Origin of the sequence: Brevibacterium senegalense (assembly GCF_000285835.1) — a bacterium.
Classification (GTDB): Bacteria; Actinomycetota; Actinomycetes; order Actinomycetales; family Brevibacteriaceae; genus Brevibacterium; species Brevibacterium senegalense.
Genome location: NZ_HE978600.1, coordinates 91,401 through 203,664 on the forward strand (window position 1 = coordinate 91,401; position 112,264 = coordinate 203,664).

The 112,264-nt window shown below is 72.0% G+C and carries 102 protein-coding genes, 1 tRNA gene and 2 pseudogenes (2 of these 105 only partly in view); 37 read left to right on the forward strand and 68 right to left on the reverse strand.

The genetic code is table 11. From position 1 onward, the window contains the following. A protein-coding gene (locus HGBR_RS00445) for an alpha/beta hydrolase (RefSeq protein ID WP_147522101.1) crosses the window boundary here: on the reverse strand, positions 1–319 show its beginning. 452 nt of this gene lie to the left of the window's left edge; only the first 319 of its 771 coding nucleotides appear in the window; the start codon lies at positions 317–319; its stop codon lies off the left edge, out of view. Between the two features lie 101 nt (positions 320–420). On the opposite strand from HGBR_RS00445, the gene HGBR_RS00450 reads away from it, so the two are divergent. After that, positions 421–1,134 (forward strand): lysophospholipid acyltransferase family protein, encoded by a 714-nt coding sequence (locus tag HGBR_RS00450; protein WP_019157365.1) that lies wholly within the window; start codon positions 421–423, stop codon positions 1,132–1,134. Positions 1,135–1,340: 206 nt separating this feature from the next. Further along, a complete protein-coding gene (locus tag HGBR_RS00455) occupies positions 1,341–1,919 on the forward strand; it encodes a MerR family transcriptional regulator (protein ID WP_019157366.1) in 579 nt (192 codons plus the stop codon). A 498-nt stretch (positions 1,920–2,417) separates the two neighbouring features. On the opposite strand, the pseudogene HGBR_RS00460 reads toward HGBR_RS00455, so the two are convergent. The 3 genes and pseudogenes from HGBR_RS00460 to HGBR_RS15760 form a co-directional block, all read right to left on the reverse strand. Then, a pseudogene (locus HGBR_RS00460) lies at positions 2,418–3,209 on the reverse strand (ParA family protein); the annotation flags it as partial. A 61-nt stretch (positions 3,210–3,270) separates the two neighbouring features. Next, a complete protein-coding gene (locus HGBR_RS00465) occupies positions 3,271–6,309 on the reverse strand; it encodes an AAA family ATPase (protein WP_019157368.1) in 3,039 nt (1,012 codons plus the stop codon). Positions 6,310–6,312: 3 nt separating this feature from the next. Further along, complete coding sequence (locus HGBR_RS15760; protein ID WP_019157369.1) at positions 6,313–7,512, reverse strand: exonuclease SbcCD subunit D; 1,200 nt, start codon at positions 7,510–7,512, stop codon at positions 6,313–6,315. Between the two features lie 137 nt (positions 7,513–7,649). Between HGBR_RS15760 and HGBR_RS00475 the strand changes: the two genes are divergently transcribed. The 3 genes from HGBR_RS00475 (at position 7,650) to HGBR_RS00485 (ending at position 12,491) form a co-directional block, all read left to right on the forward strand. Continuing rightward, a complete protein-coding gene (locus tag HGBR_RS00475; RefSeq protein ID WP_019157370.1) occupies positions 7,650–11,060 on the forward strand; it encodes a pyruvate carboxylase in 3,411 nt (1,136 codons plus the stop codon). Continuing rightward, on the forward strand, positions 11,053–11,544 hold the full coding sequence (locus HGBR_RS00480; RefSeq protein ID WP_019157371.1) for a peptide deformylase: 492 nt from the start codon (positions 11,053–11,055) through the stop codon (positions 11,542–11,544). The genes HGBR_RS00475 and HGBR_RS00480 overlap by 8 nt, the downstream gene beginning before the upstream one ends. An 86-nt stretch (positions 11,545–11,630) precedes the next feature. Further along, positions 11,631–12,491, forward strand: a complete 861-nt coding sequence (locus tag HGBR_RS00485; RefSeq protein ID WP_026077215.1) for a 3-hydroxybutyryl-CoA dehydrogenase — start codon at positions 11,631–11,633, stop codon at positions 12,489–12,491. Between the two features lie 89 nt (positions 12,492–12,580). On the opposite strand, the gene HGBR_RS00490 is transcribed toward HGBR_RS00485, so the two are convergent. Next, positions 12,581–13,861, reverse strand: a complete 1,281-nt coding sequence (locus HGBR_RS00490) for an aspartate aminotransferase type Ic (RefSeq protein WP_040364534.1) — start codon at positions 13,859–13,861, stop codon at positions 12,581–12,583. A 125-nt stretch (positions 13,862–13,986) separates the two neighbouring features. Here HGBR_RS00490 and HGBR_RS00495 point away from each other — a divergent pair, with 125 nt between their 5' ends. Together HGBR_RS00495 and HGBR_RS15765 are read left to right on the forward strand one after the other, a co-directional pair. Beyond that, complete coding sequence (locus HGBR_RS00495) at positions 13,987–15,072, forward strand: Ldh family oxidoreductase (RefSeq protein ID WP_019157374.1); 1,086 nt, start codon at positions 13,987–13,989, stop codon at positions 15,070–15,072. 98 nt (positions 15,073–15,170) lie between these two features. Then, a complete protein-coding gene (locus HGBR_RS15765) occupies positions 15,171–15,962 on the forward strand; it encodes a class I SAM-dependent methyltransferase (RefSeq protein WP_019157375.1) in 792 nt (263 codons plus the stop codon). Here HGBR_RS15765 and HGBR_RS15770 read toward each other — a convergent pair. Beyond that, positions 15,883–16,383 carry an Hsp20/alpha crystallin family protein gene (locus HGBR_RS15770; RefSeq protein WP_019157376.1) on the reverse strand — a complete coding sequence of 167 codons (501 nt, stop codon included), beginning with the start codon at positions 16,381–16,383 and terminating at the stop codon, positions 15,883–15,885. The two genes, HGBR_RS15765 and HGBR_RS15770, sit on opposite strands and share 80 nt — an antisense overlap. Before the next feature lie 228 nt (positions 16,384–16,611). Between HGBR_RS15770 and HGBR_RS00510 the strand changes: the two genes are divergently transcribed. Continuing rightward, a complete protein-coding gene (locus HGBR_RS00510) occupies positions 16,612–17,544 on the forward strand; it encodes an AEC family transporter (protein ID WP_019157377.1) in 933 nt (310 codons plus the stop codon). Positions 17,545–17,637: 93 nt separating this feature from the next. Here HGBR_RS00510 and HGBR_RS00515 read toward each other — a convergent pair whose 3' ends face one another. From HGBR_RS00515 to HGBR_RS00545, 7 genes and pseudogenes are all read right to left on the reverse strand, one after another. After that, entirely contained in the window at positions 17,638–19,743 is a 2,106-nt protein-coding gene (locus tag HGBR_RS00515; protein WP_026077216.1) for a GmrSD restriction endonuclease domain-containing protein, read from the reverse strand. Between the two features lie 126 nt (positions 19,744–19,869). Next, complete coding sequence (locus HGBR_RS00520; protein WP_019157379.1) at positions 19,870–20,802, reverse strand: TIGR01777 family oxidoreductase; 933 nt, start codon at positions 20,800–20,802, stop codon at positions 19,870–19,872. Continuing rightward, positions 20,799–21,527: a TetR/AcrR family transcriptional regulator gene (locus HGBR_RS00525; protein ID WP_019157380.1), complete on the reverse strand. Its 729-nt coding sequence runs from the start codon at positions 21,525–21,527 to the stop codon at positions 20,799–20,801. The genes HGBR_RS00520 and HGBR_RS00525 overlap by 4 nt, the downstream gene beginning before the upstream one ends. A 132-nt stretch (positions 21,528–21,659) precedes the next feature. Next, on the reverse strand, positions 21,660–22,136 hold the full coding sequence (locus HGBR_RS15775; protein WP_019157381.1) for a transglycosylase family protein: 477 nt from the start codon (positions 22,134–22,136) through the stop codon (positions 21,660–21,662). Positions 22,137–22,405: 269 nt separating this feature from the next. Further along, positions 22,406–23,824 (reverse strand): annotated as a pseudogene (locus tag HGBR_RS00535) (excinuclease ABC subunit UvrA); the annotation flags it as partial. A 70-nt stretch (positions 23,825–23,894) separates the two neighbouring features. Beyond that, on the reverse strand, positions 23,895–25,049 hold the full coding sequence (locus tag HGBR_RS00540) for a winged helix DNA-binding domain-containing protein (protein WP_019157383.1): 1,155 nt from the start codon (positions 25,047–25,049) through the stop codon (positions 23,895–23,897). A gap of 7 nt (positions 25,050–25,056) precedes the next feature. Next, complete coding sequence (locus tag HGBR_RS00545; protein ID WP_019157384.1) at positions 25,057–25,431, reverse strand: hypothetical protein; 375 nt, start codon at positions 25,429–25,431, stop codon at positions 25,057–25,059. A 149-nt stretch (positions 25,432–25,580) separates the two neighbouring features. On the opposite strand from HGBR_RS00545, the gene HGBR_RS00550 reads away from it, so the two are divergent. Then, entirely contained in the window at positions 25,581–25,922 is a 342-nt protein-coding gene (locus tag HGBR_RS00550; RefSeq protein WP_019157385.1) for an RNA polymerase-binding protein RbpA, read from the forward strand. 89 nt (positions 25,923–26,011) lie between these two features. Here the strand turns inward: HGBR_RS00550 and HGBR_RS00555 are convergent, their stop codons facing one another. Then, positions 26,012–26,746 (reverse strand): polyprenol monophosphomannose synthase, encoded by a 735-nt coding sequence (locus tag HGBR_RS00555; protein WP_026077218.1) that lies wholly within the window; start codon positions 26,744–26,746, stop codon positions 26,012–26,014. Positions 26,747–26,946: 200 nt separating this feature from the next. After that, complete coding sequence (locus tag HGBR_RS15780) at positions 26,947–27,933, reverse strand: amidohydrolase family protein (RefSeq protein ID WP_019157387.1); 987 nt, start codon at positions 27,931–27,933, stop codon at positions 26,947–26,949. Between the two features lie 56 nt (positions 27,934–27,989). Between HGBR_RS15780 and HGBR_RS18540 the strand changes: the two genes are divergently transcribed. Continuing rightward, positions 27,990–29,705 carry an exonuclease domain-containing protein gene (locus tag HGBR_RS18540; RefSeq protein WP_019157388.1) on the forward strand — a complete coding sequence of 572 codons (1,716 nt, stop codon included), beginning with the start codon at positions 27,990–27,992 and terminating at the stop codon, positions 29,703–29,705. A 5-nt stretch (positions 29,706–29,710) separates the two neighbouring features. Further along, a complete protein-coding gene (gene secA2 / locus HGBR_RS00570; RefSeq protein WP_019157389.1) occupies positions 29,711–31,978 on the forward strand; it encodes an accessory Sec system translocase SecA2 in 2,268 nt (755 codons plus the stop codon). Positions 31,979–32,036: 58 nt separating this feature from the next. Here secA2 and HGBR_RS00575 read toward each other — a convergent pair whose 3' ends face one another. The 5 genes from HGBR_RS00575 to HGBR_RS15795 form a co-directional block, all read right to left on the reverse strand. Then, positions 32,037–34,700, reverse strand: a complete 2,664-nt coding sequence (locus HGBR_RS00575) for a DEAD/DEAH box helicase (protein ID WP_019157390.1) — start codon at positions 34,698–34,700, stop codon at positions 32,037–32,039. A 4-nt stretch (positions 34,701–34,704) separates the two neighbouring features. After that, positions 34,705–35,466, reverse strand: a complete 762-nt coding sequence (gene tatC / locus HGBR_RS00580; protein ID WP_040364540.1) for a twin-arginine translocase subunit TatC — start codon at positions 35,464–35,466, stop codon at positions 34,705–34,707. Positions 35,467–35,543: 77 nt separating this feature from the next. Then, positions 35,544–35,831 carry a twin-arginine translocase TatA/TatE family subunit gene (locus HGBR_RS15790; RefSeq protein WP_019157392.1) on the reverse strand — a complete coding sequence of 96 codons (288 nt, stop codon included), beginning with the start codon at positions 35,829–35,831 and terminating at the stop codon, positions 35,544–35,546. A 32-nt stretch (positions 35,832–35,863) separates the two neighbouring features. Then, positions 35,864–36,862: a helix-turn-helix transcriptional regulator gene (locus tag HGBR_RS00590; protein WP_019157393.1), complete on the reverse strand. Its 999-nt coding sequence runs from the start codon at positions 36,860–36,862 to the stop codon at positions 35,864–35,866. Continuing rightward, on the reverse strand, positions 36,855–37,913 hold the full coding sequence (locus HGBR_RS15795; protein WP_161601828.1) for a helix-turn-helix transcriptional regulator: 1,059 nt from the start codon (positions 37,911–37,913) through the stop codon (positions 36,855–36,857). The genes HGBR_RS00590 and HGBR_RS15795 overlap by 8 nt, the downstream gene beginning before the upstream one ends. A 19-nt stretch (positions 37,914–37,932) precedes the next feature. Between HGBR_RS15795 and HGBR_RS00600 the strand changes: the two genes are divergently transcribed. Continuing rightward, entirely contained in the window at positions 37,933–39,066 is a 1,134-nt protein-coding gene (locus HGBR_RS00600) for a DUF3866 family protein (protein WP_019157395.1), read from the forward strand. 66 nt (positions 39,067–39,132) lie between these two features. Here HGBR_RS00600 and HGBR_RS00605 read toward each other — a convergent pair whose 3' ends face one another. From HGBR_RS00605 to dop, 7 genes are read right to left on the reverse strand one after another with little or no spacing between them, the layout of a single operon-like run. After that, complete coding sequence (locus HGBR_RS00605; RefSeq protein WP_019157396.1) at positions 39,133–39,513, reverse strand: FKBP-type peptidyl-prolyl cis-trans isomerase; 381 nt, start codon at positions 39,511–39,513, stop codon at positions 39,133–39,135. Positions 39,514–39,555: 42 nt separating this feature from the next. Next, positions 39,556–40,509: an FKBP-type peptidyl-prolyl cis-trans isomerase gene (locus HGBR_RS00610; protein WP_019157397.1), complete on the reverse strand. Its 954-nt coding sequence runs from the start codon at positions 40,507–40,509 to the stop codon at positions 39,556–39,558. A 31-nt stretch (positions 40,510–40,540) separates the two neighbouring features. Continuing rightward, positions 40,541–42,010, reverse strand: a complete 1,470-nt coding sequence (pafA, locus tag HGBR_RS00615) for a Pup--protein ligase (RefSeq protein WP_019157398.1) — start codon at positions 42,008–42,010, stop codon at positions 40,541–40,543. Next, on the reverse strand, positions 42,007–42,663 hold the full coding sequence (gene prcA / locus HGBR_RS00620; protein WP_019157399.1) for a proteasome subunit alpha: 657 nt from the start codon (positions 42,661–42,663) through the stop codon (positions 42,007–42,009). The genes pafA and prcA overlap by 4 nt, the downstream gene beginning before the upstream one ends. Next, positions 42,660–43,469 carry a proteasome subunit beta gene (gene prcB / locus HGBR_RS00625; protein ID WP_019157400.1) on the reverse strand — a complete coding sequence of 270 codons (810 nt, stop codon included), beginning with the start codon at positions 43,467–43,469 and terminating at the stop codon, positions 42,660–42,662. Before prcB ends, prcA begins: the two co-directional genes overlap by 4 nt. Continuing rightward, a complete protein-coding gene (locus HGBR_RS00630) occupies positions 43,466–43,663 on the reverse strand; it encodes a ubiquitin-like protein Pup (protein ID WP_019157401.1) in 198 nt (65 codons plus the stop codon). The genes prcB and HGBR_RS00630 overlap by 4 nt, the downstream gene beginning before the upstream one ends. A 35-nt stretch (positions 43,664–43,698) precedes the next feature. Beyond that, positions 43,699–45,252 (reverse strand): depupylase/deamidase Dop, encoded by a 1,554-nt coding sequence (gene dop / locus HGBR_RS00635; RefSeq protein WP_019157402.1) that lies wholly within the window; start codon positions 45,250–45,252, stop codon positions 43,699–43,701. Between the two features lie 20 nt (positions 45,253–45,272). Between dop and HGBR_RS00640 the strand changes: the two genes are divergently transcribed. Continuing rightward, a complete protein-coding gene (locus HGBR_RS00640) occupies positions 45,273–45,650 on the forward strand; it encodes a DUF3054 domain-containing protein (protein ID WP_019157403.1) in 378 nt (125 codons plus the stop codon). A 34-nt stretch (positions 45,651–45,684) separates the two neighbouring features. On the opposite strand, the gene arc is transcribed toward HGBR_RS00640, so the two are convergent. The 3 genes from arc to HGBR_RS15800 are packed head-to-tail and all read right to left on the reverse strand — an operon-like array spanning position 45,685 to position 49,500. After that, positions 45,685–47,274: a proteasome ATPase gene (arc, locus tag HGBR_RS00645; RefSeq protein ID WP_019157404.1), complete on the reverse strand. Its 1,590-nt coding sequence runs from the start codon at positions 47,272–47,274 to the stop codon at positions 45,685–45,687. Then, positions 47,264–48,307, reverse strand: coding sequence for a tRNA (adenine-N1)-methyltransferase (locus tag HGBR_RS00650; protein WP_019157405.1), 1,044 nt, complete (start codon positions 48,305–48,307; stop codon positions 47,264–47,266). Before HGBR_RS00650 ends, arc begins: the two co-directional genes overlap by 11 nt. Positions 48,308–48,342: 35 nt before the next feature. Further along, a complete protein-coding gene (locus HGBR_RS15800) occupies positions 48,343–49,500 on the reverse strand; it encodes a site-2 protease family protein (protein ID WP_019157406.1) in 1,158 nt (385 codons plus the stop codon). A gap of 28 nt (positions 49,501–49,528) precedes the next feature. On the opposite strand from HGBR_RS15800, the gene HGBR_RS00660 reads away from it, so the two are divergent. Beyond that, positions 49,529–50,341 carry a RecB family exonuclease gene (locus HGBR_RS00660; RefSeq protein ID WP_019157407.1) on the forward strand — a complete coding sequence of 271 codons (813 nt, stop codon included), beginning with the start codon at positions 49,529–49,531 and terminating at the stop codon, positions 50,339–50,341. Here the strand turns inward: HGBR_RS00660 and HGBR_RS00665 are convergent. Beyond that, entirely contained in the window at positions 50,319–51,008 is a 690-nt protein-coding gene (locus HGBR_RS00665; protein WP_019157408.1) for an HAD family hydrolase, read from the reverse strand. The two genes, HGBR_RS00660 and HGBR_RS00665, sit on opposite strands and share 23 nt — an antisense overlap. Before the next feature lie 50 nt (positions 51,009–51,058). Between HGBR_RS00665 and HGBR_RS15805 the strand changes: the two genes are divergently transcribed. Next, positions 51,059–51,898 carry a proteasome assembly chaperone family protein gene (locus HGBR_RS15805; protein ID WP_019157409.1) on the forward strand — a complete coding sequence of 280 codons (840 nt, stop codon included), beginning with the start codon at positions 51,059–51,061 and terminating at the stop codon, positions 51,896–51,898. Between the two features lie 41 nt (positions 51,899–51,939). On the opposite strand, the gene mshC is transcribed toward HGBR_RS15805, so the two are convergent. From mshC to HGBR_RS00685, 3 genes are all read right to left on the reverse strand, one after another. Further along, positions 51,940–53,181, reverse strand: coding sequence for a cysteine--1-D-myo-inosityl 2-amino-2-deoxy-alpha-D-glucopyranoside ligase (gene mshC / locus HGBR_RS00675; protein WP_026077219.1), 1,242 nt, complete (start codon positions 53,179–53,181; stop codon positions 51,940–51,942). Between the two features lie 117 nt (positions 53,182–53,298). Beyond that, complete coding sequence (locus HGBR_RS00680) at positions 53,299–54,123, reverse strand: SCO1664 family protein (protein WP_019157411.1); 825 nt, start codon at positions 54,121–54,123, stop codon at positions 53,299–53,301. 8 nt (positions 54,124–54,131) lie between these two features. Further along, positions 54,132–54,698, reverse strand: a complete 567-nt coding sequence (locus HGBR_RS00685) for a DUF3090 domain-containing protein (protein WP_026077220.1) — start codon at positions 54,696–54,698, stop codon at positions 54,132–54,134. A 48-nt stretch (positions 54,699–54,746) separates the two neighbouring features. On the opposite strand from HGBR_RS00685, the gene HGBR_RS00690 reads away from it, so the two are divergent. Beyond that, on the forward strand, positions 54,747–55,067 hold the full coding sequence (locus HGBR_RS00690) for a hypothetical protein (RefSeq protein WP_019157413.1): 321 nt from the start codon (positions 54,747–54,749) through the stop codon (positions 55,065–55,067). A 48-nt stretch (positions 55,068–55,115) separates the two neighbouring features. On the opposite strand, the gene HGBR_RS00695 is transcribed toward HGBR_RS00690, so the two are convergent. Beyond that, positions 55,116–56,030 carry an aldo/keto reductase gene (locus HGBR_RS00695; protein ID WP_019157414.1) on the reverse strand — a complete coding sequence of 305 codons (915 nt, stop codon included), beginning with the start codon at positions 56,028–56,030 and terminating at the stop codon, positions 55,116–55,118. A gap of 71 nt (positions 56,031–56,101) precedes the next feature. Between HGBR_RS00695 and HGBR_RS00700 the strand changes: the two genes are divergently transcribed. Next, positions 56,102–56,944, forward strand: coding sequence for an undecaprenyl-diphosphate phosphatase (locus HGBR_RS00700; protein WP_026077221.1), 843 nt, complete (start codon positions 56,102–56,104; stop codon positions 56,942–56,944). 34 nt (positions 56,945–56,978) lie between these two features. Here HGBR_RS00700 and HGBR_RS15810 read toward each other — a convergent pair whose 3' ends face one another. Continuing rightward, positions 56,979–57,668, reverse strand: coding sequence for a histidine phosphatase family protein (locus tag HGBR_RS15810; protein ID WP_083882678.1), 690 nt, complete (start codon positions 57,666–57,668; stop codon positions 56,979–56,981). 45 nt (positions 57,669–57,713) lie between these two features. Here HGBR_RS15810 and HGBR_RS15815 point away from each other — a divergent pair, with 45 nt between their 5' ends. Then, entirely contained in the window at positions 57,714–58,688 is a 975-nt protein-coding gene (locus tag HGBR_RS15815; protein WP_019157417.1) for a DMT family transporter, read from the forward strand. Positions 58,689–58,691: 3 nt separating this feature from the next. Here HGBR_RS15815 and HGBR_RS00715 read toward each other — a convergent pair whose 3' ends face one another. Both HGBR_RS00715 and HGBR_RS00720 read right to left on the reverse strand, forming a co-directional pair. After that, on the reverse strand, positions 58,692–60,020 hold the full coding sequence (locus HGBR_RS00715; RefSeq protein ID WP_019157418.1) for a M20/M25/M40 family metallo-hydrolase: 1,329 nt from the start codon (positions 60,018–60,020) through the stop codon (positions 58,692–58,694). 55 nt (positions 60,021–60,075) lie between these two features. Next, positions 60,076–60,786, reverse strand: a complete 711-nt coding sequence (locus HGBR_RS00720; RefSeq protein ID WP_019157419.1) for a PIG-L deacetylase family protein — start codon at positions 60,784–60,786, stop codon at positions 60,076–60,078. 125 nt (positions 60,787–60,911) lie between these two features. Between HGBR_RS00720 and HGBR_RS00725 the strand changes: the two genes are divergently transcribed. Next, positions 60,912–62,135, forward strand: coding sequence for an NAD-dependent epimerase/dehydratase family protein (locus tag HGBR_RS00725; RefSeq protein ID WP_019157420.1), 1,224 nt, complete (start codon positions 60,912–60,914; stop codon positions 62,133–62,135). Between the two features lie 15 nt (positions 62,136–62,150). After that, positions 62,151–63,350, forward strand: a complete 1,200-nt coding sequence (locus tag HGBR_RS00730; protein WP_019157421.1) for a glycosyltransferase — start codon at positions 62,151–62,153, stop codon at positions 63,348–63,350. A gap of 137 nt (positions 63,351–63,487) precedes the next feature. On the opposite strand, the gene HGBR_RS00735 is transcribed toward HGBR_RS00730, so the two are convergent. The 4 genes from HGBR_RS00735 to HGBR_RS00750 all read right to left on the reverse strand — a co-directional run bounded on the left by HGBR_RS00735 (position 63,488) and on the right by HGBR_RS00750 (position 67,221). Next, positions 63,488–63,574 (reverse strand) — tRNA-Leu (locus tag HGBR_RS00735). A gap of 79 nt (positions 63,575–63,653) precedes the next feature. Further along, positions 63,654–64,508, reverse strand: a complete 855-nt coding sequence (locus HGBR_RS15820) for a MaoC/PaaZ C-terminal domain-containing protein (RefSeq protein ID WP_019157422.1) — start codon at positions 64,506–64,508, stop codon at positions 63,654–63,656. Further along, positions 64,508–65,857, reverse strand: coding sequence for a 3-oxoacyl-ACP reductase (locus HGBR_RS00745; RefSeq protein ID WP_019157423.1), 1,350 nt, complete (start codon positions 65,855–65,857; stop codon positions 64,508–64,510). Before HGBR_RS00745 ends, HGBR_RS15820 begins: the two co-directional genes overlap by 1 nt. 32 nt (positions 65,858–65,889) lie before the next feature. Then, positions 65,890–67,221, reverse strand: a complete 1,332-nt coding sequence (locus HGBR_RS00750; RefSeq protein ID WP_019157424.1) for an acetyl-CoA C-acetyltransferase — start codon at positions 67,219–67,221, stop codon at positions 65,890–65,892. A 68-nt stretch (positions 67,222–67,289) separates the two neighbouring features. Between HGBR_RS00750 and HGBR_RS18545 the strand changes: the two genes are divergently transcribed. Together HGBR_RS18545 and HGBR_RS00760 are read left to right on the forward strand one after the other, a co-directional pair. Then, positions 67,290–67,898 (forward strand): TetR/AcrR family transcriptional regulator, encoded by a 609-nt coding sequence (locus HGBR_RS18545; RefSeq protein ID WP_019157425.1) that lies wholly within the window; start codon positions 67,290–67,292, stop codon positions 67,896–67,898. Continuing rightward, complete coding sequence (locus HGBR_RS00760; RefSeq protein ID WP_019157426.1) at positions 67,895–69,943, forward strand: acyl-CoA dehydrogenase family protein; 2,049 nt, start codon at positions 67,895–67,897, stop codon at positions 69,941–69,943. Before HGBR_RS18545 ends, HGBR_RS00760 begins: the two co-directional genes overlap by 4 nt. Here HGBR_RS00760 and metX read toward each other — a convergent pair. The 6 genes from metX to HGBR_RS18550 form a co-directional block, all read right to left on the reverse strand. Further along, entirely contained in the window at positions 69,918–70,955 is a 1,038-nt protein-coding gene (metX, locus tag HGBR_RS00765) for a homoserine O-acetyltransferase MetX (protein WP_019157427.1), read from the reverse strand. The genes HGBR_RS00760 and metX overlap by 26 nt on opposite strands. Continuing rightward, on the reverse strand, positions 70,952–72,262 hold the full coding sequence (locus HGBR_RS00770) for a bifunctional o-acetylhomoserine/o-acetylserine sulfhydrylase (RefSeq protein WP_019157428.1): 1,311 nt from the start codon (positions 72,260–72,262) through the stop codon (positions 70,952–70,954). The genes metX and HGBR_RS00770 overlap by 4 nt, the downstream gene beginning before the upstream one ends. Before the next feature lie 132 nt (positions 72,263–72,394). Beyond that, positions 72,395–75,769, reverse strand: a complete 3,375-nt coding sequence (locus HGBR_RS00775; RefSeq protein ID WP_019157429.1) for an error-prone DNA polymerase — start codon at positions 75,767–75,769, stop codon at positions 72,395–72,397. A 13-nt stretch (positions 75,770–75,782) separates the two neighbouring features. Then, a complete protein-coding gene (locus HGBR_RS00780; protein WP_019157430.1) occupies positions 75,783–77,405 on the reverse strand; it encodes a Y-family DNA polymerase in 1,623 nt (540 codons plus the stop codon). Next, positions 77,398–78,207, reverse strand: coding sequence for a hypothetical protein (locus HGBR_RS15830; RefSeq protein WP_019157431.1), 810 nt, complete (start codon positions 78,205–78,207; stop codon positions 77,398–77,400). Before HGBR_RS15830 ends, HGBR_RS00780 begins: the two co-directional genes overlap by 8 nt. A 46-nt stretch (positions 78,208–78,253) precedes the next feature. After that, on the reverse strand, positions 78,254–80,266 hold the full coding sequence (locus tag HGBR_RS18550) for an HNH endonuclease signature motif containing protein (protein ID WP_026077223.1): 2,013 nt from the start codon (positions 80,264–80,266) through the stop codon (positions 78,254–78,256). A gap of 334 nt (positions 80,267–80,600) precedes the next feature. On the opposite strand from HGBR_RS18550, the gene HGBR_RS00795 reads away from it, so the two are divergent. Both HGBR_RS00795 and thiD read left to right on the forward strand, forming a co-directional pair. Further along, entirely contained in the window at positions 80,601–81,071 is a 471-nt protein-coding gene (locus tag HGBR_RS00795) for a tRNA (cytidine(34)-2'-O)-methyltransferase (RefSeq protein ID WP_019157432.1), read from the forward strand. Between the two features lie 117 nt (positions 81,072–81,188). After that, positions 81,189–82,064 carry a bifunctional hydroxymethylpyrimidine kinase/phosphomethylpyrimidine kinase gene (thiD, locus tag HGBR_RS00800; protein WP_019157433.1) on the forward strand — a complete coding sequence of 292 codons (876 nt, stop codon included), beginning with the start codon at positions 81,189–81,191 and terminating at the stop codon, positions 82,062–82,064. A gap of 158 nt (positions 82,065–82,222) precedes the next feature. Here thiD and HGBR_RS00805 read toward each other — a convergent pair whose 3' ends face one another. From HGBR_RS00805 to HGBR_RS00825, 5 genes are all read right to left on the reverse strand, one after another. Next, positions 82,223–82,480, reverse strand: a complete 258-nt coding sequence (locus HGBR_RS00805; protein ID WP_019157434.1) for a type B 50S ribosomal protein L31 — start codon at positions 82,478–82,480, stop codon at positions 82,223–82,225. Positions 82,481–82,627: 147 nt separating this feature from the next. Then, entirely contained in the window at positions 82,628–83,449 is an 822-nt protein-coding gene (locus HGBR_RS00810) for a phosphatase (RefSeq protein WP_019157435.1), read from the reverse strand. A gap of 69 nt (positions 83,450–83,518) precedes the next feature. Beyond that, the gene (locus tag HGBR_RS00815; RefSeq protein ID WP_019157436.1) at positions 83,519–84,478 is read right to left on the reverse strand and encodes a TrmH family RNA methyltransferase; all 960 of its coding nucleotides are present in this window, start codon (positions 84,476–84,478) and stop codon (positions 83,519–83,521) included. A 4-nt stretch (positions 84,479–84,482) separates the two neighbouring features. Continuing rightward, positions 84,483–85,343 (reverse strand): sulfite exporter TauE/SafE family protein, encoded by an 861-nt coding sequence (locus HGBR_RS00820; RefSeq protein WP_019157437.1) that lies wholly within the window; start codon positions 85,341–85,343, stop codon positions 84,483–84,485. A 16-nt stretch (positions 85,344–85,359) separates the two neighbouring features. Beyond that, positions 85,360–86,166, reverse strand: coding sequence for an ABC transporter ATP-binding protein (locus tag HGBR_RS00825; protein ID WP_040364554.1), 807 nt, complete (start codon positions 86,164–86,166; stop codon positions 85,360–85,362). A 24-nt stretch (positions 86,167–86,190) separates the two neighbouring features. On the opposite strand from HGBR_RS00825, the gene HGBR_RS00830 reads away from it, so the two are divergent. Together HGBR_RS00830 and serB are read left to right on the forward strand one after the other, a co-directional pair. After that, complete coding sequence (locus tag HGBR_RS00830; protein WP_019157439.1) at positions 86,191–86,973, forward strand: hypothetical protein; 783 nt, start codon at positions 86,191–86,193, stop codon at positions 86,971–86,973. Between the two features lie 55 nt (positions 86,974–87,028). Next, entirely contained in the window at positions 87,029–87,709 is a 681-nt protein-coding gene (gene serB, locus HGBR_RS00835) for a phosphoserine phosphatase SerB (RefSeq protein WP_019157440.1), read from the forward strand. A gap of 10 nt (positions 87,710–87,719) precedes the next feature. On the opposite strand, the gene HGBR_RS18555 is transcribed toward serB, so the two are convergent. From HGBR_RS18555 to fabG, 3 genes are read right to left on the reverse strand one after another with little or no spacing between them, the layout of a single operon-like run. Beyond that, positions 87,720–88,277 carry a SixA phosphatase family protein gene (locus HGBR_RS18555; protein ID WP_019157441.1) on the reverse strand — a complete coding sequence of 186 codons (558 nt, stop codon included), beginning with the start codon at positions 88,275–88,277 and terminating at the stop codon, positions 87,720–87,722. A 49-nt stretch (positions 88,278–88,326) separates the two neighbouring features. Beyond that, the gene (fabI, locus tag HGBR_RS00845) at positions 88,327–89,085 is read right to left on the reverse strand and encodes an enoyl-ACP reductase FabI (protein ID WP_019157442.1); all 759 of its coding nucleotides are present in this window, start codon (positions 89,083–89,085) and stop codon (positions 88,327–88,329) included. A 53-nt stretch (positions 89,086–89,138) separates the two neighbouring features. Beyond that, the gene (fabG, locus tag HGBR_RS00850; RefSeq protein ID WP_019157443.1) at positions 89,139–89,888 is read right to left on the reverse strand and encodes a 3-oxoacyl-ACP reductase FabG; all 750 of its coding nucleotides are present in this window, start codon (positions 89,886–89,888) and stop codon (positions 89,139–89,141) included. 118 nt (positions 89,889–90,006) lie between these two features. Between fabG and HGBR_RS18560 the strand changes: the two genes are divergently transcribed. The 3 genes from HGBR_RS18560 to HGBR_RS00865 are packed head-to-tail and all read left to right on the forward strand — an operon-like array spanning position 90,007 to position 91,578. Continuing rightward, a complete protein-coding gene (locus HGBR_RS18560) occupies positions 90,007–90,426 on the forward strand; it encodes a DUF3099 domain-containing protein (RefSeq protein WP_019157444.1) in 420 nt (139 codons plus the stop codon). Next, a complete protein-coding gene (locus HGBR_RS00860; RefSeq protein ID WP_019157445.1) occupies positions 90,413–90,631 on the forward strand; it encodes a hypothetical protein in 219 nt (72 codons plus the stop codon). The genes HGBR_RS18560 and HGBR_RS00860 overlap by 14 nt, the downstream gene beginning before the upstream one ends. Then, complete coding sequence (locus HGBR_RS00865) at positions 90,628–91,578, forward strand: SURF1 family cytochrome oxidase biogenesis protein (protein ID WP_019157446.1); 951 nt, start codon at positions 90,628–90,630, stop codon at positions 91,576–91,578. The genes HGBR_RS00860 and HGBR_RS00865 overlap by 4 nt, the downstream gene beginning before the upstream one ends. A 51-nt stretch (positions 91,579–91,629) precedes the next feature. Here HGBR_RS00865 and HGBR_RS00870 read toward each other — a convergent pair whose 3' ends face one another. Both HGBR_RS00870 and HGBR_RS00875 read right to left on the reverse strand, forming a co-directional pair. After that, positions 91,630–93,228, reverse strand: a complete 1,599-nt coding sequence (locus tag HGBR_RS00870; RefSeq protein ID WP_019157447.1) for an ABC-F family ATP-binding cassette domain-containing protein — start codon at positions 93,226–93,228, stop codon at positions 91,630–91,632. Next, complete coding sequence (locus tag HGBR_RS00875) at positions 93,225–93,899, reverse strand: ribonuclease H family protein (protein WP_019157448.1); 675 nt, start codon at positions 93,897–93,899, stop codon at positions 93,225–93,227. Before HGBR_RS00875 ends, HGBR_RS00870 begins: the two co-directional genes overlap by 4 nt. Before the next feature lie 80 nt (positions 93,900–93,979). On the opposite strand from HGBR_RS00875, the gene ypfJ reads away from it, so the two are divergent. Beyond that, entirely contained in the window at positions 93,980–94,882 is a 903-nt protein-coding gene (gene ypfJ, locus HGBR_RS00880; protein ID WP_019157449.1) for a KPN_02809 family neutral zinc metallopeptidase, read from the forward strand. 36 nt (positions 94,883–94,918) lie between these two features. Here ypfJ and HGBR_RS00885 read toward each other — a convergent pair whose 3' ends face one another. From HGBR_RS00885 to HGBR_RS00920, 8 genes are read right to left on the reverse strand one after another with little or no spacing between them, the layout of a single operon-like run. Continuing rightward, positions 94,919–95,254, reverse strand: a complete 336-nt coding sequence (locus tag HGBR_RS00885; RefSeq protein WP_026077225.1) for a metal-sulfur cluster assembly factor — start codon at positions 95,252–95,254, stop codon at positions 94,919–94,921. A gap of 5 nt (positions 95,255–95,259) precedes the next feature. After that, a complete protein-coding gene (sufU, locus tag HGBR_RS00890) occupies positions 95,260–95,724 on the reverse strand; it encodes a Fe-S cluster assembly sulfur transfer protein SufU (RefSeq protein ID WP_019157451.1) in 465 nt (154 codons plus the stop codon). Beyond that, positions 95,721–96,992, reverse strand: a complete 1,272-nt coding sequence (locus HGBR_RS00895; protein WP_019157452.1) for a SufS family cysteine desulfurase — start codon at positions 96,990–96,992, stop codon at positions 95,721–95,723. The genes sufU and HGBR_RS00895 overlap by 4 nt, the downstream gene beginning before the upstream one ends. A gap of 13 nt (positions 96,993–97,005) precedes the next feature. Further along, on the reverse strand, positions 97,006–97,761 hold the full coding sequence (gene sufC, locus HGBR_RS00900) for a Fe-S cluster assembly ATPase SufC (protein ID WP_019157453.1): 756 nt from the start codon (positions 97,759–97,761) through the stop codon (positions 97,006–97,008). A 36-nt stretch (positions 97,762–97,797) separates the two neighbouring features. After that, positions 97,798–98,106: a non-heme iron oxygenase ferredoxin subunit gene (locus HGBR_RS00905; protein ID WP_040364510.1), complete on the reverse strand. Its 309-nt coding sequence runs from the start codon at positions 98,104–98,106 to the stop codon at positions 97,798–97,800. A 2-nt stretch (positions 98,107–98,108) separates the two neighbouring features. Next, on the reverse strand, positions 98,109–99,260 hold the full coding sequence (sufD, locus tag HGBR_RS00910) for a Fe-S cluster assembly protein SufD (protein WP_019157455.1): 1,152 nt from the start codon (positions 99,258–99,260) through the stop codon (positions 98,109–98,111). A 54-nt stretch (positions 99,261–99,314) separates the two neighbouring features. Beyond that, positions 99,315–100,751, reverse strand: coding sequence for a Fe-S cluster assembly protein SufB (sufB, locus tag HGBR_RS00915; RefSeq protein WP_019157456.1), 1,437 nt, complete (start codon positions 100,749–100,751; stop codon positions 99,315–99,317). Then, positions 100,748–101,497 carry a helix-turn-helix transcriptional regulator gene (locus tag HGBR_RS00920; protein ID WP_019157457.1) on the reverse strand — a complete coding sequence of 250 codons (750 nt, stop codon included), beginning with the start codon at positions 101,495–101,497 and terminating at the stop codon, positions 100,748–100,750. Before HGBR_RS00920 ends, sufB begins: the two co-directional genes overlap by 4 nt. A gap of 121 nt (positions 101,498–101,618) precedes the next feature. Here HGBR_RS00920 and HGBR_RS00925 point away from each other — a divergent pair, with 121 nt between their 5' ends. The 4 genes from HGBR_RS00925 to sfnG all read left to right on the forward strand — a co-directional run bounded on the left by HGBR_RS00925 (position 101,619) and on the right by sfnG (position 105,564). Further along, the gene (locus tag HGBR_RS00925; protein ID WP_019157458.1) at positions 101,619–102,545 is read left to right on the forward strand and encodes an ABC transporter ATP-binding protein; all 927 of its coding nucleotides are present in this window, start codon (positions 101,619–101,621) and stop codon (positions 102,543–102,545) included. Then, on the forward strand, positions 102,542–103,282 hold the full coding sequence (locus tag HGBR_RS00930) for an ABC transporter permease (protein ID WP_019157459.1): 741 nt from the start codon (positions 102,542–102,544) through the stop codon (positions 103,280–103,282). Before HGBR_RS00925 ends, HGBR_RS00930 begins: the two co-directional genes overlap by 4 nt. 46 nt (positions 103,283–103,328) lie before the next feature. After that, positions 103,329–104,261 carry a COX15/CtaA family protein gene (locus tag HGBR_RS15855; protein WP_019157460.1) on the forward strand — a complete coding sequence of 311 codons (933 nt, stop codon included), beginning with the start codon at positions 103,329–103,331 and terminating at the stop codon, positions 104,259–104,261. A 106-nt stretch (positions 104,262–104,367) separates the two neighbouring features. Further along, the gene (gene sfnG / locus HGBR_RS15860) at positions 104,368–105,564 is read left to right on the forward strand and encodes a dimethylsulfone monooxygenase SfnG (protein ID WP_019157461.1); all 1,197 of its coding nucleotides are present in this window, start codon (positions 104,368–104,370) and stop codon (positions 105,562–105,564) included. Here sfnG and HGBR_RS00945 read toward each other — a convergent pair. Continuing rightward, on the reverse strand, positions 105,548–106,540 hold the full coding sequence (locus tag HGBR_RS00945; RefSeq protein ID WP_019157462.1) for a heme o synthase: 993 nt from the start codon (positions 106,538–106,540) through the stop codon (positions 105,548–105,550). The genes sfnG and HGBR_RS00945 overlap by 17 nt on opposite strands. A gap of 169 nt (positions 106,541–106,709) precedes the next feature. Here HGBR_RS00945 and tkt point away from each other — a divergent pair, with 169 nt between their 5' ends. The 3 genes from tkt to HGBR_RS15865 are packed head-to-tail and all read left to right on the forward strand — an operon-like array spanning position 106,710 to position 112,005. Beyond that, positions 106,710–108,803 (forward strand): transketolase, encoded by a 2,094-nt coding sequence (gene tkt, locus HGBR_RS00950; RefSeq protein WP_019157463.1) that lies wholly within the window; start codon positions 106,710–106,712, stop codon positions 108,801–108,803. Continuing rightward, a complete protein-coding gene (gene tal / locus HGBR_RS00955; protein ID WP_019157464.1) occupies positions 108,800–109,978 on the forward strand; it encodes a transaldolase in 1,179 nt (392 codons plus the stop codon). The genes tkt and tal overlap by 4 nt, the downstream gene beginning before the upstream one ends. Continuing rightward, positions 109,975–112,005, forward strand: a complete 2,031-nt coding sequence (locus HGBR_RS15865) for a hypothetical protein (RefSeq protein ID WP_019157465.1) — start codon at positions 109,975–109,977, stop codon at positions 112,003–112,005. The genes tal and HGBR_RS15865 overlap by 4 nt, the downstream gene beginning before the upstream one ends. 156 nt (positions 112,006–112,161) lie before the next feature. On the opposite strand, the gene secG is transcribed toward HGBR_RS15865, so the two are convergent. Next, positions 112,162–112,264 carry the final stretch of a preprotein translocase subunit SecG gene (secG, locus tag HGBR_RS00965; protein ID WP_019157466.1) on the reverse strand. 140 nt of this gene lie beyond the right edge of the window, so the window shows 103 of its 243 coding nt (coding positions 141–243); its start codon lies beyond the right edge, outside the window — the gene reads right to left on this strand; the stop codon is at positions 112,162–112,164.

The following is a 112,264-nucleotide window of genomic DNA, read 5'->3' on the forward strand; positions in this document are numbered from 1 at the left end:
ACAGCGCGCCGCCCATCGACAGGCCCGCGACCACGACGGAGGGATGCGCGGCGGCGAGCCGGTCGTACTCCGCCAGTGCGGCACCGCTCCAATCGGCCCAACCGGTGCGGCGGAGCCGGCGCCACGAGCCGCCGTGCCCGGGCAGCAGCGGGACGCTCACGGATCCGCCGGTGTCGACGAGGCCGCGGGCCAGCGGCAGCATCGACGAGGGGAAGCCGGTGAAGCCGTGGAGGAGGAGCAGTGCCGGGCGATCGGGAGCCCCGGCGTGCGCCCATGCCTCGGGCGGGGAGGAGGTGCTGGGAGTGACCGACGACGTCATGGTGCCAGCATCCCACACGGGTGCGGCGGACCCGGCGGCGGAGCGCATAGAGTGAGGGGGTCACGGAAGGCTGCTGATCACGAATCGGAAGCGGGTCACAGGTGTTCTACTGGTTCCTCAAGCGCGTCCTCGTCGGTCCGGCGCTGCGCGTGCTCTTCCGCCCGTGGACGCGCGGACTGGAGAACGTGCCGACGGAGGGCGGCGCGATCATCGCCGCGAACCACCTGTCCTTCATCGACTCGATCTTCGTCCCGCTGGCGGTCCCGCGGCCGGTCGTCTACCTCGCGAAGCACGAGTACTTCACGAAGCCGGGCCCGGTGGGCCGCGCGCAGCGCATGTTCTTCCAGATGACGAACCAGCTGCCCATGGACCGGTCCGGCGGATCCGCCTCCGAGGGTGCGCTGCGGGCCGGACTGGACGTGCTGCGCGGCGGGAACCTGCTGGGGATCTACCCGGAGGGGACCCGCAGTCTGGACGGGCGACTGCATCGGGGCCGGACCGGCGTGGCGCGCCTCGCCCTGGCCGCGGGCGTCCCCGTCATCCCCACGGCGCTCATCGGCACGGACGCAGTGCAGCCCAAGGGGCGCACGATCCCGCGGGTGCGGCGCGTGGGCGTGGTGTTCGGCGAGCCGATCGACGTGTCGCACCACACGGACGGCGAGGCCGACCGGCACGCGCTGCGGTCCGCGACGGACGAGATCATGTACGAGATCATGCGCCTGTCCGGCCAGGAGTACGTCGACACCTACACCGTGTCGCAGCGGCCCCGGCTGCTGACGGAGACGGAGCCGGCGGGGGAGCAGAGCGGCGCGTGAGCTGGGCGCACGTGCGTTCGATTCCTGCGATAACGGCGACACGCGGAATCGTTATCCGGCGCGTGCGTGATCCGCGCAGCCGGACCCCCTAGCGTCGTGGTGTGCCATGACCCCGGCGCACGGGAGTGGTGCGGTGTAGAATCGACTGCACCAGACCACCGCCATGTGCGCCCTGCTTCCCCCAGGGGTGAGAAGGAGGAGTCGGTGTGAACCGCTCTGAATCTGAACACGTCCAGACGCCGCCGCTCTCGCGCGACGCGCAGGGACTGCTCTTCGACGACGACATCCCGGAGCTCGACGACGAGGCCGGCTACCGCGGTCCCACCGTCTGCAAGGTCGTGGGCATCACGTACCGGCAGCTCGACTACTGGGCGCGCACGTCGCTGGTCGTCCCCTCGATCCGCGCGGCGACGGGCTCCGGTTCGCAGCGCCTCTACAGCTTCCGCGACGTCCTGGTCGTCAAGATCGTCAAGCGCCTCCTCGACGCGGGTGTCTCCCTCCAGCAGATCCGCGTGGCCGTGGGCCACCTGCAGGATCAGGGTGTGGAGGAGCTCTCGCAGATCACCCTCATGAGCGACGGCTCGTCCGTGTTCGCCTGCATGTCCGCCAACGAGGTCATCGACCTGGTGCAGGGCGGACAGGGCGTGTTCGGCATCGCCGTGGGCCACGTGTGGCGCGAGGTGCAGGGCACGCTGTCCGAGCTCCCCAGCGAGCGTCCCGCGGACGAGATCGAGCAGGTCGACGAGCTGGCGGCCCGTCGCGCGCAGCGCTCGGCCGCAGGATGATGAACCACCCCCGGCCCGCCTCAGTGACGCGGTAGGACGGGGACACGCAAGAGGGCGCCCAGCCGGGGAAGCGGTGGGCGGCCTCTCGTGTGCTCGTGAGACTGCGGGGCGGGTGAGCCTGCAAGGCAGTCGATCGGTCGGGCTGTTGGCCGCGGTGGATCTGCGGCGGCGCGTCGACCCGGGCCTGTCAGGTCAGCGGCGGTCGCGCCTGCGCAGCCCCAGGGATCCGGGAGTCGTCCCCGGGGACGGAGTCCCGGCGGTCTGCTCCGTGGCGGTCTGCTCCGGGGCTGTCGGCTGGTCGCCGGTTCCCGCTGCCTGGGTGTCCGCGGACGATGCGCCTTCTGCGGCGGTGGGATCGTGCTGAGGTCCGGTGGAGGTCGACCCCGTGGCGTCCTGGACAGCGGGCTCCTGCCTGGAATCCGTCTCCGGAGCCTGCCCCGCCTGCGGGGTGTCGGGCGAGGAGGCGTCGGCCGCGGCGCTGTCGGTCCGCTTCTGACCGCGGGTCCGGATCGTCGACGTGCGCAGTGCGCGGTCCAGGAGGGAGTCGAAGGCACCGGCGAGTTCGCTGGCGGACTGGCCCGGCCACGTGTGGATGGGGCGGGCGGAGCCCTGCGCCTGCTGGAGGACCGTGCGCTCCCCGATGGGCGGGGTGAGCACCAGGGGTCCGAACATCTCGCGCATCTCGTCGATGCGGAAGCCGTGCTCCCGGGACTTCGTCCGCACGCGGTTCGCGATGAGTCCCAGCGGCTGCAGGTCCGGCGCGCCGCGGCGGCGGAGCTCAGCGATCGCGCGCAGCGCGCGATCCGCGGCGGCGACGGAGAACAGTCCGGGTTCCGTCACGACCGCGACGCGCTGGCTGGCCAGCCAGGCGGCGCGGGTGAGCCCGTTCATGGACGGCGGGCAGTCGATGATGACGAGTCGGTAGTCGTCCTCGATGGTCGCCAGCGCGTCGCGCAGCCGGCGGAGGAAGCGCTCGGAGAGCGTGGGCCGGTCGAACTCCGCGGAGCGCGGACTGCCGGGGATCACGTCGAGCAGTCCCTTGGCGCTGCCCGACCAGCCGGACGGGACGATCGCCTGCTTGACGATCTTCTGCTTGGGCGCCGAGAGCACGTCCGCGATGTCGAGCGGTGTGGTCACCGGGACATCCAGCCCGGTCGACGCGTCCGCCTGCGGATCCATGTCGATGACGAGCGTGGGGATCCCGCGGTTGTGGGCGGCGGAGGCGAGGCCGAGCGCGACCGAAGTCTTCCCGACTCCGCCCTTGAGGCTGGAAACGCTGATGACGAGCACGTGAACTACCGTAACCGATCGGGGGCCGGTTTCCTGTGGGCAACCCGCCCGGAACCGTGTGTCACTGCGTGTCGTCGTCCGCTGTCCGCGCGCTGCGGATCGTGGCTCCCCGCGGTCCCGGCTCCACCGCGATGCGGGTGGGGATCGCCTGCTGCAGCTCCGAGACGTGGGAGATGATGCCGACCGTGCGTCCTCCGGTGCGCAGCCGGTCGAGGACGGCGAGGACGTCCCCCAGGGTGTCCGCGTCGAGTGTGCCGAATCCCTCGTCCAGGAATAGCGCGTCGAGGTCGATGCCCCCCGTCTCGCCGCGGACCGTGTCCGCGAGTCCCAGCGCCAGCGCCAGGGCGGCCATGAAGCTCTCGCCGCCGGACAGGGTGCGCGGATCGCGCGCCTCGTCGGTGAACGTGTCGAGGATCCGCAGCCCCAGACCGGCGCGTCGTTCGCCCCGGCGCCTCTCCAGGTCGTGGAGGAGCCGGTAGCGACCCGCGGTCATGTCGACGAGGCGGTCCGTCGCGTGCGCGGCGACCTCCTCGAAGAGGGCCGCGAGCGCGAACGAGGAGAGCGACATCCTGCTGGCGGCCTCGTTGCTGGTGCCCAGCACCAGCTCCGCCACGTCGATGTCGCGGGCGAGCTCGTCCTGCCGCTCCTCGTCCGCTCCCTGCTCCCTGCGGGCCCGGTCCAGGGCCGTGCCCGCCGTCGCGCTCCGGTCGCGGGCGAGCAGGGCCCGCTGCCGGGCACCGTCGGCCTGGGCGTGCAGGTCCGCCGCCCGCTCCTTGGCCCGTGCGGTCGCGTCCCGGAGCTCGTCGTGGGTGGCGGTGTCCGCGCGAGCCCGCCGGACCTGCTCCGCGTCCCGACGCAGCGCCAGCCGGGTCGCTTGCGCGCGATGGGCCTCCTGCTGCTCCTCCAACCGATCCAGTGGCAGGCGGGCCGCATCCTGGAGCGCGGGGACATCCGCGAATGCGGACTCCGCCAGCGCCGCGGTCAGCTCGTCCTCCCGTGCCCGCAGGTCCTGCTGCGCCGCCAGGGCGGCGTCCCGCGCCCGTGTCCAGGCGGTGTGCGCCGCGCGCAGCGCGGTGGCGGTCGCAGCCGCGGCCCGTGCCGCCCGGACGTCTGAGGGAGGTGCGAGGCCCACCCCCGCCAGAGCGGCCGGTGCGTCGTCCGCCTGGCTCTGGCGGGCCTCGGCGAGGGTGCTGCGGGCCGCGGTCGCGGCGGTGTCCGCCTGCGTGCGCGACTCGAGGAGCCGGGACTCCCCCGTTCGCGCCTGGGCGAGGCCGGACTCCAGCTCCTCCAGTCGCCGTTCGTCGCGAGTGAGGGTTTCGCGCAGTGCGCGCCGGCGCCGGACGGCGTCCTCCGCCGCCTGCAGCAGTCCGGGGAGGTCCGCACCGTCGTCGTCACCGGCGGCCTCCTGCGCCGCACGGAGCACCGCGGCGGCGGAATCGAGCCCCGCACGTGCCCCGGCCAGGGCCTCGCGCGCCCGGAGGTCCGCGGCCTCGGCCTCCTCGACCTCCTCCGGGGAGGGGCCGTCGGGAGTCGGACGTGCAGGGCGCGGATGCTCGCTCGATCCGCACACGGGACACGGCTGGTCCTGCTGGAGGTCCGCCGCCAGCCGGGCGGCCGCGTCCGCGCGGAGAGCCGTCCGCAGCGTCGTGAGGCTCTGTGCGGTGGTCTGCGCCGTCTGCGCATCGGACAGCACGCGGGCGTCTGCCGCCTCGTGCTGCGTACGGGCCGTCTCCCGTTCCGTCAGCAACCGGCGACGCTCGCGCAGGGATTCCCGCTGCGCGGCAGCGTCGTGGAGCTCCTCCATCTCCTCCCGCTGCCGCCGGATCCGCTCCTTCAGAGCCGTCGCGTCGTCCTCCCGCCGCTGCTGCGCGGTCCGGGCGTCTTCGAGCGCCTGGCGGGCCGCGGCTGCGGCGTCCTGGGCCGTCCGCACCTCCTGTTCGAGGTCCGCGAGCCGGGAGAGCCGCTCGACCGACCGCTCCAGGTGCGCCACGACGGCGGCCAGGTGCGCGTCCTCCAGCTCCTCCACCGCCAGCGCGGCTCCCGGGGGGAGCGCGGACTGCACGGCCGCGTACGCGGCCGCACGGTCCTCCTCACGCTGTGCGGCCGCCTCCTGCGCGTGAGTGCGGGCGCGCAGCAGGTGGCGCAGTCCGTGCGCGGCCCGGGCACGGCGCACCTGTGCGTCCAGCTGCGCCCGGACGGGTGCGTCGCGCTCCCACGCATCCTGGTCTGCGAGGAGCGCAGTCAGCACGGCCCGGTCCTCACTGCGGGCCTCCCAGTCGCGCGCCGCGGTCGCCGCCTCGTCCGCGCGCTCCTCCCACAGCGCCTGCGTCGTATCCGCGACGGCGGCCCGCTCCTGCGCGCTCACCGCCGCCAGCCCCAGATGCGCGATCGTGTCCGCGATCGAGGGCCGGGCCGGTGCGTCCGGGAGTCTCTCCCACGCCGCCTGCGCCGCGGCCTCGAGGGCGAAGCGGCGCTGGTGCTCGCCCTCCTCCGTCGCCCGTCGCGCGTGCGTGGCCCGCTCGCCCAGCACGCGTTCGACAGCGCGGAAGTGCTGGGTCGCGAACAGCTTCTCCAGGATCGACTCCCGCTCCGCCGGATCCGCGTGCAGGAAGGCGGAGAAGTCGCCCTGCGGCAGGACGACGAGCTTCGTGAACTGCGCCGCCGTGAGGCCGATGACCACATCGAGGAACGCCTGCGTCTCCTGGGCCGTCCGTGCGATGCCCGCCCACTGCCCGTCGACCAGCTCCAGCAGCGCGACGGTGTGGTTCTGCGTTGTCATGCCGGTGCCGCGCTTGCGGGGGCGCTGGTACTGGGGCGAGCGCTCGATGCGGAACCGGCGGTCGCCCACGGAGAACTCGAGCTCGACCCGGGTGGGGTCGCCCGGCGCGGTCAGGTGCGAGCGCAGATCCGCCGCCGAGCCCCGGGGCCCCGGCACCGTGTTGAAGAGGGCGAAGCACAGTCCGTCGAGGATCGTCGTCTTCCCGGCTCCTGTCGGACCGGTGATGAGGAAGATCCCGTCACGGGCGACGGCATCGAAGTCGACCGTCTGCCGGTCACGGAACGGTCCGAAGCCCTCGAGGACGAGGCGATGGGGACGCATGCCTCAGCCCACCCCGCCCGCGTCCTGTGTGCGGACGGCGGACAGCGCCGCCGCGAACCGGTGCGCGGCGTGGGCGGGCGGCGGCCCGCCCCGCTGGAGACGATGGAAATCCGCGAAGACGTCCGCATCCGACCGGGCCTCGTCGTCGCCCCGGGAGCCCTCCGCCGAGGCCGCGGCCGGCTGCGCGAGCGACGTCCAGGTCATGCGGATGAAGCCGGGGAAGGCGGTGCGCAGCCGGTCGACGGCACCGGGCACCCGCTGCGGGTCCGTGAGATCAGCAGCGATGAGGGCGTCCGCCGGCTGCTGCGGTGCCTGCTTCAGCACCTCCTCGAGTGTGCCGGTGAGTGTGCGGACCGGACGGAAATGCGGAACGGGGTGGACGGTGACGGCGGGCGGGGACGCAGTGCCGTCGACGGAGGGGGTGAACTCGACCTCGAGGACCGACTTGTCCGTGCGGGCCTCGCCGAAGGAGAAGGGGAGGGGCGACCCGCTGAAGCGCACGCGGTCGGTGATCGCCTGCGGCCGGTGGAGGTGGCCCAGCGCCGCGTAGTCCGCCGCGTCGAAGACGGAGGCCGGGACGACGCCCACGCCGCCCAGCGACACGTCCCGCTCCGATTCGCTGGAGGCGGCGCCCGCGACGAACGCGTGGGCGAGCACGACGAGCCGGTCGCGGGGGGCGTGCGCGTCCCGGTGCGCGGTGATGCGGTCCATCGCCGTCGTCAGCACGGCCGCGTGCGTGCGGCGGTCCGCACCCATCCGCTCCCACACGAGGGCCGGCTCCAGGTAGGGGATTCCGTGGATCGACACCGCCGGGGAGTCGTCGTCGGGGTCCACGAGCGCGCCGTCGACGTCGAGGCGGACCCCGGCCGTGAGGTCAGACAGGTGCGTGCGCAGGTGCACGCCCGCCCGGTCGAGGTGGTGGCGGTTGAGGCCCAGGCGGACGAACGAGTCGTGGTTGCCGCTCGAGGCGATGATCCGCACCCCGCGGTCCAGGATGCCCGTGACCGCGTGCCCCCACAGCCCCAGCGCATCCGGATGGGGGATCGCGCGGTCGTACACGTCGCCCGCGACCACGACCGCGTCGATCGCCCGCTCCTCCACGAGTGCGTGCAGCCAGTCGAGGAACGCGCGGTGCGCGGCGGTGAGGTCGACGCCGTGCAGACGGCGCCCCAGATGCCAGTCCGAGGTGTGGAGGATGCGCATGCCGCTCACAGTAGCGAAGGGTGCGGACACGCGCGGAGGGGTCCCGACCCCACCCTCGGGTGTGTCCAGGGCCACTTGTACAGTGGTCCTGTTCCGCACGACGCGTCGAGAACCGGCGCTGGAAGAATCGAGATCGAATGTTCCGCAAGGTGCTAGTCGCCAACCGTGGCGAGATCGCCGTCCGGGCGTTCCGCGCAGCCTACGAACTGGGCGCGGAGACCGTCGCCGTGTTCCCTTACGAGGACCGCAACTCAGAGCACCGGCTCAAGGCCGATGAGGCGTACCAGATCGGCGAGAAGGGCCACCCGGTCCGCGCCTACCTGGACGTCTCGGAGATCATGCGCGTGGCGAAGGAGTCGGGCGCGGACGCCGTCTACCCCGGTTACGGCTTCCTTGCGGAGAACCCGGACCTGGCTCGCGCATGCGAGGAGGCGGGCATCGTCTTCGTGGGCCCCCGCGCGGATGTGCTGGAGATGGCCGGCAACAAGGTGCACGCTCTCGAGGCCGCCCGCCGTGCGGATGTGCCGACGCTGCAGTCGACCGCGCCGTCCGCGGACATCGACGAGCTGCTGGAGCAGGCGAAGGGGATCGAGTACCCGCTGTTCGTCAAGGCGGTCGCCGGCGGCGGAGGCCGCGGCATGCGCCGCGTCGACTCCGACGACGCCCTCGTCGAGGCCCTCAAGTCCGCGATGCGCGAGGCGGAGGGCGCGTTCGGCGACCCCACCGTCTTCATCGAGCAGGCCGTCCAGCGGCCCCGCCACATCGAGGTCCAGGTGCTGGCCGACGAGCAGTCGAACGCCGTGCACCTCTTCGAGCGCGACTGCTCGATCCAGCGCCGTCACCAGAAGGTCATCGAGATCGCGCCGGCGCCCAACCTCGACCCGGAGATCGCGGCGGCGCTGCACGCGGACGCACTGCGCTTCGCACGCGAGATCGGCTACCAGAACGCCGGCACCGTCGAGTTCCTGCTGGAGACCGCGGGGCCCCGCGCGGGCAAGCACTCGTTCATCGAGATGAACCCCCGCATCCAGGTCGAGCACACCGTGACGGAGGAGATCACGGACATCGACCTCGTGCAGTCGCAGCTGCTGGTCGCCGCGGGCCAGTCCCTCGACGAGCTGGGCATCTCGCAGGACATGATCCGCGTCAAGGGCGCCGCCCTCCAGTGCCGCATCACGACGGAGGACCCGGCGAACGCCTTCCGCCCGGACACCGGCGTCATCACCGCCTACCGCTCCGCCGGCGGCGCCGGTGTGCGTCTGGACGGCGGCACGGCGTACGCGGGGGCGGAGGTCTCCGCCCACTTCGACTCGATGCTCGTCAAGTGCACGACCCGCGGCCGCACCTTCGAGCAGGCCGTCGACCGCGCACGCCGTGCGCTGGCGGAGTTCCGCATCCGCGGAGTCGCCTCGAACATCGGCTTCCTGCGCGCCGTGCTGGCGGAGCCGAAGTTCCGCTCCGGCGACGTCGCGACCACCTTCATCGACGACCACCCGCACCTGTTGGACGCGCGCGTGGGCGCCGACCGCGGCTCCAAGATCCTCGAGTTCCTGGCCGATGTCACGGTCAACCGCCCGCACGGCGCGGCACCCGTCTCGCTGGACCCCGGCGACAAGCTGCCCGCACTCGCCGCGGACGCGCTGTCGCAGGAGGCGCCGGCCGGGTCGCGGCAGCAGCTGCAGGAGCTGGGCCCGGAGGGCTGGGCGAAGGCCCTGCGCGCGCAGTCCGCACTGGCCGTCACGGATACGACCTTCCGCGATGCGCACCAGTCCCTGCTGGCGACCCGCGTCCGGACGAAGGACCTCGTGACCCCCGCGGAGTACGTGGCGCGGATGACGCCGCAGCTGCTGAGCATCGAGGCGTGGGGCGGTGCGACGTACGACGTCGCCCTCCGCTTCCTCGCGGAGGACCCGTGGGAGCGGCTCGCGAAGCTGCGCGAGGCCGTCCCCAACATCAACCTCCAGATGCTGCTGCGCGGGCGCAATACAGTGGGCTACACCCCGTACCCCACGCAGGTGACGGACGCGTTCGTGGCGGAGGCCGCCCAGCAGGGCGTCGACATCTTCCGCATCTTCGACGCACTCAACGACGTCTCCCAGATGCGCCCCGCGATCGACGCGGTCCGCCAGACGGGGACCTCCGTCGCCGAGGTCGCGCTCTGCTACACCTCCGACCTCCTGAACCCGGACGAGCAGCTCTACACCCTCGACTACTACCTGCGCCTCGCGGAGCAGATCGTCGAGGCCGGCGCCCACGTCCTGGCCGTCAAGGACATGGCCGGCCTGCTGCGCCCGGCCGCGGCGACGAAGCTCGTGACCGCGCTGCGGGAGAACTTCGATCTGCCGGTCCACGTCCACACCCACGACACGGCCGGCGGCCAGCTGGCGACCCTGCTGGCGGCCTCGGCCGCCGGTGCGGATGCGGTCGACGCGGCCACCGCCGCGATGGCCGGCACGACCAGCCAGCCGTCGCTGTCCGCTCTCGTGGCGGCACTCGAGCACACGGAGCGCGACACCGGGCTGAGCCTGGCCGCGGTGAGCGACCTCGAGCCGTACTGGGAGGCCGTCCGCAACGTCTACAAGCCGTTCGAGTCCGGTCTGCCGGGTCCCACGGGCCGCGTCTACCGCCACGAGATCCCGGGCGGACAGCTCTCGAACCTCCGCCAGCAGGCCGTCGCGCTGGGGCTGGGCGAGAAGTTCGAGGAGATCGAGGCGATGTACGAGGCCGCCGATCGCCTGCTGGGCCACCTCGTGAAGGTCACCCCGTCGTCCAAGGTCGTGGGCGACCTCGCCCTCCACCTCGTCGCGGTGGGTGCGGACCCGGTCGAGTTCGAGGAGCACCCGGAGCGCTTCGACGTGCCGGATTCCGTCATCGGCTTCCTGAACGGCGACCTGGGCGACCCGCCCGGGGGCTGGCCGGAGCCGTTCCGCACCCGCGCGCTGCAGGGACGCACCCACAAGGCGCCGGTGGCGGACCTCGCACCGGAGGACGCGCAGCTGCTGGAGGAGGCGGGCCGGACCCGCCAGGAGACCCTCAACCGTCTCCTCTTCCCGCAGCCCACGCAGGAGTTCGACCGCATGCGCGACCAGCACGGCGACCTGTCCGTCCTGGAGACCTCGCTGTACCTCTACGGCCTCGAGGAGGGGCACGAGTACAGCGTCGTCATCGACAAGGGCAAGGCCCTGCTGGTGGGCATCCAGGCGGTGGGGCCGGCGGACGAGCGCGGCATGCGCACGATCATGTGCACGCTCAACGGCCAGCTGCGCCCCATCTCCGTGCGCGACCGCTCCGTCTCCGTGGACGTCGCGACGGCGGAGAAGGCGGATCCGTCGAACTCCGGCCACGTCGCCAGCCCGTTCGCGGGCGTCGTGACGCTCAAGGTGGGCGAGGGCGACACGGTCAAGGCGGGCCAGACCGTCGCGACGATCGAGGCGATGAAGATGGAGGCCTCGATCACGACGCACATCGACGGCACCGTGTCGCGCCTGGCGATCGGCCCGGTCCAGCAGCTCGAGGGCGGCGATCTCGTCGTCGTGATCGATGGCTGATCGTCCCATCCGCCACTACGGGGACCCGGTGCTGCGCACCGTGTGCGACCCGGTCACCGCCTTCGACGAGGCACTGCGCGTGCTCGTCCGGGACCTCGCGGACACCGCGGCCCCGGACGGGCGCGCGGCGGTCGCCGCCCCGCAGATCGGGGTGTCCCGCCGGGTGTTCGCCTACCACCTGGACGGCCGGGTGGGCCACGTCGTGAACCCGACGGTCGTGGAGACCGGGGGAGAGCAACGCGACATCGACGAGGGCTGCCTGTCCGTGCCCGGCCTGTGGTTCCCCACACCCCGCTGGGAGTACGCGGCGGTCGAGGGCTTCGACGCGGACGGCGAACCCGTCCGCGTCGAGGGGGATGGCGTCTTCGCCCAGATGCTCCAGCACGAGACCGACCACCTGGACGGGATCGTCTACATCGAGACCCTGCCGGGGGAGCGGCGGCGCGAGGCGCGCAGCGCGATCCGCCGCGCGGACTGGTTCTGAGACCCCCGCACCACCATCACCCGCAACCGACAGCCAACGCACCCGTGTCCGCCACCACGGCGGGCCCCGTACAGAAGTGAGGGACTATGACAATCGAACGCGCAGGAGTCGTGGGCTCCGGTCTCATGGGATCGGGCATCGCAGAGGTGCTGGCCCGTGCCGGCATCGACGTCGTCGTCCGCGACATCAGTGACGACGCGATCGCCGCGGGCCGCGCCCGGATCGAGAAGAGCCTGGGCCGCGGAGTGGAGCGCGGCAAGCTGAGCGCCGAGGAGCGTGACGCGGCCGTGGCCCGCCTGCACTACACCGTCGACCTGGCGGACTTCGCGGACCGGCAGCTCGTCATCGAGGCGGCGAGCGAGAACGAGGAGATCAAGAAGTCGATCTTCGCGGAGCTGGACACCGTCGTGACGGATCCGCAGGCGATCCTCGCCTCGAACACGTCCTCGATGCCGATCATCCGCTTCGCCCGCTCGACGGGGCGGCCGGAGCGCGTCCTGGGGATCCATTTCTTCAATCCGGCACCGGTGCAGCCCCTCGTCGAGCTGGTGGTCTCCGAACTCACGGATCCGCAGGTCGTCGAGACGATCGACACGTTCGCGACGGACGTGCTGGGCAAGGTGACGATCCGTGCGCAGGACCGGCCGGGCTTCGTCGTCAACGCGCTTCTCATCCCGTTCCTCTTCTCCGCGATCCGCATGGTCGAGTCCGGTCAGGCGACGAAGGAGGACGTGGACACGGGCATGGTGAACGGCTGCGCCCACCCGATGGGACCGATCGCGCTGGCCGACCGCGTGGGCCTCGACACCTGCCTGTTCGTGGGGCAGAGCATCTACGAGGAGACGGGTGATCCGGCCGCCAAGCCGCCCGTCCTGCTCTCGCGCATGGTCGACGCCGGCCTGCTGGGCACGAAGTCCGGGCGCGGCTTCTACGACTACAGCAGCTGAGCCGGAGTCGTCCCCGACGACGGCGTTGAACGGAGGAGGGCCGGAACCCGCACGGGTTCCGGCCCTCCTCCGATGTCCGACGCGTGCGGTCAGGCGCGGGCGCCGTCGGCCGCCTCGTACGAGGCGACGCGCACGCAGGCGGCCACGACCTCGGCGGCCTGGACGACCTCCTCGAGCGGCGGCATCGACGGCGCGATCCGGATGATCGCGTCATCGGGGTCGATCCCGTGGGGGTGGGTGGCGCCGGCCGGCGTCAGCTTGACCCCGGCCTCGGCGGCCAGCTTCACGACGTGCGAGGCCGTGCCCGGCGGGACGGCCAGCGTCACGAAGTAGCCGCCGGACGGGCGGGTCCAGGCGGCCAGGTCGTCGGGGCCCAGCTCGCGGGTGAAGACCTCGTCGACTGCGTCGAACTTGGGTGCCAGGAGCTCTGCGTGCTTCCGCATGTGCTGCCGGACGCCGTCCGGCGAACCGAAGAAGCGGGCGTGGCGCAGGTGGTTGATCTTGTCCGGACCGATCGAACCTGCGCCGGCGTGGCCGGCGAACCAGTCGATCATCGCCGCGGAGCCGCCCACGAATGCGACGCCCGCACCCGCGAACGTGATCTTCGAGGTCGAGGCGAACACGAGCGGTCGGTCCGGATGGCCGGCCTGCGCGGCGAGGTCCAGAACGTCGATCGGCTCCGGGTGGGGCTCGCGCAGGTGGTGGAGGGCGTACGCGTTGTCCCAGAGGACGGTGAAGTCCGGCGCGGCCGTCTGCAGCTCCAGGAGCGCGCGGGCGCGCTCGACGCTCAGGCTCAAGCCTGTGGGGTTCGAGTGGACGGGGACGACCCAGATGCCCTTGATCGAGGCGTCCGTTCGTGTGAGCTCCGCGATCTGGGCGAGATCCGGACCCTCGCCGTCCATGCCCACCGGGATGAGCTCGAAGCCCAGGGACGCGGCCAGCTGGAAGTGGCGGTCGTAGCCGGGGACCGGGCACAGCATGCGGACGGGCTCGCGCACCCACGGTCCGTCGGAGCCCGGACGGCCGTGCAGCAGCATGAAGCTGAGGGCGTCGCGCATGAGGGTGAGTGACGACGTGCCCTGTGCCAGCAGCTGCGCCGCGGGCACGCCCAGGAGGGGTGCGAAGATCTCGCGGATCTCCGGCAGCCCGGCGAGACCGCCGTAGTTCCGGGTGTCGGTCCCGTCCGCGGCGCGCACGTCCCCGGGGGTCACGGCGGTCAGCAGCGGATCGGCCAGGTCCAGCTGGGCGGCAGACGGCTTCCCGCGCGTGATGTCCAGGTCGAGGCCGCCGGCGGCGAACGACTCGTAGTCGGACCGCGCCGCGGCGAGGCGGTCGGCGATCTCCTGCGGAGCGAGCGAACTGAGCGACATGATGCGTCTTCCGTCCTGGGGGAGTGCGGTGAGCCGGAACACGACAATCCTAGTCTGCGAGGCTCCGGTCCTGCAGTGCGGGCACCGCCGCAGTGCCCGCACGGCCTGTGTGTAGGGTCACGACCATGAGACGCTTCCAGCCTGATTCCGTCCGCGCCCAGATCGACGAGACGCTCCGCGGCCTGGGCGCCGACGAGCGCACCCGCACCGTCTGCGCGGACGTCATGTACGACACCGACCTCATGGGGGTCGATTCGCACGGGATCTCGATGCTCCCGTACTACGCCTCGGAGATCGCGAAGGGGCACCTGGACCCCACCGCAGTGCCGGAGGTCGCGCACTCCTTCGGTGCGGTCGTGCGGGTGGACGGGAAGCGGGGTTTCGGGCACACGGGCGCCCACCTGGCCATGACGGAGGCGATCGCCGCCGCCGGCAACTTCGGCGTGGGTGTGGGCGTCGTGAACCGGACGAACCACTACGGGGCGGCCGGGTACTACGCGCGGATGGCCGCGGATGCGGGACTCATGGGCATCTCGCTGTGCTCGACCGCGAACGCCCTGCAGGTCCCGCACCGTTCGAAGCACGCGCTCATGGGCACGAACCCCATCGCGTTCGCCGCTCCGGTGCCGGGGGAGGATCCCGTGCTCGTCGACATGGCGACGACGACCGTGCCGCTCAACAAGGTGAAGGTGTACGGGCTCAAGGGCGAGGACCTGCCCGCGGAGTGGGCGGTCGACGACGCCGGTGCGCCGCTGCACGACGCGCAGGAGATCTATCGACGCCTGGAGTACGGCAAGGACGGGGGAGTGGGCCTGCTGCCGCTGGGCGGTCAGGACTTCTTCACCGGCGGCCACAAGGGCTCCGCACTCGCGACGATGGTGCAGATCCTGTCCGCCGCGCTGCCGGGTGCGGGCCAGCCGGGCAACGTCGACGGCTACCAGGACATCGGCTACTTCTTCCTCGCGATCGATCCTGCGGCATTCGGCGCTCCCGGGGACGCGGGGGAGTACGTCCGCGAGTTGCGTGAGACGATCCGCGGTCTGGAGCCCCTGGATCCGGACGAGCCCGTCCAGGCGACCGGCGACCGGGATTTCCTCACACGTGCGGAGAGGCTGGAGCAGGGCGTGCCGCTGGCGGACGCCCTCGTCGAGCAGCTGCGCGGCCTCAGCGAGGAATGGGGCAGCGGCTTCGTGCTCGTCGAGCAGCGGTGAGCGGGCAGCCGCCTGCAGCCGGGGCGGGGGACGCGGACTGGGCGGGGACGGGCCAGCGGGCAGTGCGCCCCCGCACGGGCCGGCGCCGGGAGCAGGACATGGGCACGCGCTTCGGCGCGGAGGCGGAGTCCTACGATCGCGTGCGGCCCCGGTACCCCGCCGGGATCTACGAGTGGATCAAAGCCCGCGTGGGCGGGCCGGGGACGGCTGCGGACGTGGGCGCGGGCACCGGAATCTTCGGGACGGGTCTGACGGCGCGCGGCTGGACGGTGACCGGGATCGACCCGGATCCCGACCTGCTGTGGCTGCATCCCGACCCCGCCCTCACGGGCACGGCTGAGGACCTGCCCCTGGCGGACGGGTCCTGCGACCTCGTGACCGTCGCCCAGGCGTGGCACTGGATCGAGCCGGCCGCGGCCTCGGCGGAGTTCCTGCGGGTGCTGGGAGGCGACGGCGCGGTCGCGATCGTCCTCAACCAGTTGGACGTGCGCGTCGAGTGGGTACTGCGGCTGTCGCGGATCATGCACGCCGGTGATGTCTACCGGCCCGCGTGGCGGCCGGAGCTGACCGGGTTCGGTCCGGTCGAGACGACGACGGTGCCGTTCGAGACGGAGGTGACGGTCGAGACGGTCGTCGACCTGGCGCGGACCCGCTCGTACTGGCTGCGCAGCGACGCGCACATCCGGGCGCGCGTCGAGCGGAACATCCGTGAGTTCCTGGGGGAGGAGGGCCGCCTGCTCGCGGCGGCCGCGGGGGACCACTGCGAGCAGACGGGCACCTTCCGGCTGCCGTACCTGTGCCTGGGCTACCTCAGTCGGCCGTCGGCGTCGGGTTCGCCGGGGTCCCGCTCGTCGCGGCCGGGGTGGCCGGATCAGCGGCCTCGCCGCTGATGACACCGCGCGAGGCGCCCGCGGAATGGGCGACGGAGATCTTGCGCGGCTTCGCCTCGTCCGCCACCGGGATCGTGAGCGTGAGGACGCCGTCCGCGTAGTCGGCGGAGATGCGGGCGACGGCGACGCGGTGGCCCAGTGTCAGCTGGCGGGCGAACGTGCCGGTGGGACGCTCGCGCGTGAGCCACTTCGTGTCCGCGTCCGCGACGGCCGCGGCGCGCTCCGCGCGGACGGTCAGCGTGCGGTCCTCGACGTCCACGTCGATGCTGGCGGGGTCGACGCCCGGCATGTCGATCTGGGCGACGAACGAGTCGCCGGTGCGGTAGAGGTCCATGGGCAGGCCCACGGAGTTGGGCGTGCGGGTGACGTCGGAGAAGAAGCGGTCGATGTCGCGGATCGGGTTGAAGGAGGTTGCGTTCATGGTGCGGTTCCTTTCGATCGGGAGGGACTCTCCCCGTGGGGTGCGGGAAGCGCCGTTCCTTGAGTCCAACACGCTCAACTCTACTGGTATTCCGCCTGCGGCGGGTCCAGCGAACGCACAGCAGGGGGTGGCGGTGCGTCGTCCCGTGCGCGTGCGTGATAGGACGGTGGAGGCCGGCGCGCAGGCGGCGGGGACGGTCGACGGGACGGACGACAGGGGAGTGGGACGATGACGGTGGCGTCGATCGCGGCGGCGCTCGTGCCGATCGCGGCCCTGCTGGCACTGGGTGCCGCCCTGCGGCGGGTCCGCGGCTTCTCCGACCCGGCCTTCTGGTCCGGTGCGGAGCGCCTGGCGTACTTCGTCCTCCTGCCGGTGCTGCTCTTCGTCAACATCGCGACCGTCGACCTCGCGGGGGTGCCGCTGCTGCGGGTGTCCGTGGCGGTCGTCGTGCCGACGGTCCTCGTGACGGGGCTGCTGTTCGTCCTCCACCGGGTGGTCGCGCCCACGCCGCAGGCCTTCACGTCCGTGCTCCAGGGCTCTGTCCGGTTCAACACGTATGTGGGCGTGTCGCTGGCGATCAGCATCGCGCCGGCCGACGGTGCCGCGCTCGCGGGGGTCGTGGGTGCGGTCCTCGTCCCGCTCGTCAACATCATCGCGACGCTGGGCTTCGAGGTCTTCCTCGTTGACAAGGGGTCGCTGCTGGCGCTCGTGCGGAAGATCGTCCTCAACCCGCTCGTCCTCGCGTGCGCGCTGGGGGCCGTCGCCGGTCTGCTGCCGGTCGAGGCGCCCGAGGTCGTGCTCGCCGTGCTCGATCCGCTCGCCGCCGCGGCCCTGCCCGTGGGTCTGCTGTGCGTGGGCGCGGGGCTCACGCGGATCGAACTCCGCACGCACGCGGTGGGCGTGGCCGTGGCCTCCGTCGTCAAGCTGCTGGTGCTGCCGGCACTCGCACTGGGGGCGCTCGTCCTCCTGGGCGTGAGCGGACCGGTCGCGCTCATCGCGCTCGTGTTCTGCTCGATCGGCACGGCGAGCACCTCGTACGTCCTGGCCCGTCAGCTGGGCGGGGACGCCCCGCTCATGGCCGCACTCATCGCGTTCCAGACCGTCGCGTCGTTCCTCACGCTGCCGTTCGTGCTGACCGTCGGGGCGGCGGTGCTGCTGTGAGGGTGGTGCCAGGCTTATCCGTTGTGCCCGGCCACCTAGAGAGCTGTTGGGGGTGCGGCATCGGCACGTGTTTCACTGAGCGACGGTCGGGCACTACTGGACCTGCTGCGGGGCTCGACGCAACTCGTTCAGCACGACGGTTCGGTCGGAGAAGTCGGCGCTCCAGTAGAGCCATCCGTCCTCGTCCTCGGCGCCATCTGCCCTGGCTGCAAGCCCTGGCGACGTGTGCTCGGCGTCGTTCAGCAAAATCGTGCCGTCGCCTGTGACCTCCGCAATGGAGTCAGTGCGCGCGTCGGTGGGTACGAGGTAGGTTCCCACCGGGACGGACCCTGAGAGGACCATCTGCTCGAAGGTCGGCAGAACAGGTTCTTGCGACGGAGCTGGGACGGCAGGGGGAGAGGGCCGGTAGTTCGGGTCGGACAGCTTTCGGAAGCCCTCGTGGGTCACCGCCGCGATCAGTTTGCGCCGGGCCGCGAGGAACTCTGTGTACTCCATGTCGGTCCAGCCCTCAGGCAGGGCGTGCCACCAGGTCTGCAACGCTTGCCTGTCGCCGTGGATCTTCTTGTCGGCCACTTGGTCGTGCCAATACACCGCGGGAGCCCGGTTGGAGATGTCGATGTTGTCCGACCACTCGACGAGCGCCTGGTTGGCAACCTGGTTGATCTGGCGGGTGCTCGACAACCCGAGAGGGCCCTTCAAGTAGTCCTTCGGGAATAGGTGGTGCTTCTCCACGCCCTTGACGGGACGGCGGTTGGGATCGATCCAATCTTTGACTTTCAGATTCGAGAGAAGGACGTCGGCATCGAGGATGTTCAGTGCTGCGACGTATCCGGTGTAGGCCGGGCCGGACATGTTCGAGGTGTGCAGATCTTCGGGCAGGGTCACCATCCACCAGTCCGCCGTCAGTGTGGTGGCGACGAGCGAGTCGATCGCTTCCTTGAACGTCGCAGGGGTTCGATCCAGGCCATCGAGACGGTTGAGGTCCTGCTGCGCGCGAGTCTCGGGACTTCCCGAAAAGCGCCCTGTGATCTGAGCCATGAAGTACCACCGAGCCATCACTTCCCGGAGATCGTCCACGGGCACTCCGAACTCGGTGCGGCCGATCAGCCACAGGGCGTATCCGTAGAGGACCGCGTTCTTGGCGGTGACCATGGCGCTAGTCCGGATGCCCGCTCGCTCGATCACCTTGAGGTACTCGTCCCAGTGCTTCGGGTCCAGGGCGCGAGCCTGGCCGTCCTGTAGCTTCGTCAGTTCCTTCTCGCGATTCTCGGGCACGATCTCTCGAGTGCGCGGGTCGCGACCCCGAAGGGCGTTGTAGGCATCCTGGAGGGGTGCGCGACGATTGCCCACGGCGACCACTACGCGCAACAGGTGGTTGGGGTCGAGGGTGAGGTAGGGGTTCTTCGGGGTCCACTGGATCGATCGCTCCTCCACACGCGACAGCTCCTCAGGTGTGAAGCGGGAGGCCCGCGCGAAATCCTCCAGCTGCTGACGACCCTCCTCCCAGAAAACCGAGAGCCACGTCAGGATGAAGTCGGCCGAGGACAGCTTCACCCCCTCGGAGTTGATGCGCACGAAGATGTCTGCGGCCGTCTCTCGGCTCACGTCCCTCTTCAGCTGAACGACCTGGAACTGATAGGACAGCACGCGTGCAAGACGGTTGATGGCCTCCTCGATCCGACGCTCGTCCGCGCGGGGGAGTCGTTCACCGCCCTGCGCATCCTCCAATCCGTCGATGTAGTCGGAGCGAGCGTCGATGGGGGACTCGAAGACCACTTTGATGTCGTGGATCCAGTCCGGGGAGCGCTTGATGGCAGTGTCGGGCACCGCGAACCTTTCGGTCAACGGGTTGAAGGCGATGACGATGTTCTCCTGCGAGTAGTCCTCGCGGAGGATTCGCAGTCCCTTCACGACCGCATAGAGGGACGTGAGGCGCTGCTGGCCGTCGATGACCTGCATAGATGCGGCTTGAGACTTCTCTGCCGTCCCGATGGTCCGCGAGTGGTCTCCGTCCGTGTTCTCCCAGAACATGAGTTCACCGACAGGAAAGCCCTTATACATCGAGTCCATGAGGTCGCGTGCCTTCGCGTTGGACCAGACGAACGGACGCTGGATGTCGGGAAGGCGGACCGTGCCCGAGTCGACGGCGGACACGAGATCCCGCACAGTCCACGGGTGGTGACCGAATGTGTCTGGCATGGCGATTGTTCCCTCTGTCGATCTGGCCCAGCAACACTGGCGGATGCTGTCGACCACATCATGTCATCGGTCGAGTCGGGAGAGTGGACCCGCTTGCACCTACTTAACATAATGTAGATTATCGGCTCAGCCCAGAGTGACGGGGAGAAGGCCCGGTCGGGTGTCCGAGGCGATGTGCCGCAGGGCCGTGTCGATGTCCGGGTGGGCGAACTCGAAGCCGCTGTCCACGAGGACGGCGGGGTCGACCCAGCGGCTCTTGAGGACGAGTTCCGCCTCCGTGCGGATGACCCGAGCGCCCAGACGCAGCGACCACGCCGGCAGCGGCAGGCGCGCACGCGCGCCCAGCGGGCCGCCCAGGTGGCGTCGGACCGCCCGCATGAACGCGTCGTTCGTGACCGGCGTGCGCGTCGCGACGTTGATGGGCCCCGCGAGCTCCGGGCTGACGAGGATGTGCTCGATCGCCCGGTGGACGTCGTCGACGTGGACCCACGACATCATCTGGCCGCCATCGCCCTGAGGGCCGCCGAACCCCATCCGGGCCAGGTTGACGCTGGGGCTCAGCGCGCCGCCTGTCCCCAGGACGATCGCCATCCGCAGTGCGACGCGTCTCACGCCGTCGACGGGTGCGGAGAACAGCTCGTCCTCCCATGCGCGGGCGACCGCGACGGAGAAGCCCGAGCCCAGCTCCCCCGTCTCCTCGTCCTGCGGTCGATCCCGCGCCTCGCGGTAGATGGTCCCCGTGCTCGCGTTGATCCAGACCCGCGGTGGCGCCTGGCAATCCGCGAGCGCTAGGCCCAGTGCCTTCGTCGTCCCCGTCCGCGACCGGAGGATCTCGTCCGCCGTGCGGAGGGTGTAGCGGCAGCTGACGGATCGTCCCGCCAGGTTGATGAGCGCGTCCGCGCCGTCCAGGGCGGCAGTGAGATCGTCGTCCCACGTGAGGGTCGCGTCACTCCCCCGGCCGATTGTGACGATCCGGGCGCCGTCCTCGCGGAAGCGGGCGACCAGGCGGCCTCCGATGAAGCCGCCGGCTCCCGCGATGACGATGGTGCGCTGCGTCATGTGTCCTCCTGCTCTCGTGGGGTCTCCTGCGGTGCGCTCACGCGGTCCAGCAGGTCGATCGCGTCGTCCGCGAGCCCGCGTCCCACGGGCAGTCGGGCCAGTCGGACGAGGCGGGCGATCAACGGGGCGACGCCGTCGATGAGCGTGCGGGTGCGCTGCTGGTCGGGGCTGCGATCGAGCACCCAGTGGAGCGTGAGGGCCATGTGCGCGAGCCACAGCAGTTCCGGCAGCCTCTCCCCCACGCGTCCGCCCGGAATGCGGGTGGATGCCGCGACCGTCTCCCGCATGACGTCCACGGCGGCGCTCCTCGCGGAGTCCGAGTCCGCGGAGAAGGGGCTCGTCGCACTGCCGGGCCGCAGGGCCGTCGACAGAAGGGTGTCCCCGAAGGAGTGGTACGGCGTCATGACGGTGATACCGGCATCGAGGGTGGTCCGCAGGTTGTCCGCGAGCGACCCTCCTGCCACGAGCCGCGCCCGCGCCGCCTCCCGGTGCTCCGCCTGGATGCGGCGGTACAGCTCCTGCACGAGGGCGTCCTTGCCGTCGAAGTGGTAGTAGGCGTTCCCCGTCGACACGCCCGCTTCCTGCGCGATGAGGCGCATCGTCGTCGATGCGTACCCCTGTTCGCGGAAGAGTCGCAGCGCGGTGTCGGCCACGTGGGCGCGGGTGCGCTGGGCCTTCGTCGGCGGTGCGGTGTCGCGGGGATACGGTTCTGAGTCGTCGCTCATGCTGCGACTCTACACGCTTTTGAACGCGTTCAAAAGCGTGCGCAGGCACCTTCCCGCACACGCGAAGGGCGGCGGCACGGTCCGACCGTGCCGCCGCCCTGGGGCGCTGGGTGCCCCCGAGGCCGGTGCGCCTCAGGCGCCGCCCAGCTCCGGCCTGCCGCTGGAGTCGTCGTCCGACGTGCCGTCGTCCGAACCGTCGCCGTCGTCGGCCATGCCGTTCTCCTTCGTGAGGCCGGCCTCCTCGCTGCAGACGGGCCAGGCGCCGGGTCCCTGCTCCTCGAGCGTGTTCTGCGCGATCCGGATCTGCTCCTGCTTGCTCGCCTCGTGCGGCATGCCCTCACCGCCGAAGGCCTCCCAGGTCTGGAGGGAGAACTGCAGTCCGCCGTAGTAGCCGTTGCCCGTGTTGATGCTCCAGTCGCCGCCGGACTCGCATTCGGCGACCCGGTCCCAGACGCCCTCGGAGTCGGCCGCCTGCGCGGACGGCGAGCCCACGCCCGCCGCCATACCGGTCAGGGCGATCGCCCCGGCTCCTCCCAGCAGACCGATCCGGCGCAGGGCGCCGGCCCCGGTCAGGCGGGGGCGCGTCGTCGCAGTCGCGTTCGTGTTCACGGTGTCGTTCTCCTTCGGAGCACAGGGGCGGGGCTCCCCCGTCCGGTGCGCTCCTCGCTTCAACCGACGTCGTGCGGTGCACGGCGTGCGCGGGTCCGTGTCCGGATCCGCGCCGCCTGGCACGTTAGTGACCGCACCCCGGTGGACGGAAGCCCCGACGGGCTCTGCGCCGTGTGGATTCGCGCAGAGGTGCCTCGGCGCTCCCTGACCGTCCGACGACCGGAACGTCCTCCACCCGCCCGGACGCGTCACTCCCCCACGTAGGCGGCCAGGTGCCGGCCGGTCAGCGTCGAACCGTCGGCCACGAGCTGCGCGACCGTGCCCTCGAAGACGATCCGACCGCCGTCCGCTCCGGGTCCGGGGCCCAGGTCCACGACGCGGTCCGCGATCGCGATGGTCTCCGGCTTGTGCTCGACGACGAGGACCGTGTTGCCCTTGTCGCGCAGCTGCAGGAGCAGTTCGTTCATGCGCGCGATGTCGTGCGGGTGCAGTCCGGTCGTGGGCTCGTCGAAGACGTACGTGACGTCCGTGAGCGGGGACCCCAGCTGGCGGACCATCTTGACCCGCTGCGCCTCACCGCCGGACAGCGAGCCGGAGGGGCGCTCGAGCGACAGGTAGCCCAGGCCCAGGTGCACGAGTGAGTCGAGCAGCTGGGTGAGTCCCGTCAGCAGCGGGGCGACGGACGGCTCGTCGAGATCGCGCACCCAGTCGGCCAGTGCGCTGATCTCCAGCGCGCACGCGTCCGCGATCGACATCCCGCCGATCGTCGAGGAGCGGGTGGCCGCGGACAGCCGGGTGCCCTCGCAGTCCGGGCAGGCGACGGTCGTGAAGGCGCGGTCGACGAACTCGCGGATGTGCGGCTGCATCGACTCGCGGTCCTTCGTGAACATCGACTTCCGGATCCGCGGGACCAGACCCTCGTAGGTCGAGTTGATCCCGCGGAACTTCATCTTCGTGGGCTCCTTCCAGAGGAAGTCGTCCAGCTGCTTCCGCGTGAAGTCCCGGATGGGCACGTCCCCGGGCACCAGTCCGGATTCGGAGTAGAAGCGCACCATCCAGCCGCCGGCCTTGTAGCCGGGGATCGTGAGCGCACCCTCGTCCAGCGACAGCGTGTCGTCGTACAGGGCGCCCAGATCGACGTCGTGGCTGGTCCCCGTCCCCTCGCAGCGCGGGCACATGCCGCCCACCACGGAGAACTCGCGCTTCTCGCGGGTCGTCGACCCGTCCGGCCGCTCGAGGGTGACCGCACCGGCGCCGGAGGCGGAGGCGACGTTGAACGAGTAGGCCTGCGGTCCCCCGATGTGCGGCGTCGCGATCCGGGAGAAGAGGACGCGCAGCATCGCGTTCGCGTCCGTCGCCGTGCCCACGGTGGAGCGGGGATTCGACCCCAGGCGCTCCTGGTCGACGATGATCGCGGTCGTGAGGCCCTCGAGTCGGTCGACGTCCGGACGGCCCAGTGCGGGCATGAAGCCCTGCACGAAGGCGGGGTACGTCTCGTTGATGAGCCGCTGGGACTCCGCGGCGATCGTGCCGAAGACCAGGGAGCTCTTCCCGGAGCCGGAGACGCCCGTGAAGGCGGTGAGCCGCCGCTTGGGCAGGGAGACGTCCACGTCCTGGAGGTTGTTCTCCCGTGCGCCGTGGACCCGGATGCTGTCGTGTGCGTCGGCGGAGCGGGGCTGAGTGTTCACGACGGGCTCCTCGGAGGCGTGGTGGGAGTGGAGGACGGACCTCACCGGGCGGAGGCCGGCGCGGCGGAGGTCAGGGTGCAGTGTAGGGGAAGGCCGCGAAGAGCGTCTCGAAGCGCTTCCGCTGCGCCGGGCTGATCGCGGCGACCGGGTCGAGCCGGAGCGTGCGGCGCCCGGCGGGACCCTTCCGGGTCCAGAGCCCCACGACCTGTCCCCGCCGGATCGCCGAGCGCTTGAAGACCCCGTTGTTGCCCGGCACCAGCGCATCGTGCGCGTCCTGGTCCATGAGCGCGAGCCGATCGGGATATCCCAGCATCAGCTCGTCGAAGCCGGGCAGCAGCAGTTCGCGCATCGCGTCCTTCTGCGCGGCCTCGTATTCGTCGAGCAGTCCGGGCCGCAGGTGCGCGGGTTCGTCCGTGCCGGGGATCCGGCAAGTCTCCAGCCGGTCCTCGACGAGCGGGAGGGCCGCGCGGATGAGGGTGAGGGGCAGCTTCGTCCACCAGGCGAAGTCCCGCAGCGTCGCGGGCCCGTGCGAGGTGAGGTAGCGGAGCAGCAGTGCGGCCGTCGCCGCGGTCCGGTCCCCGTCGAACCGGTCCTCGAGGCTCGACCCGTCCGGCAGCCAGGACTCCGCCGCGACGACGGCCGTGTCCGTGCCGGTCCACGGTCCGTAGGCGGCCGCACCGGTCGAGAGGAGGTGGACGAGCAGGTGGTAGCCGCGTCCGCCGGTGGGGTCGAGGCCGGCCGCGTTCCACGCCTCGAAGAGATCCGCGCGCGGGACACCGCTCCCGGTCTCCGCGTCGCCGCCCGGCCGGGAGCGCCCCTCCGTCACCGCCAGGAGGATCTCCTGCGCCCGTCCGACATCGGACTCGTCGAGACCCAGCGCGGGCCTGCGGGCGATCGCCGCCCGGATCGCGGGCTGCGCGCACAGCTGGGTCATCCACCGCAGGTCCGCGGCCGCCACTGCGAAGACTGTGCCGCGCATGGGGTAGCCGCGCACCAGGGTGCCCGCGGTGAACGCGGCCGTCACCGCATCCGTGCCTCCGGGGGTGCGCAGCGCCAGGGACGCGACCACGCCGGGCAGGTCCTGTCCCTGGTGCGCGCCGAAGGCGGCCGCGACCTGCGTGACCGCTTCCGCCCCCGTCGCCTCACTGATCCGATGCGCGGGCAGCAGCCCCTGCGCCAGGATGCGCAGGCCGATGAGGGTGCGTCGGTCGACCTCGACCGCCACGGCGGGGTCAGCCGCGCAGCAGGCGGCGGGCCTGGCGGGCGCCCACGGCGACCGTGGACTGCGCCGTGCTGAAGGCGCGGTCCGTCCGCTCGCCCTTCCCCGGGACGCGCTGGGACACGTCGCCCAGGACGCGGGTGAGGCGCTCCTCCGTCCAGTCGACCGCTCCCCCGGGCGCGGCCGCGCGGGTGGCGGTCGTGCGGGCGAAGCGGGCGGCTCCACCGGCCAGCTGACGTGCCTGCTGGGCGGCGCCCTGCGCGGTGCGGGAGGCGGTGCCGGCACCGCGCGCGAGCGTGTCCGCGGCACGGCGCAGACGCCGTCCTGCGGTCCACTCGACGGATTCGTAGACGTCGTCGGGTTCGATGGGCTCGCGCGTGCTGGTCATGGTCCCATGGTCCCCCGCCGCGGTGTTCGCGGTCAACGGCGGCGCGCGGGAATGCGCGGGGCGGGTAGACTGTTGGATTCGGTGACACCAGTACCATGCGTCGACAGCGTCCGCGGGCCGTCCCGCGGAACGGGAGAAGTGAGGATCACATGAGCGAGCGCAGCCTCAGGGGCACGCAGCTGGGATCGCGCAGCCTCGAGTCCGAGGTGGGCGTCGAGCCGGCTCCGCGCCAGCAGATCGAGTACCGCTGCGAGGACGGGCACACGTTCACGGTGCCGTTCTCCATGGAGGCGGACATCCCCGCCCAGTGGGACTCCGGCACGCACGGCATCGGGATCCGCGTGGACGGCGGCGACGTCGAGGAGACGGAGACCAAGCCGGTCCGCACGCACTGGGACATGCTGCTGGAGCGCCGGTCCTTCGAGGAGCTCCAGGTCCTCCTGGACGAGCGCCTCGCCTACCGCCGCGGGGACCTGCCGGCCTCCAGCTGAGCGCCGCGGCCCCACAGAAGGAGCCCCGCCCGGACCGTCGCAGACGGATCGGGCGGGGCTCAGTGCTTCTCGTCCCCCGGGACGTCCCGTCAGCGGGACACGAGCGAGCGCAGCTGGCGCGCCCGCCGCTGCGCTCCCCACCGCACGACGCGCACCAGGGCCTCGCCGATGATGTCGCCGTTCATCTTCGACTCCCCCAGCTCGCGCTCGACGAAGGTGACCGGGACCTCGGTGATCGTGAGTCCCGCGTCCTTGACGCGGCGGGTCATGTCGATCTGGAAGCAGTAGCCGGCGGATTCGACGTCGTCCAGGTGGATCGCCTCGAGGGTCGTCCGGCGGAACGCGCGGAAGCCCGCGGTCGCATCGTGGACGCCCAGTCCCATGAGGACGTTCGCGTAGACGTTGGCTCCGCGCGACAGCACGTGGCGGTTGCGCGGCCAGTTCACGACCGCACCGCCGGGCACCCAGCGCGAGCCGATCGCCAGGTCCGCGCCGTCGCGCACGGCGGCCAGGAGCTGCGGCAGGTCGCGGCCGCGATGGGAGCCGTCCGCGTCCATCTCGCAGATGATCTCCCAGTCCCCGGCCAGCGCCTCCCGGAAGCCCGCGAGGTACGCGGCGCCCAGGCCGCCCTTCGCGGGATTGTGGAGCACCCGCACCCGGGTGTCCTCCTGTGCGCGTGCGTCCGCCCAGTCGCCCGTGCCGTCCGGCGAGCCGTCGTCCACGACCAGGAGGTCCGCGTCGGGGACCCACCGGTGCAGCGCCTCGAGGGTGTGCGGCAGCGAGTCGATCTCGTTGTACGTGGGGATCACTACGAGTGTTCTCATCGCCGTCATCCTAGCCGAGGCCGCAGGCTCGGACCGCGGTCGCCCCGCAGAGACAACAGGCCCGGCGCGACGACCTTCGGGCCGCCTCCCCGCAGGGAGGACGTTGTCTAATGGTCGTCGTCGCCGGGCCTCGCCCCTGGGGGCGCCTGAGAGCAATCTACCGACGCTCCCCACCCGCCGCAACCGGAGCGGTGGGAGACTCAGGCCGTGCCCGAGGCCCCGGTCGCCACCTGCTCACCGCGCACCCACACCTGCGCGACCTCGGGGCGCGGCGCGTCGTCCGCGAGGTCGGGCAGACCGGGTGTCCCGGAGCGCGGGTCGGTGCTCCACGCGGCCAGCCGCTCGTCCGCGACCTGCACGACGAGCTCGCCCACGCGCCACCGCACGGCGGTGGCCTCCGCGCCCGGTGCCAGGACGCCGCCCTCGTGGCGGCCCAGCGCGCGGAAGCCGAACCGGGTGGCCGCGTTGAAGGCAGCGCGGGCGGAGATGCCGGCCTCCGTCCGGTAGACGGCCGCCGCGACGGTCTCCCACGGCTGCGCGGTGTCCAGCGCGAAGCTCACCTGCGCACCGGCGGACAGCAGCGGGGCCAGGGGCTGTGCGTGCCGGGCCGGGTCGAGCGTGAGGCCGACTCCGGTCGCCGCGAGCGACTCGACCGCGTCCGCGGGGACGGGGAGGTCCAGGTGCAGGCGCCAGAGACGGCGCTGGGACCGGGTCCGGACCTGGGGGTCGGCGAGGACCTCCAGAGCCGCGGCCAGCTGGTCCGCATCCGCGATCGTGACGTAGAGGGCGCGGTCGTCCTGCGCGTGCGCGGCGAGGTCCGCGGCGGGCAGCGAGGCCCGCTCCCCGTCCGCGCCCCGCGGATAGGCCGTGACCGCCAGTGCGGCCGGCGCGGCGGCGAGGAACGCGTCGACATGCGCGGACTCCCCCAGCACGTGGACGGAGGTGATGCCGGCGGCCAGCAGGGCGGCCGGGTCCGGATCGTCGCCGGTCAGGCGCAGGCCCGCGTGGACGAAGCCGGGCGCCACGAGATCGCCGTCCAGATCGATCTGCAGACCGTCGGCCACCGCGGCTGCCTCGTCCTCCCCCACCCACGACACCGCGGGACCCGTGAAGGCGATCGCGGTGGCGAACGGATCGGCGCTCGAGTACACGTCGCCGCGGGACAGGATCGAAGCAGTCTCAGTCATGCCGCGATCCTCTCACGCACCCGTGCGCGCGCGGCCCACCCGGTAGGGTGGCGCTCGTGACATCACCGCTGCTCGTCCTCGACACCCCCGCCCTCTACTACCGGTCGTTCCACGGTCTGCCGGACACGATCCGCTCGCCGCACGGCCGCCCGGTCCACGCGGTGCGGGGCCTGCTCGACACGATCGCGCAGCTGGTGCAGCAGTGGGACTCGCGTCGCATCATCGCCGCCATGGACGCGGACTGGCGGCCGGACTTCCGCACCGCGATCCTGCCGGAGTACAAGGCGCACCGCATCACCGACGAGGCCCGCGGCACGGAGACGCCCCCGGAGCTCGAGGAGCAGCTGCCCGTCATCTTCGACGCGCTGTCCGCCGTGGGCATCCCCATCGCCGAGGTCCCGGGCACCGAGGCCGACGATGTCATCGCCTCGATCGTCGCCCAGACGACGGACACCGAGGTCGTGGTCGTCTCCTCCGACCGCGATCTGCTGGCACTGCTGGAACCGGGGCGGCGCGTGCGGGTCCACCGTCCGCGGACCGGCGGCCGCTGGGAGACGACGGCGCCCGAAGACCTGCCGGGCCTCTACGGGGTGGCCGACGGGACCGCGTACCGAGCGCTCGCGGCGCTGCGCGGGGACCCCTCGGACGGCATCCCCGGCGCCCCGCGCATCGGCGAGAAGACCGCGGCGAAGCTGGTCGCGGGCTTCGGCGGTCTCGAGGAGATCATCGCGGCGGCGCAGGCGGGGTCGAAGGAGCACGGCCTGTCCGATCTGCGGCGGACGAGCATCCTCGAGCACGCGGACGCGGTCCGCGCGGGTGCCCGCGTCATGGAGGGGCTCACGGATCTGGATGTGCGGGAGTTCGTCGAGGAGGCCGGAGGGGCTCCCGATCGGGCCCGCGCCGTCGCCCTGGGAACGGACTGGGGCGTCGAGCGCTCCGTCGCCCGTCTCCTCGAGGCGCTGGGAGCGCCCGTCGAGTCCTCCCCCGCCCCGTCCACGGCCGCCTCGCAGACCTCCGCCGCGTCTGCGGCCGCGCCCACCGCCGGCGGGGGCGAGGCCGGCGCCGCCGTGACCGGGTGGGCGCGGAACCTCTGCGCGTTCGACCTCGAGACGACCGGTGTCGACCCGGCGACCGGACGGATCGTCTCCGCCGCCCTCGTGCCGTTCGCGGACGGAGGGGAGGGTCCGGCGCTCACGTGGCTCGTGGACCCGGGGATCGAGATCCCCGAGGAGTCCCAGCGCGTCCACGGGATCACGACCGCGCGCGTGCGCGCGGAGGGCACCCCCACCGCCCTGGCGCTGCCGCAGATCCTCGCCGCGATCGCCTCGCTGCGTGAGCGCGGCACCGTGCTGGCCGGGCACAACATCGTCTACGACCTCACGGTGCTGGCCGCCGAGGCCGTGCGCGGAGGCCTGCTGGCCGCTCCGCAGGATCTGCTGGCCGGGCTGCCGCCCGTCGTCGACACACTCGTGATCGACCGGCAGATCGACCGGTTCCGCAGGGGCCCGCGCACCCTCACCGCGGTCGCCGAGCACTACGGCGCGCCGCTCGCGGATGCGCACGACGCACTGGAGGACGCACGCGCCGCGGGGCTCATCGCCCTGGCGCAGTCCCGCACCTCGTCCGCGCTCGCGCAGCTGAGCGCCGACGATCTGCACGCCTCGCAGATCGACTGGAAGAGGGAGCAGGCGGCCTCGCTGCAGGAGTTCCTGCGTCGCAGGAGACCCTCAGCGACCGTGAACGGCGACTGGCCCCTCGAACCCCTAGACTGACGCGCATGGGTTTCCTCTCTCGACTGCTCAACCGTCCAGGAGCGCAGGCCGACAGGCGTGTCGGATGGTTCGATCGCGCACAGGCCGACCTCGACCGCCACGGTGAGGAGTACGCGCAGCAGACCGATGCGGAGCTGTCGGAGACCGCGCGCACGCTCTTCGAGACCGGCGGTCGCGAGGACCAGCTGGTCCGCTTCGCGGCACTCGCCCGCGAGGCGGCGGAACGCGCACTGGGAGAGCGTCCCTACGACCCGCAGCTGCGCGGACTCATCGGCCTGCTGGACGGCACGATCGTGCAGATGCTCACCGGCGAGGGGAAGACCCTCGTGGGTGCGCTGGCCGCTGCGGGCTACGCCCTGCAGGGCCGCCGCGTACACGTCGTGAGCGTGAATGACTACCTGGCGGTCCGTGACCGCGACTGGATGGGACCGCTCTTCGACCTCCTGGGCGTGAGCGCCGATTCCGTGTCCGGTGCGAAGTCCGACGAGCAGCGCCGTGAGGCCTATCGCGCCGAGGTCGTCTACGGGTCCGTCTCCGAGATCGGCTTCGACGTCCTGCGGGACCGCTTCCGGCTGCCGGACGAGGACGTCCGGGTCGAGGCTCGCGATGTCGTCATCGTCGACGAGGCGGACTCCGTCCTCATCGACGAGGCCCGCGTGCCGCTCGTGCTGGCGGGGTCGACGATCCGCGAGGAGGCCGATCGGCGCATCGCCCGCCTCGTGGCGCAGCTGGATGCCCAGACGCACATCGAGGTGAGCGAGGACCGCCGGTCCGTCGCCCTCTCCCCCGCGGGCATCGACGAGGTCGAGCGGATCCTCGACGTCGAGCTCTACGGCGACGACGCGCAGACGCTGGCCGCCGTCAACATCGCGCTCTACGCGCGCATGCTCGTCCACCGCGACGTCGACTACCTCGTGAGCGACGGCGAGATCCGGCTCATCGACGCGGCCCGCGGTCGCGTCGCGCAGCTGCAGCGCTGGCCGGACGGGCTGCAGGCCGCGGTCGAGGCGAAGGAGAGCCTCGAGACCTCGACGAGCGGGGAGATCCTCGACCAGATGACCGTCGAGGAGCTCATCCACTCCTACACGCGCGTGTGCGGCATGACCGGCACCGCGCTGGCCGTGGGCGAGGACCTGCGCGAGTTCTACTCGCTCGAGATCGTCGCGGTCGACCCGCACGAGCCCGTCATCCGCGTCGATGAGCCGGACCGCCTCTTCACGTACCAGGAGTCGAAGGAGCGGGCGATCGTCGAGGAGGTCGCCCGCGCCCACGCGGCGGACCGCCCGGTCCTCGTGGGCACCCGCTCGGTGGCGGAGAGCGAATCGCTGGCCGCACGACTGCGCGAGCGCGGCATCGAGTGCGAGGTCCTCAATGCGAAGGACGACACGCGCGAGGCGCAGATCATCGCGGGCGCCGGCCGGGCCGGGGCCGTCACGGTGTCGACGCAGATGGCCGGCCGCGGCACGGACATCCGGCTGGGTGACGCGGACGTGGCCGACGCCGGCGGACTCCTCGTCATCGGTGCGGGCCGCTACGAGTCCTCGCGCCTGGACGACCAGCTGCGCGGCCGTGCGGGCCGCCAGGGCGATCCGGGCAGCTCCGTCTTCTTCACGAGCCTCGAGGACGAGCTCATGAGCCGCGTGCCGGAGGCGCAGCGCTTCCTCGAGGAGGGCGACGAGACCGGCCTCATCACGGCGAAGCGCGCGGCACTGCTCGTCGAGCACGCGCAGCGGATGGCGGAGGGCGAGAACACCGCCGTCCACCGCGACACGTGGCGCTTCAACGAGCTCATGGCGCAGCAGCGACAGCTCGTCCTCGACCGCCGCGACGAGGTGCGCACCGGTGCCCGCGGACCGCAGGAGGTCCGCGACCTGCTGGCGGACGACCGCGTCGCGGAGATCGAGGAGCAGACGTCGGCGGACATCCTCGACGAGGCGATCCGCGACCTGCTGCTGTTCGCGATCGACGAGCGCTGGGTCGAGCACCTCGCGTACCTCAACGACCTGCGCGAGGGCATCCACCTGCGCACCCTGGCGCGCGAGAAGCCCCACGAGGCGTTCAACGCGGAGTCGATCGAGGCGTTCGCGACGTTCTGGGACGACGTCCTCGACCGGGCGCGGACCGTGCTCGTCGAGGCGGAGCCGGGAGAGGACGGCCTGGATCTGCCGGCGCACGGCCTCAAGCGGCCGTCGTCCACGTGGACCTACCTCACGACGGAGAACGTGTTCGGCTCCGATCTCGAGTCCGTCGTCAAGCGCATCCGCCGCGACTGACCTGCGGCACCGGCGGCCCCGTGGGGCCGCCACCGGGTCGCAGTCGGACTGCGACGCATCATTCCGCGACGACGCCGCGGCGGATCGACTCCGCCGCGCGGCGCACGCGCACCGCGGTCGCCGGCTCGCACACGTCCGCGATCTGTCCCAGGACATCGAGGGTCTGCTTCGCCCAGCGCACGAAATCGCCGGCGGCGATCCCCGCGCCCTTGAGCGTCGCGGTGAGCGAATCGCCCTCCGTCCAGCGGTAGAGGAGGCGGCCGATCCCGAAGTCCGGCTCCGGCGTCCGGGACAGCCGCGCGGAGCCCTCGAGCTCGGAGACGGTCCGCCACAGCCCGTGGACGTCGAGGACAGCGGCGTCCAGCGACGCGGTGGGCATGCGCGGCAGCCCGAACGAGTCCTGCTGGCGCGCGCTGTAGACGAGGCCCGAGGCCAGTGCGGCGATCTCCGGTTCGCTGAGCGCGTCGAAGACGCCGCCGCGCACCGCGAGCGCCGTCACGAGGTCGCGCTCCCCGTAGATCCGACGCAGGACCCGCCCGTCGGGCAGGAAGCCCACGGAGGTGAGCACGTCGCACACCCGCTCGAAGACGAGCGCGATCGACGTCGTCCGGCTGTCGATCTTCGCCCGCAGCGCGGCGGTCTCCGCTTCGAGCCGGTCCGCCCGCTCCGCCCACCGCGCGTGGTGCTCGCGATCGGGGCAGGAGTGGCACGGATGCGCGCGGATCGCGCCGCGCAGCTCCTCGACGCGCGGTGACGCGGAGGACGACGGGCTGTCGCCGTCGCGCGCCTGCTGCGCCTGGGCCTGCGCGGTCGTGGGGTCGGTGACGCGGCCGTCGGCCAGCGCCTCCGCGAGCGTGTCCCCCAGGCGCCTGCGCTGCTCCGCGACGCGGTGGTTGAACTTCTTGGGCATCTTGACCCGGCCCAGCTTGAGCGCGGGCTCCGTCACCTCGTGGGGGCGCAGGTGCCACACGCGCCCGGTCTCCGACAGCACGGAGGGCAGGCGGGTGTCGCCGTCGCGGCGCTGCAGCGGGCTCAGGACGACACTGGCGCCCAGCGAGCGCTTCGACGGCAGGGTCACGACATCGCCCACCCGCAGCAGTCCCAGGGACTCGATGACATCGCGCTGGCGGGCCTTCGTCCGGGTCCGACGCTGGCGCTTCTCCTCGACGGACAGCTCGCGGCGCAGTCGGGCGTACTCCCCGAAGTCGCCGCGGTCGCAGGCCATCGACTCCCGGTAGCCGGCGATGCCCTCCTCGTTGCGGCGCAGCTTCCGGGCGAGACCCACGACGGCGGTGTCCGCCTGGAACTGCGCGAACGAGGTCTCGAGGACCCGGCCTGCGGACTCGCGGTCCATCCGGTCCAGCAGGTTCGCCGCCATGTTGTACGTGGGCACGAACTGACTGCGCAGCGCGTACGTGCGCTTCGAGGCCAGCGCTGCGATGTCCGCGACGTCCAGGCCGGACTGCCACACGACGACCGCGTGCCCCTCCGTGTCGATGCCGCGGCGGCCGGCCCGACCGGTCAGCTGGGTGTACTCCCCCGGCGTGATCTGGACGTGCGCCTCGCCGTTGAACTTCACGAGCTTCTCCAGCACGACGGTGCGCGCGGGCATGTTGATCCCCAGCGCCAGGGTCTCCGTCGCGAACACCGCACGCAGGTGGCCGGCCGCGAAGAGCTCCTCGACGAGCTCCTTGAACTGCGGGATCATCCCCGCGTGGTGGGCGGCGAAGCCGTGCAGCAGTCCGGACGAGAAGGTGCCGAAGCCCAGGATGCCCAGGTCCTCGCGGGGCATCTGCGCGACGAGCGCGTCGAGGCGCTCCTCGATCGCCCGCTTCTCCTCGTCCGTCGTGAGATCGATGCCGTGGGTCAGCAGCTGCTCGACCGCCTCGTCGCAGCCGTTGCGCGAGAAGATGAAGAAGATCGCCGGCAGGAGGTTCTCCTCCTCCAGCCGCTCGAGGATCTGCAGGCGGGAGGTCCGCGGCACGCGCGCCGGGGGCCGTCTGCGGCCCCGTCCGCCCCCGCGCTGACCGCGGTTCTCGACCGAGCGGATCGCCCGGATGAGGTCCGGGTCCGGCTCCGTCGTCGAGCCCGCCCGGAAGAGCCGGTTGATGCGTCCGTCGACCAGCACGTGGTTGTGGAGGGGGACGGGCCGGTGCTCGGTCACGACGACGTCCAGCTGGCCGCGGACCTCGCGCAGCCACGCGCCGAACTCCTCCGTGTTCGACACCGTCGCGGACAGCCCCACGATCCGCACGTGCGCGGGGAGGTGGATGATGACCTCCTCCCACACGGGGCCGCGGAAGCGGTCCGCCAGGTAGTGGACCTCGTCGAGGACGACGAACCCCAGGGCGGCGAGGTCGTCGCCCGAGTGGAGCATGTTCCGCAGCACCTCGGTCGTCATGACGACGATGGGGGCAGACCGGTTGATGGACGTGTCACCCGTCAGGAGGCCCACCTGGTCGGCACCGAAGTCGCGGACGAAATCCGCGTACTTCTGGTTGCTGAGCGCCTTGATGGGCGAGGTGTAGAACACCCGGACGCCGCGATGGCGGGCCAGGGCGACGGCGAACTGCGCGATGACGGTCTTGCCGGCACCCGTGGGGGCCGCCACCAGCACGGACCGGTCCTCCAGGAGGTCCTGGCAGGCGGTCCGCTGGAAGCGGTCGAGCCGGAACCCCAGCTCCGCCTGGAACCCGTCCAGCAGGTCGTGCGTTTCGGTCACGCGCTCAGTCCTCCTCCGGGTCGACCCACAGGCCCTCCCTCATGAGCTTCCGCTTCCGGCGCCGGTCGCCCAGGAGGCAGACGATCCACGCCGCGAAGAACAGCGCGAGCATGGGGATGACGAGGAAGAACATGGAGATCGCGTCCGGCGCCGGTGTCGCGATCGCGGCGAACACGAAGACGATGAGGACGACGATGCGCCAGGACTTCCGGATGCGGTCCGCGGACAGGATGCCCAGCATGTTGAGGCCCACCATGATGACCGGCAGCACGAACGCCAGGCCGAACACCACGATGATGATCATGACGAAGGAGAGGTACTCCTGCGCCGGGATGATGTTGCTCGCCCCCTCCGGGGTGAACGCCGTGAGCGCCCGCACCGCGTTGGGGAGGGCGAAGAACGCGAGGCACGCGCCGCCCAGGAACAGCGGGATCGACACGAGGACGAAGCCCAGCGTGTAGCGCTTCTCCGTCTTCGTGAGTCCGGGCACGATGAACGCCCACAGCTGCTGGATCCACACCGGCGACGACAGGATGAGGCCGATGAAGAGCGACACCTTGACCTTCATGTCGAACGGCGAGGCGACGCCCGCGTAGTTGAGCTCCGCGACGCGCCCCTCCTGCGCCGCGATCTCCTCGACCGGCAACTGGAGGATCGCCAGCACGGGGTCGTAGAGGATCCAGCCCGCCACCGCCGCGAGCACCAGCGCGACGGCGCAGACGATCATCCGGTTGCGGAACTCGATGAGGTGCTCCGACAGCGGCATGCGCCGCTCCGGATCCTTCTTCGACCTCTTCCAGCTCCGTGGGTTCTGCTGCTCCACCAGATCCGTGGCCCGTGCGCTCAGGAGCGTCGCGTCGAGTCGTCGTCGGTCTGCGGATCGGCCTGCTGCGCGGACCCGCCGGTCACGTCGTCGACGGTGGGCGCGGACGACCGCTCCTGGATCTGGCGCGGGGCCTCCTCCGACCCGCCGGCGTCCTTGTCCTTGTCCGTGCGCAGATCATCCACCTCGGACTTGAACACCTTGAGCGACTTGCCGATGTTCTTCGCGATCATCGGCAGCTTCGGCGCACCGAAGATGAGGAGGATCACGATGACGAGGATGATGATGTGGATGGGCTCCGGGCGCATGAAGGCTCCTTGGGTCGATGCTGGGGACCAGTCTAGTCCTTCGCCCCGTGCTCCTCCTGTGCGGGAGGGTCGGCGCGGTCGTAGAGCGCCAGCGCCGCGCGTGTCGCCTGCAGCGCGGAGGAGACGACGGACTCGGGGCGCGCCTCCCGGACGCCGGCACCGTGCGCGGTCAGCAGGCGGACCGCCCACGCGCGTCCCGCCTGCGGGAGCGACACGGCGACCGAGCCGGGGCCTCGGGCGTCGTCGACGCGGGTGCCGCCCTGTGCGGCAGGATCCAGTTCGTCGGCCAGCCACGCGGCCTCCGGGGAGAGCACGAGGTCGAGGCCCGTGTCCTCCTGCGCGGACGCCGCCGTCGCGCCGTTCCCCGCCGGTGCGGCGGCACCGTCCGTGAGCACGGACGCCGCGGCGGGCGTCGCGCTGCGGATGCGGTCGACGGCGAAGGAGCGGTCACCGCCGGCGGTGAGGCAGTGCGCGTCGAGGTACCAGACGCGCCCCAGGCGCAGACGCAGCGGCCGGATCGTCCGCCGGGTCAGCTCGTCGCGGGCCGGCACGTAGTAGTCGATGTCGAGGGTCTCCCCCGTCTCGATCGCCGCGCGCACCGTCGCGGCCAGGTCGGCCGGGATCCGCGGCGGGGCGGCATCGACGGCGGTGCCCGGGACCTCGCCCGCGGCGGTCGCGAGCTTCGCCCGCACGGACGCGAGGACCTCCGGCTCCGCCTGCCGGGCGGAGTCGAGGTAGTCGAGCGCCAGCAGCAGGCCGCCCGCCTCGTGGGCGCTCAGCCGGACCGGGACGGACACCTCGTCCGCGTTGCCCACGAAGACGGCGCCGCTGCCCCATTCGGCCTCGATGAGGTCGTCCGGCATGTGCCCGGGCCGGCCGGTCACGAAGAGGAGCTCGAGGTCGTCGACGATCTGCGCGCGGGGCACCCCGAAGTGGGCGGCGACCTCGTCGAGGTCCGTGCCCGGCCGCCGGGTCAGGTACGGGACGAGCCCCAGCAGGCGGGACAGGCGGTCCTGGGCGCGCTCAGCCATCGTGGGCCTCCTCCAGGGCGGCGGCGGTGCGCCGCAGCAGATCGACGTGGGTGCGCAGGAGGGCGTGGGGCCCCAGCACGACGACGGACGGCGAGAAGTCCAGCAGGCGGTGGGCGAAGGCGTCGAGGTCGTCGACGCCCAGGCTGAGGACGTCCCACCCGGTCGGGATTGTGGGCGATTCCGCGGGCACCGGGGGGACCGTGCCGCGGGCGGCCTCGCGCAGCGGCAGCGCGCGGTCGGGCGCAACGGCGAGGACGACCTCGTGCGCGGTCGTGCGGCCCCGCCGCCCCGGCTCCCCCACCTGTTCTGGTGCGCGATCCTGCGGCAGGTGCGCGGCCGCGCTGAAGTCCTCCGGGATGCGGTAGTCGCCGTCGCGGCGGCGGGGCGCACGGCTGACCCGGCCGGTGATGCGGGAGAGCCGGAACGTGCGCAGCGCGTCGCGGTCGACATCGCGGCCCACCACATACGACCGGTCGCCGCGGGTCAGGAGGGCGTACGGCTCGAGGGTCCGGCGCGCGGGTTCGCGGCCGGGCGGACGGTAGTCGAAGACGACGCAGCGGCGGTCCGCGACCGCCCGCAGCAGGCCGGCGAACGCCGTCCCCGCGACCGTCGTGGGGACCTGGGCCTCGACCTCCCGGTCTGCGGCGGGGGCTTCGAAGCCCTCCCCCAGCCCGCGCAGCTTGTTGAGGGCGCTGCGGGCGTCCGCGGCCAGGGCAGTGCCGGACAGGAGCGACTGCGCGACGGAGACGACCGCGGCCTCGGCGGGGGTGAAGTCGAGACGGGTGAGCGCGTAGCCCTCGTCCTCGATCCGGTAGCCGTAGCCGGTGTCGCCCGTGAACGGGTCGTCCCACGCGGTCGAGGAGATCGCGATGCCCAGCTCCTCGAGGGTCGCCTTGTCGCGGGAGAACTGGCGGTCGAAGGCGACGTCGTCCAGCTGCGCGTACTCCTCGATGCTGCGGCGCAGCTGATCCCTGTCCGTCCAGCCGCGCGCTGCGCGCAGGGCGATGAGCAGGTTCATGAGCCGCTCGGTCTGACGTCGCTCTCGTGACACGTCCCCTACAGTACTCACCATGATCCACTGGCGTCGCGCGACAGTCCGCGCAGTCCTGTCCGACCGTCCCGGGGCCCGGGAGGTGCGCGTCGAGCTCCACTCGCCCCTCCCCGCGGTGGACGGCACCCCGCGGGACGGCGACCTCACCGTCCGGGCGCTGGCCTACACGGACCTCGTGGGGGCGCCGGAGGTGAATGACGCGGTGCTGCTGAACGTGTCCGCGCTGGCACGCCGCCTGGGCACGGGCGGGTTCGCGCTCGTGACGGCGATCCCCGACCGGTTGCCCGCTGACCCCCCGCCGGGGCCCGGTCACCTCGTGAAGGACCGGTACTCGCCGCTGCAGACGATGGTCCTGGGCGTCGACGACCAGGAGTCGCCGCACCACGACGTGCTCGCAGTGGCGGATGGCATGTATGGCACGCCGGTCGTCGTCGCGGACCTCCACTCCGCACTGCCGGCGATCATCGCGGGCGTCCGGGCGGATGCGCCGGAGGCCCGCATCGCCTACGTCATGACGGACGGGGCGGCGCTGCCGCTGTCGTTCTCGCAGGCGGTCGCGGGGCTGCAGGAGGCGGGCCTGCTGCACACGACCGTGACCGTGGGACAGGCGCACGGCGGCGACCTCGAGGCCGTCACGGTGCACACGGGTCTGCTGGCCGCGGTGCACGTGGCGAACGCGGACGTCGTCATCGTGTCCCAGGGTCCGGGCAATCTGGGCACGGGGACGCCCTACGGCTTCTCCGGCCTCGTCGTGGGCGATCACCTGAATGCGGCCGCCCTGCTGGGCGGCACGCCGATCGCCGCACTGCGGATGTCGCAGGCGGATGCGCGGGAGCGCCACCTGGGCATCTCCCACCACACGCTCACGGCCGTGGGACGGGTCGCCCGACCGGGCTGCCTCGTCCCGGTCCCCCGGTCGTCATCGCAGGACGCCGCCGAGGCCCCGGTCACCGTCGCGCTGGACGCGCAGCTGCCGCAGCTGGAGACCGCCGGCCACACGCTCGTCGACGTGTCGACGGACGGGCTGCGGGAGGCGCTGGAGTTCTCGCCGGTGCGCCTGTCGACGATGGGCCGAGGACTGGACGAGGACACGATCGCGTTCCTCGCCTCCGCCGCCGCCGGGAGGCTGGCCGCGCAGCGGATCGGGGGCTGAGAGCAGACAGCGGCGCCGCTGACCCGCAGGTGCGGATCAGCGGCGCCGCCGCGTGAGTGTCGGCGCTCAGGCGCCCGCGATCCCCTCGAGGTCGCACACGAAGACGAGGCTCTCGTTCGGCCCGATCGCGCCGGGCACGCCGTTCGGGCCGTAGGCCAGGTGCGGCGGGATGCGCAGCGTGCGGCGTCCGCCCACGCGCATGCCCTGGACGCCCTGGTCCCAGCCCGCGATGACCATGCCCACGCCCAGCTTGAACTGCAGCGGGGTGCCGCGGTTGTACGAGGCGTCGAACTCCTCGCCCGTCGAGTGGGCCACGCCCACGTAGTGGACGGCGACGGTGTCGCCGGCCTTCGCCTCGGGGCCCTCGCCCACGATGTCGTCGGTGATCTCGAGGTCCGTCGGGGCGGCGTCGCCCGGGAAGTCGATCTCCGGCTTCTGCTTGCTCATGTGATGCTCCTTGCTCTGAGTCGGTCCGCTGTCGACCGGGCGTCAGCCCACGGCCGAGAGGATGTCGATGACGAACACGAGGGTCGCGCCGCCGGGGATGGACGGCGGGGAGCCGCCGTCGCCGTAGCCCTTGTCCGGCGGGATGACGACGACGATCTGCGAGCCCACCTTCTGGCCCACGAGCGCCTCGTTCCAGCCGTCGATGACAGGGGCGGAGCCCACGCCCTGGACGACGAACGGCTCGCCGCGCTCCCACGAGCTGTCGAACGGCTCGGACGCGTCGTCCCACAGCCAGCCCGTGTAGTGGACGGACACGTTCTGGCCCTCCTCGACCTGGGGACCGTCGCCCTCGATCGCGACGCCCGTCTGCAGCTCTGCCGGCGCATCGCCCTCGGGCTGCTCGATCGACGGGGAGCCGTCGTCCCCGCGGGTCACGGCCGGGAACTCCTCCGGGAGGTCCTGCTCCTCGCCCTCGGCGCGCTCGAGCGCCTCCGGGATCTCCTCGACGCCCTCGATGTCGATGACGTAGACGAGCGTCTCCGCCTCCTGACCGGCCGAGGCCGCGCCGTTGAGCGAGAGCAGCACGCGGGAGCCCACGTTCTGGCCCACGACCGCGTCGAAGAGCCCCTCGTTGATCTGCTCCGTGTCCGTGGGGAAGCCGGACGGCGAGTCCGCGTCGTAGGACGACTCGACGACCTCGCCGCTCGTGCCGGACACGAGCGTCATGTGGGCGGTGACCTGCTGGCCCTCCTCGACCGTCTCCCCGTCGCCCTCGGCGACGACGGTGGACTCCGTCTCCTCGATGACGAGCGGCGCCTCGAACGTGACGGTGGGCTTCTCGCCGGGCGCTCCCTCGACGGTCACCTCGTCCAGCGCGGTCGAGGCCGGCTGCACGTCCGCCGTGGGCGACGCGGCGGTCTGGTCGGCCTCGTCGGCGCTGCACGCGGAGAGCAGGAGGACGGCCGCCGCGGTGGCGGCGAGCACGGTCTTCTTCACAGGTGTTCCTTCCGATCGGTACGGGGCGATCCTAGACGCTGCGGCTGGGCGCCTCGTCCAGCAGGGCGGTGATGAGGGCCTCGGCCCGCTCGCTGACCGGCTCGAACGGGTCCTTGAGGACGACCGCACGGTGGGACTGGTCGTTGAGGCGCAGGTGCACCCAGTCGACCGTGAAGTCCCGCCGGGCTCGGTGAGCGGCCTCGACGAAGCGTCCCCGCAGCTGCGCCCGGGTGGTCTCCGGCGGCCGGTGCCGGGCCGTCGCGATCTCGTAGGGCGTCACGACCGGCACGGCGCGTCCCGCCTCCCGGAGCGGTCCCAGCAGTCCCGATCCCGGGGTGATGTCGTGGTAGGCGACGTCCAGGCGGGTGAGCCGGGGGTCGTCCCAGTCGGAGCCGGAGCGCTCGCGGTACCGGTCCATGAGCGACTTCTTGAGGACCCAGTCGATCTCGCCGGCCAGGGGCGTGGGATCGCCCGCCTCGATCGCGTCGAGGAGGCGGCGCCAGCGGTCGAGGACCCGGGCGGCGACCGCATCGTCGCCCAGCGAGTGGTCGCCGCGGGCCACGAGCGCGGTCGCGTGCTCGAGGTAGACCCGCTGGAGCGACAGGGCGTCCGTCGTCCGGCCGTCCGCGGACTCCAGCGGGGTCCGCCCGGTCAGGTCGCGGCTCACCAGCCGGATGTCGCGGATGGGGTGCCGCAGCGAGCGGTCGCCCATGGGCACGCCCGCCTCGATGAGGTCGAGGACGAGGATCGCGGAGCCCACCTTGAGCTCCGTCGTCGCCGGCAGCATCGAGGAGTCGCCCACGATCACGTGCAGCCGGCGGTACTTCTCCGCATCCGCGTGCGGTTCGTCGCGCGCGTTGATGATGGGCCGGGAGCGGGTCGTCGCGGACGACAGCCCCTCCCACATGACGTCCGAGCGCGCGGACAGGCCGAAGGTCCGGCCCCCGGTCTGCGGGCGCGCGTCCGGGGCCGATCCCGCACCGGCCCGGTTCGTCTCGCCCGTGGGGACTTGGAAGGTGGGGCGGGCGGGGACGAGGGCGCCGGCGCCCACGAGCAGCTGCCGGGTCACGAGGAACGGCAGCAGGACGGAGGTGAGGTGCGAGAAGTCCATCGACCGGCGCACCAGCAGGTTCTCGTGGCTGCCGTACGAGTTGCCCTGCGCGTCCGTGTTGTTCTTCACGAGGTGCGCGCGGCCGTCGTGGCCGTCGGCCTCGAGCGCGGCCTGGGCGTTGACCAGCAGGTCCGCGAGGATCGCATCGCCGGCCCCGTCCTGGGCGATGAGGTCGGTGAGGCGGTCGCACTCCGCGGTCGCGTACTCCGGGTGCGAGCCCACGTCCAGGTAGAGGCGCGAGCCGTTGGGCAGGAACACGTTCGAGGACCGGCCCCAGTCGACGACGGGACGGAACAGGTAGCGGGCCACCTCCTCGGGTCCCAGCCGGCGGGTCGTGTCCGCCGTGTACGCGATCCCGTACTCGGTCTCCAGGCCGTAGATGCGCCTCATGCGTCTGCCTCCAGTCGACGGAACGTGCGCGGCGAGTCGGTCGTGCGGTCCAGCAGTGCGACCTCGCGCTGGGCGGCGGGGGCATCCGCCAGGCCCATCGCCGCGAGTCCCGCCGCGAGCGCCGCTTCGAGTCCCAGGCCGGCGAGGTCCGTGTCCCCCAGCGCCCGGGTGATCGCCTCGGCGCCCGCGCCCAGGGCGACGTGGCCGCGCTCGTGCGCGACGGAGCCGTCGAAGGAGAGGCGGAAGAGCCGGTCCGCGGCCGCCTCCTCCCCCAGTTCGGCGACGACCAGCTCGACCTCGTAGGGCTTCTGCTCGGTCGTGAAGACCCCGGCCAGGGTCTGCGCGTACGCGTTCGCCAGGCCGCGCGCGCTCACGTCGCTGCGGTCGTAGGCGTATCCGCGCAGGTCCGCGTAGCGCACGCCCGCCTGCCGCAGGCCCTCGAACTCGTTGAACTTCCCCACCGCGGCAAAGCCGATCCGATCGTAGATCTCCGCGATCTTGTGCAGGGACGACGACGGGTTCTCCGCCAGCAGCAGGATCCCGTCCGCGCAGCTGAGGACGAGGACGGGCCGCCCGCGGGCGATGCCCTTGCGGGCGAACTCCGCCCGGTCCTTCATGAGCTGCTCGGGGCTCACGTAGAACGGGACGCTCATGACTCCTCCTCCCCCGGCAGCGACCGCCGGGCCGGGACCGCCAGCGCCGAGGCCGCCGCGAGGACCGTCTCCTGCGGCACCTCCCGCTCGCCGTCGGCGGTCACGATGCGGATGATCGGGGCGATGCCGCCCACCAGGTCCGTGCCGCCGGTCGCGGCGTCGTCACGGGCGGCGTCGCCCAGGGCCTCGAGGGCCAGGCGGATGCCGTCCTCGGTCGTGAGGCCCTTGCGCCAGAGGCGACGCAGGGTCGACCGGGCGGGACCGGAGCCGGAGCCGATCGCGTGGTGGTCGACCTCCTCGTACTTCCCGCCGGTCGCGTCGAAGCTGAAGATCCGTCCCGGTGCGGAGGGGTCGTCCGTCAGTCCGGCCAGCAGCGGGACGACGGCGAGCCCCTGCATCGCGAGCCCCAGCTGGGACCGGAGCATCGCGGCCAGCCGGGTGGCCTTGCCCTCGAGGGAGAGCGGTGTGCCCTCGATCTTCTCGTAGTGCTCGAGCTCCACCTGGAAGAGCCGCACGAGCTCCAGGGCGAGTCCCGCCGTGCCGGCGATCCCGATGACCGCGCGGCGGTCCGCGCGGTGGACCTTCTCGATGCGGCGACTGGCGATGTGGTGACCGGCCGTCGCCCGGCGGTCACCGGCCATGAGGACTCCGTCCGCAGTCCGCAGCGCCAGCACCGTCGTGCCCTCCGGCGCCAGGGCGGGGCTGAGGCCGCCGGTCGCGGGCAGCGCCTCCGGCTGCGCCTCGCGCACGAGGTCGAAGAAGGAGGTCGAGGTCGAACTGAGGAACGACGGGCCGAAGCCGGTCACTGCCCGCCCTTCTGGACGAAGTTGCGGACGAACTCCTCCGCGTTCGACTCGAGGACGCTGTCGATGTCGTCGAGGATCGAGTCGACGGCGGTCGTGTCGATCTGCGTCTGCGCCTGGACGACCGGTGCGTCGTCCTCCGGCGGCTCCGGCCGCTCGTTCCGGTCGCGGTTCGCCTGCTCGCTGCTGCTCGTCATCGTGTTGCCTCTCCTCCGACTGTCTGCGGTGTGCCTCAGTCTAGTGAGGCCGGCCCCGCGTGGTCCGCCCGGAGCCGCTCGATGAGATCGTCCGCGCTCCCGGCGGCGTGCAGGGCGGCCCCCACGGCCTCGCGCGTGTGCCCCAGGGGGCTGCGCATGCCGATGCGCACGTGCGTGCCGTCCGCGCGCTCGAGGACGACGGCGTCCCACGACGCGGCGGCGACCGCCGGGGCGAACCGTTCGATGACGCCGCCGCGCAGGAACGCGCGGGTGTCGTGCGGTGCGGTGTCCACGGCGGCCTCGACCTGCGCATCCGTCGTGAGACGGCGGATCCGGCCGGCGGACTCGAGCCGGTGGAACAGCCCCTTCTCGCGGCGCACGTCCGAGTACTGCACGTCGATGAGCGCGAGCGTGGGGTCGTCCCACGCGAGGTCGCCGCGCGTGCGGTAGCCCTCGAGCAGCACGAGCTTCGCGACCCAGTCGATGTCTGCCGCCAGCTCGCGCGGCTCCCGCGCCAGCGCGGTGAGGAACCGGTCCCACTCGGCCAGCACCTCCGCCGTCGCGGGGTCGGGATCCGGCCCTGCGGCCCGCTGTGCGGCGTCCCAGTAGAGCCGCTGGACGTCGATCGCGGTGAGTGCAGACCCGTCCGCCAGCGGCAGTGCGGCCGTGAGCGTGAGGTCGTGGCTGACGGTCTGCAGCGCGGTGACCGGGTCCGCCAGCTCGAGGTGCGGGGCGAGGCCCGCCTCGATGAGCCCCAGCACCAGTGCGGTCGAGCCGAAGCGCACGAGTGTCGCGGGCTCCGCGAGCGTCGCATCGCCGATGATGACGTGCAGGCGGCGCCACTGCGTGCCGTCCGCGTGCGGTTCGTCGCGCGTGTTGACGATGGGGCGGCGGAGGGTCGTCTCGAGGCCGATCTGCTCCTCGAAGAAGTCCGCGCGCGAGGAGATCTGGTAGCCGGGGACCTCCCCGCTGCGTCCGATCCCCACCCGGCCGGCGCCGCAGAGGATCTGGCGTGTCGTGAAGAACGGGATGAGTGCGGCCGCCAGCAGGTCGAAGTCGACGTCGCGACGGACGAGGTAGTTCTCGTGCGCGCCGTACGAGGACCCCTTCGAGTCCGTGTTGTTCTTGTAGAGGTTGACCGGCTCCGCGGTGGACGCGAGGGAGCGCACGCACTCCTCCGCCACCCGATCGCCCGCCCGGTCCCACACGAGCACGTCGCGGGGTGTGCGGACCTCCGGCGACGAGTACTCCGGGTGGGCGTGGTCGACGTAGAGCCTGGCGCCGTTGGCCAGCACGACGTTCGCCAGGTACTGCGCGTCCGGCATCGCGTCCGGCAGGTGGGTGAGCTGGCTCACATGCGCGTCCGACTCGTGCATGAGGAAGCCGCGGGCGTCCGCCAGCGGGGTCTCCGCGCTGAAGTCCCAGAAGCTCTGGGCGGACCGCAGACCGCGCGGAGCGGCGTACGCGTCGACGACCCGGGCGGAGTCGCGCATCGGGTTGGCGCCGGGACGACCTGGCTCGCTGATGCCGAACTCCGTCTCCGCGCCCATGACGCGCACCGCACTCACCGGGGGGACCTGCTGGGACATGCTCCTCCTACAATCGAGGCGTGGCTTCGAAGAAATCATCTCATCTCGTCCTCGCCCTGGCCGTCGACCTCGTGCTGGTCGTCGCGTTCGTCATCGTGGGGCACGTCCAGCACTACCGGAGCCTGGACCCGGCGGCCCTGCTGCAGACCGCGTGGCCGTTCCTCGCGTCCCTGGCCGTCGCGTGGGTGCTGACCCGCGTGTGGCAGAAGCCGCTGGCCCCGCTCACCACCGGGACCGGGATCTGGGCGATCACCGTCCTCGTGGGGCTGGTGCTGCGCGCGATCGGCGGGGTCTCCGTCGCAGAGCCCTTCCTCATCGTCGCGGCGGGCCTCAACTTCGTGACGCTCGTGGGCTGGCGACTCATCGCGTCCGCGGCCGTGGGCCGCGGCGCACGCTGATCGGACGTCCGACCTCGTCACACACGAGTCCTCGTCACACGGGGGTCTGCTCGCCCGTCCGGATGAGGCGCAGGTGGGTGATCCGCTCGCCGCGGCGGCCGCTGATGCGCGCCCACTCGTCCGGGTTCGTCGTGTTGGGCAGGTCCTCGTGCTCCTCGAACTCCTCCGCGATCGCCCGGTCGAAGTGCTCCCACCGGATGCCGCGGCCCTCACCGGAGAGCACGGACTTGATCGCGTGCTTCTTCGCCCGGTCGACGACGTTGTGGATCATCGCACCGGAGGAGAAGTCGGAGAAGAAGAGGACCTCGCGCCGGCCGTCCGCGTACGTGACCTCGACGAACTCGTTGTCGCGGGAGCGGGCGTACATCCGCTGCACGCAGCGGTCGATGAGCGCCTCGACGCCCTCCTCCGCGAGCGTCGGGTGCAGCGGCAGCCGCGCCGTCACGTACTTCGAGAAGATGTCGCGGGCGGCGTCCTCGTTCGGACGCTCGATCCGGATCTTCACGTCCAGGCGGCCCGGGCGGAGGATCGCGGGGTCGATGAGGTCCTCGCGGTTGGAGGCGCCGATGACGATGACGTTCTCCAGCGACTCGACGCCGTCGATCTCCGCGAGCAGCTGGGGGACGATCGTCGTCTCCACGTCGGAGGACTTGCCGGTGCCGCGCGTGCGGAAGAGCGACTCCATCTCGTCGAAGAAGACGACGACGGGCGAGCCGGCGGTCGCCTTCTCGCGGGCCCGGGCGAAGATGATCCGCAGCTGGCGCTCCGTCTCGCCCACGTACTTGTCCAGCAGCTCGGGGCCCTTGACGTTGATGAAGTAGCTCGTGGCGGACGGATCCGCGCGCCGGGCCGACAGCGAGTTCGCGACCGCCTTCGCGATGAGCGTCTTGCCGCAGCCGGGCGGGCCGTAGAGCAGGATGCCCTTGGGCGGCTTGAGCTCGTGCTCCTCGAACAGCTCCGGGTTCTCGAACGGCATCTCGACGGCGTCCTGGATCTGGTCGATCTGGGCCGCGAGGCCGCCCACGTCCGCGTACGAGATGTCCGGGACCTCCTCGAGCAGGAGAGTCTGGACCTCGGGCTTCTCCACGACCTCGGTCGCGAACTGCGTGCGCCGGTCGACGAGCACGTGGTCGCCCACCCGCACGCCGCGGGCGCGCAGGTCGGTCCCCAGCCGGCAGACCATCTCGTCGTCGTTGGGGCCCCCGATGATGATGCGGTCGCCGTCGGGCATGACCTCGCGCACCGGGGCCACGTCGCCCACGCCGCTGGGGGCGGCCGCGTCGATGACGACGAGTCCCTCGGACAGGCGGACGTCCGCCCCCGGCACCAGCACCGCGTCTCCCACGTCCGGGGCGACGGCCAGGCGCATGCGGCGGCCCGAGGCCAGCACGTCGACCGTGCGCCCCTCGCCCCCGCTCTGTGGCGGGCGCAGCACCGTGCCGTACGTGTTGGGCGGCTCCGACAGCGCGGCGATCTCCGTCCGCACCCGGGTGAGCTCGTCACGGGCGCCCCGCAGGGTCGCCGTGAGGTTCTCGTTCCGCTTGCCGGCGGCCACGAGCTGCTGGCGCATCATGGAGTTCTCGCGCCGCAGCGTCGTGATCTCCGCGGTGGGCTCAGTCGTCATCCGATGCATCCTCGTCCTGTGCGTACTCCTCTGCGATCCTCGCCCGCGACCCGGCCTGCCGGCCCAGCTTCCGGAGCCGCTTCGCGGGTGCGGTGCGCTGACCGATGGCGTGCTCCGTGATCTCCGGTTCGAACCACTGCTCGAGGTCCTCCTCGCTGGGGGTGCTGCCCTGGGGGCGGCGCGACCGCTCGAGCGGCGACTGGCCGTCGTGGAGCCTGCGGGCGAACAGGAGGAAGCCGGTGTGGCCGATCATCCGGTGGGAGGGGCGGACGGCCAGGCCCTCGAGGTGCCAGTCGCGGACCATCGACTCGAGCGCGCGGGGCTCGGCGAACCTCTGCGAGGTGCGCACGGCCTCGGCGGTCCGCGACAGCTGGGAGGCGGTCGCGACGTAGACGATGAGCATCCCGCCGCCGGTCAGCACGTTCGCGGCGACGTCGACGCACTCCCACGGTGCGAGCATGTCGAGGACGACGCGGTCGGCCTCCCCGGGCTCCAGCGTGTGCGGCAGCGTCTCCGCGAGGTCGCCCACTGAGCAGGTCCAGGCCGGGTGGGGTGCGCCGAAGAAGTCCTCGACGTTGCCCGCGGCGATCTGCGCGAACTCCTCGCGGCGCTCGAAGGAGTGGACGCGCCCGGCGTCGCCCACCGCCCGCAGGAGCGCGAGCGTGAGGGCGCCGGAGCCCACTCCGGCCTCGACGACGGTGGCACCGGGGAACACGTCGCCCAGGGTCGTGATGAGGGCGGCGTCCTTGGGGTAGACGACGGCCGCACCGCGCGGCATCGAGAGGACGAAGTCCTCGTAGGCGGGTCGCAGCGCCTGGTGGGCGATGCCCTCGCTGCTGTGGACCGTCACGCCCTCGGGCCCGCCCAGCAGATCGTCGTGCTCGATCCAGCCGCGGTGCGTGTGGAAGCGGTCGCCGGGGGTCAGCACGATCGTGTTGAGGCGGCCGCGGGGGTCGGTGAGCTGCACCTTGTCGCCGGGGCGCAGCGGCCCGCGCTGCATCCGTGCGCCGGTGGGGTTCGAGGACGTGTTCATCGTCTCCACTCTAGACCGAGCACGGGCTCCGGCGGTCAGTGGGCCAGCAGCTCGTCGAAGAACTCCGGCAGGTCGATGAGACCCACGAGCGTCTCGCCGTCGAGGACGAGGCAGTGCGTGGCTCGCGGGCGGTGCGTGAGCGATTCGAGCAGGTGGGGGGCCGTGATGTCCGCGGGCGCACCGATCCAGGAGCCCAGCGGTCGGATGTGCTCGTTCACCTCCGTGCCCGGTGCGGCCCGCTGCGCGGACCGGCGGTCGAGGAGCCCGTGCGGCAGCCCCGTGTCGTCGAGGACGACGACGAGGGGGCTGCGACCGGTCTGCGGGTCGACGTACTCGAGCGCCTCGTCCAGCGGCGATCGCCACGACGCGGCGATCGCGGGCTGGATGACGCGGCGCATGTCGTACGTCTCGACGCGTCGTGCGCGGCGGGCGTTCTTCGCGGCGTCCGCGGCCGAGACCCAGATCATGACGGCGATCGCGGTCGTCCACATGACGGTGACGAGATCCGGGGTGCCGCCGGTCAGCAGCGGCTGGAGCACCGCCCACGCGACGAAGCCCAGGGCGATGAGGCGGCCGGCCCAGGCGGCGAGGATCGTCCCCAGGAAGGGGCTGCCGGTGATGCGCCAGAAGACGGCCTGCAGCGCCCACCCGCCGTCCAGCGGGATGCCGGGCAGCAGATTGATCGCCCCCAGGGCCAGATTGGCGAGCGAGAACCCGAACAGCAGGAGCCAGGCGACGCTCCCCCGCTCCAGTCCGTCCAGGACGAGCCAGCCGGCGCCGCCCAGCACGAGGTTCACGACCGGCCCCACGACGGAGATCGTGAAGCTCGTCCACGCCGACCGCGGGGAGTCGGCCTGCTCGCGCGGCTCGAAGCGGGTGAAGCCGCCCCAGATGTTCAGTTCGACGGCGGCGACGCGGTAGCCGGCGAGGCGGCCCGCGACGGCGTGCGCCAGCTCGTGGAGGAAGACGGAGCCGAAGAGGACGACGGCGAAGATGAAGCCGATGACGTAGCCGGCCGGGCCCAGGTCCGGGCGCACGCGCGAGATCCACGGCGCGAAGAGGAGCGTGATGACGCCGGCGGCGATGAACCACGACCAGGCGAGCAGGACGGGGGCGCCCAGCACGGTGCCCAGACGGAGCCCGCCGGACGCTGCGGGCGCAGGAGCGTCTGCGGAAGCGGTGGGTTCAGGCACCGGACCATCGTACGGGTACGGTTGCCGCATGGCCGAACTGCTCGCTCTGTCCCCCTCGCGCGCGAACGACTTCGTGCAGTGCCCGCTCAAGTTCCGTCTGCGCAGCATCGACCGGCTGCCGGAACCGCCGTCGGAGGCGGCGTTCCGGGGCACGCTCGTCCACGCGGTGCTCGAGGACCTCTTCGACGCCGTCGCGCCGGAGCGCACGATCGAGACCGCGGTCGCCGGGATCGGTCCGGCACTGGACGCGCTGCGGGAGAAGGACCCGGACACGGTCGCGGAGCTGTTCCCCGGTCCGGACGCCCTCGCCCGACTGCAGGAGCAGGCCCGCACCCTGCTCGAGGCCTATTTCACCCTCGAGCTGCCGGAGAACCTGGAGCCGGCGGCCCGCGAGGAGTTCGTGCAGGCGCGGTTGGACAACGGCCTCACGCTCCGCGGCTTCGTCGACCGCACGGACATCGCGCCGGGCGGGCAGGTGCGCCTCGTCGACTACAAGACGGGCAAGCAGCCCAAACCGCAGTACTCGGGCGAGGCGGACTTCCAGATGCGGTTCTACGCGCTCGTCCACTGGCTGAGCCGGCGGGAGCTCGTCCACACGCTCCAGCTGTTCTACCTGGGCAGCCGCTCGACGGTCACGAAGCGGCCCACCGCGGCGGACATCGAGCGGACGGAGACGGAGATCCTCCAGCTGTGGGAGCAGATCGCCCGCGCCGCGGAGAACGACGAGTGGCGGCCGCGCCGCACCCCGCTGTGCGGCTGGTGCCACTTCAAGCCGATCTGCCCCGCGTGGGGCGGTACTCCCCCGCCCACACCGCAGATCACCGCGATCGCGGGGCGCTGAGCAGCTCCGCCGTCAGGGTGTCGAGTCCCGCGGCCGTCATCCCCTCGAGCGAGTCGACGAGGACCGCCCCGACCGTCTCCGGCAGGCCGACGATGTGCGGGATGCCCACGGCGCGGGTGCCCGCGGCCACGGCGGAGCGCAGCCCCGGCAGGGAGTCCTCGAGGGCCACGCACCGGTCCGGGGACTGCCCCACCGTCTGCGCGCCCACGAGATACGGCTCCGGGTGCGGCTTGCCGTGGGACACCTCGTCGCCCGTGACGAGGGACACGAAGGTGCCGGGCTCGCACGCGGCGACGACGGCCTCGGCGAGCCTGCGGTACGACATCGTCACGAGGGCGCACGGGACGCCTGCGGCCCGCAGGTCTGCCAGCAGCGCGAGCGCGCCGGGTCGGAACGGCACGTGCTCGCGGACCCGGGCGACGACCCCGTCCAGCAGGATCTCGACGATCTCCTCCGCCGGCAGCGGCAGGCCGTGCTCGCGGAGGATCTCCGCGCTGCGCAGCAGGGTGTTGCCCACCATGAGCTCGCCCAGTCGCTCGTCCCAGTGGAGGCCGTACCGGCCCATGAGCTCGATCTCCGCGGCCATCCAGTACGGCTCCGTGTCGACGAGGGTGCCGTCCATGTCCCAGAGGACCGCGGCGTAGCTGAGGGAGGAGGGGGTGCTCATGCCCCCAGCCTAACCGGCACGCACCGCGCGAGACGCGTAGTCTGGGAGGCATGGACCACCTGCCCGCTCCCGGATCCCGCCTCCTCGTCCTCGCGTTCGAGGGGTGGAACGACGCGGCGGACGCGGCCTCGGCGTTCGCGAAGGACCTCATCGACCAGATGGACCTGACGCATGCGGGGATGATCGGCGGCGAGGAGTTCTACGACTTCCAGACGCACCGGCCGTCCGTCTCCCGTCGCGCGGACGGCACGTCGCGCATCGACTGGCCGGGCACCCGCGTGCACACGGGCACCGTCGCGGGCACGGACATCCCCCTCGAGGTCATCGTGGGCGACGAGCCCGCGTTCCTGTGGCAGCGGTTCGCCTCGCTCATCGTCGAGCGGGTCGAGCCGGGCGACGTCGTCGTGCTCGTGGGCGCGCTGCTGGCGGACACCGTGCACTCGCGGCCGATCCCCATCACCGTCACGGCGGAGCGGCCCGATCGGGTGCCCGCCGCGAACGCCGTCCGCAGCGAGTACGAGGGGCCCACCGGGATCATCGGGGTCATCGCCCACGAGCTGTCCGCGGCCGGGCACGACCCCGTCTCCCTCTGGGCGGCGGTGCCCGGGTACCTGGCGGGCGCCCCCTCCCCCAAGGCGCACCTGGCCCTGCTCACCGCGTTCGAGGAGCTCACCGGTCTGGTCCTGGACCAGGGCGGGCTGGTCGACGCGACCCGGGACTGGGAGGCGGACGCCGAGGCCGCGGTCACCGCGGACGACGACCTCGCCGCATACATCCACCGGCTCGAGAGCATGACGGACGCCGCGGACCTCCCCGAGGCCAGCGGCGACGCGATCGCCGCGGAGTTCGAGCGGTACCTGCACCGCAGGAACGACGACGGCGGGCGCTAGAGAGCACCCGCCGTCGTCGAGGTCCGCCACTGCGGGCGGTGTCAGCGCAGGGTGATGCCCAGCAGCGCGTCGACGGCGTCGACGATGAGAGCCGTCGCCTCCGCCGTGCCGCCGGCCTCGCCCACGGACTCCGCCCATTCGTCCAGGTCGTCGAGGATCGCCGGCGTGTCGAGGTCGTCGACGAGATTGCCGCGGATGTCCTGGAGGAGCTCCTCCGCCGCGGCCGGATCCGTGGTCGAGGTCGCCGCGCGGCGCCAGTGGGCCAGCCGCGTGCGGGCCTCCGCCAGCAGCCCCTCCGTGTACATCCAGTCGCTGCGGTAGTGGTGGCTCAGCAGGATGGCGCGGATCGCCATCGGGTCCTCGCCCTGCTCGACGAGCTTCGAGACGAGGACGAGGTTGCCCTTGGACTTCGACATCTTCTCGCCCTGGTAGCCCACCATGCCCACGTGCATGTAGGCCTTCGCGAAGGTCTCGCCGGTCAGGGCGGTCGCATGGGCCGCGCACATCTCGTGGTGCGGGAAGACGAGGTCGCTGCCGCCGCCCTGCACCGTGAGGGGGAAGCCCGCGTGGTCGCGCGCGATGACGGCGCACTCGATGTGCCAGCCGGGACGTCCCCGGCCCAGGCGGCCGCCGTCCCACGCCGGCTCCCCCGCCCGCTCCGCGCGCCAGAGGAGGGGATCGAGCGGATCCTTCTTGCCGGGGGTGTCCGGGTCGCCGCCGCGCTGGGCGAAGAGGCCCAGCATCTCCGCCCGGTCCAGGTGCGAGGTCGAGCCGAAGGGCGGCTCGATGCGCGTGCTCACGCGGTAGTACACGTCCCCGCTGTCCAGGGTGTAGGCGGCACCGCGGTCCAGCAGCGTCGTGACGGCGTCGACGATCTGCGGGATCGATTCGACGGCGCCGATGTAGGAATCCGGCGGGATGACCCGCAGGTGCTCCATGTCCGATCGGAACAGGTCGACCTGCGAGTCCGCGAGCTCGCGCCAGTCGACGCCGGTCGCGTCCGCGCGCTCCAGCAGCGGATCGTCGATGTCCGTGATGTTCTGCACGTACGTGACGTCCACGCCGGCATCGCGCCAGACGCGCTGCAGGACGTCGAAGGCGACGTAGGTGGCGGCGTGGCCCAGGTGCGTCGCGTCGTACGGCGTGATGCCGCAGACGTAGAGCCGCGCCTGCTTGAGCTTGCGGGGCGTGTCCGCCGGACCGCGATGCGACGAGCAGAAGACGGTGGGGCGCTTGCCCTTTCCGGCCACGTCGGGGATCTGAGGGGATGACCAGGACTTCACGCGCACCAGCATCGCACTTCGCGGTGCACAACGCGAACTCTCCGGTGGGACGCCTGCGTCACACGGTGTCGGCTGTCACAGGGCGGGAGACACAGGTCGGGTGTCACGGGGAGGATGTCACAGGGGCGGCCACGGGATGACGTGGCGGTCCTCCGGCGGGAGCGGGAAGCTTCCCTCCTCCAGCAGCGCGGCCGCCCGGCGGGCCAGGGCCCACAGCTCCCGCTGGGGCAGCAGGTCTCCCAGGAGCCCATCGAGGTCGTCGTCCCGGGCTCGTGCCACGAGCGCGACCTCGTCCTCGTGGAGCGGCTCCCCCGCGAAGCCCCACAGGATCGTGCGCAGCTTGGGGGCCGCGTGGAAGGACAGGCCGTTGTCGATCGCGTGCAGGTCCACGACCGGCTCCTCCCCCGGCTCCAGCCGCCACGCGCCGGCGAGCACGTGGCCGCCCTTGCGGTCCGCGTTGCCCAGCAGGACGTCCAGCAGGGCGATCCGGCGCACGGGTGCGGTGAGCGCGTGGGCGAGCACGACCTCGGCGCCGTCGCCCAGCACCGCGCGGAGGACGGGAGCCAGATCGGACCCCACGGCGTCCTCGTCCGCGAGGACCACCGGCGGATCGGCCGCCGGATCCGTCTCGACGTAGGCCTGGAGGGAGGCGCCGTCCGCGTCCGCGCGGTGGACGTCGTCCCGCCAGACCGTGGGCGGGACGACGTCGAGGCCCAGGTGGTCGGACAGCCGGAACGCGGCGACCTCCCGCTGCGACAGCGTGCCGCGGGGGAAGTCGCGCAGGGGCTGCTCCCCCGCGCGCGTCTTGAGCACGGCCCGCACGGTGCGCAGGGGACCGCCCGGGGACTCCGCCCCCGTGACGGTCGTGAGGAGGGTCTCGTTGCTGGCGCCGCGCATCCTGCCCAGCGGCCGGATCGTGCCGGTGGACAGCAGGTGCAGCATCCCGGCCGTCAGCGCGGCACTCCGTTGAGACGGGGGCAGATGTGACCGGACGGGTCGAGGGCGCCGTGGCACAGCGGGCACTCGCCGCGGCCGGACGTGACGACCTGCTCCGCACGGCGGGCGAACTCGCGCGCCTGCACACCCGTGAGCCGCACCCGCAGCACCGAGCGCTCCTCGCCGTCCGCGCCCGGCTCCGAGCTGGCACCGGACTCCGCGTCCGCACGGGTGAGCTCGAAGCACTCGAGGATGAGGCGGTGGTCCTCCGTGTCCCAGCCCAGGCTCATCGTGCCCACGCGGAACTCCGCGTCGACCGGCATGACGAGCCCCGCGTTGTCCTCGACCTCCGGCAGCGGGGCGGCCGGGACGCCGTGGCGGCCCTCCGCCCGCGAACGGACGAGGTCGAGCAGCTCGTCGACGCGTTCGGCGAGGATCTCGACCTGCTCCTTCTCCAGCGCGACGGAGTGCACGCGCCCCGACGTCGACGCCTGGAGGTAGAACGACCGCTCGCCGGGCAGGCCGACGGTCCCGGCGATGAAGCGGTCCGGAGCGGGATGGTCGAATGCGTGCACTGGCATGGTCTCAGGCTATATGAGACGCGCCGAGGTGCGGCTAGAGTGGGGCCCATGAGCACGGATCCGAGCGCCGCACTGGAAGACTTCCTCTCCTCCGTCCGCGAGCACTTCGCGGCGTCCGCCCACCGCACCTCCGACACCGATCCGCGCGTCGAGGCCGCCTACATGGCGCTCGCGGACGCCTTCGAGATCTACGAGGACTCCCTCTTCACCGCCTACGGCGAGGTCACGCCGTTCGAGCTGTTCGACGACGTCGAGGACGATCGCGAGGACGGCGACGACGACTACGACGATGAGGATGACGACGAGGACGACGTCGACTTCGACGATGAGGATGACGACGACTACGACGAGGACGACAGCCGGGACTGACCCGGTGCCGGCCCGGTCGGAGCCGGGTCAGTCAGCGTCTGCGTCGGCTCAGGGGCCGTCCGGGTCCGAGATCTGGTCGAGCACGTCGCGGATCTCGTCCGCCAGCTCCAGGTCGGAGTCCAGCAACTGATCCAGCTGCCCGCGCGTGCGCGGGGACACGATCGTCGAGGCGCACAGCGAACTGCGGTTCCAGGCCAGTGCGATGTCGACCGGATCGACGCCCAGGGCGGCGGCGGCCTTCGACACGCCCTGGACGATGCCCGTCGAGTCGTCGTCCAGGAACGCCCCCACGTAGCCGGACAGCTCCGTGGCGCCCCGGCTGCCGGAGGGGACGCCCCGCAGGTACTGCCCCGACAGGACGCCGCGGCCCAGTCCGGCCCCGGCGATGAGCCCCAGTCCCAGGTAGTCCAGAGCGGGGCGCAGCGAGACCTCCGCCTCGCGCCGCAGCAGCGAGTACTCCGCGATGGCACCGGCGATCGGGATGCCCGTGTCCGCCGCGCGCAGCGAGAGCTGCCACGCGGAGTGGTGCGACAGCAGGACGTAGCCCAGGTCGCCCGCGTCCGCGAGCGTGCGGAGGACGGACGCGGACTCCTCGACGGGGATCCGGTCGTCGAACGCGTCGAGCACGAGGACGTCCAGATGGTCGCGGCCCAGCGTCCGCAGGAGGGACCGGATGTCCGTCAGCAGGTCGGAGCGGCCCGTGCGCAGCTGTGCGCTCGTCCCCTCCGCCCGCACACCCGCGCGCACCAGCAGCTGGACGCGGGACGGCAGCCGCAGACCGGCGACCAGCGGCACGGCCGGTGCGTCGAACGACGGCAGCTCGAGCGCGGTGCCGCCGGCCGACGCGTACGCGTCCAGCAGCTCGCGCGCCGTCGCCTCATCGACCCGTCGGCCCCACTCGAAGGTCCCCAGTGAGAGATCGGACACCTGGAGCCCCGTTGTGCCCATCCGGTTCGAACGCATAGTTCCGAAGGCTACCGGATGAGGGGTACCCTGACGTGGTCCTGCTCCCCGACACGAAGGAATGCACCTCCATGGACTGGATCGTCGCGGTGATCCTGGGGATCGTCCAGGGGCTCACCGAGTTCCTCCCGATCTCCTCCTCCGCCCACCTGCGGATCGTCGGAGAGATCCTCATGCCGGGTGAGGACCCGGGAGCGTTCTTCACCGCGATCGTCCAGATCGGCACGGAGACCGCCGTCCTCGTGTACTTCTGGAAGGACATCACGGCGATCATCGGCGCCTGGTGCCGGTCGCTGGTGGGCCGCGAGTCCCGCAGCGACCCCCGCGTCCGGATGGGCTGGCTCATCATCCTGGGCTCGGTACCGATCGTCCTCCTGGGCCTGCTCTTCGAGGATCAGATCGACTCCGTCCTGCGCAGCCTCTGGATCACCGCGACGATGCTCATCGTCTTCGGCCTCATCCTGGGTCTGGCGGACCGCATCGGCCCGCGCGAGCGCACGCTGGAGACGATGACCTGGGGCCAGGGCCTCCTCTACGGCTGCGCGCAGGCGCTCGCCCTCATCCCCGGGGTCTCCCGCTCCGGCGGCACCATCATGGCCGGCCGCTTCATGGGCTTCACCCGGCCCGAGGCCGCCCGCTACTCGTTCCTGCTGGCCGTCCCCGCCGTCATGGGGTCCGGCTTCTACGGCCTCTACAAGTCCTTCACCGAGGCCTCGGCCGGCCAGGAGATGGTCCTGGGCTGGGGCCCCATCGCCGTCGCGACGATCGTGAGCTTCGGCGTGGGCTACGCCGTCATCGTGGGCTTCCTCAAGTTCGTCCAGACGAAGTCCTTCGCCGTCTTCGTCTGGTACCGCGTCGCGGTGGGACTCCTCATCTACGTGCTGCTGGGCACGGGCGTCCTGCAGCCGCTCTGAGCCCCGAGCGGTGCTGAGGGGTCCTGAGAGGTCCTCAGCGGCCGCCGCCTGGGGCGCGCGTCTGAGCGCGCCGGCCCCGGGCCGTCGCCCCCAGCATCGTGACCGTCATGGGCGGGTGGGACTCCGGCTTCCCCACCGCGATGCGGGAGACCGAGGCCGGGGCGACCGCGATCCGCTGGAACCGGTCGACCTCGAGCCCCAGGGCGTGCGCGAGCATGAGCTTGATGACGTCTCCGTGGGAGACGAGGACGAGGGCCTTCGACCCGGCCTCTCGGGCTGTGCGGCACGCGGACTCGAGCGCGTGCGCGGACCGGGCCGCGACCTCGGCGAGGGACTCCCCCGCCGGGAACCGGGCGCGGCTGGGAGTCGTGCGGACGGTCTGCCACAGCGGCTCGCGCAGCAGCTCCTTGATGGGACGGCCGGTCCAGTCGCCGTACTCGACCTCCGCGAGGCCGTCGAGGACCGCGTAGCGGGGTGCGGCGCCTGCGACCGCGGGTTCCGGACCGGTCACGTCCAGCAGCTCGTGCGTCGTGCGGACGCACCGGTGGATGGGCGAGGTGAGGACGGTGAGCGGCGCGTCCCCGTCCAGTTCCGGCACGAGCGTGCGCGCCTCCCGCACCTGGCGCACCCCGCGGTCCGTCAGGTCGACCGCGTGATCGCGGCCGGCGAGGACCCCCGCGGCGTTCGCCGTCGACTCGCCGTGCCGCACCAGAATGATCTCCATCGCCCCAGGATAAGCCGGTCGCGGCCCCGGTGATACGGTCCTGAGGTGCGCGTCAACGGAACCCTTCTCCTCGCAGGCGCGGCGACCGTCCTCGCCGGCTTCCTCATGGCGTTCCAGTCGCGGGCCAACGGCTCGCTGGCCGGTGTCATCGGCTCGAGCGTCTTCGCCGCGACCGTCAGCTTCCTGGGCGGCCTCCTCATCCTCCTGCTCATCCTCGCCGTCTCGCGGCCCGGTCGCCGGGGCGTGGGACGGCTGCGCGCCGCGCTGGGCGACGGCACCGTCCGGTGGTGGATGCTGCTGGGCGGGCTCGGCGGGTCGACCGTCGTCCTCGCCCAGGCGCTCACCGTGCCGCTCATCGGCGTCTCCGTGCTCACGATGTCGTTCGTCTGCGGTCAGCTGCTGGGCGCGATCGTCGTCGACGGGACGGACCTGCCGCCCAGCGGCCGGACCGCGCTGAGCGCGTGCCGGCTCGTGGGCACCGCGGTCGTCCTCGTGGGTGTCGTGCTCGTGTCCGTGGGCGGCTTCTCCCGCGGGATCCCGCTGTGGGCGCCCCTCGTGCCGCTGCTGGCCGGGGCGATGACCTCCGTGCAGTCCGCGCTCAACGGCCGGGTGCGGGCGGTTTCGGCGTCCTCGCTGACCGCGACGACCGTCAACTTCCTCGTGGGGTCCGTCTTCCTGCTGGTCTGCTCCGGCCTCGCGTGGCTGCTGGGCGCGCGGGTGACCGGGCTGCCGGACCTCCCCGGCCAGGCGTGGCTGCTCATGGGCGGTGCGCTGGGCATCGTCTTCATCGGTGTCACGTCCGCGACCGTCAGCCACCTGGGGGTGCTGCTCGTCTCGATGACCTCGCTGTTCGGGAACCTGCTGAGCTCCGTGCTCGTCGACCTGCTGCATCCCGGTGCCGTCATCACCCCGCTCACCGTCGTCGCGATGGCGTGCGTGCTGGCCGGCGTCGTCATCGCCTCGTGGCCGCGCCCCGGCGGCGGACCGCCGCGGCGCGCACGGGTCACGCCGCCGGCATGAGGATCACGCCTCCAGCATGAAGCGGTTCAGCACGCGGGTGCCGAAGTCCAGGGACGACAGGGCCACCCGCTCGTCCTTGCCGTGGAACATCGCGGCGAAGTCCAGGTCCGGGGTCAGCCGCAGCGGTGCGAAGCCGTAGCCCACGATCCCCAGGCGGGCCAGCGACTTGTTGTCCGTGCCGCCGCTCATCGTGTGCGGCAGGACCTTCGCGCCGGGATCCGCGTCGAGCAGGCACCGCTGCATCGTCTCGACGAGGCGACCGGAGAACGGCGACTCGACGGAGTCCCCCACCGTCACCGGCTCCACGTCGATGCCCTCGCCCGCCAGCTCCTTGATCGTGAGCATGACGTCCTCGAACTGGCCCGGCAGCACGCGGCAGTCGACGAACGCCTGTGCGGTCGCGGGGATGACGTTGTGCTTGTAGCCGGCCTGGACGATCGTGGGGTTCGAGGTGTTGCGCAGCGTCGGCTCGACGAAGCGGGACACGGTGCCCAGCTCCGCGATGAGCTCGCCGGTCGTCTCCGCGGTGAACGGGATCCCGGTGATCTCCGAGACCCCTTCCAGCAGGTCGCGGGTGGCCTGCGGCATGTCCTCCGGCCACCGGTGCGCACCGATCCGCGCGATCGCGGCCGCCAGGCGGGTGATCGGGTTGTCGTCGTTCACCATCGAGCCGTGGCCGGCGGTGCCGTGCGCCAGCAGGCGCAGCCATGCGATGCCCTTCTCCGCCGTCTGGACGAGGTAGACGCGCTGCCCGCGGATGTCCGCGGAGTAGCCGCCCACCTCGCTGATCGCCTCCGTGGCGCCGTCGAACAGCTCCGGGCGGTTCTCGACCATCCAGCCGGCGCCGTAGCCGCCGCCGGCCTCCTCGTCCGCGAAGAACGCGATGATGAGGTCGCGCCGGGGGCGCAGCCCCTTCCGCATCATGTCGCGGACGTTCGAGAGGATCATCGCGTCCATGTTCTTCATGTCGACCGCGCCGCGTCCCCACAGCATGCCGTCGCGGATGACTCCGCCGAACGGGTCGACGCTCCACTCCGACTCGTCGGCCGGCACGACGTCGGTGTGGCCGTGGACGACGAGGGCGCCGGCGTCCGGGTCCGTGCCCGGGATGCGGGCGACCAGGTTGGCGCGGCCCGGCTCGGACTCGTGGATGACGGAGTCGACCCCCACCTCCTGCAGCAGTGCTGCGATCCACTCCGTCGCCTCGAGCTCCGGATTGGTCCGGCCCTCGCCCCAGTTCTGGGTGTCGAAGCGGATGAGGCGGGAGGCGATCTGCGTCGTCTCCTCGACCGCCTGCGCCAGAGGGTCGGTGGTCGCGTCGTCGGTGCTCACGTGGGGGTCCTTCCGGTGGAGAGCGGGGTGGAGGTGTGCGCGGCGGGCGGGCGCGTCAGCCGTAGACGCGGAAGCCCAGGTGGGCGCGATCGCCCTCCCAGAGGAGCGACGACCGGATGATCGTCTCCGCCTGCTCCTCGACGGGCGTGTCCGACAGGGCCGCGAGGTACTCGCGGTGGCACGCGAGCGAGGCGATCGCCCGATCGAGGTCGTCCGTCACGTCGACCCGGTGCGTGGGATCGGCACCGAACTCGAGGACGCGCTGCACGCCGTCGTAGCGGGCGCCCGGGACGATCCACTCGTTTCCGGCGTCGCCGATCGCGTCGATCGCCGCCTGCCCCAGGTTGCGGTGGTCGGCGGAGTTGAAGTGCCGCCCGCCCCACGTCTGCTGGAAGTTCAGCAGCACGACGATGTCCGGGCGGAAGGCGCGGATGCGGCGCGCGATCGCGGTCCGCAGCTCCGGGGTCTGCAGGATCCGGCCGTCCGGCTGGTCGAGGAATTCGAGCGAGGCGACCCCGACCTCGGCGCAGGCGGCCTCCTGCTCCGCGGTCCGGACGACGGCGGACCGGCCCGGGTCCATGCCCTCGATCCCGGCCTCGCCGCGGCTGGCGAGGACGTAGCCGACCCGTTTGCCAGCGCGGGTCCACGCACTGACGGCGGCGCCGATGCCGTACTTCGGATCATCCGGGTGGGCGACGATGACCAGGGCCGATGCGAAGTCGTCGGGCAGGACGGGCAGCTGCTGAGCGGACTGTGAGTCCGTCATGAGTTCACCTCCACGTAGAGCACTGTCCACACCGCAGTCTACTGGGCGGGTACTGTGGAGCGACGACCTCGGGAGGCGGTGATCGCGCCCCGGGGCCGACCGGAAGAACTTCGAAGGAGACACACGTGCGCATCCTCGTCCTGGGCGGAGACGGCTTCTGCGGCTGGCCCGCGGCCCTCCACCTGTCTCAGCTGGGCCACGACGTCGACATCGTCGACAACCTGTCGCGGCGCCGCATCGACGCAGAGCTGGGGGCCGACTCACTCACCCCCATCCGCACCCCGGAGGAGCGGATCGCGGCGTGGCAGGAGGTGACGGGGAAGACGATCGGCTTCCACCCGACCGACATCGCACAGGACTACGACGGCCTCGTCGCGCTGCTGGCCCGCACCCGGCCGGACGTCATCGTCCACTTCGCGGAGCAGCGGGCGGCACCGTACTCGATGAAGTCGCCGGTGCAGAAGCGCTACACGATCGACAACAACGTGAACGCGACCCACAACGTGCTCGCCGCGCTCGTGGAGACCGGCGTCGACGCGCACCTCGTCCACCTGGGCACGATGGGCGTCTACGGCTACGGCACGGCCGGCATGCGGATCCCCGAGGGCTATCTGGACGTCAAGGTGGACGGCGAGGACGCGGACGGCACGCCCACGGGCGAGCTCATCGACCAGACGATCCTCTACCCCACCAATCCCGGCTCGATCTACCACATGACGAAGGTGCTCGATCAGCACCTGTTCGCGTTCTACGCGAAGAACGACAAGCTGCGCATCACGGATCTGCACCAGGGCATCATCTGGGGCACGAACACCGCGGAGACCCAGCTCGACGAGCGCCTCGTCAACCGCTTCGACTACGACGGCGACTACGGCACGGTGCTCAACCGCTTCCTCATGCAGGCGGCCGTGGGCTACCCGCTGACGGTGCACGGCACGGGCGGGCAGACGCGCGCGTTCATCCACATCACGGACATGGTCCGCTGCATCGCCCTGGCGATCGAGAATCCGCCGGCCGGCGGAGAGCGGGTCAAGATCATCAACCAGCTGACGGAGACGCATCGGGTCCGCGACCTGGCGCAGCTCATCTGCGAGATCACGGACGCGCAGATGGAGCTGGTCCCCAATCCGCGCCAGGAGTCCGCGGAGAACGACCTCTTCGCCTCGAACGACACGTTCCTGGACCTGGGCCTGGAGCCCACCACCCTGTCGGAGGGCCTGCTCGCCGAGGTCGAGGAGACCGCCCGTCGCTACGCCGACCGCGCGGACCTCACGAAGATCCCCGCCTCGTCGCTCTGGACGAAGAACCAGGAGGTGGGCGCGCCCTCGCGCGTCCCCGAGACCGCGTGAGAACGGGCTGAGCCCGTGCGTATCGCCGTCTTCACCGAGGTCTTCCTGCCCAAGATCGACGGAGTCGTCACCCGGCTGGTCCGGACCCTCGAGCAGTTGCAGGGCCTGGGGCACGAGGTCGTCGTGTTCGCCCCGGGCGACCCGCCCGCGACGTTCGCGGGGTTCGAGGTCGTCCGGGTGCGCGCCGTCCCCTTCAAGCCGTGGTACCCGGAGCTGTCCGTGGGGATGCCCACACCGGAGATCGCCCGGGTCATGGAGCGGTTCCACCCGCACGTCGTCCACGCCGTCAACCCGGTGTGGCTCGCGGCCTACGGGACGCTGTCCGCGCGCCGCCGGGACCTGCCGCTGCTGGGCAGCTTCCACACGGACGTGCCCTCGTACACACAGCGGCTGGGCCTCGAGTGGATCACGGACACGACGAGTCGCTGGATCACGTGGATGCACAACTTCTCGCAGGTGAACCTCTGCACCTCCCAACAGATGGTGCAGCGGGCCAAGAGCGCGGGCATCCGCAACGTGCAGCTGTGGCCCAAGGCGGTCGACACCGTGGGCTACCACCCGGGCAACGCCTCCCGCGCGATGCGGGAGAGGCTGACGGACGGGCACCCGGACGACCGCCTGCTCGTGTATGTGGGGCGGCTGTCGAAGGAGAAGGACCTCGATCTGCTGCGTCCGCTCATGGACCGGATGCCGTCGGACGTCCGGTTGGCCCTCGTGGGGTCCGGCCCGCATCGGGAGGAGCTCGAGGCGGAGTTCGCCGGCACGCGGACGGTCTTCACCGGCTACATGGCGGGTGAGGAGCTTGCGGCTGCGTACGCGAGCGCGGATCTCTTCGTCTTCCCCTCGACGACGGAGACCCTGGGGCTCGTCGCCCTCGAATCGATGGCCTCCGGGGTGCCCGTCGTGGGTGCGCGCGCCGGCGGCATCCCGTTCGCGGTGCGCGACGGCGTGGGCGGACTCCTGCACGAGCCGGGCTCCGTCGACGACCTGCAGACCCAGGTGCTGCGCGTGCTCGAGGACCCGCAGCTGCGCGCACGACTGTCCGCAGGCGGTCTGGAGGAGACGCAGAAGCACGGCTGGCGGGCTGCGACCGAGTCCCTCGTCGGAGCGTACGAGGAGGCCATCGAGCGCTACTGGTCCGATCACCGGCCGCCCGGCTGGCGGATGGCGCTGCTGGGCCGGCCCATGCCCCCGGCCACTCCCCCGGTGTTCTGAACCCGCCGGACGACCCGGGAACCCCGGCGGATGTCCGGCGGGCGTCCCCGGAACACTCCGGGGGCGTCCCCGCGGGGACGCGAGAAGGCCCGCCGCACCGGATCTGAGATCCGGCCCGACGGGCCTTCCACCTGTTGTGCGCGGAGGGGGACTTGAACCCCCACGCCCATTAATAGGGCACTAGCACCTCAAGCTAGCGCGTCTACCTATTCCGCCACCCGCGCGGGCAACAGAGAATAGATTACACACTCCGGAGGGGCAGACCAAATCCTGCGGGCGCCCCGACCTGTGCGGTGCATCACGTCACGCGCGCTCGGTCACCGTCGAGAGCATGTGGGGCTTCCCCCGCTTGCGATCCCACACATCGACCCTGGTGACGGCTCCGTCGCGACGGACGGCCGCCGCGACGCGCGCCGGCAGGGTGATGGGGGTCGCGAACTCGACCTCCCACGTGAAGGCATCCGCCCGGACCTGGGCGGCCGCCAGCCCGTGCGCCGCGGTGTACATCCCGTGGATGATGCGCCCCCGGAACCCGAACGCTCGTGCCGCGAGCCCGTTGAGGTGGATGGGGTTCACATCCCCGGACACGCGGGCGTACACATCCGCGGTCCGCGGTGCGATGGTCCACTCGAGGGTCTGGGCCGGCGCCTCGAACGGCTCCCGCTCCGGCTGCTCGTGCGATTCCGCGCCGTCGACCCGCGCGCCCTTCGCGAGGTAGTGCGAGGTCTCCTCGACCCGGGTCGCACCGTCCACGTCGAAGCGAGCAGTGACGACGACCTCGGTCCCCTTGGGGTGGGTGCGCAGCGCGGCGACCCGGACGGTGGCCTCCACCGTCTCCCCCACCCGCACCGGCGCGTGCTGTTCGACCGTGTTGCGGATGTGGACGAGGCCCACGACGGGCAGCGGGAAGTCGCGGGCGCTCATGAGCTCGAGGCTGGCTCCGAACGCCTGCGCGTGCAGCCACGTCACGGGCACGACGTCGCGCACCGGCTCGCCCACGGCGCGGTCGAACCGGGCGACGGAGTCCGCCTCCGCCGTCACCCGCACGGTGCGGGCGGCCGAGCCCGGTCCCGCGATCCGGTCGAGTGCCGGTGCGGGCGCGGGGCGGACGGTCTTGAGGACGCTCGCGCCGGCGGCGCTCAGGTAGGTCCGCAGCATCAGGCACCCACCATGTTCTGCCCGCACACGCGCAGCGTGTCCCCGGAGATGCCTCCGGCGCCGTCGGAGGCGAGGAACGCGATCGCCTCCGCGACGTCGACGGGCAGGCCTCCCTGCTGGAGGCTCGACACGCGTCGCGCCAGTTCGCGGGTGAGCGCCGGCATCTTCGCGGTCATCTCCGTCTCGATGAAGCCGGGGGCCACCGCGTTGATGGTGCCTCCCTGCGTGCTCAGCTGCGCCGCCGAGGCCGCCACCATCCCGATGACGCCGGCCTTCGAGGCCGCGTAGTTGGTCTGCCCCCGGTTGCCGGCGATGCCCGAGGTCGAGGCCAGGGAGACGACGCGGGGCGTCCCGCCCCAGGCCCCGGCCTCCGTGAGCTGGGCGTTCATCCGCAACTGCGAGTCGATGTTGACCGCGATGACGGAGTCCCAGTGCGCGGCGTCCATGTTCGCGAGCATCTTGTCGCGCGTGATGCCTGCGTTGTGGACGAGGATGTCGATCGGCGCGCCGACCGCCCGGGCGATCGAGCGGCCGGCGTCCTGGGCGGTGATGTCGAGCTGCACCGCGGTGCCGCCCACCCGGTTCATCGTCGTCGCGAGCGCATCGCCCGCCTGCGGGACGTCGACGCCCACGATGCGGGCGCCGTCCGCGGCGAGCGTCTGCGCGATCGCTGCGCCGATCCCGCGTGCGGCGCCCGTCACGACCGCGACGCGACCTGTGAGGTGCTTCCCCGCGAAGGCCTCGGCGGTGACGGGGGCGCCGTCCGCGGTCGTGACGTGCAGCGGCTGGCCGGACACGTAGGCGGACTTCGACGAGAGGAGGAACCAGAGCGCGCTCACCGCGCTCGGTGCGTCGAGGGGCACGCCGTCGGAGACGACGATGCCGTTGGCGGTGGAGCCCGAGCGCATCTCGTGCGCGAGCGAGCGCATGAGTCCCAGTGCGCCGTTGCGCACCGCGTTGAGCGCGGGGTCCATCGCCTCCGGGCGCTCGGGGTTGATGTGGCCGTCGCGGCTGAAGACGACGACGCGCGCGCACCGGACGAGGCCGCGCAGGGCGCCGCCGATCTCCAGTGCGGTCCGCGAGAGGTCGGCCGGTCCCTGCGCCTCGTCGACGAACGCGAGGATCGCGGAGAGCTTCTCCGAGGTGGGCGTGCGCCGCACCTCGAAGCCGTTGTCCAGCAGCAGCTGCGCGTACGTGTCCGCGCCCGAGCCGGGACCCAGGACGAGGACGGGCTCGGACAGGTGGTCGCCGTCCGGGCGTCGCCGCAGCGGGACGGGGTTGGGCAGGCCCAGCGCTTTGACGGCGGCGCGCAGGGGTCCGTTGGCGATGCGGGTGTAGGTGTCGGTCATGACTGACGTGCCTCCAGAGGTTCCGGGTCTTATCAGGCTTCGATGATCGCCGTGAGGCCCTGGCCCCCGGCTGCGCAGATCGAGACGAGGGCGCGGGTGCCGCCCGTCTCGCGCAGGTGCTTCGCGACCGAGGCGACGATCCGGCCGCCGGTCGCCGCGAACGGGTGGCCCGCCGCCAGCGACGAGCCGTTGGGGTTGAGCTTCGCGCGGTCGATGGATCCCAGGGGCGCGTCCAGGCCCAGGCGCGTGCGGCAGAACTCCTCGCTCTCCCACGCCGCGAGATGCGTGAGAACGGTCGAGGCGAAGGCCTCGTGGATCTCGAACACGTCGAAGTCCGCGAACGTGAGGCCGTTGCGGGCGAGCAGGCGCGGCACGGCGTAGGCGGGAGCCATGAGGAGACCCTCGTGACCGCCCACGAAATCGACGGCCGCGGCCTCGGCGTCGACGAGGTAGGCGAGCGGCTCGATGCCCTGGGCCGCCGCCCAGTCCTCCGAGGACAGGAGGACGGTCGAGGCGCCGTCGGTCAGCGGCGTCGAGTTTCCGGCCGTCATCGTGGGCTCGGCGGAGAGGCCCCGGCCGAAGACGGGCGAGAGCTTCGCGAGCGACTCGAGGGTGGAGTCCGCCCGCATGTTCGTATCGCGGGTGACGCCCAGGTACGGCGTGACGAGGTCGTCGAAGAAGCCGCGATCCCAGGCGGCGGCGAGGTTCCGGTGCGAGGCCAGCGCCAGTTCGTCCTGCTCCTCGCGCCCGATGCCCCACTCCGCCGTCGTGATCGCCTGGTGCTCACCCATCGTGAGGCCGGTGCGGGCCTCGCCGTTCGAGGGGAGTGCCGGGGCGAGGTCGCTGGGTCGGAGCTTCGCGACCGCCTTGAGTCGCTGCGGCACTGTCTTCGCGCGGTTGAGCTCGAGGAGGGTGCTCCGCAGCTCCTCGCTCACCGTGATGGGGGCGTCCGAGGCCGAGTCGACACCCGCGCTGATGCCCGCCTCGATCTGCCCCAGGCGGATCTTCTGGGCGATGCTCACGGTGGTCTCCAGGCCGGTCGCGCACGCCTGCCCCAGGTCGAAGGCGGGGGTCTCCGGGGACAGGGCCGAGCCCAGGACGGCCTCGCGCGTGAGGTTGAGGTCGCGCGAGTGCTTGATGACCGCGCCGCCGGCGACCTCGCCCATGCGATGCCCGGCCAGGCCGTAGCGCGCGACGAGTCCGTCGAGGGCGCTCGTGAGCATGTCCTGGTTGGAGGCGCGCGCGTACTGCTTGTGCGCGCGGGCGAACGGGATGCGGTTGCCGCCCAGGATCGCCGCGCGGCGCACCGGGGGCTGCTGTGCGGAGGTGGTCGGGGCGGACTGCGTCCGGGGGGTCTGCGACATGGCGTGGGTCCCTTCCGAGGGTGTGAGGCGATTCACCGATACCGACCGTACCTGATACCGTCTGTCACATGAAAGCCCAGTCGACGACCGATGCGGACGTCCGCGACGGCCGGAGCCTCCGCTGGGAGGAGCACCGGCGGCAGCGCCGTCGGGAGCTGCTCCGCGGTGCGCGCCGCGCCATCGCCGCGCAGGGCGAGTCCCTGTCGATGGACGGCCTCGCCCAGGCGACCGGGACCTCGAAGACGGTCTACTACCGGTACTTCCACGACCGCCGCGGACTCCAGCAGGCCATGGGCAGGTGGGCTATGGGCGTCATCCGCCGTTCGCTCGATGACGCCGGCTCCCCCGACGGCCCGCCCCGTGAGGCGCTGGGCGCGATGATCGCCGCGTTCGTCGATCTGGGCGTCCGCTCCCCGGCGGTCTACCGCTTCTGCGACTCCGTCGTGACGGAGGACGGGGCCGGAGCGTTCCTCGACGACGTCGTCGACCTGCTGTGTGCACGGATGCGGCTGGAAGGACCGACCGAGCGCATGTGGGCGCGCGGAGCCGTGGGCTTCGTCCGCAGCTGCACGCTCGACTGGCTGGCGGACCCGCGCTCCGCGGACCGTGCGCAGACGGACAGTTTCACCACGCGCCTCGCCACCTGGCTGTGGGCATCACGGAAGGAAGTCGCATGACACCAGGCAAGACACCGCTCACCCTTGATCCGGCCGTGCTGCAGGGCGTGGTCGACGGCGCATGGGCCGGCGCCCGTCGCCGCATCCGCGAGCTCAGCACGGATCCGGCGCTCCACCTCCCCGTCGACGGCACGCTCGAGGAACTGCGTGCGCACACGACCGCGGCGGTCCGCCCCGTGGCCGACTCCGGCCTCACCCGGCTCGCGCTGCCCGTCGAGCAGGGCGGCACCGGGCGCCACGCGGAGTACCTCGCGGGCTTCGAGGAGCTCGTGACCGCCTCCCCCAGCCTCCAGATCAAGGCGGGCGTGCAATTCGGCCTGTTCGGCGGTGCGATCATGCACCTGGGCAACAGCGACCAGCATGAGAAGTGGCTGCTGCCGGCACTGGACGGTGAGCTGATGGGCAGCTTCGCGATGACGGAGATCGGCCACGGCTCCGATGTGGCCGAGGTCGGCACCACCGCGACGTACGACGCCGCCTCCCGCGAGTTCGTCGTCCACACCCCGTTCCGGGCCGCGACGAAGGAGTACATCGGCAACGCGGCCCGCGACGCGCAGGCCGCCGTCGTCTTCGCACAACTCATCACGCAGGGCGTCAACCACGGCGTCCACGCGTTCTACGTGCCGATCCGGGACGAGGCGGGCGACCCGCTGCCGGGTATCACGATCGAGGACGACGGGAAGAAGGGCGGCCTGCCGGGCGTCGACAACGGGCGCTTCGCCTTCGACGAGGTGCGGGTCCCGCGGGAGAACCTGCTGACCCGGTACGGCGCGGTGACGGAGGAGGGCGAGTACTCCTCGCCCATCGAGTCCCCGGGGCGCCGCTTCTTCACGATGCTGGGCACGCTCGTGCAGGGGCGCGTGTCGCTGGACGGCGCCGCGGTCGTCGCCTCGAAGCTGGCGCTCGACATCGCGGTGCGCTACGCGCACGACCGCCGCCAGTTCACCACCTCCTCCCCCGTCGAGGAGACCCGCCTCATCGACTACCAGCGCCACCAGCGCCGCCTCATGCCGCTCATCGCGCAGACGTACGCGGACGCGATCTCCCACGACACGTTGCTCCACACGTTCGACGCAGTCTTCTCCGGCGAGGACGAGACGACGGAGGGCCGCGAGCTGCTGGAGACGCAGGCGGCCGGCTTCAAGGCGCTCACGACCTGGAACGCGCTCGACACGATCCAGGAGGCGCGCGAGGCGTGCGGCGGCGCCGGCTACATGGCGGAGAACCGACTCGTGGGCCTCCACGCGGACATGGACGTGTACGTCACCTTCGAGGGTGACAACACGGTCCTCCTGCAGCTCGTGGGCAAGCGTCTGCTGACGGACTATGCGAAGGAGCTCAAGGACATCGACTTCGGCGGTGCCGCCCGCCTCATCGGCGCGCAGGCCGCCGAGCACACGCTCTACCGGACCGGATTCGCGAACGTGGGCCGGACCATCGGCGACCTCGTGACCGCCTCCGTGAACGACAAGCGGGTGCGGTCCGGCAAGGTGCAGGAGGCGCTCCTGCGCGATCGGGTCGAGACGATGGTCGCCTCCGTCGCGCAGAAGCTGCGCGGGGCGCAGGGGAAGGACCAGGCGACCGGCGCGCGCATCTTCAACGAGACGCAGAACGAGCTCGTCGAGGCCGCGATCGCCTACATCGAGCTGCTCAAGTGGCAGGGCCTCAACGACGAGATGCACCGCGTCGAGGACGAGGGCTCGCACCCGGAGGAGGCCAAGATCCTGCGGCGCATCCGCGACCTCTTCGGCCTCACCCTGCTGGAGCGGCACATGGGCTGGCACCTCATGCACGGGCGTCTGCCGATGGCGCGCGCCCGCCGCATCGGCCCCACGATCGATGCGCTGTGCGCGAAGCTCGCGCAGAACTCGCTCGACCTCGTCACGGCGTTCGGGTACGGACCGGACCACCGGCGCGCGCCCATCGCGGACGGGGCGGAGGCGCAGCGGCAGGGCGAGGCCCGCGCCTACTACCGGGCGGCGCGGGCGAAGTCCGACTGGCCGGTCGAGGAGAAGGAGCTCAGGAGGCGAGCAGCTCGCCGATGAGCGCGGCGACCTGACCGGATTCGGTCAGGAAGCCGTCGTGGCCCGCCCAGCTGGTGATCGTCCGGAAGGACGTCCCGGCGGGCAGGCTGTCGGCGAGCAGACGCACCTGCGCCGGTGTGTACAGCCGGTCGCTGGAGACGGCGGCCACGAGGAACCGGCCGCCGGCTCCGGCGAGGGCCCGGCGCAGGTCCTGGGAGCGACCTCGGCGGACGTCGTGGTCCATGAGCGCCTGCGACAGGGTCACGTAGGAGTCCGGGTCGAAGCGGCTCACGAGCTTGCCGGCCTGGTGGTCGAGGTAGCTCTGGATCGTGTAGTAGCGGTCCCCCGGCTCCTCCGCCGGCCGGTCGGTCGTCTGCTGGCGGGCGCCGAACCGGTGGTTGAGCTCCGCGTCCGCGCGGTACGTCAGGTGCGCGATCTGCCGGGCGATGCCCAGTCCGCGCACCGGATCCGTCCGGATCGCCTCGACCTGGATGTGGCCCCACGCGATCTGGTCCGCGTCCGAGTACGCCGGGGCGGCGAAGACGCCGGTGCGCGCGACGCGCTCGGGCGCCAGCAGCGCCGTCTCGAGTGCGCGGGCGCCGCCCATCGAACCGCCCAGCACCGCCTGCCACCGGTCGATGCCCAGGTGGTCGGCCAGGAGCAGCTCCGCGCGCACGGTGTCGCGGATCGAGATGCGCGGGAAGGCCGAGCCCCACGGTGTGCCGTCCGGGCCCGCGGTCAGCGGACCCGTCGACCCGGAGCAGCCGCCCAGGACGTTCGCGCACACGACGAACCAGCGATCGGTGTCGAGGGGCAGGCCGGGGCCGATGAGGCCGGGCCACCACTCGTGCGCGTGCGAGTCTCCTGTGAGGGCGTGCTCGATGAGGATCGCGTTGTCCGCCTGCGGGGACAGCGTGCCGTACGTGTCGTACGCGAGCGCGACGGACGGCAGCACCGCGCCGGTCTCGAGCGTGAGCGACCCCAGCTGAGCCGTCGTCGTCCGGTGCACGAGCGGAGGCGCGGCTGCTGTCACCGGGCCACCCGGGCCGCGGCGGCGAAGCCCTTCTCGAGATCCGCGAGGATGTCCTCGATGCCCTCGAGGCCCACCGCCAGGCGGACGAAGCCCTGGTTCACGCCGGCGGCCTGGAGCGCGGCGTCGTCCAGCTGCGAGTGCGTCGTCGAGGCGGGGTGGATGACGAGCGAGCGGACATCGCCGATGTTCGCGACGTGCGAGTGCAGGTCGAGCGCGTCGACGAAGGACACGGCGGCGTCGAACCCGCCTGCGATGTCGAAGCCCAGGACGGAGCCGGCGCCCTTGGGCAGGTACTGCTGGGCCAGCTCGTACCAGGGGCTGGACGGGTGGCCGGCGAAGTGGATCCTCTCCACCTGCGCGTGCCCGTCGAGGAAGTCGATGACCTTCTTCGCGTTCTCGACGTGGCGCTCGATGCGCAGGCTCAGGGTCTCGATGCCCTGGGCGATGAGGAACGCGTTGAACGGCGAGGCCGCCGGGCCCAGGTCGCGCAGCAGCTGGACGCGGATCTTGAGGCCGTAGGAGACGTTGGCGCCGAAGGCCGAGTCCGGACCCAGATCGCGCCCGAAGACGAGCCCGTTGTACGACGGGTCCGGCTCGTTGAAGCCGGGGAAGCGCTCCGGGTCCTGCGTGTAGTCGAAGTTCCCGGAGTCGACGATGACGCCGGCGATCGACGTGCCGTGGCCGCCCAGGAACTTCGTGGCGGAGTGGACGACGACGTCCGCGCCGTGCTCGATCGGCTGGACGAGGTACGGAGTCGCGACCGTGTTGTCGACGATGAGCGGCACTCCCGCCTCGTGGGCCAGGTCCGCGACCCGGCGGATGTCGAGCACCTCGGAGCGGGGGTTCGCGATCGACTCCGCGAAGAACAGCTTCGTGTTGTCCCGGACCGCGTCGTTCCACGCCTGCGGATCGCTCGCGTCGACGAACGTCGTCTCGATGCCCAGCTTGGGCAGCGTCACCGCGAAGAGGTTGTAGGTGCCGCCGTACAGGCTGGCGCTCGCGACGATGTGGTCGCCCGCACCTGCGATGTTGAGGATCGCGAGGAACTCCGCGGACTGGCCGGACGCGACGAGGACTGCGCCGACGCCTCCCTCGAGCGCGGCGACGCGGGCTTCGACGGCCTCGTGCGTGGGGTTGCCCAGGCGGGTGTAGATGGGGCCCAGCTCGGCGAGGGCGAAGCGGTCCGCGGCGGTCTTCTGCGAGTCGAAGACGAAGGAGGTCGTCTGGTAGATGGGCAGGGCCCGGGCGCCGGTCTGGGAGTCGGGCTCCTGGCCCGCGTGGATCTGGAGGGTCTCGAACGCTGTCATGGGAGCTCCTTCGCGGATGGACGTGCGGCTGCGGGTGGACTGCGGCTGTGACCATCGTGGACGAGGCGCGCGGCCCCCACACGACCCGATGTCACGAAACGTCATGGAAGCGTCACCGGGCGCCACCGTGCGTCATCGGAAGTCACGTGCACGCGGAGCGATGTCCGTCGCGATCGGCACGAGCCGCTCCGCGTACAGGCTCACGACGGTCTCCCCCGGCGAGCCGTCGGGGCGGTTCGCACCGGCCGCCCGCTGCATGCGGCCGGTCACCGCGAGCACGTTCTTCGTGAGCGCGATCGACCGGTGCCGCTGCATGAGGCCGGGAGAGCACACGACGTTGAGCATCCCGTACTCGTCCTCGAGGTTGAAGAAGGTGATCCCGTCCGCGGTCGACGGCCGCTGCCGGTGCGTGACGATGCCGGCGATAGTCACCCGTGTCCCGTCTCCCGCATCCCGGGCATCGCGCGTCGACCCGTACCCGCGGGCGCGCAGCGACGCGCGGAGGACCTCGGTGGGGTATCCGTCGACCGTCACCCCGGTCGCCCACAGCTCCGCGAGCGTGGTCTCGAAGGCGTCCATGCCCGGCAGTGCGGGCGCGGTCTCCGGTCCCGAGGTCCCGGGCAGTGTCGCGGGCGACGCACCCGACTGCCCGCCCGCCACCCAGAGCGCCTGCCGGCGCTCGAGCCCCAGCGAGCCGAACGCGCCGGCCGTCGCGAGCCCCTCGAGCGCGCGGACCGGCAGGCCGGTCCGCTGGGCGACGTCGCCCACCGAGGAGTAGGGGCCGTGGGCGCGCGCGGCGACGACGGCCTCGGCGTGCTCCTCCCCCACATCGCGGACCGAGGCCAGCCCCACGCGGATCGCGAACCCGCCGGCGGCGTCCGGCCAGCCCCCGCCGGAGTCCGGGTCCGGCTCGAGGTCCGCGAGCACCGCGGAGGCGTTCACGTCGACGGGGCGGACACCCACCCCGTGGCGGCGGGCGTCCGCCAGGAGGGACTGCGGCGAGTAGAAGCCCATCGGCTGGGCGCGCAGCAGGCCCGCCGTGAACGCCGCGTGGTGGTGGCGCTTGAGCCACGCCGAGTCGTACACGAGGTTCGCGAAGCTGATCGCGTGGGACTCGGGGAAGCCGTAGTTCGCGAAGGCGGCGATCTTGTCGAAGATCCGCCGGGCGGTGGACTCGTCGACGTCGCGGGCGGCGGCGCCGGCGAGGAAGCGCTCGGAGAGCCGGCGCATGCGCTCACGGGAGCGGCGGGCGCCCATCGCGCGGCGCAGCTCGTCCGCGTCCGCGCCCGAGAACCCGCCCACGTCCATCGCCATCTGCATGAGCTGCTCCTGGAACAGCGGCACGCCCAGGGTCTTCTCGAGGCTGGGGCGCAGCAGCGGGTGGAGGTAGGTGACCTCCTCCTTCTGCTGCCGCCTGCGGATGTAGGGATGGACGGAGCCGCCCTGGATGGGTCCGGGCCGGATGAGTGCGACCTGGACGGCGAGGTCGTAGAAGGTGCGCGGGGCCAGCCGGGGCAGCGTGCCGATCTGGGCGCGGGACTCGACCTGGAAGACGCCCACCGCGTCCGCGGCGCACAGCATGTCGAAGACGGCCGGGTCCTCCTGCGGGATCTCCGCCCGGTCGATCCGCTCCCCCTTGTGCCGGGCGATGAGGTCGACCATCTCGTGCAGCGCCGTCAGCATCCCCAGCCCCAGCAGGTCGAACTTCACGAGGTCCATCGCCGCGCAGTCGTCCTTGTCCCACTGGACGACGGTGCGGTCGGCCATCGTGGCGGGCTCGATCGGGACGACCTCGCCGATCGGACGGTCCGCGAGGATCATGCCGCCGGAGTGGATGCCCAGGTGGCGCGGCGTGTCGAGGAGGTCCGCGGCCGCGGTCAGGACAGGAGCCGGCACGCCGCTGTCCTGGGTCGAGGGCAGGCTCCCCCAGCGGTGGAGCCCCTTCGAGAACGCGTCCTGCTGGCCCGGCCCGTAGCCCAGGGCGGCGGCCGCGTCGCGGACCGCCGACTTCGCCCGGTAGGTGATGACGTTCGCGACCTGCGCGGCCCGGTCCCGGCCGTAGTGCCGGTAGACGTACTGGATGACCTCCTCGCGACGGCCGGACTCGATGTCGATGTCGATGTCCGGGTAGCCCGCGCGGTCCGGGGTGAGGAAGCGGTCGAAGAGCAGCCCGAACCGCACCGCGTCCACCGCCGTGATGCCCAGGACGTAGCAGACGGCGGAGTTCGCGGCCGAGCCCCGCCCCTGGCAGAAGATGTCGTGGTCCCGGCAGTACCGGGCGATGTCCCGCACGATGAGGAAGTAGCCGCAGAAGCCCATCCCCTCAATCGTGTCGAGCTCGCGGTCGATCTGCTCCCACGCGTGCGGGGCGTCCGCGCGGGTGCCGTAGCGGTGGAGCGCGCCGTCCGCCACGAGACGACGCAGGTGGGACGTCTCGTCACGTCCCGGTGGGACGGGGGCCGCGGGCAGGCGGGGTGCGGCGGCACGGAGGCTGAAGGCGGCCTCGGCGCTGATGCGCACCGTGCGGTCGACGGCGTCCCGGGGGAAACGGGCGAGCATCTCGTCGCCCGCGTGGATGCGGGCCGAGGCCGTGGGCGGCAGCCAGCCCGCCATCGCATCGAGACTGCGCCGGGAGCGGACGGCGGCGCGCACCTGCGCATCGCGATGGCGGGCGCGGGTCGCGTAGTGCACCGCGTTCGTCGCGACCGTGGGCAGGCCGGTGCGGTCGGCGAGGTCGATGAGGTGGCGGATGCGCTCGTCGTCGTCCGGCAGGCCGTGGCGGGTGAGCTCGACCGCGAGGTTGTCCGCCCCGACCGCGTCGCGCAGGCGCCGCAGCGCGGTGAGCCCCCCGTCCGGGTCCTGCGGGTCCGCGAGCGCGCGGGCCAGCGGTCCCTTCCGGCAGCCGGTCAGCAGCTGCCACGCGCCCGAGGTCCGCGCCTCCTCGTGCAGCTCCTCCGCGTGGAAGACCGGCCGGTTCTTCTCCCCGCGCAGGTTCGCGCGCGTGATGGCGGCGGAGAGGCGGCGGTAGCCCTCGACGCCGCGGGCCAGCACCAGCAGGTGCGTTGCCGCCGGGTCGACCTGGCCGGGGATGCGGTCGGTGAGTCCGATCGACAGCTCCGAGCCGAACACGGTGGGCAGACCGGACTCCGCGGCCGCCGCGGCGAAGCGGGGCGCACCGTAGAGACCGTTGTGGTCCGTGAGCGCCAGCCCTGCCAGCCCGGCCGCGACCGCGGTCTCCACGAGCTCCTCCGGCTCCGAGGCACCGTCGAGGAAGCTGAAGTCCGAGTGCACGTGCAGCTCCGCGTAGGGCGTCCCCGCGGGGACGTACGCGGGTGGTCGGGGTGGTTGCGGTGGGCCGTCCGGCGGGCTGCTCGCGGGGCTGTCCGGGAGGATCCTGTCCGCGCGGCCCCACGAGCCCACGGAGACGGGGCGGTCGTCCGGTGCCGCGCGGTCGGAGAGCCGCCGCTCGAGCTCCGACCAGGGTGTCCGCGGGTTGAAGCCGCTCATGCGGAGGCCCTCCTCACGCGTACTCCCCCACGAGTCGCCACTGGCCGTCCTCGCGGCAGAGGAGGAAGGCGGCACCGTCCTCCGCGAGCACCTGGAGGCGCACGCGACGCTGGCGGAGCGCGGGCTCCCACCAGCCGGTCTCGACCGGCCACGGCGATGAGTGGTCGACGATCCGATGGGTGCCCGCTCCGGGGATCCGCAGGGTGGCGGGTCTCGAATCCAGCCCCGAGGACCGGGCGACCACCGACCCGCCCGCCGCGTCCAGCAGTTCCACCGGGGTGCTGAGGATGCGGGCCGGATGCGGTGCGGGGATCGCACCCGGCCAGGGGGCCTCGGGGTCGCGGTCCGGGCGGGGCGCCTGCTGCCAGGGGGTCCAGAGGTTCGTCTCCTGCGGGTCGCGGCCGCCCTGCAGCCCGGGGACCAGCACCGAATCCGGGCCGAAGAGGCCCTGCACGCGCTCGAGGCTGTGCGCCACCGCGCCGCTGCCGCGGTCCAGGAGGCTGGGCTGGGTGGCGAGGGGGGCCGCCAGCTCGGCTGCTGTGAGGGTGAGGAGTGCGATGCCCTCGTCGTTCTCGTCCGAGGTCGCGGCGGGGCGAGGTGCCGTGCGTGAGGTCAGCCAGCCCTCCGCCTGCCAGCGCGCCCGGTCCGCGACGCGGTTGTCCGTCATGTCCTCGAGCCGCCACGTGCGCTCGCTGACCTGTCCCCCGGCGGCGGTGAGCCGGATCGTCACCTGGGTGCAGGCGAGGGAGCGCCGGCGGACCTCGTCGAAGAGCTGGGCAGCGGCGGCGCGGGCTCGGAATGCGAGGACGTCGGTGCGCGGGGTGGGCGGCTCCAGGGGCGCCTCGACGACGAGGTCGTCCGCGCGGCTGTGGTCGCGCAGACCGCGCTGACCCACGCCCCGTGCCAGGTCGCGCAGCCGCAGGCCCAGCGGACCGAACCGGGTGCCGATGTCCGTGGGGCTCAGCTGCGCGAACGCGCCCAGCGTGCGCAGGCCCAGGCGCTGGAGGACACTCACGAGCTCGGCGAGTGCCTGGGGGTCGAGGGTCTCGTCCAGGAGGAGCGCCGCGTCGAAGGCGCGGGTGGGCTGCGCGGCGAGGAACGCGCGAGTGCCGCCCGGCGCCACACGGGTCGCGGTGCGCGCGGCGAGGAGGGCGGCGAAGTGCGTGTCCGCGATGCCGGGGAGGAACTCCCAGCCGGTGCTCTCCGTGAGGGCGGCCAGGAGGTGCTCGACGGCGGCGGCCTCGTCCGGATGGGTGTGACGCAGCGAGGCCGCCGGGATGCTCACCGCGCCGGGCCCCAGCACGGTGAAGCGGGCCACGGTGTCGTCCAGCGCCTGCGTGGCGGAGGCGAAGAGACGCGCCTCCGCGTCCGGGTTGCGCGGGGCCAGGAGCAGGTCGGGGCAGCGTCCGCGGGCCGCGCGCGTCGTCATGGCCGGTTCGACCCCGAGCGCCCGCGCCGGAGCGTTGACGGAGACCACCCGGTTGGCGTGCAGGACGGCGACCGGGGCGGTGGGCAGCGCATCCGCCTCCAGGGCTGCGGCGAGGGCGGGCCAGTCGGGGACGACGAGGACGAGGACGCGCTGCGGTGCGGACTCGCCCGGCTGCGGACCCCGCTGTGCGCTCAGCTGCTCACGCATCGCGGACGAGCCGGAGCGTCCCCGCGGGGACGTCGCTGTGTGCGGGAGCGACAGGGGCGGCGGCTCCCTGCGGGTCGGGCAGGACGAGGGTGTGCTCTCCCGTGCGCGCGCTGTGCACGCGAAGGACCCTCCGCCGCAGACGTCCCGACCCCTCGTCCGTCCCCTCCCACGACTCACCCAGCACCGTCACGTGCTCGGAGCTGCCGGGGAACGGGGCAGCGGCGGGAAGGGCGGGGGCCGTGCGTGCGGCGGAGGGGGATGTGCGAGCCGCGGAGGTCAGGGCGGTGGCGTGCGTCCGGCCCAGGAGGATGAGCGTCGCCCGGCTGTCCCGCAGCTTGGCGGCGATCCGTGCGCGCTCGCCTGCGGAGGCGGAGAACCCCGGAGCGACGAGGAGGACGTCGAACGACTCGATGAGGATCGAGGTGACGCGCATCCAGTCCTGCGCGGGGGTGTCGAGGCAGACGAAGCGCGGCAGATGCACGCCCAGGTCCTGCATCGCCGACACGGCGGGCTCCCCCAGACCGATGCCCGCGCACCAGCCGCCGTCCTGCGTGGTCAGAGCGCAGCAGGCCAGCGCCAGGGAGAGCGCGGACCGGCCGCTCATCTGGACGGCCTCCCCCTGAGGCAGGCCGCCACGCGCGAAGAGACGCGCGAGCGCCGGGAGGACGGGGCGCGGCCTGGCCTGGTCGAGGAGGGAGCTGGCCGTCGGGATGCCCAGCGAGCGGCTGAGCCGTTGGGTGAGCGCGCGCGCCTCCGTGACCGCTTCTGCGGAAGCGGTGAGGGGGCTGGGCGCGGCGGACATGCCTCCAGTATCGAACACGCGTTCGAATGCGGCAAGTGCGCTGGTGTCACCCACGGTCGCCCTCGAGCGGTGGTTCTGGGCTCATCCACCAGCCGCTGCTCCGGTTGGTGATCCAGCCGCCTTCCGGGTCCTGGTCCGGCGCCGGAGCGGGGTCCGTGAGGGTCTGATCGGCCCTACTCGGGGGATCCTCCCGGCGAGCCCCTTCCTGACGAGCCCCTTCCTGCGGGCGCTCCTCCTGGACGCGCTGCTCCCGGAGACGGCGCTCGCGGAGTGCGGCCTCCGCGTCGAAGAGCCAGGCGACGCCTGCGTCCAGGGTGAAGCCCCAGCCGCCGCCCTCGGTCACGATCTCCGGCTCGTGGGGTCCCAGGTGCGCATGCGGGATCCCCAGCACGAGAGGCCGCGTCACGACGCCGTCGACGTTCCGATCGGAGCCGGCGGAGGGGGCCGAGGCCTCGAGATCTGCGGCGTCACCCGGGCGGATGCGGATGCCCTCGTGTGTGTGGAACGCGAAGCCCGTCCCTGCGCGGAGGGCACCGGAGAAGACCGGATCCTCCGTCCGGGTGATCCGCAGGCGGTGCTCGTGGACCGCGATGTGGTGCGAGCGGCAGAGCAGCAGCATGTTGTCCAGATCGGTGGGGCCGCCCTCACTCCACATGCGGATGTGGTGGGCCTCGAGGCCCGTGCGGCGGGCGCAGGTGGGGAACTGGCAGTGCAGATCCCGCGCGGACAGTGCGAGCCTCTGCCGCGACGAGGCCAGGCGCCGCGAGCGTCCCAGTGCCAGCACATCGCCGCTGTCGTCGATGAGGGCGCCCACCAGCGCGCCCCCGCAGGCCAGACGGGCCGCCGAGGCCGCCGTGATCGGCCCGCGATCAGCCGTGTGGCAGCGCTCCGCACGGGGCGACGGCGACGGTGCACTCGCCTCACCGAGGCCGTCCTCCGCTCCAGGATCGCCGTCACGGGCCGCGCCGCTGCCGGCGCCGAGGGCCTCCGGCGACACGTGCACGACGAGGGTCGCGCGGGAGGAGCTCGCAGGGCTGCCCAGTGCGGTGCCGTCGCGATGCATCCGGACGAGCTCCAGGAGCGCATCCACCCGGTTCGCGGAGTTGTGGTGCGCAGCGCCGTGGTGCGCAGCATCGTGGCGCGCGGAGTCCTGCTCCTCGCCGGCGCGGAGGGCGTCGCGGACCGCATCGAGCGCGGCCAGGAGCTCGAGGGCGTCGGCCTCCGGCAGGTCGAGGATGATCCTCGCCCGACCGAACTGCTGCGTCGAGAGGTGAAGGGAGTCCTGCTCCAGCCGCGCCGACAGTCGGGTCGTCACGACTGCGGTCTCCGACTGCCCCGCGTCAGTCCGGTCGACAGCGGCGTCGGGAGCGGGCTGGGAGCCGGCCTGGGCTTCGGACTCGACTGCGGCCTCGGACCCGGTTGCGGCCTCGGCGAGGCTGCCGGGGACCTGGACCTCCAAGGAGCCCTGCGGGAGGCGACCCACGAGTGAGTCGAGCAGCTCGTCCGTGTCCGCAGGGTCCAGGCGCCGATAGGCGGCGACCATCGCCGAGATCTGCGAGGCCGTCGCCCGCCGGGTGATGCCCGCGGCCTCCCCGTCATCGATGCGGCCGGCCAGCCGCGTGATCTCGCGGGCCTTGCTGAAGGAGATCCGGCCGCTCGCCAGCAGCTGTGCCACCTGCGGCATCGCCCGCAGGCCCCGCATGACGCGGATGTGTTCGCGTGCGGTGTGGGCGTCCATCTCGCAGACGAAGGAGACCCACTGCACCAGCGTGCGGACGCCGATCCAGTGCGCCCACGCCTCCGTCCGGTCGATCTCGTCGAGCAGCTCCAGGAACTGCGCCTGCTGACGGGCGATGCTGCCGGCGAGCATGCGCATCCGATCCGCGATCGCCCGGGCCTCGCGCACATCGATCGTGTCGTCGATCGGGTGCTGCGAGGTGTCGTGCGGAGTGCTGTCCGCAGGGCCGGGGGTGGAGTCCTGTGCAGGTTCCTGCGCGGGGTTCTGCGCGGCGTCCTGTGCGCGGGAAGCGTCGTTGCCGTCCCGGTCGTCCGTGGCCATGTCATCCTCCTGGATCCGGCAGGCGGGGCGGCGACTCTCGATGCGAGGTCTCCCCTGACCTGTCCTCGTGCCGACACGCTAGGACGTGGCACGGACACAAGCAGGATCACTCGCATTCGTACTGGTCAGAATGCTGTTCATGAATGACAGGCATATCGAACATCCACGCGTGTGAGCGCGAAGAGCAGGTGCGGAGATTGGGGCAGAAGCAGAGCGTGGTGCAGACAGGGCGGGCGGCCGCGTCCCCGCGGGGACGCGTGATCGTGCCGGGGTGCAGGCCGGCAGGCGGGGAGGCGCCGGGCGCGAACCGTGTGCGCAGTAGGGTGAGAGCCCTATGAAGGACCTGAGCATCGTCTTCCACACGCCGGAGATCCCCGGCAACACCGGCAACGCGATCCGTCTCGCGGCGGTGACCGGTGCGCACCTGCACCTCATCGAGCCACTGGGGTTCGACCTGTCCGACGCGAAGCTGCGGCGGGCGGGCCTCGACTACCACGACCTCGCACACGTGACCGTCCATCCGACGCTCGACGACGTCTGGCAGACCCTGGGCGAGCGGCGGGTCATCGCGTTCACGACGCACACGGAGGACAGTTTCGCGGACGTCGAGTACCGGCCCGGGGACGTCCTCCTGTTCGGGCGGGAGTCGACGGGGCTGCCGGACGAGGTCGCCCACGACCCGCACGTCGATCTGCGGGTCCGCATCCCGATGCTGCCCTCGCGCCGCTCGCTCAACCTGGCGAACTCGGCCTCGATCGCCGTGTACGAGGCCTGGCGCCAGCACGGCTACCCCGGCGGACGCTGAATCGCCGGGGCCGCACCTGAGCCGTCGGGGCGGCAGGCGATATGATCGGCACCACCCTGATGGACCCGCACCACCCCCGCGGGCCGCACCCGACCCGATGAGTGAGGACTCCCCGGCATGACAGACTCCCCCGGCACGACCGTCTCCCCCGTGCCCCGCATCCTCACGATCGCCGGATCCGATGTGTCCGGCGGTGCAGGCCTCGAAGCCGACCTCAAGATGTTCACGGAGTACGGCGCCTTCGGCACCGCCGTGGTCACGTGCATCGTCACCTTCGACCCCGCTCAGTCGTTCGAGCACGACATCACGTTCATCGACACGGATGCGATCATCAAGCAGCTCGACTCCACGCTCGCGGTCCACGACTTCGCCGTCATCAAGTCGGGGATGCTGGGGTCCGTGGACTCGGCCCTGGCGCTCGCCGCCAGCCTGCGGGAGAACCATCTGCCGTACGTCTTCGATCCCGTCCTGGTCTGCAAGGGCAGCGGCACGATGGTCGATCTCAAGGACCTCTTCGTCGAGAACCTCGTCCCCCTGGCGACCGTCATCACGCCCAACCTGGAGGAGGCCGCGACGCTGACCGGCCGCGGGCCGATCCAGTCGGTCGACGGCATGGTGGAGGCCGCCCGCGACATCCGCGCGATGGGCGCCCAGCACGTCGTCGTGAAGGGCGGTGCGCGCCTGGCCGGCCCGGACGCGATCGACGTCCTGCTGGAGGCGGCTCCGGACGGCGACCGGATCACCGTCTTCAGTGCCCCCAAGGCGCACGACCGGATGGTGAACGGGGCGGGCTGCTCGTTCGCCTCGGCGATCGCGGCGGGACTGGCGACCGGGGCGGACGTGACGGAGGCCGTCCGGCTGGCGAAGCTGCGCGTGGCCCACGGGATCGCGGCGTCACTCACGAACGCGACCGGGGTCGATTCGCTCTTCCACCCCGCCGCGCGCGTGCGGCCCCAGGAGGGCCTGTCCGTCACCGTCGAGCCGCGCGACTGACCGTGCGGCTCGGCTGAGCGTTCAGCGCGGCCGGGCGCTCGGCACGCCGCCGGCGTCCCCGCGGGGACGCGTGACGCACCGCGGGCCCGGACCCCTCGTGAAGAGGGATCCGGGCCCGCAGTCGTCCGGAGGGACTGGTTCGCGTCCCGAGGACTCGTTCAGCCGCGGCGGCCGAAGCCCTTGTAGCGGTCCTTGAACTTCTCCACGCGGCCGGCGGAGTCGAGGATGCGCTGCTTGCCCGTGTAGAACGGGTGCGACGCGGACGAGATCTCGACGTCGATGACGGGGTACGTGTTGCCGTCCTCCCACTCGATGGTCTTGTCGCTCGTCGCGGTCGACCGGGTGAGGAACTTGGTGCCGGATGCGAGGTCGTTGAAGACGATCTCGCGGTACTCCGGGTGGATGTCCTTCTTCATGCTGAGTCCTTTGCTGTGAATTCTGATCAGGCGCCTGATGCGACCGGAGTCGCCTGCCAGTGCCCGAATTCCGCGTGGTCCGCGACCGACATGGAGGCCTGGCCCCACCAGGGGCCGCGCGCGGACCGACTCACCATTCTACACGGGTCACGCGCCCAGGAGGTAGTCGAGGAGCGGTTCGTAGTGCTGCGGCAGCACGTTGTCGTCCAGCGGGACCGCGATCTCGATCTGTCCCTGCGCCTCGCCCACGAAGAGTGCGGGGTCGTTGCAGTCCGCGAAGCCCGCGGTGCGCAGCCCGGCCGCGCCCGCGGCCCCGGCCCAGCCGTGGTCGGCCACGACCAGATCCGGGCTCCCGAGGCCGTCGTCACCCAGCCGTGTCAGCAGCGTCTGCATGGGCTCGGCGAAGTGGGTGTGGGGCACTCCCCCGTGCTGGTGCCAGACGTGGACTCCGTCTATCCGCCGCACGTCGCCGCCCAGCGGCGCGTCCGCCGGCAGCCGGACCGCGACGGGGTCGGGACTCCTCTCGAGGTCGACACCCACGATCCGTGCGCCGCGCGCGGCCGCCCACCGGGCCATCGCCTGGTGCACGGGCAGGAGCCCGGCGGGATGACCGGTGGCGAAGAGGACCGCGCCGCCCGCCGCAGAGACCTCCTGCAGCGCCGTCCGCAGACGGCCGAGCGCGTCGATGCACAGCTGCGCGGAGATCGTGTCGACACCCTCAGTGACATTCCGATCGCCGCTGATCCCCACTCGCTCGACCATGAGGTCGAAGACGGACTCCTCCGTCCACGTCCGTGTCAGGGGGATCCCGAAGTCGAACTGTCGCTCCTGCGCGAGGAACCGCCGGATGTGGGCGAGGTTGTTCTCCCGCGGCGTTGCGACACGGCCGGTGATCGCGGTCGCGTCGAGGTGCCGGGCGAGCTGCGCACGGAGCGGGCGGAGTCGCGTCTCGACGGTGCCTGGCTTCACGGGGTCTCCTCTCGGTGGCGGGGTGCCGGGGTCGGGCTGAGGTCGGAGGACGTGCTCATCGGTCTCGGCTCACTCGATCTGCAGGGCGTAGCACGCGACGGCGGTCGCGGCGGCCACGTTGAGGGAGTCGACCGCGTGCGCCATGGGGATGAGGACGGTCGCGTCCGCCTGAGCCAGGGTGGCCGGTCGCAGCCCGTCGCCCTCGGTGCCCAGGAGGAGCGCGACGCGCTCCGGAGCGGTCGCGGCGAACTCCCGCAGGGTCACGCTGTCGTCCTCGAGGGCCAGTGCGGCGAGTATGAAGCCCTCCTGCCGCAGCTCCTGCAGACCGGTGGGCCATGCTGTGAACCGGGCCCAGGGCACCTGGAACACCGTGCCCATCGACACCCGGATCGAGCGCCGGTAGAGCGGATCCGCACAGGACGGGGACAGCAGCACCGCGTCGACGCCCAGCCCGGCCGCGGACCGGAAGATCGCACCCAGGTTCGTGTGGTCGACGACGTCCTCGACGATGACGACCCGCCGGGCGCCCGTGATCGTCGCGGACACCTCCCGAGGCCGCGGTCGCCGCATCGACGCAAGGGCGCCCCGGTGCACGTGGAAGCCCGCGAGACCGTCCACCTGCTCCTCCGTGCCCAGCAGGATCGGGGCGTCCGATGCGAGATCGCCTGCCAGCACGGGTGCCAGGCGGAGGAACCAGGCGCGCGACATGAGCAGAGAGCGCGGCTCATGGCCCGCCCGCAGTGCGCGGTCGATGATCTTGGTGGACTCCGCGATGTAGAGGCCGTGCTCCGCCTCGAGCGAGGTGCGCAGCTTCACGTCCGTGAGGTCGCGGTAGTCCGCGAGCAGCCCGCCTGTCGACGTCGAGCGCTCCGGGGCAGCGGTATCGAAGTCCGCGGCGTCCACGTCGGCATCGCCCAAACCCGCGTCATCCAGGTGACGGAGTCGTGACGGCGCGATGCCGTGCGTGTGCGCGGCGGCGAGGAGCTGCTCGACGGTGGGTTCGGGCGTCCGGGGAGTGTTCACGGGCACCCGCTCACATCGTGAGGATGCGGAAGAAGGCGACGAGGCCCAGCACGACGATGACGGTGCGCAGCAGGACGGGGCTGAGCCTCCGCGACACACGGGCGCCCGCGTAGCCGCCCACCAGAGAGCCGATCGCGATGAGCAGCACGGACAGCCAGCTGATCCGGTCGAAGCCCACGATCGAATAAACCGTCGCCGAGGTGATGTTGACCACCAGCACGAGCACGTTCTTCGCCCCGTTGAGCCGCTGGATGCTGTCGGAGAGGACGAGCCCCAGCAGGCCCACGAGGATGATGCCCTGCGCCGCGGCGAAGTAGCCGCCGTAGATCGCGGTGGCGAAGACGATGAGTCCGACGACCAGCGCACGGCCCGGCGCCAGTGGCGCGATCCCGTCGCCGACCGCCGCAGGACCCGTCCCCGCAGCACCCGTCCCCGCAGCATCTGTCCCCGCGGGGACGCCCGGCTGCCCCTGCGCGTCCTTGAGCTTCTTCCGCTTGAGGGCCCGCTGGAGCATGGGCTGCCCGATCACCAGGACGAGCGCCACGAGGATGAGGACCGGCACGACGGACTCGAACGTGTCCTCCGGCAGGTGCAGCAGCAGGTACGCGCCCACGAGGGACCCCAGCAGGGAGGCCGGCAGCAGCTTCAGCAGGCGCTTGCCCTGTCCGCGGATCTCCTCGCGGTAGCCGAAGGAGGAGGCGATGTTGCCGGGGATGAGCCCCAGCGCGTTGCTCATCGTCGCGCTCACCGGCGGGACGCCGAAGGCGACGAGGGCCGGGAACGTGATGAGGGTGCCCGACCCCACGGCGGCATTGATCGCTCCGGCCCCCACTCCTGCCAGCAGGATGAGGACGATCTCGTAGAACTCCACGCGGTCGCCGGGCCGATCAGTGGGACGCGGAGGACCGGGCGCCGGCGGCGCGCGCGGCGAAACGGCCGTCGTGCTCCTCGAGGACCACCGGGACCCCGAAGGTCTCCGTGAGGTTCTCCGCCGTGAGCGCCTCCCCGATGGGGCCCGCGGCGACCGCCTGCCCGTCCTTGAGCAGGAGCGCATGCGTGATCCCCTGCGGGATCTCCTCGACGTGGTGGGTCACCATGATGGTCGTGGGACCGTGCTGCGAACCGATGATCTCCGTGAGCGCCTGCAGCAGCTCCTCGCGACCCCCCAGGTCCAGGCCGCTCGCGGGCTCGTCCAGCAGGAGCAGCTCCGGGTCCGTCATGAGGGCGCGGGCGACCTGTGCGCGCTTGCGCTCCCCCTCGCTCAGGGTCGCGAAGCGGCGATCGGCCAGGTGACCGATCCCGAAGGCGCCCAGCAGCGCCTCCGCCCGCGCGATGTCCTCGTCCTCGTACTCCTCCGTCCAGCGGCCCACGACGCCGTACGCGGCGGTGAGCACCAGATCGCGCAGGGTCTCCGAACCGGGTGTCTGCTGCGCCAGGGCCTGCGAGGTGAAGCCGATCCGGGGGCGCAGCTCGAAGACGTCGACGCGGCCCATCTCCTCGTCCAGCAGGCGGACGGCACCGGCGGTCGGGTGCATCCGCGAACCCGCCAGCTGCAGGAGGGTCGTCTTGCCGGCGCCGTTGGGGCCCAGCACCACCCAGTGCTCGCCGGCGCGGACGGTCAGGCTCAGATCGTCGAGGAGGTGCGAGGGACCTCGGCGGACGCTGACGGCATCGAATTCCACCACTGCACTCATGCCGCTCACTCTATACTTCCAGCGATGCGCACGACGACACCGCTCCTCCCCGTCCTCTTCGCCGCCGCGGTCACGGCGCGGCTGGCGCAGCGTGCGGCTCCCGACACCGTCACCCACGCGTTCGAGACGGTCGGGCTGCCCGTGCCGCTGCTCGTCGACGATGCGGTGTTCGCTCCCCCTGCGGGGGCCGGCGCCGAGGTCCCGGCCGGCCTGCTCCTGTGGGCCGCCGGTCTGCAGCGCGCCGGGGCCGCCCGCGTGCGCGTGGAGCCCGTCCACCCCTCCCTGCCGCTGCGGGTGCCGCGGATGGACCGGGCGGGCAGGCGAGCGACGGCGCGGGCCTCGGCGCGCACGCACGCGCTGTGCGTCGTCGAGGACGCCGCGGGCACCGCGCTCGCGGTCGTCGCGCTGGGGTCGGAGGGCGACGCGGTCGCGGTCCCCTGTGCTCCCGCGGTGTACGCGCCGGTCGACGACGTCTTCCCCGCCGAGGCCTCCCGCCGCCTCCGCGAGTCCGTCATGCGCGCGCTCGCAGCCGTGGAGGCGCAGCCGCTCGAGGGGGTGCGCGACCTGCCGTGGCGGGACTGGCAGGCGGACCTGAGCGGCGACCACGACGACACCCGGCACACGGCGCTCGCGGCGCTGACCGGTGACCACGACACGGCCCGCAGCCTCCACACCGCACTCCACGTGCACGGCAGCCTGTCCGCGCTGCAGGTGCCCGCCCAGACCGGGGGCGACGCGGTGGGACCGGCGCTCGCGGCCGTGCACGGTGCGGCCGCCCGGGTCCTCACGACGCTCACCCGCCAGTGAGGACCGCGCTCACCCGCCAGTGAGGACCGTGTTGACCCGTCAGTAGGATCGGAGCATGACTGCTCAGGGCCTCCTCGTGTTCGACGTCGACTCCACCTTCATCGAGGAGGAGGTCATCGAGCTGCTGGCGGAGACGACCGGTCGCCGCGACGAGGTCGCCCGCGTCACCGAGCGGGCGATGCGCGGCGAACTCGACTTCGCCCAGAGCCTGCGCGAGCGCGTCGCCGTGCTCGCGGACCTGCCGGAGACCGTCGTCGAGGAGGCCGCCGCGGCCGTGACCCTCACCCCGGGCGCCGCCGAGGTCGTGGCCGCCGCCCGCGCGGACGACTGGATCGTGGCCCTCCTGTCCGGCGGCTTCACCGCCGTCATCGAGCGGGTCCTCGACGGGGTCGTCGACAGCACCGGACAGGGCAGCACCGCGGGGCTCGCGGTCGATGAGATCCGCGCGAACACGCTCGAGATCGTCGACGGGCGCCTGACCGGCCGGGTCCTGGGAGAGATCGTGGGCCCCCGCGAGAAGGCCCGCCACCTCGCGGAGATCGCGGCCGTCCACGGCGTGCCCGCGCAGCGGACGATCGCGGTGGGCGACGGGGCGAACGACGCCCTCATGCTCGAGGCCGCCGCCGTGGGGGTCGCGTTCTGCGCAAAGCCTGCGCTGCGGGAGCACGCGGACCTCGTCGTCGACGAACGCGACCTGCGCGTCGTGTGGGACCGGGCGCGCGGCCTCCTGGACTGACGGTCGGAGCCTACGCGGCAGGCTGGTCCTTGAAGTGGCGGATCAGCTCCGGGCGGGCCGCGCCCGCGATGTCCGGAGCGCCCAGCTGCGCCCAGTCCTCCAGCCGGAAGACGGCGATCGAAGACGGCGGGAAGCCGGGCTCGGTGCCGGACGCCCCACCGTCCGTCAGGTGCGCGACCACCGCACTGACGGTGGGCTGGTGGCCCACGATGAGGGCTCCGGCGGACTGCGCCGGGATGGTGAGGAGGGCCTCGGCCCACTCGGGGATCCAGCCGCCGTAGAGGGGATCATCGGTCCGCACCTCCGGCGTGCCGGAGCCGGCCCCATCGGCGGGTGACGCGGGCAGGAGACCGGCGACGACCTCGGCGGTGGTGCGGGTCCGCAGGGCCGGGGAGGCGATCACGGTGTCGATGTCGCGAGTGCCGGGGACGGCGGCGGAGGCGAGGAACTCCCCCATCCGCCTGGCCTGTGCGAGGCCCGCGTTGCTGAGGGGGCGGTCGAAGTCGTTCGTACCCGCATCGATCGCGGGCACCGTATGCGCGTGGCGGGCGAGGACGAGGCAAGGCATGCTCCCCACCGTACTCGCCCGCCCCGCGCACACGGGCGTCAGGCTCGGATCAGGCTCCCGTGAGGTGGAAGCCGCCGTCGACGTGGACCATCTCGCCGGTCGTCGCCGGGAACCAGTCGGACAGCAGCGAAACGATCGCCTTGCCGGCCGGCTCCGTGTTCTTCTGGTCCCAGCCCAGGGGCGCGCGATCGCCCCACATGGACTCGAGGCCCTCGAAGCCGGGGATCGACGTCGCGGCGGTCGTCTTGAGGGGACCCGCGGAGACGAGGTTGACGCGGACGCCGCTCTCGCCCATGTACTTCGCGAGGTAGCGGGCGGTCGACTCGAGCGCGGCCTTCGCGACGCCCATCCAGTCGTAGACCGGCCAGGCGACCGTCGCGTCGAACGTGAGCGCGACGATGCCGGCGCCCGGGTTGAGGACCGGCTTCGCGGCGACCGCGATCGACTTGAGCGAGAACGCGGACACGTGCATCGCGTTCGACACGGACTCGAAGGGCGTGTCGAGGAACACGCCGCCCAGTGCGTCCTTGGGCGCGAACGCGATCGCGTGGACGATGCCGTCGATGTTCCCGCCCAGGCGCTCGGGCAGCGCGGCCAGATCATCCTCGTTCGTCGCGTCCAGCTCGATGACCTGTGCCGGCTTCGGCAGGCGCTCCGAGATGACGGAGGTGATCTTCATCTGGCGGCCGAACGACGAGAGGATGACCTCTGCGCCCTGCTCCTGCGCCAGACGCGCTGCGGCGAAGGCGATCGACGCCTCCGTGAGGACGCCGGTCACGAGGATGCGCTTGCCGTCGAGGATTCCCATGGAGAGGGCCTTTCTGTTCGAGTGGTGCTCTGGTGGAGCGGTGCTTCAGCGGTTCAGTGTCCCATGCCCAGGCCGCCGTCGACCGGGATGACGGCGCCGGAGATGTACGCGGCCTCGTCGGAGGCCATCCAGCGGACGACCTTCGCAACCTCGTCGGCCTCCGCGAACCGCTTCGCGGGGATCGACTGGAGGTACTCCTTCTGCTGCTTCTCCGGCAGCGCGTCCGTCATGTCCGTGCGGATGAAGCCCGGCGCCACGACGTTCGCGGTGATGCCGCGCGAGCCCACCTCGCGGGTGATCGAGCGGGCCAGGCCCACGAGCCCGGCCTTCGAGGACGAGTAGTTCGCCTGGCCGGCGACGCCGAAGAGCCCCGACACGGACGAGATGAGGATGATGCGGCCGTACTTCGCGCGGACCATGTTCGTGATCGCGCGGCGGGCCGTGCGGTAGGCGCCGCCCAGGTTCGTGTCGATGACGGAGGTGAACTCGTCGTCCGACATGCGCATGAGCAGGTTGTCCGCGGTGATGCCGGCGTTCGCGACGACGACCTCGACGGGACCGTACTCCTCTTCGACCGCGGTGAAGGCGGCGTCGAGGGAATCCGGGTCCGTCACGTCCGCGGAGACCGCGAGGGTGCCCTCGGGCGCGTCGCCGCTGCGGGAGGTGACGGCGACGCGGTGGCCGGCGAGCAGCATCTGCTCCGCGATGGTGCGGCCGATCCCGCGGTTGCCGCCGGTGACGAGGACGACACGAGAGACCGGTGCGTCGGCCGTGGTGGCGTCTGCGGAGGGTGACTGGGTCATGGATGCGCTCCTGGGCGTCGGGGGCGTGGGTGTCGGGGACACGGGTCTGGGGGTGCGGGTCTCGGGGACCGGTTCACCTGCGGGGCCCAGACTATCGGAGTTAGAATGGACGGTGGATATGGGTGAGAACAGACAGCCGACCTCTGTCACCGACGCACAAAGCGCGGCGGACGAGGACTACAGGCGGCGGATCAGGCGCTACACGATCTCGATGATCATCCGAGTCGTGTGCCTGCTGCTGGCATTCGTGTTCAGCGGACCCGTCCGCTGGATCCTGCTGGGCGGCGCGATCGTCTTCCCGTGGGTCGCGGTCGTCATCGCGAATTCGCGCGACGAGCGACTCGTCCAGTACGACGTCGCGACCGTGACGCCCCGCTCCCCCGACGCGCTGCCGCGCACCGCCCGGCCGCAGGACCGCCCGGGTGAGAGCCGTGCGGACGACGGGAGCGGCGAGCACGAGGACCTCGACGACAGAGACTTCGGTGACGTCGACGACGGGATCATCCCCGGCGAGGAGGTGGATGATGGGCGCGGCTGAGGTCGTCGTCTGCTCGGCGAAGGGCTGCCGTGACAGCGCTCTCCACGCGCTCCTGTGGAACAACCCGTCCCTCCACACGCCCCAGCGGCGCAAGGTGTGGCTCGCCTGCGACGCGCACCGGGAACACCTGGAGGAGTTCCTGGGCCTGCGCGGCTTCCTCGACCGGACCGTCCCCGTCGAGCAGATCCCGGAGGACGCCGGATGAGCTTCCTCCTGAGCCGCCGCTGGCTGCAGTACATCGCCTTCGCGCTGGTGGCCGCGATCGTGTGCCTCCTGCTGGCGAACTGGCAGGACCACCGCCGGGCGAACCGCGACGCGGAGATCGACCGCATCGAGGCGCACTACTCCGCGCAGTCCGTGCCGCTGTCGACCGTCCTCCCCGCGACGGACGCCCCGTTCGCGGACGACGACGAGTGGACCCGCGTCGAGGCCACCGGCGAGTACCGCCCCGAGGACGCGACCGTGGCCCGCAACCGGCCCAAGAACGGCAGCGCCGGCTACTGGATCGTCGTGCCCTTCGACGTGGACGGCGGCGGCACCCTGCTCGTGGCCCGCGGCTGGTCCGGCGGCAGCGGGGCGGATGCGACCGCCGCCGAGGCCCCCGCACCTCCCACAGGTGCCGTCACCCTGACGGCGTGGCTGCGGCCCGCCCAGGACGGGGATCCGGCGGAGAACACGGAGACCTCCGTCGTCGCGATCGACCCCGCTCTCCTCGAGGGCGACGGCGCGTACGCCCACGCCTACGGCTACCTCGACTCCGAGGATCCCGCCCCCGCACAGTCGCTCGAGGCCCTGCCCGAGCCCAACACGGACCCCGGCTCCCACCTGAGCTACACGTTCCAGTGGATCGCGTTCGCGATCATGATCCTCGTGGGCGTCGCGTACGCGGCCAAGCGGGAGCGCGACGCCGTGCGCCGCGGCGAGCGGGACGACGCGATCGCCCACGACCGGGTGGTGCCGGGCGTCGAGTACGAGGTCGTCGACAAGGAGGAGCTGCTGCGGGGCGGTACCCGCCGCTCCCCCGCCGCGTCGCAGAGACCGACCCCGCGGGCGGTGCCGGGCATGCGCCGGGACGCGCGCGCCCTCACCCGCTCGCAGCGGCGCGCGGACCAGGACGAGGACGCCGCGCTCGACGCGCAGCTGGACGGCTGAGGAGCGTCCCCGCGGGGACGTGCGGCCGGTCGAGCGTCCCCGCGGTGACGCTCACGCGAGGGTGACGAGATCCAGGTAGCTCGACGACCAGTGGTCCTCGTCGCCGTCCGGCAGCAGCAGGACGCGGTCCGGGTCGAGCGCCTCGACGGCACCCTCATCGTGGGTCACGAGGATGATCGCGCCCTCGTAGCGGCGGATCGCGGAGAGGATCTCCTCGCGGCTGGCGGGATCCAGGTTGTTCGTGGGCTCGTCGAGCAGCAGGACGTTCGCGCTCGAGACGACGAGCGTCGCAAGCGCCAGCCGGGTCTTCTCGCCGCCGGACAGCACCCGCGCCGGCTTGTGCACGTCCTCGCCCGTGAAGAGGAACGACCCCAGCACGGTCCGTACGCCGGTGTCGTCCAGGTGCGGTGACTGGGAGCGCATGTTCTCCAGCACGGAGCGGTCCAGGTCGAGCGTCTCGTGCTCCTGCGCGTAGTAGCCCAGCTTGAGCCCGTGGCCGGGCACGACCTCACCGGAGTCCGGTTCCTCGACGCCCGCCAGCAGCCGCAGCAGGGTCGTCTTGCCCGCGCCGTTGAAGCCCAGCACGACGACGCGCGTGCCGCGGTCGACGGCGAGGTCGACCCCCGTGAACACCTCCGTCGACCCGTAGGCCTTCGTGAGCCCCTCCGCGGTGAGCGGCACGCGGCCGCACGCGGCCGGCGCGGGGAAGCGCAGGTGCGCGACCTTGTCCGCCGCGCGCTCGGCCTCGAGGCCCTCGAGCATCCGGTCCGCGCGCTTGGCCATGTTCTGCGCGGCGACGGTCTTCGTCGCCTTCGCCCGCATCTTGTCCGCCTGCGCGTGGAGGGCGGCCGCCTTCTTCTCCGCGTTCGCGCGCTCGCGGCGACGGCGCCGCTCGTCCGCCTCGCGCTGACGCAGGTACTGGCGATAGGTCATCGAGTAGATGTCGATGACCTGACGGTTCGCGTCGAGGAAGAACACCTTGTTGACGACCTCGTCGATGAGCGCGAGGTCGTGCGAGATGATGATGAGCCCGCCCGCGTACGTCTTGAGGTAGTCCCGCAGCCACAGCACGGACTCCGCGTCGAGGTGGTTCGTGGGCTCGTCGAGGATCATGGTGTCCGGAGCCGCGAAGAGGATCCGGGCGAGTTCGACGCGCCGGCGCTGACCGCCCGAGAGCGTGTCGAGCGGCTGCGCCAGCAGCGCCTCGTCGATGCCCAGGTTCGCGGCGATCGAGAACGCCTCGGACTCGGCCGCGTACCCGCCCGCCGCGACGAACTCCGCCTCGACGCGCGGGTACCGGTTGATCGCCTTCTCCATGACCGCCGGGTCCGGCGAGGACATCTGCTCCTCCGCCTTCCGCATCCGGCGGGCCAGCACGTCGAGGTCGCGGGCGCCCAGGATCCGCTCCCTGCCCGTCGACTTCGGATCGCCCGCGCGCGGGTCCTGCGGCAGGTAGCCGACCGTGCCCGAGGTCGTGACGGTGCCCTCGCTGGGGAGCACCTCCGACATGAGGACGCGGGTGAGCGTCGTCTTCCCGGCGCCGTTGCGCCCCACGAGGCCCACGCGGTCACCCGTGTCGACACGGAAGGAGACCCCCGACATGAGGGTGCGGGAGCCCACTGTGATGCCGAGGGCGTGGGCGGAGATCATGAGCGGGCCTCCCAGCCGGTGCGGATGAGGTGGGCGAGCAGGTCCTGCGCGGTCCGGCCGGTCTCCCGGGCCTCGGCGACGATGGCGTCCGCGAGCTCCTGCTCGAGCGGGCAGGAGACGACGACCGTGCGCGCGGGTGCGGGTGCCTCGGCGGCGGGTGCCTCCCCTCCCCCGGGACTGGTGTCCCCACGGTCACGCCCCCCGAAGCCGGGGCCGGCATCGACGGGACGACCCGCGCGCATCGCCTCGGCGGCGCGGCGGGCGCGGTCATCGGCCGCCTCGTTGAGCGGATGCCCCGCGTGTCCCTTGACCCACTCGAAGCGGACCCGGTGCCCCGCGGACTCACGGGCCGTCATGAGCTCGTCGAGCCGCTCCATCTGATCACGGTTGAGGACGTCCTCGCGGTTCGCCTTCTTCCAGCCCTGCAGCTTCCACTTGGGCATCCACTTGGTGATCGAGTTGATGACGTACTTCGAGTCGCAGAGGACGTGCAGGTCGGGTTCGTCCGCCGCGGCGGTGAGGAGCTCGATGACCGCCTGCAGCTCGCCGCGGTTGTTCGTCGAGGAGTCCCAGCCGCCCGCGGCCCACCTGTCGTCGTCGATGAACCACGCCCAGCCGGCGGGTCCGGGGTTGCCGAGGGCCGAGCCGTCGACGGCGGCGGTGAGCGTCACAGAGTCTCCGTTCAGGGGGTTTCCGGGAAAGGGGTGCGAGGGCCACCCCATGCTACCGGTGCGTGCCCTACTCTTCTGTCATGTCCTTCAGACCCGATGCGCAGCTCGACGCCTCACAGGTATCCCGCGGTTCCCGCCGGCGCGGCGGCACGATCGCCGTGGGCGGCGGAGCGGGCGTCCTCGTCCTCGTCGTGGGCGTCCTCCTCTTCGGCCCCGACTTCGCCCTCCAGCAGCTGACCGGCGGCGGCCAGCAGCTGGAGACCGGCACCGTGGGCGAGGACGACGACCTGGGGCAGAAGTGCCGCACCGGCGAGGACGCGAACGCGGACGTCGAGTGCCGCGTCGTCGGCACGGTCAACAGCCTGAATGCGTATTGGGCGAACGCGGGCGCCCGCGACCTGGGCGTGGACTACCGCGCCCCGCAGGCGGTCCTCACGAGCGGGACGTGGGAGACCGCGTGCGGGACCGGGACCTCGGCGATGGGGCCGTTCTACTGCTCCGGTGACGAGACCGCGTACTTCGACGTCGACTTCTTCGACGATCTGCGGACGCAGTACGGTGCGGACGCGGGCTCGCTGCCCGAGGAGTACGTCGTCGCCCACGAGTTCGGCCACCACATGCAGAACCTCACCGGCGTGCTGGCCCAGACGCGCGACGGGCGGACCGGACCGCAGTCCAACGCGGTCCGGGCGGAGCTGCAGGCCGACTGCTTCGCAGGGGCGTGGGCCGCGAACGCGGCGACGACCGCGGACCCGGCGACGGGGACTCCGTTCCTGCAGCCGCTCACCCGTGCGGACGTCGAGGCCGCGCTGTCCGCCGCCGAGGCGATCGGGGACGACCGCATCCAGGAGACCGCCCAGGGGCGGGTCACGCCGGAGAACTTCACCCACGGCTCCGCGGAGCAGCGGATGGAGTGGTTCGCGACCGGCTACGACGAGGCGACGCCCGCCGCGTGCGACACCTTCGACGTCGACGAGGTCTGAGGCGACTCGCTCTGAGTCGACCCGGCCTCAGCCGGATCAGATGTTGAAGCCCAGGGCCCGCATCTGCTCGCGGCCGTCCTCCGTGATCTTCTCCGGGCCCCACGGCGGCATCCAGACCCAGTTGAGTCGGAACGCCGGGACGATCCCGTCGAGGGCCTGGGCGACCTGGTCCTCGATCACGTCCGTGAGCGGGCAGGCGGCGGAGGTCAGCGTCATCTCGATGACTGCCACGCCCTCCTCGTCGACGGCCGTACCGTAGAGCAGGCCCAGATCGACGACGTTGACGCCCAGCTCCGGGTCCATGACGTCGTAGAGCGCCTCCGTCACCTCTTCGGGGGTGGCGGCGGTCGGTGAGTCGATGACGTCGGTCATGGTGATCACTCCTTCGTAGTAGCAGTCTGCGCGAGAGCGTCCTCGAACGCCACCCACGCGAGCAGCGCGCACTTGATGCGGCCGGGGAACTTCGACACGCCGTGGAACGCGGACGCGTCCCCCAGCAGCTCCTCGTCCGGCTCGCCGCGACCGCGGGAGTCCATGAGCGTGCGGAAGGCCGGGGCGATCTCCGCCGCGAACCGGTCGCGACCGTGGTCGGTCAGCAGTTCACTGGCGACGGAGGCCGCCGCCATCGAGATCGAGCAGCCCGCGCCCTCCCAGCGGTGCGCGTCCGCGCCGGAGCCGGGGCCCACCTCGACGGTGATCTCGTCCCCGCACGTCGGGTTGACCTGGTGGGACGATCCGAAGCCTGCGGGACGGTCCGCGGGTGCCAGGAGGGTGCCGGACCCGATCCGCTCGCGGGAGTGGTCGAGGATGACCTGCTGGTAGAGCTGGGTGAGATCCGTCATGCGTGCGCTCCGAAGAACGCGCGCACCTCGGACAGGGCGGCGAGGAACTGCTCGACGTCCGCGGTGTCCGTGTAGATCGCGGAGCTGGCGCGGGTCGAGGCCGTGATCCCGTAGCGGCGGTGCAGCGGCTGCGCGCAGTGGTGCCCCACGCGGGCGGCCACGCCGCGAGAATCGAGGAACTGGCCCACGTCGTGGGCGTGGACGCCCTCGACGTCGAAGGACACGGTCCCGATCCGCCGGGTCGGATCGAGCGGACCCAGCACGCGCACCCCGGGGATCTCGCGGACGCCGGACAGCAGCGCCTCGCCGACCGCGGCCTCGTGCATTGCGACGGTGTCCATCCCGATCTCCGTCAGGTACTCCACCGCCGCACCCAGGCCCACGATCTGCGCGACCGGCTGCGTGCCGGCCTCGAAGCGCTGGGGCGCGGGCAGGAACCGCGTCTCCTCCATCGTCACGGTCGTGATCATGGATCCGCCGGTCAGCACCGGGGGCAGCGCGTCGAGCAGGTGCTTCCGCCCGTACAGCGCGCCGATCCCCGTGGGTCCCAGCATCTTGTGGCCGGAGAACGCCGCGAAGTCGACGTCGAGCGCGTGCAGATCGAGCGGCAGGTGCGCCGCCGACTGGCACGCGTCGAGCACCGTGAGAGCACCCACCTCCCGCGCGCGGGCGACGAGACGATCGACCTCGTTGATCGTGCCCAGCACGTTCGACACGTGCGTGAACGCGAGGACCGCGGTGGAATCGTCGACGATCGTCTCGAGGTCCGTGAGATCTAGCCGGCCGTCGTCGGTGAGCGGGAGCCAGCGCAGCCGCGCCCCGGTCCGGGCGGCCAGCTGCTGCCACGGCACCAGGTTCGCGTGGTGCTCCATCTCCGTCACGACAAGGGTGTCGCCGGGGCCCACGCGGAACCGGGCGGCCTCATCCCCGCCCAGTCCCGCGCTGGCATTCGCGAACCCGTACGCGACGAGGTTGAGCGCCTCCGTCGCGTTCTTCGTCCACACGACCTCCTCCGTGTCCGCTCCCACGAAGCGGGCGACCGCGGCGCGCGCGGCCTCGAACGCCTCCGTCGCCTCCACCGCGAGGGTGTGGGCCCCGCGGTGGACGGCGGCGTTGCTGCGGGTGAGGAAGTCCTGCTCCGCATCGATCACGCAGGTGGGCTTCTGCGCGGTCGCGCCGGAGTCCAGGTAGGCGAGCCGGGAGCCGCCCATCGTCCGCTCCAGCAGCGGGAAGTCTCCGCGCACCCGCGCGGTCTCGAGGGGATCCATCGGTGGGCGGTCCTCAGGCGTCGACGAGGAAGCGGTCGTAGCCCTCGGACTCGAGGCGGTCCGCGAGCTCCGGTCCGCCGGACTCGGCCACGCGGCCGTTCACCAGCACGTGGACGTGATCCGGGCGGATGTACTGCAGGATGCGCGTGTAGTGCGTGATGAGCAGGACGCCCAGGTCGCTGCTCTCCTTCGCGGCATTGACGCCCTCGGACACGATGCGCAGCGCATCGACGTCCAGACCGGAGTCCGTCTCGTCCAGGATCGCGAAGTCCGGCTTGAGCATCTGCAGCTGCAGGATTTCGTGGCGCTTCTTCTCACCGCCGGAGAAGCCCTCGTTCACGCTGCGGGAGGCGAACTCCGGGTCCATGCGCAGGTTCTTCATGGCGGAGGACAGGTCCTTCGTCCACGTGCGCAGCTTGGGGGCCTCGCCGTCGACCGCGGTCTTGGCGGTGCGGAGGAAGTTCGTGACGGTGACGCCGGGGACCTCGACGGGGTACTGCATCGCGAGGAAGAGACCCGCCTTCGCGCGCTCGTCGACGGACATCTCGAGGACGTCCTCGCCGTCGAGGGTGACCGAGCCGGAGGTCACCTCGTAGCGGGGGTGGCCGGCCAGCGCGTACGCGAGCGTCGACTTGCCGGAGCCGTTGGGACCCATGATCGCGTGGGTCTCGTTGCTGTTGATCTCCAGGGTCAAGCCCTTGAGGATCTCCTTGGTGCCGGATTCCGTCTCGACGGAGACGTGCAGGTCCGTGATGCTGAGGGTGGTCATGACTACCTCTGTATTCGTTCGTGTGGTGAGCGTGTGTCAGTCGGCGAGGCCGACGAAGATCTGGCCGTCGCGCTCCTCGCAGGAGAAGACCTCGACGGGCTCGAAGGCCGGCGGCGAGGTGGGCTCGCCCGTGCGCAGATCGAAGGCGGAGCCGTGGAGCCAGCACTCGACGGTGCAGCCCAGGACGTCGCCCTCGGAGAGCGACACCTCGCCGTGCGTGCAGATGTCGTCGATCGCATGGACGGTGCCGTCCTCCGTGCGGGCGACGCAGACCTCGCGGTCGGACACTACGACACGCACGGCGGAGCCGGGGGCCAGATCCGCCGCCGCGAGGACCGGGACCATGGTCACAGGACGCTCCGGGAGAGCTCGTCCTCGATCTTCCGGCTCAGGACCTCTTCGACCTCCGGGATGCCGATCTTGAGGATGACCTCCTGGAAGAAGCCGCGCACCACCAGGCGGCGCGCCTCCTCCTCCGGGATGCCGCGGCTCATGAGGTAGAAGAGGTGCTCCTCGTCGAAGCGACCGGTCGAGGAGGCGTGGCCCGCGCCCTCGATGTCGCCGGTCTCGATCTCGAGGTTGGGCACGGAGTCCGCGCGCGCACCGTCGGTGAGGATGAGGTTCCGGTTGAGCTCGTACGTGTCGATGCCCAGCGCCTCCGGGCGGATGAGCACGTCGCCCACCCACACGCTGCGCGCGTCCGTGCCCTGGAGGGCTCCCTTGTACATGACGTTCGACGTCGCCTTGGGCGTGTTGTGGTCGATGTACGTGCGGTGCTCCAGGTGCTGGCCCGCGTCCGCGAAGTAGAGGCCCAGCAACTCCGCCTCGCCGCCGGGGCCGGCGTAGCGGACGTTCGAGTTGAGGCGGACGATGTCGCCGCCCAGGCTCACCGCGATGTGGCGGTAGCGCGCGTCGCGGCCCACGAGCGCGTCGTGCTGGCCCAGGTGGACGGCGCCGTCGTCCCACAGCTGCAGCGAGGCGACGGTGACGTCCGCGCCGTCGCCCACGACGATCGAGAGCAGCTCCGAGTAGCGGGCGAGGCCCTCGTGCTCGAGGACGATCGTCGCCTTCGCGTGCGCGCCCACCGTCAGGAGGGTGTGGGCGCGGACGGCGCCCGCGTCCGCACCGTTCGCGCGGATGACGACGGGCTCGTCCAGTTCGAGATCGGCGGGGACGTCGTAGTGCACGACCTCCGGGGCACCCGCGGCCGCGAGGACGGCGGGGCGGTCCTCCGGTGCGAGGATCCCGTGGGACTGTGCGGCCTCGGTCGTGATCGTCTGCCGGGTGACGCCCTGCGGGAGGGAGTCCTCACCGGTCAGCTGCGCGGACGAGGTCGCCTCCTCGAAGAGGTCGGCGAGCTTCTTGACGGGGGTGAAGCGCCACTCCTCCTCGCGTCCGGTGACGGCGGGGAATGCGGACGTGTCGAAGCTGCGCGGCCGGTCCTGGCGTCCGTTGAGGAGCATCGGCAGGCCGGAGGGCTTGTCCAGTGTCTGTGTCATTAGAGTTCTGTCTCCTGGTGGTTCCGGGTGTCTGGGCGGGATCGGGGGATCCGCTCAGCCCAGGGAACCCTCCATCTGCAGTTCGATGAGCTTGTTGAGTTCGAGGGCGTACTCCATGGGGAGCTCGCGGGCGATGGGCTCGATGAAGCCGCGGACGATCATCGCCATGGCCTCCGTCTCCTCCATACCGCGGCTCATGAGGTAGAAGAGCTGGTCCTCGCTCACCTTCGACACCGTCGCCTCGTGGCCCAGTGTCACGTCGTCCTCGCGGATGTCGATGTACGGGTACGTGTCCGACCGCGAGTTGTTGTCGACCAGCAGCGCATCGCACAGCACGTTGTTCGACGAGCCGTGAGCGCCGGGGTGGATGTGCACGAGTCCGCGGTAGCCGGAGCGGCCGCCGGCGCGGGCGACGGACTTCGCGACGATCGACGACTGCGTGTGCGGGGCGGCGTGCACCATCTTCGACCCGGTGTCCTGGTGCTGACCGGCACCCGCGAACGCGACGGACAGCGTCTCGCCGCGCGCGTGCTCGCCCGTGAGCCAGATGGCCGGGTACTTCATGGTGACCTTCGAGCCGATGTTGCCGTCGACCCACTCCATCGTCGCGCCCTGCTCCGCGATCGCGCGCTTCGTGACGAGGTTGTACACGTTGTTCGACCAGTTCTGGATCGTCGTGTACCGGACGCGGGCGTCCTTCTTCGCGATGATCTCGACGACCGCCGAGTGCAGCGAGTCCGACTTGTAGATGGGTGCCGTGCAGCCCTCGACGTAGTGGACGTAGGAACCCTCGTCCGCGATGATGAGCGTCCGCTCGAACTGGCCCATGTTCTCCGTGTTGATGCGGAAGTAGGCCTGGAGCGGGATCTCGACGTGGACGCCCGGCGGGACGTACACGAACGAGCCGCCGGACCACACGGCCGTGTTGAGCGCGGCGAACTTGTTGTCGCCGGACGGGATGACGGTGCCGAAGTATTCCTGGAAGAGCTCCGGGTGCTCCTTCAGCGCGGTGTCCGTGTCGAGGAAGATGACGCCCTGGCGCTCCAGTTCCTCGTTGATCTTGTGGTAGACGACCTCGGACTCGTACTGCGCGGCGACACCGGCGACGAGGCGCTGCTTCTCCGCCTCCGGGATGCCCAGGCGGTCGTACGTGTTCTTGATGTCCTCGGGCAGCTCCTCCCAGGACTGGACCTGGCCCTCGGTCGACCGCACGAAGTACTTGATGTCGTCGAAGTCGATGCCGGAGAGGTCCGCGCCCCACGACGGCATGGGCTTGCGCTCGAAGAGGCGCAGCGCCTTGAGACGGCGCTCGAGCATCCACTCCGGCTCCTCCTTGAGGGCGGAGATGTTCCGGACGACGTCCTCGCTGAGGCCGCGCTCGGCCGTCTGGCCGGCGGCGTCCTCGTCGTGCCAGCCGTACTGGTAGGCGCCGATCGCCTTGAGCTCGGGGTTGAGCTCGAGGATCCTGTTGGTCTCGGTGGTGTCGGTCACCGTGAGCCTCCTTGTCTGGGGTCCGCGCTCTGCTCGCCGATGAGGGGACGGGTGAGTGCGGACGTGGGGATGTGGGTGGTGCAGACGTGCGCGCCGCCGGCCAGGGTCGACAGGCGGCGGACGTCCACGCCCAGGTATTCGCCGAACACCTCGAGCTCCGCTTCGCAGAACTCGGGGAAGCGCTCGGCCACGTTGCGGATGGGACAGTGACCCTGGCACAGCTGCATCGACTCGAGCGGGGTGCCGGCGGCCACGGGCGACGCCGAGGCCGCGAAGCCCTCGCGGTCGAGGGCCTTCGCGAGGCGGCGGGACCGCTCTGCGACGGTGCCCTGCCCCTGCTCGCCGGGCCGGAAGTCCGGCAGGCGCCGGCTGAGCCGATCGCGCAGGCGGTCCGTGTGGACCCGCACGAAGCCCTCGACGACCTGCGGTCCCGCGGCCTCCTGCACGTAGTCGAGCACATCGACTGCGAGCTCATCGTACGAGTGGGAGATGCGGGCGTGCCCGGAGGCCGTCACGGTGTAGTGTCGTGCCGGTCGTCCGCGGCCGGCGCGCTGACCGGCCAGGGAGCGGACCTCGATAAGGCCTTCGTCCGTGAGGGCGTCCAGGTGGCGGCGGATCGCCGCCGCCGTGAGCCCCATCATCTTCGCGAGGGCCGAGGCGGAGATGGGGCCGTGGTCCAGAACGGCGCCCAGGACCCGCTGACGGGTCCTCCCGTCCTCGGGCGGAACCACTTCCGCAGCGGACACGCACACCTCCTACCGGTGGTTTCACTCGTTTCAGCAACAAGTCTCTTACCTAATTGTACCGATTGTTCCCCCCGTGGCCAGTGACCCGGATGTGCGGCTGCGCACAGTACAGTGGACGCTCATGAGCACCCTCCCCCTGCGCATTGAGCGACTCGCTCTGTCCTACGGCGGCTCGACGGCCGTCGAGGACGTCTCGCTGACGGCGGAGGCCGGACGGGTGCACGCGCTCCTGGGACCCAACGGGGCCGGGAAGTCCTCGACGATCGCCTGCGCGGCGGGCCTGCGCGTCCCACGGTCCGGCAGCATCCGGATCTTCGGCCTCGATCCTCGCACGGACCACACCCGCACCGCCGAGCTGGCCGGGGTCATGCTCCAGGACGGCGGACTGCCCATGTCCGCGCGGCCGCTGGCCGTGCTGCGCCACCTCAGCCGTCTGTACCGCGATCCGGCCGACGTCGATGCGCTGGCGGAGCGACTGGGGATCACCGGCTTCGCCTCCCGCTCGATCCGCCGGCTGTCCGGCGGTCAGCGGCAGCGCGTCGCCCTTGCGGCCGCTCTCGTGGGCCGGCCTCGCCTCGTCTTCCTCGACGAGCCCACGGCCGGACTGGACCCGCAGGCCCGGCTCGCCGTCGACGAGGTCGTCGAGGAGCTGCGCGCGGAGGGGACCGCGATCGTGCTGACGACGCACGACATGGCGGACGCGGAACGGCTCGCGGACTGTGTGACGGTCATCGATCACGGCCGCGTCATCGCGCACGGCTCGGTCGCATCGCTCACCGGTGCGGGCGACGGCGGCGCGCCGGGCCGCACCGCGACGATCGTGCTGGACGACGGCATCCCGGAGGAGGCGCTCATCGCACTGGCCGACGAGGGGATCGTCCACGTCGACGGCTCGACCGTCACGATCGACTGCGCGCCGGACGTCGACGCGCTCCACCGCATCGCCGGCGTGCTCGCCGCGCACGGCACCGCGGTCCGCTCCGTCGAGTTCCGCGGCAAGTCCCTCGCGGACGTCTTCCTCGAGCTGACGGGGAGGAGCCTGCGATGAGGGCGGACGTCACGCGCATCCTCGCGCAGACCCGGTTCGAGACGCTCACCGTCCTGCGCAACGGGGAGCAGCTGCTGCTCGCCCTCATCCTGCCGCTCATCATCCTCGTGGGTCTGGGCAGCACCGACGTGCTCGCGTCGATCGGCGCACTGCCCGCCGGGGTCTCTCGGATCCAGGTCGCCACGGCCGGAGTCCTGGGGGTCGCGGTCGCGTCGATCGCCTTCACGGGACAGGGCATCCAGACGGCGTTCGACCGCCGGTACGGCGTGCTGCGGCAGCTCGCCACCACTCCGCTGGGCGCCGGCGGCGTCATCGGCGGCAAGCTGGGCGCGGTGCTGGCCGTCCTCGTCGTCCAGGTCGCCGTCCTCGGCACGACCGCGATGGTCCTGGGGCTCGACACGACGTCGGTCTCCCCGGTCGGCACGGTGCTCGCCCTCCTGGCCGGGGCTGCCGCGCTCGTGTCGTGGGGAGTCCTCATGGCGGGCACGCTGCGACCGGAGGCGACGCTCGCCGTTGCGAACCTCCTCTGGGTCCTCATGGCCTCCGTGGGCGGACTCCTCTTCCCGCGCGACGGCCTGTGGGGCGCTGTGGCGGATCTCACTCCCCCGGGCGCACTGGGCACGGCACTGCGGGCCGCGGTCCTCGACGGCGCGATCGCGTGGGTGTCGCTGCTGGTCCTGACGGTGTGGACGGTCGTGGGCGCACTGCTGGCCCGCCGCTGGTTCTCCTTCGACTGACGACTACACTGTGGGTGCCCCGAACCGCCGTGAGTGAGGACGCCCTGTGACGACGCGCATCGACAGATCCCTGGCCTGGCTGATGCTGAGCGCGCAGTCGCTCATCATCCTCACCGGCGCGCTCGTGCGACTGACGGGCTCCGGTCTGGGCTGCCCCACGTGGCCGCGCTGCACGGACGAGTCGATCATCCCCTACGGAGAGCTCACGATGCACTCCGCGATCGAGTTCGGCAACCGCCTGCTGGGCGTGGGGCTGGGCGTCCTGGGCGTCATCACGATCCTCGTCCTGCTGCGCCGCTTCCGCACCCGCCCCGACCTCGTCTGGTTCGCCGTCGCGCTCACGGCCGTGGTCCCGGTCCAAGCCGTCCTGGGCGGGATCACGGTCCTCACCGGCCTCAACCCCTGGATCGTCGCGCTCCACTTCGTGCCCTCGGCCGCCGCCGTCGTCGTGTCGACCCTGTTCGTGCGCCGCACCTACGACTCGGGGCGGAAGCCCGAGGCCGTCGGCACCCCGCTCATGCGCGGGCTCGCCTGGGCGGCCCTGGGGCTCACCGCCATCGTCGTCGTCCTGGGTCTGCTGGTGACCGGTGCCGGCCCCCACGCAGGAGACGAGATGAGCGCGCGCAACGGCTTCGACACTCTCCTCATGGCCCGCCTGCACGCCGCGCCGGTCTGGCTGCTCGTCGCCGTCACGGTGGGCTCCGCACTCGTCTCCCACAGCGCAGTGCGCAGAGGAGTGCCGCACGCCCGCCGCCTGCGCCGGGCCTCGCTCGTCTTCACCGCCGCCGTCGCCGCGCAGGGCGCGCTGGGCTACGTCCAGTACTTCCTGGGCGTCCCGTGGATGCTCGTCGCCGTGCACATCATCGGCGTCTGCGCCGTGCTCATCACCGCCACCTGGCTGCTGGACGCCCACTACGTGCGCCCGCCGCAGACACCGGTCGCGCAGGAGAGGCAGGCGGCGGCCCGCGCGCCTGCATGACGGAGAGTGTCGTCCCGTGACGCGCATGTGACGCCTGCGCGGGCGCCGCCGCCCGGTCCGACCGAAGCTGGAGGGTGATCACCGCACCCCCCTCGGAAGGACGCTCATGAGCACACCCGTCTCACCCCTGGCCGACCTCGCGACCCCGCTGAAGTTCGCCTACTGGGTCCCCAACGTCTCCGGCGGCCTCGTCATCTCGACCGTCGAGCAGCGCACGGACTGGGGCATCGACTACAACCGGGCCCTCGCCCGCACCGCGGAGTCGCTGGGCTTCGAGTACGCGCTCACCCAGACCCGCTACCAGGCCAGCTACGGCGCCTCCCAGCAGCACGAGGCGACGGGCTTCTCCCTCGCCCTGCTCCTGGCCACGGAGCGCCTCAAGGTCATCGCCGCCTTCCATCCGGGCATGTGGCACCCCGGCGTGCTCGCGAAGTTCATCAACACCGCGGACCAGCTGTCCGGCGGTCGCGCCGCGGTCAACATCGTCTCCGGCTGGCTCAAGGACGAGTTCACGGGCTTCGGCCTCCCGTGGCTCGAGCACGATGAGCGCTACGTCCGCACGGAGGAGTTCATCCGTGCACTGCGCGGTCTGTGGACGGAGGCCGACTACCGGCAGTTCGGCCGTCACTACGCGATCGACGGGGTGACCCTGAAGCCCGGTCCCGTCGACGTGCCGCGGCGCGCCCACCCGGACATCTTCTTCGGCGGCAACTCGACGGCCGCGCAGGCGACCGCCGGTCGCGTCGCGGACTGGTACTTCTCGAACGGTCGCACCCTCGAGGACTACGCGGACAACGTGGCCGGCGTCGCCGCCGCGGCGGTCTCCGGGGACCGCTCAGCACCCCGTCCGCCGCGCTTCGGCATCAACGGGTTCGTCATCGCCCGCGAGTCGACGGAGGAGGCGCACGCGCAGCTGCGTGACATCGTGGAGAACGCCCACCGTCCGGCCGTCGAGGGCTTCCGCAGCTCCGTCCAGCAGGCCGGATCGTCGACCGGCGATGGCAAGGGCATGTGGGCGGACTCCTCGTTCGAGGACCTCGTCCAGTACAACGACGGGTTCAAGACCGGCCTCATCGGCACGGACGATGAGATCGCCCACCGGATCATCGAGTTCAAGAAGCAGGGCGTCAACCTGATGCTGACGGCCTACCTGCACTTCCAGGAGGAGCTCACGCACTTCGGCGAGGAGATCATCCCTCGCGTGCGCGAGCTCGAGGCCGCACTGGCTCTGGACAACGGCGTGGAGTTCCGCGCGGACGAGGCGGCGGAGTCGACCACCGCCCCGGTTACAGCCAGGGGTTGAGGAACGGGTCGATCGCGACCGCGAGGAAGAGCACCGACAGATAGGTGATCGACCCGTGGAACACGCGCATGGCGCGCAGGCGGGTGCCGGAGAGCCCCGCCTGCGCGCGCCGGATGAAGGCGATGCACTCCCACAGGAACCAGCCGCCGGCTGCCACGGCCACCGCGATGTAGAGCGGGCCCATCGGGGCGACGGGGATGAGTGCCAGCGACGCCCCGATCATCGCGATCGTGTACCAGATCATCTGACGGGCGACGTTCGTGGGCGGCACCTTGTTGGGCAGCATCGGCACGCCGGCGGCTTCGTAGTCCGCCTTGTACTTGATGGCCAGCGGCCAGTAGTGCGGGGGCGTCCAGAAGAAGACGACGAGGAACAGCAGCAGCGGCTCCCAGCTGAGGGAGCCCGTCACGGCCGACCAGCCGATGAGGACCGGCATGCAGCCGGCGGCGCCGCCCCACACGATGTTCTGCGTGGTGCGGCGCTTGAGCACGAGGGTGTAGAAGACCGCGTACAGGAGGATCGCGACGGCAGTGAGGCCGGCGGCGACCCAGTTCGTGAAGCCGCCCAGCCAGAAGATCGAGCCGAAGCCCAGCGCGAAGGCGAAGATCGTCGCGGCGCGCGGGGTGATCTCGCCCGTCACCAGCGGGCGGTTCTCCGTCCGCTGCATCTTCGCGTCGATGTCGCGGTCCGCGATGCAGTTGAAGACGGACGCGGACGCGGCGGCGGCGGCACCGCCGATGAGCGTCGCGACGACCAGCCACAGGTTCGGCAGCCCGCGAGCGGCCAGGAACATGACCGGTGCGGTCGTCACGAGCAGCAGCTCGATGACGCGCGGCTTCGTGAGGGCGATGTAGGCGAGGATCGTGCCCGTGAGGGTGCCCCGTCCGCGTGCGCCCAGGCGCCGTTCGTCGAGGGTCCGCTGCAGCGGCTTCTCGTCTGCAGAGGGGTGATGTGCGGACTGCGGGGGGAGAGACACGGTGTCGGCTGCGCCTTCCTGGTCGGGATCGTCCCCGTGATTCTATCCCCCGTAGAAGAGTTGTGCATGCAGGGCCGTGTCACACCGCGCGTCCCGGTAGAGTGGCAGTCGTCAGTGCCCGCCCCGCGACGGCGGGCAAGCCCTCGTCCCGAAGGATCGAACCGCGCGCATGACCAGCACGAGCACCCTCTCTTGGTCCTCCCTCGACAGCCGGGCTGTCGACACCGCACGACTCCTGGCCGCGGACGCGGTCGAGAAGACGGGCAACGGCCACCCCGGCACCGCCATGAGCCTGGCGCCGGCCGCGTACTACCTCTACCAGCACGGTCTCGTCCACGATCCCGCCGACACGACGTGGATCGGCCGCGACCGCTTCGTGCTGTCGGCCGGTCACTCGAGCCTGACCCAGTACGTCCAGCTCTACCTGTCCGGCACCGGGCTGGAGCTCGAGGACCTCCAGGCGCTGCGCACGTGGGGCTCGCTGACCCCGGGCCACCCGGAGGTGGGCCACACCGACGGCGTCGAGATCACGACCGGTCCGCTGGGATCCGGCCTGGCCTCGGCGGTGGGCATGGCGATGGCGCAGCGCCGCGAGCGCGGCCTCTTCGATCCCGAGGCCCCGGCCGGGGAGTCCGTCTTCGACCACCGCGTCGTCGTCATCGCCGGGGACGGCGACCTGCAGGAGGGCGTGTCCGGCGAGGCCTCCTCGCTGGCCGGCACGCAGCAGCTGGGGACCCTGACGGTCATCTGGGACGACAATCGGATCTCGATCGAGGACGACACCTCGATCGCGTTCACGGAGGACGTCGAGGCCCGGTACGCGGCGTACGGCTGGCACGTCCAGCACGTCGACTTCACCAACGGCGGCGCGGAGTACCACGAGGACGTCCCGGCGCTCGACGCGGCGTTCCGCGCGGCGCAAGAGGATCCGCGCCCCTCGTTCATCCGCCTGTCGACGATCATCGGATGGCCTGCGCCCCACGCCCAGAACACGGGCGGGGCCCACGGTGCGGCGCTGGGTGCGGACGAGATCGCCGCGACGAAGGAGATCCTGGGCTTCGACCCCGCGCAGTCCTTCGTCGTCGAGGACGAGGTCCTCGCCCACACTCGGCAGGTGCGCGAGCGCGGTGCGGCGGCGCACGCCCGCTGGCAGGAGCGCTTCGAGGCGTGGCGGACGGCGAACCCGCAGCGGGCGGAGCTGTTCGACCGGCTGCAGGCGGGCCGGCTGCCGGACGGCCTCGCGGATGCGCTGCCCGCCTTCGAGGCGGGCGCGTCGCTGGCAACCCGCGCGGCCTCGGGCACGGTGCTCAACGCGCTGGCGCCGCTCATGCCGGAGCTGTGGGGCGGATCCTCCGACCTCGCGGGCTCCAACAACACCCTCCTCAAGGGCGAGCCGTCCTTCCTGCCGGTCGAGCGGTCGTCCGCGATGTTCCAGGGCGAGCCGTACGGCCGCAACCTCCACTTCGGCATCCGCGAGTTCGCCGCGGGCCTCGTGAGCAACGGCATCGCGCTGCACGGTCCCACCCGCCCGTACAACGGGACGTTCCTCGTCTTCAGCGACTACCAGCGCCCGGCCGTGCGCCTGGCCGCACTCCAGCAGCTGCCCACGGTGTTCGTGTGGACGCACGACTCGATCGGCGTGGGCGAGGACGGACCCACCCACCAGCCCGTCGAGCACCTGAGCGCGCTGCGCGCGATCCCCGGCCTCGACGTCGTGCGGCCCGCGGACGCGACGGAGACCGCGGTCGCGTGGCTGCGCATCCTCGAGCGGTCGGACGGCCCGTCCGGCCTGGTCCTCACCCGTCAGGGCGTCCCGGTCCTCGACCGCGAGGAGCTGGCGCCAGCCCAGGACGCCCGCCGCGGCGCGTACGTCCTGGCCGACTCGGACGGCGAGCCGGAGGTGCTGCTGCTGGCCTCCGGGTCGGAGGTCCAGCTGGCCCTGGCCGCGCGCACGGAGCTCGCCGCCCACGGCGTCGCGGCACGCGTGGTGTCCGTGCCCTGCCTCGAGTGGTTCGAGCAGGAGTCCGCGGAGTACCGCGAGTCCGTCCTCCCGCGGTCCGTCCGCGCCCGCGTGAGTGTCGAGGCCGGCATCGCCCAGAGCTGGCACCGCTACCTGGGCGAGCACGGCCGCGCCGTCTCGCTCGAACACTACGGTGCCTCCGCCCCCGGCGCCCTGCTCTTCGAGAAGTTCGGCATCACCGCCGAGGCCGTGGTCGCCGCCGCACAGGAGTCGCTCGCAGCCGTCGCAGAGGAGATCCGATGACCGTCCCCCCGACCCCCTCCGAGTCGACCGCGACCGCACAGAACGGTCCCTTGGCCCGCCTGTCCGAGGCCGGTGTGTCCGTGTGGCTCGACGATCTGTCGCGCACCCGGCTGGAGTCCGGCTCGCTCGCAGAGCTCGTCGCCACCCGCTCCGTCGTGGGCGTCACGACGAACCCGACGATCTTCGCCCAGGCGATCGCCTCCGATGACGCGTACACCGCGCAGCTGACGGAGCTGGCGGCGTCCGGTGCGGATGCGGAGACCGCGATCGACGCGCTCACGGTCGACGACGTGCGCGCCGCATGCGATCTGCTCCTGCCCGTGTGGGAGCGGACGGACGGCGCGGACGGTCGCGTCTCGCTCGAGGTCTCCCCCGCCCTGGCGCACGACGGCGACGCGACGATCGAGGCGGCCACGCGCCTGGCGCACGCGGTCGATCGCCCCAACGTGCTCATCAAGATCCCCGCGACGGAGGAGGGCGTCTTCGCGATCCCCCGCGTGCTGGAGCGCGGGATCAGCGTGAACGTCACCCTCATCTTCAGCCTCAGCCAGTACCGGGGCGTCGTCGAGGGATACCTGAGCGGCCTCGAGCGCGCGCGGGAGGCGGGCGTCGACCTCTCGACCCTCCACTCCGTCGCCTCGGTCTTCGTCTCGCGCATCGACACGGAGATCGACGCCCGGCTGGACGCTCTGGGCACGGACGAGGCCCGTCACCTGCGGGGCGGGGCGGGACTGGCGAACTGCCGCCTGACGCACCGCGTGAAGAAGCAGCTGTTCGACTCCGAGCGCTTCCGGGTCCTCGAGGCCGTGGGCGCCCGCCGCCAGAGGCTGCTGTGGGCGTCGACCGGCACGAAGGACCCCGCGTACCCGGACACCCTCTACGTGAGCGAACTCGTCACCCCGGACACGGTCAACACGATGCCGGAGAAGACGCTCGAGGCCTTCGCGGACCACGGCGAGGTGGGACCGGACACGATGGTCGACTGCTACGACGCCGCGGACCGGCACTTCGACGCCCTCGCGCGGCTGGGGGTCGACTACGCGGACGTCATGGACACGCTGCAGCGGGAGGGGCTCGAGAAGTTCTCCGCCAGCTGGGACGAGCTGGTCGCGGAGGTGACGGCCCGCCTCGCCCGGGCGCGGGGCGAGCAGGAGGCACAGGGAGGTCGCACATGACGGTCGAGATCGGTTTCCCGGAACCGGCGGAGACGACCACCCGGCTCCAGCAGATGGCGGATGCGGCCCTCGCGTCGCGGATCGCCCAGCGCGATGCGACGCTCTGGGGCGAGGACGCGCAGGAGACCGCGGCGACGCGTCTGGGCTGGACGGATCTGCACACGCGCGCGGCCGGCCTCATCGAGCAGGTCGAGGCGCTGCGCGCGGAGTTCGAGGCTGAGGGCGTCGATCGGTTCGTCCTCGCGGGGATGGGCGGGTCGTCGCTGGGTGCGGGTGTCATCGCGTCCGCGCACGGCGCGCCCCTCACCATCGTCGACACGACGGACCCGCACGACATCGCCGCCCTGTGCGAGAGCGACGATCTCGAGCGGTCCGCACTCGTCGTCGCGACGAAGTCGGGGACCACGATCGAGACGATCTCGGCGGCCTCGGCGTTCGCACAGGCGCTGCTGGCGCGGGACATCGATCCGCGGAGCCGTCTCGTCGCGGTGACGGATCCCGGCACGACGCTCGCGGAACAGGCCGTCGAGGAGCGCTGGCGGCGGGTGTTCCTCGCCGACCCCAGCGTGGGCGGTCGGTTCAGCGCGCTGTCCGCGTTCGGGCTCGTCCCCGCCGGGCTGGCGGGGGCGGACGTCCAGCGGGTCGTCGACGAGGCCGCGGACGTCGCGGCCACCGTGCGCGCGGACGACACGGGCAATCCCGCCCTGCAGCTGGGCGCCCTGCTCGTCGCCGCGCACGCGCGCGATGTCCGGACGCTCGCGCTGGCGGCGACGGATCCCGTGCTCGTGACGCTGCCCGCGTGGCTCGAGCAGCTCATCGCCGAGTCGACGGGCAAGGCCGGTCTGGGCTTCCTGCCCGTCACGTGCGAGGGCATCGACGTGCACGGCTTCCGCGACGCTCATGCCGCGACCGCACTGGTCTTCGCGGGGCCGGCGCAGGGCGATCATCAGCCCATCTCCGGCATCGCGGTGTCCGTCGAGGCGCCGTTGGGCGCCCAGCTCCTCATCTGGGAGACCGCCGTCGCGCTCGTGTGCGCGGAGATCGGTGTGAATCCCTTCGACCAGCCCGATGTGGAGTCCGCGAAGGAGCGCACCCGTGCGCTGCTCGAGCCGGACGCGGACGGGGAGGACCCCGGCACTGCGACTGCGACCGACGCGCTCGTCCGCATCGAGGACGGCCCGCTCACGGCGGAGGTGAGCGACGGATCCGAGGACACGACGATCGCCCAGGTGCTCGCCGCGCTGCTCCCCGATCCTCAGGACGAGGACCGGTACCTGGCGGTCCAGGCGTTCCTCAGTCCGGAGCACGACGGCGACGTCGCGCGACTGCGCGAGCTCCTGGCCCGGAAGTCCGGCGGCACGGTCGCGTTCGGGTGGGGACCGCAGTACCTGCACTCGACCGGACAGTTCCACAAGGGCGGGCGTCCGACCGGCGCCTTCCTCTACCTCACGGGCGATCCGGACGCCGCGCCGGCGCTCGGGATCCCGCAGGCGGGCTTCTCGTTCGGGCGGCTGCAGGTGGCGCAGGCCCAGGGCGACGCCGCCGTGCTGCGGGAGCTGGGACGCCCGGTCGTCACGGTCGCACTGGCGGACCGCAGTGCCGGGATCGGACGTCTGCTCGAGATCGTCGATGCCCTGCCGGACGCGCCGTCGCGCCGACCGGACGAGGCACCGGCCGCCGACGAGACCGAGCCCGCCGACGAGGGGGAGCCCGCCGACGACGTCGAGCCCGGTACAGAGGTCGAGACGGATGGCGAGGCCGAGGCGGAGCCCACTGCCGAGTCCGCGGCTGTTGAGTCTGTCGGTTCTGCGAGTGCCGGTGCTGCGTCTGCCGAGGCCGATGCCACCGACGCTGAGGACGCCGTGACGGGAACGCCCGTGGCCGACGATGCGGCGAGCGATGTCCCGGAGGCCCGGGTCGCCGCGCCGGATGGACCGGATGCCGGCTCTGCGGATGGAGCTGTGGCCGAGGCCGCCGAGCCGGACGCAGGCGGACCGGTGGCCGACGCCGACGACCGGAAGGTCTGAGACCGGCCGTCACGTCCCCGGTCACCACTGTCCGGGGACGCAGCACGGGGCCCGGAGGAGGCTGGCTCTCCTCCGGGCCCCGTGCTGTCCCGGTGCTGCCCCGGTGCTGTCAGTGCCGGTTCGTCGCAGCGCCGGTGCGCCGACCGGCCCTCGCGCTCACTGGAAGCGGACGACGACTCCGATGAGGATGATGCTCGCGACCCAGACGATCGCGACGAGTGCGGTGAAACGGTTGAGGTTGCGCTCCGCGACTCCCGAC

Coding starts and splice junctions, on each gene's coding strand:
- HGBR_RS00465 (WP_019157368.1), bottom strand. CDS start 6,309: ATGCGTCCCCATCGCCTCGTCCTCGAGGGCTTCGGACCGTTCCGTGAC.
- HGBR_RS15760 (WP_019157369.1), bottom strand. CDS start 7,512: ATGCGCATCCTCCACACCTCGGACTGGCATCTGGGGCGCCGTCTGCAC.
- HGBR_RS00475 (WP_019157370.1), top strand. CDS start 7,650: ATGTTCCGCAAGGTGCTAGTCGCCAACCGTGGCGAGATCGCCGTCCGG.
- HGBR_RS00480 (WP_019157371.1), top strand. CDS start 11,053: ATGGCTGATCGTCCCATCCGCCACTACGGGGACCCGGTGCTGCGCACC.
- HGBR_RS00485 (WP_026077215.1), top strand. CDS start 11,631: ATGACAATCGAACGCGCAGGAGTCGTGGGCTCCGGTCTCATGGGATCG.
- HGBR_RS00490 (WP_040364534.1), bottom strand. CDS start 13,861: ATGTCGCTCAGTTCGCTCGCTCCGCAGGAGATCGCCGACCGCCTCGCC.
- HGBR_RS00495 (WP_019157374.1), top strand. CDS start 13,987: ATGAGACGCTTCCAGCCTGATTCCGTCCGCGCCCAGATCGACGAGACG.
- HGBR_RS15765 (WP_019157375.1), top strand. CDS start 15,171: ATGGGCACGCGCTTCGGCGCGGAGGCGGAGTCCTACGATCGCGTGCGG.
- HGBR_RS15770 (WP_019157376.1), bottom strand. CDS start 16,383: ATGAACGCAACCTCCTTCAACCCGATCCGCGACATCGACCGCTTCTTC.
- HGBR_RS00510 (WP_019157377.1), top strand. CDS start 16,612: ATGACGGTGGCGTCGATCGCGGCGGCGCTCGTGCCGATCGCGGCCCTG.
- HGBR_RS00515 (WP_026077216.1), bottom strand. CDS start 19,743: ATGCCAGACACATTCGGTCACCACCCGTGGACTGTGCGGGATCTCGTG.
- HGBR_RS00520 (WP_019157379.1), bottom strand. CDS start 20,802: ATGACGCAGCGCACCATCGTCATCGCGGGAGCCGGCGGCTTCATCGGA.
- HGBR_RS00525 (WP_019157380.1), bottom strand. CDS start 21,527: ATGAGCGACGACTCAGAACCGTATCCCCGCGACACCGCACCGCCGACG.
- HGBR_RS00545 (WP_019157384.1), bottom strand. CDS start 25,431: ATGACCAGCACGCGCGAGCCCATCGAACCCGACGACGTCTACGAATCC.
- HGBR_RS00550 (WP_019157385.1), top strand. CDS start 25,581: ATGAGCGAGCGCAGCCTCAGGGGCACGCAGCTGGGATCGCGCAGCCTC.
- HGBR_RS00555 (WP_026077218.1), bottom strand. CDS start 26,746: ATGAGAACACTCGTAGTGATCCCCACGTACAACGAGATCGACTCGCTG.
- HGBR_RS15780 (WP_019157387.1), bottom strand. CDS start 27,933: ATGACTGAGACTGCTTCGATCCTGTCCCGCGGCGACGTGTACTCGAGC.
- secA2 (WP_019157389.1), top strand. CDS start 29,711: ATGGGTTTCCTCTCTCGACTGCTCAACCGTCCAGGAGCGCAGGCCGAC.
- tatC (WP_040364540.1), bottom strand. CDS start 35,466: ATGCCGCTGTCGGAGCACCTCATCGAGTTCCGCAACCGGATGATCGTC.
- HGBR_RS15790 (WP_019157392.1), bottom strand. CDS start 35,831: ATGCGCCCGGAGCCCATCCACATCATCATCCTCGTCATCGTGATCCTC.
- HGBR_RS00590 (WP_019157393.1), bottom strand. CDS start 36,862: ATGGCTGAGCGCGCCCAGGACCGCCTGTCCCGCCTGCTGGGGCTCGTC.
- HGBR_RS00600 (WP_019157395.1), top strand. CDS start 37,933: ATGATCCACTGGCGTCGCGCGACAGTCCGCGCAGTCCTGTCCGACCGT.
- HGBR_RS00605 (WP_019157396.1), bottom strand. CDS start 39,513: ATGAGCAAGCAGAAGCCGGAGATCGACTTCCCGGGCGACGCCGCCCCG.
- pafA (WP_019157398.1), bottom strand. CDS start 42,010: ATGAGGCGCATCTACGGCCTGGAGACCGAGTACGGGATCGCGTACACG.
- prcA (WP_019157399.1), bottom strand. CDS start 42,663: ATGAGCGTCCCGTTCTACGTGAGCCCCGAGCAGCTCATGAAGGACCGG.
- HGBR_RS00630 (WP_019157401.1), bottom strand. CDS start 43,663: ATGACGAGCAGCAGCGAGCAGGCGAACCGCGACCGGAACGAGCGGCCG.
- dop (WP_019157402.1), bottom strand. CDS start 45,252: ATGTCCCAGCAGGTCCCCCCGGTGAGTGCGGTGCGCGTCATGGGCGCG.
- arc (WP_019157404.1), bottom strand. CDS start 47,274: ATGACGACTGAGCCCACCGCGGAGATCACGACGCTGCGGCGCGAGAAC.
- HGBR_RS00650 (WP_019157405.1), bottom strand. CDS start 48,307: ATGAACACGTCCTCGAACCCCACCGGCGCACGGATGCAGCGCGGGCCG.
- HGBR_RS00660 (WP_019157407.1), top strand. CDS start 49,529: ATGGCCGAACTGCTCGCTCTGTCCCCCTCGCGCGCGAACGACTTCGTG.
- HGBR_RS00665 (WP_019157408.1), bottom strand. CDS start 51,008: ATGAGCACCCCCTCCTCCCTCAGCTACGCCGCGGTCCTCTGGGACATG.
- HGBR_RS15805 (WP_019157409.1), top strand. CDS start 51,059: ATGGACCACCTGCCCGCTCCCGGATCCCGCCTCCTCGTCCTCGCGTTC.
- HGBR_RS00680 (WP_019157411.1), bottom strand. CDS start 54,123: ATGCTGCACCTGCTGTCCACCGGCACGATCCGGCCGCTGGGCAGGATG.
- HGBR_RS00685 (WP_026077220.1), bottom strand. CDS start 54,698: ATGCCAGTGCACGCATTCGACCATCCCGCTCCGGACCGCTTCATCGCC.
- HGBR_RS00690 (WP_019157413.1), top strand. CDS start 54,747: ATGAGCACGGATCCGAGCGCCGCACTGGAAGACTTCCTCTCCTCCGTC.
- HGBR_RS00695 (WP_019157414.1), bottom strand. CDS start 56,030: ATGCGTTCGAACCGGATGGGCACAACGGGGCTCCAGGTGTCCGATCTC.
- HGBR_RS00700 (WP_026077221.1), top strand. CDS start 56,102: ATGGACTGGATCGTCGCGGTGATCCTGGGGATCGTCCAGGGGCTCACC.
- HGBR_RS15810 (WP_083882678.1), bottom strand. CDS start 57,668: ATGGAGATCATTCTGGTGCGGCACGGCGAGTCGACGGCGAACGCCGCG.
- HGBR_RS00720 (WP_019157419.1), bottom strand. CDS start 60,786: ATGACGGACTCACAGTCCGCTCAGCAGCTGCCCGTCCTGCCCGACGAC.
- HGBR_RS15820 (WP_019157422.1), bottom strand. CDS start 64,508: ATGCTGCGGACCTACCTGAGCGCCGCCGGCGCGAGCGTCCTCAAGACC.
- HGBR_RS00745 (WP_019157423.1), bottom strand. CDS start 65,857: ATGACCGACACCTACACCCGCATCGCCAACGGACCCCTGCGCGCCGCC.
- HGBR_RS00750 (WP_019157424.1), bottom strand. CDS start 67,221: ATGTCGCAGACCCCCCGGACGCAGTCCGCCCCGACCACCTCCGCACAG.
- HGBR_RS18545 (WP_019157425.1), top strand. CDS start 67,290: ATGAAAGCCCAGTCGACGACCGATGCGGACGTCCGCGACGGCCGGAGC.
- HGBR_RS00760 (WP_019157426.1), top strand. CDS start 67,895: ATGACACCAGGCAAGACACCGCTCACCCTTGATCCGGCCGTGCTGCAG.
- HGBR_RS00770 (WP_019157428.1), bottom strand. CDS start 72,262: ATGACAGCGTTCGAGACCCTCCAGATCCACGCGGGCCAGGAGCCCGAC.
- HGBR_RS00775 (WP_019157429.1), bottom strand. CDS start 75,769: ATGAGCGGCTTCAACCCGCGGACACCCTGGTCGGAGCTCGAGCGGCGG.
- HGBR_RS00780 (WP_019157430.1), bottom strand. CDS start 77,405: ATGCGTGAGCAGCTGAGCGCACAGCGGGGTCCGCAGCCGGGCGAGTCC.
- HGBR_RS15830 (WP_019157431.1), bottom strand. CDS start 78,207: ATGTCCGCCGCGCCCAGCCCCCTCACCGCTTCCGCAGAAGCGGTCACG.
- HGBR_RS18550 (WP_026077223.1), bottom strand. CDS start 80,266: ATGGCCACGGACGACCGGGACGGCAACGACGCTTCCCGCGCACAGGAC.
- HGBR_RS00795 (WP_019157432.1), top strand. CDS start 80,601: ATGAAGGACCTGAGCATCGTCTTCCACACGCCGGAGATCCCCGGCAAC.
- thiD (WP_019157433.1), top strand. CDS start 81,189: ATGACAGACTCCCCCGGCACGACCGTCTCCCCCGTGCCCCGCATCCTC.
- HGBR_RS00805 (WP_019157434.1), bottom strand. CDS start 82,480: ATGAAGAAGGACATCCACCCGGAGTACCGCGAGATCGTCTTCAACGAC.
- HGBR_RS00825 (WP_040364554.1), bottom strand. CDS start 86,166: ATGAGTGCAGTGGTGGAATTCGATGCCGTCAGCGTCCGCCGAGGTCCC.
- HGBR_RS00830 (WP_019157439.1), top strand. CDS start 86,191: ATGCGCACGACGACACCGCTCCTCCCCGTCCTCTTCGCCGCCGCGGTC.
- serB (WP_019157440.1), top strand. CDS start 87,029: ATGACTGCTCAGGGCCTCCTCGTGTTCGACGTCGACTCCACCTTCATC.
- HGBR_RS18555 (WP_019157441.1), bottom strand. CDS start 88,277: ATGCCTTGCCTCGTCCTCGCCCGCCACGCGCATACGGTGCCCGCGATC.
- fabI (WP_019157442.1), bottom strand. CDS start 89,085: ATGGGAATCCTCGACGGCAAGCGCATCCTCGTGACCGGCGTCCTCACG.
- fabG (WP_019157443.1), bottom strand. CDS start 89,888: ATGACCCAGTCACCCTCCGCAGACGCCACCACGGCCGACGCACCGGTC.
- HGBR_RS18560 (WP_019157444.1), top strand. CDS start 90,007: ATGGGTGAGAACAGACAGCCGACCTCTGTCACCGACGCACAAAGCGCG.
- HGBR_RS00860 (WP_019157445.1), top strand. CDS start 90,413: ATGGGCGCGGCTGAGGTCGTCGTCTGCTCGGCGAAGGGCTGCCGTGAC.
- HGBR_RS00865 (WP_019157446.1), top strand. CDS start 90,628: ATGAGCTTCCTCCTGAGCCGCCGCTGGCTGCAGTACATCGCCTTCGCG.
- HGBR_RS00870 (WP_019157447.1), bottom strand. CDS start 93,228: ATGATCTCCGCCCACGCCCTCGGCATCACAGTGGGCTCCCGCACCCTC.
- ypfJ (WP_019157449.1), top strand. CDS start 93,980: ATGTCCTTCAGACCCGATGCGCAGCTCGACGCCTCACAGGTATCCCGC.
- HGBR_RS00885 (WP_026077225.1), bottom strand. CDS start 95,254: ATGACCGACGTCATCGACTCACCGACCGCCGCCACCCCCGAAGAGGTG.
- sufU (WP_019157451.1), bottom strand. CDS start 95,724: ATGACGGATCTCACCCAGCTCTACCAGCAGGTCATCCTCGACCACTCC.
- HGBR_RS00895 (WP_019157452.1), bottom strand. CDS start 96,992: ATGGATCCCCTCGAGACCGCGCGGGTGCGCGGAGACTTCCCGCTGCTG.
- sufC (WP_019157453.1), bottom strand. CDS start 97,761: ATGACCACCCTCAGCATCACGGACCTGCACGTCTCCGTCGAGACGGAA.
- HGBR_RS00905 (WP_040364510.1), bottom strand. CDS start 98,106: ATGGTCCCGGTCCTCGCGGCGGCGGATCTGGCCCCCGGCTCCGCCGTG.
- sufD (WP_019157455.1), bottom strand. CDS start 99,260: ATGACACAGACACTGGACAAGCCCTCCGGCCTGCCGATGCTCCTCAAC.
- HGBR_RS00925 (WP_019157458.1), top strand. CDS start 101,619: ATGAGCACCCTCCCCCTGCGCATTGAGCGACTCGCTCTGTCCTACGGC.
- HGBR_RS00930 (WP_019157459.1), top strand. CDS start 102,542: ATGAGGGCGGACGTCACGCGCATCCTCGCGCAGACCCGGTTCGAGACG.
- sfnG (WP_019157461.1), top strand. CDS start 104,368: ATGAGCACACCCGTCTCACCCCTGGCCGACCTCGCGACCCCGCTGAAG.
- tkt (WP_019157463.1), top strand. CDS start 106,710: ATGACCAGCACGAGCACCCTCTCTTGGTCCTCCCTCGACAGCCGGGCT.
- tal (WP_019157464.1), top strand. CDS start 108,800: ATGACCGTCCCCCCGACCCCCTCCGAGTCGACCGCGACCGCACAGAAC.
- HGBR_RS15865 (WP_019157465.1), top strand. CDS start 109,975: ATGACGGTCGAGATCGGTTTCCCGGAACCGGCGGAGACGACCACCCGG.